Raw genomic sequence first — 108,173 nt, 5'->3', positions numbered from 1 at the left:
TCCGAAGTAGCTCAGTGGTAGAGCACCGCACTGTTAATGCGATGGTCGTAGGTTCGAGTCCTACCTTCGGAGCCATTCTTTTGGAGAGCTGTCCGAGTGGCCGAAGGAGCATGATTGGAAATCATGTAGGCGGGCAACCGTCTCAAGGGTTCGAATCCCTTGCTCTCCGCCAGAATTTAATCTCCAAATACTAATGGCCCCTTGGTCAAGCGGTTAAGACACCGCCCTTTCACGGCGGTAACACGGGTTCGAATCCCGTAGGGGTCACCATTTTCAATACGGAGGATTAGCTCAGCTGGGAGAGCATCTGCCTTACAAGCAGAGGGTCGGCGGTTCGATCCCGTCATCCTCCACCATTTTGGGAAATACATAATCGATTCGATCAGTAGTTTCATATATAATAGAAGGAATTCAATCCTTCAAAATATATTGCGCTCTAAGCGCACAAAATATCATATATTATTGTCGCGGGGTGGAGCAGTTCGGTAGCTCGTTGGGCTCATAACCCAAAGGTCGCAGGTTCAAATCCTGCCCCCGCAACCAAATGGTCCCGTGGTGTAGCGGTTAACATGCCTGCCTGTCACGCAGGAGATCGCCGGTTCGATCCCGGTCGGGACCGCCATTTTTTAAAAATGTGGGTCAGTAGCTCAGTTGGTAGAGCATTAGATTGAAGCTCTAAGTGTCGGCGGTTCGATTCCGTCCTGACCCACCATTATTTTTTAATAATCTCCATGCCGGAGTAGCTCAACTGGTAGAGCAACTGACTTGTAATCAGTAGGTTGAGGGTTCAAGTCCTTTCTCCGGCACCACTAGGTGGGGTAGCGAAGTGGCTAAACGCGGCGGACTGTAAATCCGCTCCTTCGGGTTCGGCAGTTCGAATCTGCCCCCCACTACCAGTTTTAGGGGCATAGTTTAACGGTAGAACAGAGGTCTCCAAAACCTCCGATGTGGGTTCGATTCCTACTGCCCCTGCCAATTTTAAATTTTATATGATGGCGGTCGTGGCGAAGTGGTTAACGCACCGGATTGTGATTCCGGCACTCGGGGGTTCAATTCCCCTCGTCCGCCCCATACATTAACTTTAACTTGATGCTATAATAAATATAATATCGTGGCGGTCGTGGCGAAGTGGTTAACGCACCGGATTGTGATTCCGGCATTCGGGGGTTCAATTCCCCTCGTCCGCCCCATCTTATTATTGGGGTATAGCCAAGCGGTAAGGCAACGGGTTTTGATCCCGTCATGCCCTGGTTCGAATCCAGGTACCCCAGCTTTTGCGGAAATAGTTCAGTGGTAGAACGCCACCTTGCCAAGGTGGAGGTCGCGAGTTCGAACCTCGTTTTCCGCTCCAATTTTTGGCGGCATAGCCAAGTGGTAAGGCATGGGTCTGCAACACCCTTATCACCGGTTCGAGTCCGGTTGCCGCCTCCATAATAATTTGCCGGCGTGGCGGAATTGGCAGACGCGCGGGACTCAAAATCCCGTTCCTTCACGGGAGTGTCGGTTCGACCCCGACCGCCGGTATCATGAGAAGGGCCTGCCTGCCCTTCACCAAAGCTCCAACTTTGACTTTCAAAGTTGGAGCTTTTTCTTATGCAAAAAAAGAAGAATAACGCATTAAACATTTATAGGGAAAGGGAAATATCAGTTTTATTAAGGAATTGTAAAATTGATGTTTAGGGATTGTTAATTCTGTATCCTATGAGGTATTATTATCTAGCTTAGATTTTATTATATGAGAATAGCGGAGGGAACAAGAATGGCGTTTAAAAAGAAAGATAAATTTGCAGTGCAATTAAGCGATATCGCGTTGAACTTAAAAGAGAGTGCTGCTTATTTTGCCGATTATAAATTGAACTCGATCAGCGATTTGAAGATTTTCTCGAATACGATGAAAGACTTTGAAACTAAAGGGGATACATTCGTCCACGATGTGATCCAGGACTTGAACAAAGCCTTCATCACACCAATTGAGCGCGAAGACATCCTGGCGCTGGCGATGAGCATGGACGATGTATTGGACGGCTTGGACCACACCGCTTCCATGTTTGAAATGTACTCAATCATTAATGCAGATCAATATATGCTGGAGTTTGTCGAAGCGATCCGATTAAGCACAGAAGAGATTGTGGTGGCGGTCGATTTGATGACTTCCAAGAAATTGCTTGCCATGCGGGAGCATGCAATCAAAATCAAAGACTATGAATCTCAATGCGATGTGACGCGTCGAAATGCTATCAAGAACCTGTTTGCGACTGAGAAAGACCCGATCCGCATTATCCAGTATAAAGAGATCTATGAAGAACTAGAGGAAATAGCAGATCACTGCCAGAAAGTGGCTAATACATTTGAATCAATCATCATGAAGAACGCTTAAGGAGCAAAAAGACTAATGGATATGGTACTGCTGTTAACGGTTTTGATTGTCATCTTTGCAATAGTTTTTGACTTTATCAATGGGTTCCATGATACGGCCAACTCTATTGCCACTGCGGTTTCAACGAAAGCGCTGAAGCCAAGGCACGCCATCCTGCTGGCTGCCATCATGAACTTTGTCGGAGCTATGGCTTTCACAGGCGTAGCTAAAACAATCACGAAAGACATCGTGGATCCGTTCACGCTTGAAAATGGAACAATCGTCATTCTGGCAGCACTATTGGCTGCGATTACATGGAATTTGGTCACATGGTATTATGGAATCCCTAGCAGCTCCTCGCATGCGCTGATCGGATCGATTGTCGGTGCGGTCATTGCAGCAGCAGGCGTCGGCGCACTTAATCTTGGCGGTTTCCTTAAGATACTCCAAGCTTTGATCCTTTCCCCGATCTTGGCTTTTGTAGTGGGGTATATCGTCTACAGCATCGTAAAAGTCGTGTTCAAGAACCATAACTTGACCAAGACCAACAGGAACTTCCGGCTGGTACAGATCGCCACTGCGGCGTTGCAGTCGTTTTCACACGGGACGAACGATGCCCAAAAAGCGATGGGGATCATCACTATGGCACTCATCGTCAACAATTATCAAACTACGGATGACATCCAGCTATGGGTACAGGTTTCCTGTGCGCTCGCTATGGCTCTTGGGACATCAGTCGGCGGCTGGAGAATCATCAAGACAGTCGGGGGCAAAATCATGAAAATCCGGCCGGTCAACGGAGTTGCCGCTGACTTGACCGGAGCCGCTGTTATTTTCGGCGCTACCGCCATCCACTTGCCGGTCAGTACAACGCATGTTATTTCATCTTCGATCATGGGAGTGGGAGCTGCGCACAGACTGAAAGGCGTGAAATGGGGAACAGCCCAGACCATGCTGATTACGTGGATCATTACATTGCCGATTTCTGCAATGATTGCTGGACTGATCTATATAGTTTTAAATCTTTTCATGTAAGGGAGAGCTGCCATCGTTTCTGTATAGAGGCGATGGCGTTTGTAATTATTATTTTAAAAAAGTAGTGGCGCAATTTCTTTTTCAATGCTATAATAATAATTGTCCTTTTATGAATAGGCCGGCGTGGCGGAATTGGCAGACGCGCGGGACTCAAAATCCCGTTCCTTCACCGGAGTGTCGGTTCGACCCCGACCGCCGGTATACTTTTCATCGCATGCCAAACGATGAAGCTAAAGCTGATGATTTGAGATCTTCTCAAATCATCGGCTTTTTTTATTGAAAAATAATCGTTTAAATAGGGCTGCCGGACGTTATCCATCGATCAATTAAATCTTCTAAGAACGCTTTACGAAGGAAAGGTTTATCTCCATTGATGTCGAAGTGTTAAGTACTGCCGAAAGGTGAAAAGGAGTGCTGCAAATGGAGATCAGCCGGTTGGACCATCTTGTACTGACCGTCAAGGATATCAGGGAAACTTGTGAATTTTATCGCCAAGTATTGGGCATGCGGATCGAGACTTTCGGAGAGGATAGAAAAGCATTGCGCTTCGGGAACCAAAAAATCAATCTGCACAAAGCCGGGAAAGAATTTGAACCGAAAGCGTCAGTTCCTGTGCCGGGGAGTGCGGATTTATGCTTTATTACTGAAATCCCTATGCTGGAAGTCGTCAAGCATATGGCGGAATGTCGCATTGGAATTGAAGAAGGACCTATTGAGCGGACGGGCGCTCTTGGTCCTATTCTGTCGGTATATATCCGCGACCCGGATGGAAACTTGCTCGAGCTATCCAATTATCAATGAAGTGTTCCTGGCAGCTCCCACTGCGAAACCGATGTAAAAGCCGCTGCTCATAAAATGCTTCGTGGTATACTAATCAAAATTGTCCGTCAGTGAAGCTGGAATGAGATGCGGGGAGGCCAAGTCTAAGATGAAATGGTACAGTCATGAAATCGCAGACGTCCTTGAAGAATTGGCAGCCGATCCGTCCATGGGTTTATCCGAGGAGGAGGCGGCTGAGCGATTGGCCACGTGGGGCAGGAATGAACTGCCAGAGGCAAAGAGCGATTCGCCTATCGTCAAGTTTTTTAAGCATTTTCACGATGTGTTGATCTATGTCTTGCTTGTTGCGGCAGTCATCACGTTTATCCTGCAGCATTATATTGATACGGGCGTCATATTGGCAGTGGTGGTCATAAATGCAGCCATCGGCTTTATCCAGGAGAATCGGGCAGAAAAGGCACTGGAAGGGATCCGCAAAATGCTATCGGTCAAAGCGGTTGTCCTGCGTTCGGGAAAGCGTGCCAGCATCCGGGCAGCGGATCTGGTGCCGGGCGATATCGCCTATCTGAGAGCGGGGGATAAAGTGCCGGCTGATCTGCGTTTGTTTGATGCAGTGAATCTGCAGATTGAAGAATCTTCTTTAACCGGAGAATCGGATGCTGTCGAAAAGAAGACAGCCTTGCTGCCGGAAGATACGGTGCTTGGCGACAGGACCAATATGGCATTTGCCGGAACGGCTGTCGCTTCCGGTGCGGGAGCGGGTGTAGTAGTGGCGACAGGAGCGGAGACGGAACTTGGAAAAATCAGCTCTGCGCTCGCCGCGGTTGAGAAGCTGCAGACGCCGTTGCTGAAACAGACTGCCGCCTTCGGCAAATTGGTCTCGATGATCATCGTTCTGAGCGCAGTTGCGCTGTTTTTGATCGGCTATTGGCTTCATGATTATGCAACCGGGGAATTGCTGCTGGCCATCATTGGGCTGACCGTAGCGATGATTCCTGAAGGGCTGCCGGCGATACTATCAATTATCTTGGCTCTTGGTGTGCAGACCATGGCTGGAAAAAATGCCATTGTCCGTAATCTGCCTTCAGTCGAAACGCTTGGAGCAGTGACCGTCATCTGTTCAGATAAAACGGGTACATTAACGAAAAATGAAATGACCGTCAAATCTGTAATACTCGAAAGCGAAGAGTTTGATGTCGGTGGAGTCGGCTATTCCCCGGAAGGGGCGATTCAGAAAAATGGCCAGAATGTTTCGGTACAGGACCAGCCTCTGCTCGAACGTTTCCTGATCTGCGTCAAGACGCTGAACGACTCACATTTGTACAAAGAAGGGGACAGTTGGAAAGTCAGCGGCGGTGCGACTGAGGGATGCCTGCTGACGCTAGCGGAAAAGGCCGATAAAGAAATTGACATCTACCCCTTGGCCTCCAAAATACCGTTCGACTCTTCCTATAAATACATGGCAGCGCTGGTCAGGGAAGGCAGCCAAAAATGGATTTATGTGAAAGGCGCACCGGAACGGCTGCTGGAAATGATCCCTTCCGCTGAAAGGGGCTATTGGGAAGAAAAGATTCTGGATCACGCGGTACGTGGGGAGCGGCTGTTGGCCGCAGCGGCAAAGCCGGTTCCCAGCGGCGTTGAATCGATCGGGCACAGCGACTTGCAAAGCGGCTTCACCCTTCTGGGAATGGTCGGCATTTTCGATCCGCCGCGCGATGAAGTGATCGAATCGATTGTTCAGTGCAAAAAAGCCGGTATCCGGGTGAAGATGATTACAGGCGACCATAAAGAAACTGCCGTAGCAATCGGTTCGAAACTGGGGATTGGAGTTGGCCTTAAAGCGATTGAAGGCCGAGACTTGGAAACGATGGACGCCGAAGCATTGGCACAGGCAGTGAACGATTTCGATATTTTCGCTCGCACTAGCCCGGCCGACAAATTGCGGCTGGTGGAAGCGCTGCAAAAACAGGGGCATATTTGCGCGATGACAGGGGATGGGGTGAACGATGCCCCGGCATTGAAGCGCGCCGATATCGGCATCGCAATGGGTATAAAAGGGACGGAAGTATCAAAAGAAGCTGCTGAGATGGTGCTGGTCGATGATAATTTCAATACCATTGTCAATGCCGTGAAAGAAGGCCGGCGAGTATACGACAACTTGAAGAAGACGATTCTATTTATATTGCCGACCAATGTATCGGAAGGCATGTTGATCTTTGTCAGCATTCTTCTTGGGGCGACCATCCCGCTGACGCCCGTGCAAATCCTGTGGGTCAATATGATTACGGCGGTAACGATTTCACTGGCAATCGCGTTTGAAAAACTTGAGCCCGGCACGATGGAGCGGCCGCCGCGAAAAGCCGGCAGCCGATTGCTAAGCGGATATTCGGTGTTCCGGATTGCCTTTGTCTCGCTTTTAATATGCGGCGGCATCCTGTGGATGAATACCGTATTTGCAGCAAGGAATTACGATGCAGGTACATTGCAGACCATGACGCTGCAGGCCCTCGTCCTCTCGCAGCTTTTTTACCTTTTCAATTGCCGGAACGAAAGCCGGTTTGCCTTGAACCGCGACTTCTTTTCCAATAAAGCGGCATTTTTTGTCTCGGGCCTGCTCATCATCATACAGCTCGGAGTCACTTATGTGCCTTTTATGAACGTCATCCTTGCGACAGAACCGATCGGCCTCAGCAATTGGATATGGCCGCTTTTGATTGGCCTCAGCGTCTTTATCCTTGTGGAAATTGAAAAATGGATAGTGAATCGGGTAATGGGGAATCGCTTGGAAAGGAAAAGCGAAAAGGGAGACAAAGGCGGACGGTAATATGCAGGGCGTGCAGCCGCTTTCCATGGCAAACCGGGACAGGGCAATGCAAGGCCACAGAAAAGCCGGTGCAAAAGGATTTCCTTTTGCACCAGCTTTTTTTGCTGTAAGTGTCCTTGCATCCATTCGGTTATTTAGCGTATTTGCAGCTCACGCGTTCGTTTTCTGGTTCAAACATGCCGTCTGGATTCTTTTTGAACAACCAGGCATGCAAGTCGTAATGTTTGCCTGGAGAGCCATCATGGTTTGCCATCGGCCCTTGGAATTTTTGCTTGAAGAGATAAGGTGTTTTGTTTGTTTCTTCAGCCGGCACATACCATTCTGCTGCAACCAGTTTATAGCTGCCGTCTTTCATTGGCTCATAAACCAGAATTTCCGGTCTAGTGATGGAAAGTTTCGCATCATCGACCCGGTTCGGCTTGATCAAGTGGATGCCCATTTTCGGTACGCAGGCGCCAGGCATCAATCCGGTAAACCCTTCATCCAATGCGACGTCGATGTCCCGGTATTTCTTCAGGGCTTTTTTGCTGATCATCAATTCCTCCCGTACGCTGAATTTGTCATCGTCTTTGTCGTTGTGGTGCGGATGAGCGCTCACTGTGGACATGGCAGACAGGGTCAAAAATGCAATCATCAGAGCAACGAGAAACTTCTTCATTACTGCTTCCTCCTTGGTGCTTATTTGCGTTATGTATTATTTATTTGATTAAACCCAAAACTAATTATATACCTTTTCTTAAGGAAAACAAGAGTTTAATCTGAATAATTAGAATTTTTTTAGAACCAAAAACCAGGTGGAAATCTTTCTTCAATCCGTTTTCCTGTCTTCCCCGAGCGGTTAGTTGTTATAATAATTGAATATCAAAAGTCAGTGGAGACAGATGGAGGAATGAACTCGTGAAACCCATACATAGCGATATTCTGCAGTTCAGGGGGAGCCATTACGATTTCGGTTTGATGCAAGGGCAGCTGCTGAAAGAATCGGTGACGCTTGAAAATCGCAGGAAGCAGTGGAAAAGCAAACGGCCGCGGTTTGTTGTCGACGCGGCGGAAGCGCAAGCTGCTTTTAATGCTTATGCGCCAAAAATCTGGGAGGAGTTGAAAGGCCTCGAAGATAGCTTGGAGCTTCCAATCGAAGAAGTGCTCCGCGATTTTGGCGGCTATCGCATTGATGCGCCGCCGTCGGGTTGTTCCATCGTGAGCGGGGACGATTTTCTGGTGCGCAATTATGATTTTCATCCGCAGACCTATGAAGGCAGGTTCTGCTTGTTCCAGCCCGACGAAGGCGCCGCGGTAATCGGGCCCAGCCAGCGGATTCTGGGGCGCACGGACGGCATGAACGAGCACGGCCTCGTGATGGGCTATAATTTCATGCACCGGAAAAATCCCGGCGATGGCTTTGTCTGCTATATGATCGGCCGCATCATTCTTGAGACCTGCGCCACAATTGAAGAGGCTGCCGCACTAGTGAAGGATATTCCGCACCGGGGCTCTTTCAGCTATGTGGTGACTGACCGGAGCGGCGAAACGAAAGTCATGGAAGCGACGCCGCGCAAAGTGGTGGTTCGGGAGGCGGCTGCATGCACCAACCATTTTGAAATCCAGCAGCATGAAAACCGCAATTATTTGAAAGATTCCCATGAGCGCCTTGCGGTCATCGAAGCGAATCCGGATGATGCATCAGAAGCCTACCGGGCATACCGGTTGTTCAACGACACGGAGCGGGGGCTGTTTTCCAAGCTATATAAAAGCTGGGCCGGGACAATCCATACCGCCGTTTATTTGCCGAACGAACAGGAAGCCTGGTTCGCGCTGGGCGGCGACCAGGAACCGACCGTTTTCAACTTCGGTGAATGGCTGAAAGGTAAGCGCGTTACTATTGATGCGATTCACGGCGAGCTTGATACGGCAATCGGATTGGCTCATACAGATCGCCTATATACGTAGAAAAACGGCTGTAGCGAGGATTCGCTTCAGCCGTTTTTAGATTGTAGAAGAGACAGATCATCCAGATATGGAAACGGGAAATGCGTATCAATCCGTCCATTGATCCGTTTGGCAAGCAGACGCTCGCCTTTCAGCCATTTCTGGAAATCGAACATCAGCGGCAAGCGGTCCGGCCCGATAGCAAAGCCGACTTCCAGGCTATGCGGGAAATAAGAGGCAGTATGCAAGGTACCGGAAGCCGTGCTGTATTTTGTCGAGAATACGCCTTGCCCGGAATCGTTCAACAATCGGAATGCAGCATAAGCATCTTCCGATTGTGTAGAATGGGTGAGCAGCGCTTCTTCACGGCGTTTGGAATCGTCGATCTGGTAGCGGTTTTCTTCCGACAAAATTTCAAAATGGTTTGTCGACACAGACGCTTCCCGGACGATGACGTTTCGGGGCGATGTTTCGACGACAACCGATTTTTCGCTCTTGTCCAAAAGCACATAGCTGAATGAGCGGCGGTGCGGCAATTCTTTCAGTAAGTCGACAGCTTCTTCGATGGTCGCGCAATGCTCCAGTAGGAGACGCCCGATCATATTGCAGATAAAGCCATCTGCGGAATTGCGTCGATTGATGAAATTGTAGCCCATGGCCAGCCCTTTTTCATTGAGGCCGTCTGTCCGTCCGGTAATTTGCATGGATGGTCCGATGGAGGCATAACCGCCGTCTGTCGGTTCATACAATGCGAAGCGGCCTTCATAGCCCTGCGGTGAACTGTCGTAATTACGGACCAGAAAATCGGAGCGGGCAAGGATCGAACAGCCGCTTCGTGTGTATTCCAGGTAATAGCCGCTGAATTCACGCAGCGCATCGACAAAAGGCCAGTCCAGCGCATCGGCAAGCCCCTCGATTTCCTCAAGGATGCGCGGGGCAAACCGGTCGAGCATCTCGACGCCTTGGGTCTCGTCTATTAGAAGCTGCCGGCTGTTCTGGCTTCGCTGGGTTTTGCGGTTTGGCAAAAGAATAGAATCCCGGAGCAGCTCGCCTTGGTGGTACCCGAAATCATAATGGCTGCCGCGGAACTGGATAACATCACTGTGCACTTTCTTCATGGAAATCCCTCATTTTTTATCACGATAACAAAATCATACTAAAATAATGAATGGTTGGAAAAGAATATGCCTGCAAAGAAGATTTCGGAAATTAAAGCACGGCGATTTCGGCCTCACCGCCATGGATGCCGGTGAACATATTGGCAGCAGCCTGCAATAATTCCAAGGCGGTATCGCGTTCCATGGATGGGCGCAGGTAAAAGATGTGCAATGCGTTTGTTGTCCGGTCGGTGACCGCCGTTCGCCTTGAATCGACATATGGGCTGCCGAATGCGCCTTGATCGTCTTTCGACACCGGAATGTTCGTCAAGGTATTGAGGCGGTTGTTCAACCCTTCAAATTGATCCGCTGGAGTGCCAAGGGCAATCTCCACATTTCCGTCAATCTGGTCGGCGTCGTAGAGGCCGAGCGGAATTTCATACTGCAGCGACAAAAAGCTGTTCATATCGACAGCTGAGTGGATTGAAGGCAGGTAATTCTGCTTCTTGATGCGGCGGAACAGCGCTTCTGCTGAAGGCCGGTAACGGCTCGGATCGGCACCGAGTGCTTTCCAGATGAGCTGCCATTCCAAAAGACCCGGGAAGTCTGTAATTTCCTTGTCCTCCAGATCGAAGAACAATTGCTCCTGGAAAAGCTGCAGGCGGCCTTTTAACATTTGAGGTGAATCGGAAACGGTGATATTGTTATAATGAATAGTTCCTATTTTAAAATCAGGAAGGATTTCTATGATTTTAGGATTGATTGTCAGTTCCATTGCAATCTTCCTTTCAGATGATGGTTTAGGGATATCGTATCATAGTTAAGGAATGTGAGGTTACAACATGAATCTCGATCACTTTCAACAAGAGCTTGTTGCTTATGCCTCGGAGATCGGAATCGATAAGATCGGTTTTGCTTCGGCAGAACCTTTTTATAATTTGCGGCATCAATTGGTGCGCCAGCAGCAACTGAACTACCAGTCGGGTTTTGAAGAGCCGGATGTCGACAAACGCACACAGCCGGCTCTTTTACTGGATGAAGCGGTGAGCATCATCGCCATTGCCATCGCCTATCCATCTAAAATGACGGATGCGCCGCAAGGGACAAAAGGGGCCCGGCGCGGCATCTTTTCCCGCTCCTCCTGGGGCAAGGACTACCACGCCGCACTAAGAGAAAGACTGACGCTTTTGGAAGCGTTCATTGCTGCGCATTTTCCGGATGCACGCATGCGCTCAATGGTGGATACCGGCGAATTGTCGGACCGGGCGGTGGCAGAACGGGCAGGGATCGGCTGGAGCGCTAAGAACACCTCGATTATTACGCCCGAGTTCGGATCGTACGTCTATTTAGGGGAGATGATTACCAACATCCCGTTCAAATACGATGAGCCGATGGAAGACCAGTGCGGCGACTGCCGCCTGTGCATCGATGTCTGCCCGACCGGTGCCATTGTGGAGGGCGGCCAACTGAATGCTCAGCGCTGCATTTCGTTTTTGACGCAGACGAAAGGGTTTCTTCCGGACGAGTTCCGGGGCGTCATCGGCAACCGGCTTTACGGCTGCGATACTTGCCAGACGGTGTGCCCGAAAAACAAACGCAAGGCAAATCGGATCCATGCCGAGTTCGAGCCGGATCCGGAAATTGCGAAACCGCTTTTAGAACCGCTTCTCTCGATTTCCAACCGGGAATTCAAAGAGAAATTCGGCTATGTATCCGGTTCATGGCGCGGAAAGAAACCGATTCAGCGAAATGCCATCCTGGCACTTGCTCATTTCAAAGAGGAAAGTGCAGTGCCAGCATTGATCCAATTGCTAGAGAGCGATGAACGCCCGGTGATCCGGGGGACGGCCGCGTGGGCCATCGGCAAGATCGGTACAGCCTTAGGACGCATAGCTTTGGAACAGGCACTCGCGGAGGAGAAAGACGAGGAAGTCAGGGAAGAAATCGAAAAAGGATTGGCATTTTTTGCCGAAGAATCGAAAGGATAAGTGACAGATTTGGCTATACACATCGTTTTGTACCAACCGCTGATCCCGGCGAATACAGGGAATATTGCGCGCTCATGCGCAGGAACGGGCGTAAAGCTCCACCTGATCCGGCCGCTCGGCTTTTCCACGGATGATAAGATGCTGAAGCGGGCAGGCCTTGATTATTGGGAGCACGTCGACTTGGCTTATTATGACTCGCTGCAGGAATTGTTTGACCGCTACAAAGAAGGAAACTTCTATTACATTACAAAATTCGGCACGAAGACGTATTCGGATTTTGATTTCTCGGCCGTGGAGGACGATTACTTTTTCGTCTTCGGCCAGGAGACGAAGGGACTGCCGAAAGAATTGATCGAGCAGAACTTGGACCGCTGCCTGCGGATTCCGATGAACGAGCATATCCGTTCGCTGAATCTCTCGAATACCGCGGCCATCCTCATGTACGAGGCGCTGCGCCAGCAGGGGTTCCCGGAACTTGTGTGAGAAAAGAAAAAAGGACAGCGCACAGGGCGCTGTCCTTTTTTATACTAATCTTGTTTGTATGTTCCTGGCTTGTCATCGTATCCCGCTGTTAAGATAGCTGACAAGAAGGCTACTGTAACGCCTAGAATAAGGATTAAGTTCATAGTGACAACCTCCTTGGAATTTGCGTCTTTGTTTAGTATAGCGCATGAACGGGAAAAATGAAATATAAGACCGCTTTCAATTATGGCTAAGTTTTGTCTATGCAAAATCCGGTCTGTTTTTTTATTGAATACCGAAACTATTGCCGCGGCAATCCGTAGAATAGAGCAAGGACAGTTCCAAGAAAGGATGAAGGACCGATGAAGATGAAAGCTTCAATTGCGTTGTTGTGGATTACCGGCCTTGCAGAAGCGCTGCTCGCCATTCCGTTTATCGGAGGCGGATTTGTCGTGAGCACAGGCTATGCGGCGCTAGGCGTCATGTTTGTGCTTCATGCCGTCACGTTGTTTTTCTGTTTCCGGGAGTATTCACCGAAATCAGGATCCATCCTCGGAATCATCACAAGTTTGGTTGCCTGGTTCCCGCTTATCGGCTGGGTGATGCATTTATTGACAGCGGCTGTGCTGTTGATCACTGCTGCCATGTCGAGCGCGAAAGCGAAACCGACTTCCGAGTACAGAGGCTAATCCGGTAATAGGACGTTGGAATAAAAAATGCCAGGAGCGCATTCCGCTTCTGGCATTTTCTTATAGTTTGAAGCCTTTCTCTTTCTGGCGCATGGCCTCGAGCACTTGATCGGCAAGGCTGGAGGGCAATTGGCGCAGCTGTCCGAGCTGCCACTCTCTTTCTTCGTGCAGCGGCTTTCCGGCAAGCTTCAGGGCTTTCAGCGCATACAGAGGCGCCCCTACGGAATGGTCAGCCATATGGGCGGTAGCGACAGCGTGGCCGACTGAACGGGCCGCGGCTGTCGATGCCGGATTGTCCTTTTCCCTCGCGGCAGCATGTGCAGCTACTGCAGCTTTCATGGCATCACCTGTCGGCACTTCGCCTTGCTCCCATTTTTCGGCTGTATCGAGGGCATGGGCGAGGCGGGGATCCGCTTCTTCGCCAAGAACCTGCAAAATATGTTCTGCACATACCCGGGCCCAGTGCATCAGCCGCTGGTGGTTCTCCTTTGTCAGCGTGCCGCCCCGGTGGACGGCGACAAACCGGATGTCTCTCATGCGTTCCCTCCTTTGCGGCATTTTGTCTTTAAGGCCATTATATACCGGAAGATAAAAAAGAAGCAGCCTGCCCGGCTGCTTCTTTGATGTCAATGAGGTGCTATCAGAATCTGGATGGCGAATAATACGGCAAAGATATAAAGAATTGGGTGAACCGCTTTCCATTTTCCTTTGAAAATCTTCATCAATGGATAGGAGATGAAACCGAGCGCAATCCCGGTGGCGATGCTCGAGGTGAGCGGCATGGCCAGAACAATCAGGAATGCAGGGAATGCTTCATCGAATTCTTCCCATTCGATATGTTTGACGGCACCAATCATCAAACTGCCGACAATGATCAATGCAGGCGCCGTGATAGCAGCCACGCCCGACAAGGATGATACGAGCGGGCCGAAAAATGCAGCGATGATGAACAGAATGCCGACAGTCAACGTGGTCAAGCCTGTCCGGCCGCCTGCTGCCACGCCGGCAGAAGATTCCACGTATGCGGATGTGGGGCTCGTGCCGACCATGGCGCCTGCAGTTGCCGCTACCGAATCGGCCAAAAGCGCCTGGCGCATGCGCGGCATGTGGTTGTCCTTCATTAATCCGGCTTGCTTGGCGACTCCGATCATTGTTCCCGTCGTATCGAAGAGCGTAACAAGCAGGAACGAGAAGACGACGCCGTAAAGGCCGAATTCAATGACCAGTTGGACTGCTTCGAGCGGATTCCAGACAATGATGCCTTCCGGCAGCGAAGGCAGTTTCATAAAGCCGCTTTCAAATTTCAATTGGCCAGTGAAGAACGCGATGATGCCAGTGGCGATCATTCCGAAAAAGATTCCCCCGTGAATGTTGAGCGACATGAAGATGAGCGTGATCATCAACCCCGCCAATGTCAACAGGACGGGAGGGGAAGTCAAATCGCCCAGGCCGACAAGATTGGATTCGTTTCCGACGATGATGCCGCTGAGGCGCATGCCGATAAACGCGATAAACAATCCGATGCCCGCCGTGATGGCATGCTTCAAGTTTTCAGGGATGGCTTGGATCAAGACTTTGCGCATCGAAGTCATTGACAGCAGAACGAAAATAAGGCCGGCCACAAAAACAGCCGAGAAAGCCGTAACGTAATCAATAGTGCCGCCGGACCCCAAAACCATCGACGTGAAATAGGCATTCAATCCCATGCCCGGTGCAATAGCAATCGGATAATTGGCGAAAAGCGCCATCCACAATGTGCCGATGGCGGCAGCGATGATCGTCGCCAGAAAAACTTGGTCGAAAGGAACCCCTGCGGCACCGAGGATGACTGGATTAACAATAACAATGTAGGCCATTGTTAGAAATGTCGTCATGCCGGCAAGAATTTCTGTTTTTACATCTGTGCCGTACTCTTTTAAATGAAACATCTATATACCCCTTTCAAAATCCGAACAATTTAAACAACATTTCATATAATATTCGCTTTTGAAGAGAAATGCAAGTGGTTTTGCCAAATTCGTCAAAGTCGAATTTTTAGCGGGATATTTGTACAATAGGAACAGAAAGGATGATGAAAAATGGATTTGACCATCAAATCAACAAAGACCTTACATAACGGAGTGGAGATGCCGCGCTTTGGCCTTGGCGTATTTAAAATGACGGATAAGGAAGCGGCGGTGGAAGCGATGCTGGCAGCCATCAAAGCGGGGTATCCGGCGATCGACACAGCAGCCATCTATGACAATGAACGAGAAGTGGGGGAAGCGGTCCGGGCTTCAGGAGCCAAAAGGGAAGACTTGTTTATCACATCGAAAGTCTGGAACACCGACCAGGGCTATGACAACACCTTGCGGGCATTTGAGGCATCCCTGGAACGCCTTGGGTTCGATTATTTGGATCTGTATTTGACGCATTGGGCCATGCCGGATACATATGAAGAAACTTACCGCGCAATCCAGCGCCTGTACGACGAAAAACTGGTGCGGTCGATCGGCGTATCGAATCACCAGCAGCATCACCTCGAGAAGATTTTAGCCACGGCACATACTAAACCGATGGTCAACCAGATCGAGCTTCATCCGCAATTGACACAGGAACCGCTCCGCCAGTTCTGTGCAGTCAACGAAATTGCGGTGACATCCTGGTCGCCGCTGGCTCGCGGGCGCCTGCTGGACAATCCGGTGCTGGCGAAGATCGGCGAGAATTACGGCAAGTCGATTGCGCAAGTTATCATCCGCTGGCATTTGCAGCACGATTTGATCGTCATTCCGAAATCGATCCAGCCCGAACGCATCCTCAAAAATGCAGATGTCTTCAATTTTGCGTTGACGGCTGAAGAGATGGCGATGATTGACGGCTTGAACCAGGATTGGCGCACAGGCACCCATCCTGATGAAATCCATTTGAAGTAGAAAAGAAGTTCCCGTTGGGGAACTTCTTTTTTAGGTCGTTGAGAAAGGTATAAAATATTTTGTCTCTTAATCGATATTCCGCAAAACAGCTTCGTAAAACCCTGTGCTCCTGCGCGCTATGCGCTCGTCGCAAAGAGATGGCTCTAACTTACTTAGAGCCATCTCTTCGCCGCGGGCGAGCGCCAAGCCTCCTCAGTCGCTTGCGCGACTTGCGGGGTCTCGGCTAACTCGCTGTCCGCAGGCAAGTATCGGCCAAACGGCATTTGTCCGATACTTTGCGACGAAGCGCGCAGCGCTGCAACGGTTTTTCATGTCCCGAAGATAGCGCAGCGATGCAGGGACAGGAGCAGCGCACTTTCATGTTTCGAAGCTGGCGAAGCGATGCAGAAACAGTACGGTTTTCTCCGCTGTTTTTCTTCATATCTCAGATAGCTCTAGTAAAACGGATAAAGTTACCAGCTTTTAAAGAGCGAAACCAGCGCCGACGCGTCCACGGGCTGGGCGAAGCTTTGAGACGAGCGTCCTTCTCGGCTCATGGCGAAAGCCATGCCCAAAGCGGCGAAGCGAGGTAAAAAGTTCATTTTTTACCGGCTGCTATCTTCAGCGACAATCTTTTCGCCGGTAAAGGGATGGATGAACGACATGCGGAATGCATGCAGGTGGTAGGAGCCGTCTTGTGTCGGAGGCCCGTCGTAAAGTTCATCTCCAATGACCGGGTGATTGAGGTGCGAGAGGTGGGCACGGATCTGGTGCGTACGTCCGGTCTCGAGCGTCAAGTGAAGAAGCGTCTTGCCTTCCATTTGCCGCAGCACTTTATAATGCGTCACGGCGCTTTGGCCGGACGGGGACACGCGCCGGCGGGTCGGGTGGTGCCGGTCGCGGCCGAGCGCGGCATCGATCGTGCCGGTTTTGTTGGCGACCTTGCCTTTGACGACCGCTTCATATTCACGGACCAGCTGCTTTTGTTCGAGCATGCGGTCAAGGACGTTTTTGGCTACCGGGTGCTTGGCGACCATCAGCAAGCCCGATGTGCCCTGGTCAAGGCGGTGGACATGTTCGCCGTAGCTGCCGCCATGGCGGACGATATGGCCGAGAATGGCATTGATGAATGTGTCTTTCTGGCCGACCTCGTTCGGATGGGTCGCCATGCCTTTCGGTTTTCGGGCAATGATGAAATGATCGTCTTCAAACAAGATCTGAAGTTCGATTTCGTGGTTGGCTTCATAAGGCGAGCTGGCCGGCGGAAGGTCAAATGTCAGCATTGTCCCTTTTGGGAGCGGCTCTTTCCAGATGACTTCCTGCTGTTTCTCATTTTTCACGCTTTTGGCCATGCGCATTTCGTGGACCACTTTTTTGCCAAGTCCCCATTCAGTGCGCAGCAGCTCTTCGACGGTCATGCCGTCTTCTTGAATTGCATATTTCCATTGCATCATTTTGCCTCCATATGAAAGGGCCATGCGCACGGCACATGACCCTTGTCTTTTATTATTTCAGAACGACTTCGTTGAAAAATTCTTCGATGTTTTCTTTTGGCTGTGCGCCGACCCAGCGCGCAACTTCTTCGCCATTTTCATAATGGACAAGCGTTGGAGTGGCTTCGATGAAATAATCCTGCCAACCTTGTTCATACTCTAACAAATTGTATTGGAGGACGTCCACATCCATGTCGTTAGCCACTGGCATCAACACGGGCGTAGTTGCCTGGCAATGTGGGCAAGTCGGGCTGAAAAAATAAACCGTAGTCGGTTCGCCGCTTTCGACCTGTTTCGCCACTTCATCCGGCAAGGCGATGTTCTGATAGTTCTCATCGTCCAGCAGATCGATGGTCGATTGGTCCAAATCTTCTTTATCGTACGGGTTGTCTGCAAGTTTTTGGCTGTTTGACATGTTCGTTAATACGATGATGAGCGCAAAAATCGCTACAATCACGCCGCCGATGATCAACATTTTCTTCATTACTTAACTTCCTCCTTCAATGACTTCAGCAAATAGATGCTCATTCCGGCAATTAGAATAAATGCGGTAAGCGCTAAAAATGGAATGGTGATGAACCCGAAATAATTGATGTACTGGCCGGTGCAAGGGACTTGTCCGCAGGACGGGGCAGCGTCCGACAGGAATGTCAGTTTCTGCAGGCCGTAATGGTAGAGCGAAATCCCGCCGCCGATGACGGATAGGGCCAGCGTCGTTGTAGCGATCCGGACGTTCTTCTGGGCAAAAGCGATTCCGATGACGACTACGAGCGGATACATGAAAATCCGCTGCACCCAGCACAATGTACAAGGAATGTAATCCCTGATCTGTGAGAAATACAGGGATCCGGCCGTGGCAACCAGCGCGACAGCCCACATAGCAAGCAAAACATTTTCTTGGCGCTTCGACATTGAGTGGTACCTCTTTTCAAAAGTTACTTCCATCAAAGTATAAATCCTTGACGCCGGCAAGTAAAATATTATCAACCTGCGTCGCTATCCTATATAATAAAGTGTGATACTTTTGTGAAGGAGTGGCTGCAGTGCCAGAACAGTTCGATTTATCCCATTTTGAAAAAAGCATGATCATCCGGGAGATGACCTATGCAGATATAAATCCCATTCTAGAAATGCAGCGACTTTGCTTCCCTGGGATGGATCCATGGAAAGAAGAGCAGCTGCGGAGCCACCTGGGTGTCTTTCCGCAGGGCCAGCTCGTCGCTGAACTCGATGGCAAAGTCATCGGCTCATGTTCAAGCTTGTTGATCAATTTCGATGAATACGATGACCGCCATACGTGGGACGATGTAACCGACGGCGGCTATATCACGAACCACAATCCCGATGGCTATAACATGTACGGAATTGAAGTGATGGTGCATCCGGAATACCGGCGCATGCAGGTTGGCCAACGGCTGTATGAAGCACGCAAAGAACTTGCACGGGAATTGAATTTGAAATCGATCATCCTTGGCGGCCGCATTCCGAACTTCCATAAACATGCGGATGAAATGTCGCCGAGGGAGTATGTGGATGCGGTTTCGCGCCATAAAATTTATGATCCTGTCCTGACGTTCCAATTGATGAACGGCTTCCAACTGATGCGCATCAACCCGAATTATCTGCAGGACGACTTGGCATCAGGCAAATACGCGACATTGATGGAATGGAACAATGTCGACTATAAACCGGTTTCGAAACGCCATTTCAAGACAAGCCTGCCTGTCCGCATCTGTGTCGTGCAGTATTTGATGCGCGCAATTGAATCGTTTGATGATCTGGCAAACCAGGTTGAATATTTCGTGGACGTGGCTTCTGATGCGCATTCCGATTTTGTGGTGTTCCCGGAAATCTTTACGACGCAATTGATGTCATTCCTGAACGAGCCATCGCCAAGCCAGGCCGTCCGCAAATTGACGGAGTACACGCCGCAATATATCGAGTTGTTCACGGATCTGGCTGTCCGCTACAACATTAACATCATCGGCGGATCGCATTTCGTTAAGGAAGATGACGACGAAATCTATAACATTGCGTACCTGTTCCGCCGCGATGGTTCGATCGACAAGCAGTATAAAATCCACATCACGCCGAATGAACGGAAATGGTGGGGGATTTCTGCAGGCGATTCGGTCCGCGTGTTCGATACGGATTGCGGAAAAATCGCTATCCAAATCTGCTACGACATCGAGTTCCCTGAACTGGCGCGTATCGCGACAGATATGGGCGCGAACATCATCTTCTCGCCTTTCTGTACGGAAGACCGCCAAGGCTACCTGCGCGTGCGTTATTGCGCTCAGGCCCGCGCTGTGGAAAACCAGATTTACACAGTCATTTCAGGAACGGTCGGCAACTTGCCGCAGACCGAAAACATGGATATCCAATATGCACAGTCCGGCATTTTCGCACCGAGCGATTTCGAATTTGCCCGCGACGGCATCGTAGGGGAAACCAATGCCAACCTGGAAATGGTACTGATCGGTGACGTCGATCTTGAGATCCTGCGCCGCCAGCGCCAGAACGGGACTGTCAAGCAGCTGAAAGACCGCCGCCATGACGTCTATAGTGTGGAATACAAGAAAGATTGAGCCAGACGGCCGCTTCCTAAAGGGAGCGGTTTTTTTTTGTTTTTTTTGGTAAACTGAAGTTATGGAGGGATGCATATGACATGGCAGGAACGAATCAAGCGCTGGTTGGAGCATGACCGGCTGGATGAAGTGACCAGAGAGGCTTTGAATTTACTGAAAGATGATGAAAAATTGGCAGAGGATGCCTTTTACCAGGATCTGGCATTCGGGACTGGCGGGATGCGCGGCGAAATCGGCCCGGGCACAAACCGCATGAATGTCTATACGGTGCGCAAAGCATCGCAGGGCATCGCGAATTACATCAAAGACAACGGTGAAATGGCAATGGCCCGCGGGATTGCGATTGCGTATGACAGCCGGCGCATGTCGCCCGAATTCGCACAGGAAGCAGCGAAAACATTTGCTGCAAATGGCATCCATACGTATGTCTACAGCGAACCGCGGACAACGCCGCAATTGTCATTTAGCGTCCGGTATTTGAATGCATTCATGGGCGTGGTCATTACGGCTAGCCACAACCCGCCTGAATACAACGGCTATAAAGTATACGGCGAAGACGGCGCGCAGCTGAATCTGGAAGATGCCGACCGGGTCATCAGTTTCGTCAGTGAGGTCGAAGATGAACTCGGCATCGACAATTCTTCATACGATCCGGCGCTGCTTGTCAGCCTCGGAGAAAAGCTGGATGCCGCTTATATTGAACAGGCGCTGACAGTACAGGAAGGATCGGCGAATCCTATCAAGGCGGTCTTTACGCCGCTGCACGGCGCGTCAGGTTCCACGGTGAAGCGCTTGTTGGACGCGGCTGGCTATGCCGATATCGTCTATGTGGCTGAACAGATGCAGCCGGACGGCGAATTTCCGACCGTCAAGTCGCCGAATCCCGAAGAAGCATCTGCTTTTGAACTCGCTGAGAAATATGGCAATGAAACCGGGGCGGAACTGCTGGTTGCCATCGATCCGGACGGCGATCGCGTCGGGGCGGCCGTTCTGAGCGGCGGCCATTACGAGCTGCTGAACGGCAACCAGACAGGCGCACTGCTGATCGATTATTTGCTGGGCAAGAAGCAGGCGAAAGGCACATTGCCTGCAAACGGCAAAATCTTCAAGACCATCGTCACTTCGGAATTCGGGCGCGTCATTGCTGAATCTTATGCCGTTGCCTCTGAAGACGTGTTGACCGGCTTTAAGTTTATCGGCGAAAAGCTGAAGCACAACGACCAAGAGAAGAAATTCGAGTTCCTTTTCGGCTATGAAGAAAGCTACGGCTATTTGATCAAGGACTTTGCCCGCGACAAAGATGCCGTCCAAGCGACGCTTCTGCTCATCGAAGCTGCCGCTTATTACAAGACCCAAGGCATGACGCTCCACGATAAATTGACGGAGCTTTATAACCGCCACGGCTGGTACCGGGAAGCATTGGTATCGGTGACGAAAAAAGGGCTCGAAGGCGCACGCGAAATCACCGCATTGCTCGAAGGGCTGCGCGAGCAGCCAATCCGGGAAATCGCCGGGATCCCGGTCGTGTCAATCGAGGATTATGAAACGCAGAACCGGATTTTTGCGGACATGGTGACCAATGAGAAAATCGAATTGCCGCAATCAAATGTTTTGAAGTATTTCCTAGAAGACGGTTCGTGGGTTTGCGTGCGGCCGAGCGGAACCGAGCCGAAAGTGAAATATTACTTCGGCGTCACCGCGGCCAACGAACGCGACAGCGACGAAAAGCTCGAGCTGTTGAAGCAGACATTCCTGGACGAACTGAACAGCAGATGATTTGGAGCTCCCTCGCGCAGGGAGCTTTTTCATTCAAAAGTCCGAAGCGCAGGCGTGCTTAAAACCTGTAAGGTATACATAATAGCGGGGTGGAGAAGGATGGATATGGAACGACAGTCGAATGTCGCATTGCTGAAGGAAATTGCAGAGCTCCTGAATGAAGAAACCGATATGGACCGGATGCTTGAAGGCGCAATCTGGAAGCTGCTGAACGGCTCCGCTTTTGAAGCCGCCTGGATATTTTTCATTGACAGCGACGGCAAGCACCAGCTGGTGGCACAGGCAAACCTGCCGCCGGCGCTGCAGAAAAATGATTGCCGCCACCTGAAAAAGGGCGGTTGTTGGTGCGTCAAACGGTATCATGATGCCGATCTCGAAAAGGCATCGAACATCATAGCTTGCCAGCGCATCGAGAATGCCATGGCGTCGGCTGCTGAAGACAGCGGCGGCATCACGCACCATGCCACGGTCCCGCTGCAGTCCGGCAATGAACGGTTTGGGCTCTTGAATATTGCGGCGCCTGATACGCAACGCTTTTCGAAAGAAGAATTGGCGCTGTTGGAGTCGGTGGCGTTCCAGATCGGATCGGCGATCAAGCGCATCCTGCTGACAAAACAGGAGCAGGAACTGGCGCTCGTCAAGGAGCGCAACCGGCTCGCGCGCGACCTGCATGATTCTGTCAACCAATTGCTGTTTTCGGTGACGCTGACGGCAAGAGGCGGCAGCGTCATGTCAGAAGACCCGGAAATCCGGGAGACGTTCCGCGATATCCAGCATTTGACGCAGGAAGCATTGAACGAAATGCGCGCCTTGATTTGGCAGCTGCGCCCCAAAGGATTGGAGACAGGGCTGCTCGAGGCGATCAAAGGCTATGCGGAAATGCTCGGCCTGGCTGTGGAGCTGAAAGTGACCGGCGTCATCCAATTGCCTTCGCGGACGGAGGAGACGCTGTTCCGGATTGCGCAGGAAGCGCTGAACAACATCCGCAAGCATGCCGGCGTCAGTGAAGTCCGGCTGTATATGTCCATGACGCCGTCGGATGTGCTATTGGTCATCAAAGATGAAGGGCATGGATTTGTCGTCGGCGAAGGCCTGGCAATCCCATCGATCGGCATCCAGAGCATGCGCGACCGGGCGAAGGCCGAAGGCGGAACGATTGACTGGTCGAGCGAAATCGGAAAAGGGACGGAAATCCTCATCAGGATTCCGTATTAATGGAGGAGTGGTTGCATGGTGAAAGTATTGATTGCCGACGACCATCATGTCGTGCGGCGGGGGCTGATGTTTTTCCTGAAAACGCAGCAGGACATCGAAGTTGTCGGGGAAGCGGTGAATGGGAAGGAAGCTGTGGAAATGGCCGGGCGGCTGAACCCTGACATTGTCCTGATGGATCTGGTCATGCCCGAGATGGACGGCATCCAGGCTACCCGGAAAATCAAGGAGCAGCATCCCGGCATCATCGTCCTCATGCTGACCAGTTTTTCCGACCGGGACCATGTAGTGCCGGCAATGGAGGCAGGGGCAGCCGGCTATCAGCTGAAGGATATCGAACCTGATGAATTGGTTGAATCGATCCGCAGCCTGATGCGCGGCGAAAATACGCTGCACCCGAAAGCGACGTCGCAGCTTGCCAAAGGGCCGGCCGATCCTGTGCCGCATATGGTCAATCTCCTCACGCCGCGCGAAAAGGAAGTGCTGGCGGAGCTGACGAAAGGGAAAAGCAACCGGGAAATCGCATCGGCTCTTTTTGTGACAGAGAAAACCGTGAAGACGCATATATCGAACATCTTCACGAAGCTGGAGGTGCAGGACCGCACACAGGCGGCGCTGTACGCGGTGAAGCACGGATTGACCGACCCCGAAAATTAAAAAGGGGCTGTCAAAAAAGCTCCAAACTAAAGACCGGAGGAGAAAAAGCATTGCTTTTTCTCCTCCGGTCTTTTCTATTTGCTATAAATGGCTGCTGGGAATGGAGGCGGCCAACTTGTTTGCGACGAAGCAGCGGAGCGATGCAACGCCCTTTCATGTCTCGAAGCTAGCGAAGCGATGCAGAGACAGGAGCACCGGTTTTACCAGCGGGACAGCGCAGTGCCGAAATCCACTCGGACGCCAGTCAATGCTTGACCGAAGCTTGCGAGGGCAAGTATTTGCGACGAGCTTGCGCAGGAGCACAGGTTCTTTGTTAGTTCGGCGCGAGCCCGCGGAAAGCGTCCGCCTGAAGTGGAGGATCCAACACAGCTTTCATTAGTTTTATTCATCTAAATGAAAAATTATTATTTTGTCTACAAGCTCAGAGCAAGCTCGTTGATCCGGGCTTGCTCTTTTTGCTTTATCGTTTTTTGACAGGCCGCTTCCGGTTGTCTTTTGTAATCTGCTTCCATTTGCTGCGTTCGGCTTTTTGGGCCGCTGCATCGCTTTTGCGCTCCATGTGGGCAAGCTCACGCTTCAGTTTGACGTAGCTTCTGTAGCGGTCATGCTGCAATTCACCCGTCAAGAGGGCTTCTTGGATGCGGCAGCCGGGTTCGCTGCCATGCCCGCAGTCCCGGAACCGGCATTCTTCTGCCAATTGCTCCACATCCGAGAAGCCGCTTTCGATGCCTTCTTCGTAATCGCCGAGCTGGAATTCGCGCATGCCCGGCGTGTCGATCAATAAACCGCCGCCAGGCAACCGGACCAGTTCCCGGTGCGTAGTCGTGTGCCGCCCTTTGCTGTCGTCTTCCCGGATGTCCTGGACCGCCATCAGCGCGCTGCCGGACAAGGCGTTGATCAGAGACGATTTTCCGACGCCCGATGAACCGAGGAGTGCGCCGGTTTTATTCGGGGCCAGCAGATTCTGAAGGTCTTCGATGCCTTCGCCGTTGACGCTGGATACCGGGTATACCGGCAAGCCGAATGCGACTTTTTCCACTTCACGCAGGTAGGGTTCGACGTCTTCGCATTGATCGCTTTTCGTCAGGACAATCACCGGATTGGCCCCTGAATCCCAAGCGGCGATCAAGTAGCGTTCCAGGCGCCGGACGTTGAAGTCGTGGTTCAATGACATGACGAGAAAGACATAATCCACGTTGACAGCGATCAATTGGATCTCCGATGTGTCGCCCGCCGCTTTCCGTGAAAACTGGGACGTGCGGGGGAGGACTTGATGGATGATCCCTTTTTCCTCGCCAGGCATCTGGCCGACCATGACCCAGTCGCCGACAGCCGGAAATTCGCTGTGCAGGTGCTCATGTCGGTATTTTCCGGAAAGCGTGCTCAGCCATTCTCCGCGGTCCGTCACGACCCGGTAGATGTTTTTATGTTCCAATGTAATGCGCCCCGGAATTCCGGCCGCGCCGATTTTTTCTTGCCAAGCTGTATTCCAGCCGTATTGTTCGATCTTATTCAATGTAAGTTCCTCCTATTTATGCATAATAAAAAACCATGGATGCGCGCAAATCGCAATCCATGGTTCCCGGGCATAATGGAAGAAGCGTATCGTCAGCGATACACAGAGCGGGACATTATGGATTGGATTTGCGTATTCAAAAATAAAATAGCCATAATGCCTCACCTCTTTCTTCAAGTTACTTCTACCATACGCCATTCTGAAAATAGGGTCAATAGTTTTTTCAGAAAAATACAAATGCGCCGCCTCTTTTTGTTAATGCCGGCCGGCATCGGGTATTTAAGTAAAGAACAACGAAAGCCAGGAGAGGAGGAAACGAAATGGCGATCGCGAAATGGATGAAGCTTGGAGCGGCAGCAGCCCTCTCTGTCAGTATGCTTGGCGCTTGCGGCGGCGATGGGGATGGCGACGACGATAACATTGAAGTGGACGATCCGGTGACCGGTGAAGACAATCCGGAAGAAGAAGGGCCGATGGGAGAGGACAATACCGATGAACAACTAGACGAAGAAGATGACAAAGAACAGGAAGACTAATAGAGCCGGAACAGACAAAGGCCGCCGAGGAGCGGTCTTTTTTTATGGAGGAAATCCTAAAATTCCCTTGCATTTACATTTTGGAAACGCTAACATTAAATTAATATTCTGAACATACCAACCGGTTAGTACTAGAAAGGTGGAAGCGCAGATGGATTTTTCCTATTCAGAGAAGACGAAAAAGTTGGAGCAGCAATTGACGCAGTTTATGGAGGAGAATGTCTACCCGAACGAAAAGCTCTTTGAACAGCAGCTGAATGCCCAGGCCGATCGCTGGTCGGAGATTCCCCCGATTATGGAGGAACTGAAAAAGAAGGCAAAGGATGCAGGCTTATGGAATCTGTTCCTGCCGGAAAGCGAGTACGGCGCCGGACTGACAAATCAGGAATATGCGCCGCTTTGTGAAATCATGGGGCGTTCGCTGATCGGACCGGAAATCTTCAACTGCAACGCGCCGGATACCGGCAATATGGAAGTGCTGGTGCGCTATGGCACCGAAGAGCAGAAAGAGAAATGGCTGAAACCGCTCCTTGCCGGTGAAATCCGTTCCTGTTTCTCGATGACGGAACCGGATGTCGCGTCGAGTGATGCAACAAACATTGAAGCGTCGATCAAACGGGATGGCGATGAATACATAATCAACGGGCGGAAATGGTGGTCGTCTGGCGCCGGAGACCCGCGCTGCAAAATCGCCATCGTCATGGGCAAGAACGACCCGGATGCCGCGCGCCACGAACAGCAGTCCATGATCCTGGTGCCGCTGGACGCTCCAGGAGTGAAAATCGAACGCCTCTTGCCGGTATTCGGCTATGACCATGCACCGCATGGCCATGCAGAAATCACGTTCGACAATGTACGTGTGCCGGCAGGCAATATGCTGTGGGGCGAGGGGAAAGGCTTCGCCATCGCCCAAGGCCGCTTGGGGCCAGGCCGCATCCACCATTGCATGCGGCTGATCGGTGCAGCAGAACGGGCGCTCGAGGAAATGTGCATCCGTGTCCAGGAGCGGACGCCATTCGGAAAGCCGCTTGCAAACCAGGGCGTCGTCCGTGAATGGATCGCCGATTCGCGCATTGAAATCGAGCAGGCGCGGCTTCTGACACTGAAAGCCGCTTATATGATGGACACCGTCGGCAATAAAGAAGCGAAAGCGGAAATCGCCATGATCAAAGTGACGGCGCCGAACATGGCGCTTCGCGTAATCGACCGGGCGATCCAGGCATTCGGAGCCGCCGGCGTCAGCGACGACTTTACGCTTGCGGCGCAATGGGCCAATTCGCGTACGCTGCGCCTCGCGGACGGACCGGATGAAGTGCATCGCAACCAGATCGCCAAATTGGAAATGAACAAGTACATCCAAAAATAAAACAAGGACGGGGGAAAGAAATGACAATCGAACATATTGCGTCCAAGCATTACCCGGAAGGCATCCGGACAGAAATGGAGTTTCCCGAGAAGACCATGCCGGAATTTCTTGCAGAAACAGCTGCACGGATCCCGGACAATGTGGCGCTGAAGTTTTACCAGAAGGAAATCAGCTATCAGGAGTTTTATGGTTTATCGAATGCATTTGCATCGGCTCTCCAGAAATACGGCATTGTGAAAAGCGATCGGGTGGCATTGATGCTGCCGAATTGTCCGCAATACGCCATTTCGTATTTCGGCATCTTGAAGGCAGGCGCCATCGTTACGCAGGTCAATCCGATGCTGCTTGAAAAAGAACTGATCTACTTGCTGAATGATTCCGGTGCGGAAACGATCGTCGTCTATGCACCCTTGCTCCCGCGGATCCAGGGAATCGCGCCGCATACAAAGTTGAAGAACATCATCGTCGTTTCTTTTGATGCGGAAAAGCCGCAGCTTGAAGGCGCGGTCCTGTTCGAGCACTTTTTAGGGCAAGGCAATGGCCGTGTGGAGCCGGTCGCCATCAATCCGGCTGAAGATGTAGCCGTCCTGCAGTATACCGGCGGAACGACGGGCCTTTCCAAAGGCGCTATGCTGACGCACCGCAATATTACGGCGAATGCGCTGCAATCCCAGGAATTTTTCAAGGAAGAAGTGACGTATGGCGAGGAAAGCTGCCTGACGGTCATTCCCTTGTTCCATGTGTTCGGGATGACAGCAGCGATGAATTTATCCATCTTGAATGGATCGAAAAACATCCTTCTGCCGCGCTTTGACCTCCAGGAGGTGCTCGAGACGATCAAACGGGAACAGCCGACGACGTTCCCAGGGGTGCCGACGATGTACATCGCCATCACCAACCATCCGGAGGCGGAGAAATATGGAATCGACAGCATCCATATCTGCAATAGCGGAAGCGCGCCGATGCCTGTGGGAACGATGAAGGAATTCGAGCAAAAGACAGGCGCGAAGATATTGGAAGGCTACGGGTTATCAGAAGCTTCCCCAACAACGCATTGCAATCCCCCGTTCGCCGAGCGGAAGCCCGGCAGCATCGGGATCGGCATGCCTTCGACCGAATACAAAGTGGTGGATTTGGCAACCGGGGAAGGGGAAGTGCCGCGCGGCGAAAAAGGCGAACTCGTGATCAGCGGGCCGCAAGTGATGAAAGGGTACTGGAACATGCCGGAAGAAACCGAAAATGCGCTGCGCGACGGCTGGCTGTTTACAGGAGATATCGCCACGATGGATGAAGACGGCTATGTTTATATTGTCGACCGGAAAAAGGACATGATCCTATCGAGCGGCTATAACGTCTATCCGCGCGATATCGAAGAAGTTTTATATGAACATCCGGCCGTGCAGGAAGCGGTGGCAATCGGTGTCGCCGACCCTTACCGCGGAGAAAGCGTCAAGGCGATCATCGTGAAAAAAGCGGGCCAGGAAGCGACTGAGGAGCAGATCATCGATTGGGCGAAAGAAAAGATGGCGGCTTATAAAGTGCCGAAGCTGGTAGAGTTCCGCAGCGAATTGCCGAAGACCAATGTAGGGAAAATCCTGCGCCGTGCGCTTCGCGAAGAAGCGGCGAAATAAAGACGCACAGGTGGACAACGGGACAGCAGGCACGCGGCAGCTGTCCCATTTTTTTCATACTCGCTAAGAGGAAGTGAACACGTGCCGAAACTTCACCTGCTTTTGAAGAAAGAGGAAATCGATGAAGCCAAGATGCAAAAAGACAAGACAGCGGTCATATTCGATGTACTGCTGGCGACATCGACCATTGCCGCCTGTTTCTGGCATGGAGCAAAAGAAGTGATCCCGGTACTTGACGGGGACGAAGCGAGAAGGGAAGCCATCGGCCGGGCGCCAGGAAGTTTCTGCCTGGTCGGTGAATATAACGGCAGGACGATCGAAGGCTTCCTGGATCCGAATCCGCTTCAATTGAAGAACGCAATCATCGGCAAGACCGTCGTCCTGTCGACCACGAACGGTACGGTGGCGATCCGTAAAGCGGCAAATGCCAATAAAGTCTATACCGCCTCCCTTTTGAATGGGCAGGCGGCAGCTGCAAAAATTGCAGCTGGCCATCAAGGGGAGACTGTCGTAGCGGTTTGTTCCGGTTCGGGCGGCGAATTCTGTTTGGAAGATTTTTTCGGGGCCGGCTATTTCATCGATTGTTTGATGAACGAAACCGCCCATTGGGAAATGACGGATGCGGCAAAGGCGGCGCGCATTTTTTACGTGTCGAATAAGGATTGGGCCAGTCGTCTGCTGAAAGACACCCGGGTCGGGGAGATGCTGATCGGTTACGGGTTTGAAGAAGAGATCGATTTTATTGCTGAAACGGGCCTGGTCGATTTTGTCCCATGGCTGGAAGCTGGGAAGCTTGTTGTCGACAGAACCGGTCCTGCCGATTAAAACTTGAGGAGGAATTTTAGATGGCAAATGAACACTTATTGGTGAAATTGGAAAATGCGGTGCTTTCGCTGCAGTTGAACCGTCCTGAAAGTTTGAACTCTTTCAGTCCGGAAATGATTCTGCGCCTTACCGAGGAAATCAAAGCTGCAGTAGCGAATCCCGAAATCGGCGCTGTCGTCCTGTCAGGTGCCGGCCGCTCTTTTTCAGCAGGCGGCGATGTCAAGACGATGGGGCAGGCAGGGCCGGTTGAAACGTATGAGCATATCGGGAAATTGAATGAGCTGGTGCTCGCCATGCGCGCATTGGAAAAGCCGATCATTGCGGCTGTCCATGGTTTTGCAGCGGGAGCGGCGTTCAATTTGGCGTTGGCGTCGGATTTGATACTGGCGGCGGAAGACAGCAAGTTCGTCATGAGTTTTGCGCAAGTCGGGCTGATTTCAGATGGCGGCGGCCTTTATTTTCTGCCTCGCTTGATTGGCCCCTACCGGGCGAAGCAGCTGTTCTTCACCGCAGAACCGATTACGGCTATGCAAGCGCACGAATGGGGCATCGTCAATGAACTGTTTCCGGCGGATCAACTGGAGCACGGGGCTTTGAAGTTGGCCGCCCGCCTGGCAGCCGGTCCGTCGCAAGCGTTCGGCCAATTGAAGAAGATTGCAGATCAAGCGGCAGTTTCCGGCCTGCCCGAGATTTTGGAGCAGGAGCGAATCACGCAGGCGATGATGGTGACGACGGAAGACCATCTGGAAGGGGTTGCGGCATTCAAGGAAAAACGCAAACCGGATTTTTCAAAAGAGCAGAAAGTGCGCTGACGACTGCCATGGGACAACCGCGAAGGGGGAAGATGGATGAACAAAGCTCATTTTGAATTTTGGCCGAAACGGGTTTCAAAATCATTGACCATCCCGGAAACCACCATTTATGACAACCTGGCGATTTCCGCCAAAAAGTACCCGCACAAGACCGCACTCGTCTATTACGGAGCGCGTTATACCTACCGGGAACTCGAGCAGCAGGTGGAAGCCCTGGCCGGCTTTTTGGAGAAAGGGCTCGGGGTGGAAAAAGGGGAGCGCATCCTGCTCTTCATGCAGAATTCGCCACAGTTCCTAATCAGCTATTATGCCATCTTGCGCATACGGGGAATCGTCGTTCCCGTCAATCCGATGAACACAGCGGAGGAATTGGCATTCTATATCAAAGACGGCGGCATCCGTATCGGCATCGTCGGCCAGGAGTTGTACAACCGGGTGGAAGAACTCGAAGAATTCGCGGCACTGGATGCAGCAATCACTGCGGCCTATTCCGAATATGCCGGAGAAGAAGAAGGGCTCCCGCCGGCAGCAGCGGAAGCGGCCCGGACATTGGAAGGTGCGGTTTCCTGGGGAGCGGCGATAGGTTCGGGGGACGTTCCTTCAGAATACGGCGGCTTACCGGAAGATATTGCGGTGATGCCGTATACGTCCGGCACGACCGGACTGCCGAAAGGTTGTGTGCATACGAACCGGACTGTCCAGGCCAATACCGTCGGCACTTACCACTGGATGAACACGACATCGGATGCCGTGGTGCTGGCGACGCTGCCGCTGTTCCATGTCACCGGCATGGTCCACAGCATGCATGCGCCGATCTACGGAGGCGCAGAAACAGTCATGCTGACGCGCTGGGACCGCAATTATGCGGCCAAAGTGATTGAAAAGTACGGCTGCACCCATTGGACGAATATCAGCACGATGGTCGTCGATTTCCTGTCCAATCCGGATCTGGGAAATTACGATCTGTCTTCACTTCAAGTGGTAGGCGGCGGAGGTGCGCCGCTTCCGGCAGCTGTCGGCGAAAAACTGACAGCGATCACCGGACTGAAATACGTGGAAGGCTACGGTTTGTCCGAGACGATTTCCCAAACCCATTTCAATCCGCCCGACCGACCGAAACTGCAATGCCTTGGCATTCCTTCGTTTGATGTGGATGCCCGCGTCATCGACCCTTCATCCGGCCGGATGCTGGGCCATGGCGAAGAAGGGGAACTGGTCGTCAAAGGGCCGCAGGTGTTCCAGGGCTATTTCAACCGGGATGACGAAAACCGCAGCGCTTTTATCGAACTCGAGGGGTTGACGTTTTTCCGCACGGGCGATATTGTCCGGATGGACGAGGAAGGCTATTTCTTCCTCGTAGACCGCGTGAAGCGCATGATCAACGCGGCCGGCTTCAAAGTATGGCCGACGGAAGTGGAGTCGCTGCTTTATAAGCATCCGGCAATCCAGCAGGCATGCGTGGTCGGCATTCCGGATCCGCGCCGGGGAGAGACGGTCAAAGCATTTGTCATTTTGCACGAAGGCAAAGAAGGCGAAGTGACAGAAGCGGAAATCATCGAATGGGCAAAAGGCGAAATGGCTGCCTATAAATATCCGCGCGTAATCGAATTCCGTACGATCTTCCCGACAACCAGCAGCGGGAAGATCCTGTGGCGCAAACTGCAGGATGAAGAAAAACAGAAATCGGGGGAGGTTTTATAAATGGAAAAAAGAGTGGAAACTGTTACGGGTCCGATTGCGCCTGAAGAGATGGGAAAAACGCTGATCCATGAACATTTCATCTTCGGCTATCCGGGTTTCCAGGGCGATCTGACGCTCGGGCCGTTCAACCGCGAGGAAGCGGTCGCTGCAGGTGTGGCAGCGGCGGAGAAAATGATGGCCCATGGCGTCAAGACCGTTGTGGATCCGACGCCGAATGAATGCGGCCGCGATCCGGAAGTGCTGAAGGAGATTTCTGAACGGAGCGGGCTGCAAATCGTTTGCGCAACGGGCTATTATTATGAAGGTGAAGGGGCGACGCCGTATTTCAAGTTCCGCGCGTCGCTCGGCAGCGCCCCGCAGGAAATCGGCGAGATGTTTTCAAAGGAAATCAAAGACGGCATCGGAGGGACCGGCATCAAGCCGGGAATCATCAAGCTTGCTTCGAGCAAGGATGCCATCACGGATTATGAAAAGATGTTCTTCACAGCGGCAGCCGAAGCGCAGAAAGAAACAGGGATTACAATTTTGACGCATACGCAGGAAGGGACGATGGGGCCAGAACAGGCGGAGTTCCTCGTCGGGCTCGGCGCGAATCCGGCAGGCATCGTCATCGGGCATATGTGTGGCAATACGGATGCCGATTACCACCGGCGCGCTTTGGAAACCGGCGTCAGCATTGCATTCGATCGTTTCGGCCTGCAAGGGATGGTAGGCGCGCCGTTTGATGAGCAGCGCATCGACACCTTGCTGGAATTGCTGAACGACGGCTATGAGGACCAGATCATGCTGTCCCATGATTCCATCAGCGTCTGGCTTGGCCGCCCGCCGGTCATTCCGCCTGCAGCCGAGGCGGGAATTGCAAATTGGCATCCGACCCATCTGTTTGAGACCGTTGTCCCGGCACTGAAAAAAGCGGGCATCACGGAGCAGCAGCTGGACAAAATGTTCCTGGAAAACCCGAAGAAATTATTCGGTGCCGGAACTGTTAGCTTATAAGCAAAAGCCGGTTTTCCGGCTTTTTTTATTTTGTCGTGCAAATTAAGGCGAAGGAACGATACGGTCCGAGAGCTGGCAGGGTATAGGATACAAAAGGAGGCGAAGAAGATGACCGAAGAATTGTTTACAGCAGATTTTATCCGCAATCCCTATCCGGCATATTCGAAATTGCGGGAAATGGATCCGGTCCATTATGTGCATTTTCCGGACGGGCAGCGGGGCTGGCTGGTGACCGGTTATGAAGACGGAGCAGCGGTTCTCAAGGATGCCCGGTTTATCAAGGACTTTTCGAAGCTTTACGGCGGCAGCATGGACGGCATGTCCGTCTTCACCCAGAATATGCTTTTTTCCGACCCGCCGGACCATAAGCGCTTAAGGGGGCTGGCACAAAAAGCGTTCACGCCGAAAATGATTTCGGGCATGCGCGGACGCATACAGGAAATCACGGACACCCTTCTGGATGGTCTGGAAGGAAAGAAGGATGTTGACCTCATTGATGAATTTGCGTTCCCGCTCCCGATCATCGTCATCTGCGAGATTTTAGGCGTGCCTGCCGAAGACCGTGATAAATTCCGGCTGTGGTCCAATTCGCTGATCGAAGGAACCAGCGGAGAAGCGGGCGTCAGTGTCTATCAGCATATGACGCAGTTCATCGAATACCTCGGCCAGTGGTTCCAGAAGGTCCGAGCCAATCCGGATGGCAGCTTGATCAGCAAATTGATCGAGACGGAAGAGGCAGGCGACCGGCTCTCAGAGAAAGAATTGTACGGTTTGGTCTCACTGCTGATTATTGCCGGTCACGAGACGACCGTGAACCTGATCGGCAATACGGTTCTTGCCCTGATGGCACATCCTGATCAGCAGGACATGCTGAGGGAGCAGCCGGAACTGGTGCCTCAAGCGATAGAGGAATCGCTCCGCTTCAACGGGCCGGTGGAATTCAGCACGTCGCGCTGGGCAAGCGAAGACCTGGAATTCCGGGGGAAAAGGATCCACCGGGGAGATGTCGTAGTAGTAGCTCTGAATGCTGCGAATCATGATCCCGAAAAATTCGAGGCACCGGATCGGTTCGACATTTTGCGGGAAAAGAGCCCGCACCTGGCATTCGGCATGGGCATCCATTTTTGCCTGGGCGCGCCGCTTGCAAGGCTTGAAGGGGAAATTGCCATTTCAAGCCTGCTGTCCCGTTTCGGGAATATTCGCCTGGCAGTGGATGAAAGCGAATTGTCCTGGCGGCCGGGCATGATTGTCCGCGGCGTCAAGGAGCTGCCTGTCAACTTATGATCGCAAAAGGCCGGATGAATAATTCCGCCTTTTGTCAGCTTGTTGAGAAAGATAGAAATTCCTTATCCTTTATAATGAAAAATCAATTTGACGACACGAGCTCTCTATTGATCAAGAGCTACCTAGCGCCGGCGCGTCCATGGGCTGGGCGATGCTATGAGACGAGTGTCCTTCTCGGCTCATGGCGTAAGCCAAAGAGGTGCACAAAAGATTTTGGGCACCTCTTTTGCGACGAGCTTGCGCAGGAGCAATGGTCTTTGCCCTTCCCAAAGCGACCGAAGCGGTATAAAAAGTTGATCTTCTTTTATTAACCTATTTACAAAATGTTTCTCGACACTCTAGCAAAAGGCCGGACGAATAGTCCGGCCTTTTATAATGACTAGTTTGTCTGCAGAAAGGAAAGGGAAAACAGGGAGAAATGCAGGAATGGAAGAAGGGGTGCGCGTGAAGCCGATTTCATACATCTTCAAAGAAAAAATCTGGATTACACCGGCATTGTACAGTTTGGGTGCCTTGATCTTATCACTGGCAGCGTTTTATTTTGATCTGTATATCATCGAGCGTTTTATTGATGCGATTCCTTCTGTATTTCTTACCGATGTAGAAGCCGGACAGACCATCCTCGGAATCCTGGCAGCAGCGATGCTGACAATGACCACATTCACTTTTTCAACGGTGCTGGTAGTGTTAACAATGTACGCTTCACAATTTTCGCCGCGGGCCCCTGAAAATTTCATCCGCAGTTCCACTACCCGTCATGTCCTCGGCATTTTCCTGGGCGGGTTTATCTTCAATATGCTTTCACTCCTCTATATGCAAAAAGATGTCTTTGACCATGAAATCCTTTCGACAGCGATCGGCATTGGGGTGGTTTTCATCTGCATCGCGGCGTTTGCCTACTATATCCATTTTGTAGCTGCGAATGTTCAAGTCAGTACGCTGATCAATAAATTGATGGCGGATGCTGAAGAAATCATCGCCGAATATCAAAAGCTGTATGAAAAAAAACACCTGTCGCTCGATGAGTGGCGGCCGGAAGGGGGAAAATTGCAAGTGAAGGCGGAAACGTCGGGATACATCCAGTTTGTCGATTTAGCAAAACTGGAAGATTGGGCGGAAGGCAACGATGCGCAAGTTGAAATCATCGTGAAAATCGGGGAATACGTTTTTGAAGGGAAACCGGTCATGAGCATCTATTCACAGAACGGGGACCTGCAGCCGGAAAAGGCATTCATCACCATCGGAGACGAACGGACGGCAGAAGAGGACCTGGGCTATTCCATCCAGAAAATCGTCGAAGTGGCCATCCGGGCAACTTCACCCGGCCGCCAGGATCCGAATACGGCAAATGACATCCTGATGCGGCTGGGCCACCTTCTTGGGCAGGTGGGGCATTTGAAGACAGACGGGCTGGTGCTGACGGATGGAGGAGGAAAAAGCCGGCTATTGTACCGCTTCTCTTCTTTCAGCGATATTCTATACAAGGCTTTCTATCAGATCACCTACCATTCCAAGCAGGACATTTCGGTATTTTCCGCTATGACCGATGCCTTGATTGTCGCAGCCTCGATCGCCCCAGATATCCGTCATGAAACCATCTGGAAAACAGAGCTTTATATTCTTGAAGCCCTTCAAGATGTGGAAATTAAGTCCCTCGACCGCGAGTATCTTCAGCAAAGGGTCGATGAACTGGCAGGCATAACCGGAAACGAGACGGTGGAAGTGGAAAGTTGACGACCGGGCAATAGTCTAGGAAAGGAGGGGAACCATGCCGAACAACCAGCTGTTTGAAGGCATTGCTTTTTTAAAGGATTTATCTTTAGTTGAATTTTTTCTGTTTTTCGTATACCTGGCTTTGATTTTTATTGTAAAATCCGCTGTGCTCTGGCTCCTCCGCTTTTGGACAAAGGGCCGTTCTTTTAGGGACCGCGTTTATCCGATCGTAGAAGATGTTTTGAATTTATTAGCCATTTATGGTGCTATCCTCTTTTTTCTTTATTATTTCTCACGGGAAAAATGGCTGTTCACTCCGTTCTATGAAACAGAAGGAGTCGAAGTGTCGATTTTCCTGATTGTAGTAGCTGTCATGATCGTCACGTTCATGAGCCGGCTCGTGAAAGCGTTCAATAGCTATGTCATGCCTTTTTTCTACGAGCAATTTGATGTTGATGTCGGGCTGAGTTATACCATCAACCGGCTGATTTATTATATCGTGATGTTTATGGCGCTGGCTTTGAGCTTTACGACGGTCGGGCTTGATTTGACTGCCATCGGTGTAGTCTTTAGTGTGCTTGGAATCGGGATCGGTTTCGGTGTGCGGAACATCGCTGCGAATTTCGTTTCCGGAATCATCATTTTATTTGAGCGTCCGATGGAAGTTGGGGAGATGGTGGAGATCGACAAAAAAATCGGCCGCATTTCCAAAATCAAATTGCGTTCGACAATCGTGGAGACATTGAAAGATGGAACGCTAGTGGTGCCTAACCAATACTTCATTGAACAGATTGTTAAAAACCGTTCGAGTGCAGAGCTGATGGCCAGAGTGGTGGTCAGCGTCGCTTACGGCAGCGACACAGAAAAAGTCGCAGATTTACTCAGCGAAGCGGCCGGACAGGAGATGCAAAACATGGAGGGCATACCGGATAAGGAGCCTGATATCCAGTTTGTCGGATTCCGGAATTCCGCATTGGACCTGCAGCTTGAAGTCCACGTAACCACCATCGAAATGAAGGAGAAACTTGAAAGCCGCCTGCGCCACGCAATCGCCCGGCTACTGTTCGAAAACGGCATCCAGCTTGCCACGAATCCTATGAATTCGAATGATAAATAAATATTATTTTTATTAATTTAATGATTGTTTTTCGACGGTAAAGGGTATCCAAATAGTAATAAAACTAAAGGAGGGAAGAGCTATGAACCACGTGAAAGCTTTGGCGATTAAGTTTGTCATGATTGCTGCAGTCTTATTTATCATTCTGACGCTCATGTTTGATGTGCCGTTCGCCGACACGCTTTGGATCAGTTTGGCTCTGACAATCATCGCATATGCCATGGGCGATCTGATGGTTTTCCGGAAAGCCGGAAACCGCTCAGAACAAAACAAACGCAATGCCATTGCCACCGTTGCTGATATTGTAGTGGCGTTCCTGGTTATTTGGCTGATGGGAGAAGCTTTGGTGGGCAATGAGATCAATATCATTACTCCTGCTATCATTTCCGCCCTGGTTATCGGCGGCGGAGAATGGTTTTTCCACAAATATCTCGACCGCAGCGTTTTCCCGGAAAAGGACGACCACGCCCATACAGCAGCACGGTAATGAAAAAGAGCTGTTCCCATTTGGGAACAGCTCTGAACTTGTTGACAAAAGAATAATTTTTTCAAGTATATGAATAAAACTAACGAAAGCTGTGTTGGATCCTCCACTTCAGGCGGACGCTTTCCGCGGGCTCGCGCCGAACTAACTAAGAACCTGTGCTCCTGCGCAAGCTCGTCGCAAATACTTGCCCTCGCAAGCTTCGGTCAAGCATTGACTGGCGTCCGAGTGGATTTCGGCACATCGCTATCCCGCAGGCAAAACCGGTGCTCCTGTCTCTGCATCGCTGCGCTAGCTTCGAGACATGAAAGGGCGTTGCATCGCTCCGCTGCTTCGTCGCAAACAAGTTGCCCGAACTGCCTTCGGCCAACTTGCTCGCCGCCTTTCGTTCCGGATCCTGAAGACAGCGGCTTGTACTTAGCTAGTTAAAGTTGAGTTTATTACTCCTACCTCATCGATTAGATAAAAGTGAAGTTCCCGGTCGGGCTTACGCATCTCTATTCATTCAAATTAAATTTTGTCTTCAGTCTGAGAGCTGTTCCCATTCGGGAACAGCTCTTTTTTTGAGGGCAAATGCCTGTGTTGATTACTCGAAATCCGATTCCGGACTTTCAAAATCAGGTTCAATATGGACAAGAATGACGCAATTCGGTTTGATTTTATGGATTTTCCGCTCGATTTCTTCCGTAATCCAGTGGCTTTCCACGACATTCAACGACGGGTCCACCGCAATCGTCAAATCGATGAACATGACATTTCCATGGTTCCGGCCTTTGAAATCCCGCAGGACGCCGACGCCCGGGACTTTACGGACCAGGACCGACATCGTTTCCACTTCGTCTTCCAGGAAGCCGTCGGTCAGCGTCCACACGGCTTCTTTGAAAATGTCGATGGCCGTTTTGATAATGAGGAGCCCGACGATAAAAGCGGTGATGACGTCGAGGATCGGGGCACCAAAGACCGCCCCGACAATCCCGATGCCCGCCCCGACGCTGACGAGCGCATCCGAGCGGTTGTCATGGGCGGCTGCCCGGACTGCTGCACTTTTGATTTCATTGCCCAGTTTCATGTTGTAGCGGTAAACCGCATACATGACGATTGCGCTGAAAAAGGCGATGCCGGCGGTATACAGGGAAGGGACCGATTCGGCGGGTTCGAAAAAGCCCCGTACGGCGTCGATCAAAACCTGAAGCCCGATGACGGCCATGATAAACGAGGCCAGCAAAGAAGCAATCGTCTCTGCCCGGAGATGGCCGTAATGATGGTTCTCATCCGGCGGCTTCTGGGAAATCCGCAGCCCCACAAGAACTGCGACGGAAGCGATAATATCGGTCAAGTTGTTCAGCCCATCCGCTTTCAGCGCTTCCGAAGAACCCGCAAAACCGAACGCGAGCTTGATGGCGCTTAGGAAAATGTAGGCGCCGATGGAGATCCAAGCCCCTTTTTCCCCTTTGCGCAAATTTGTATATACCTCCATAAAGTTTCCCGCCTCCAAGTCTCTTAAACAAAGGGAAACGACCCTCGAAAGAGAGCCGTTTCGTCAGAATTCTGATTTTATATGTTTCATAGCCTATAAGGCCGTTTGACAGCAGTCTGCCTATGGGCTCGCTGCAGTATGTTTTTTCAAGCTTTCTCATTATAGCAAAATACTGGACAACCCGCTATATGTGAAATGAAATCCGCATCAAGTTGAAGGATGAAATTACATAAGCAATCAGTTATGCTTTTAAGGGGGTATTATTTATTAATGCAAAGGAGAACGATATGGCGAAAAGAAATTACGGGGAAATTTTGAAAGCTTCTACGAAACTGGGCCTCACATCATTCGGCGGCCCGACTGCCCATCTTGGCTATTTCCGGGAAGAGTACGTGGTGAAGCGGAAATGGCTGGATGATAAAGCCTATGCTGATTTGGTGGCGTTATGCCAATTCTTGCCGGGGCCGGCAAGTTCCCAGGTCGGGATTTCGATCGGCATGCTAAGAGGGGGAATATTCGGCGGTTTCTTGTCATGGTTCGGATTCACGATGCCATCGGTCATTTTGCTGATTTTATTCGCCATGCTCGTGTCGAACGCAGCTTTTGACAGCGGGTGGATCCATGGATTGAAGATTGTCGCAGTAGCGGTAGTTGCCCATGCATTGATGGGCATGTCGAAAACGCTGACACCGGACTTGACCCGGATTACCATCGCCTTGGCAGCCGCCGCAGTGATTCTGCTGGTTCCGACAGCGTGGGCGCAAATCGGGATCATCATACTGGCAGGAATCGTCGGATATGCACTTTTCCGGAAGGAGAAAGCGCCGGAAGCGGTGAAATTGGCACTGACATTCGGAAGAAAGACAGGCATCGCGGCCTGGAGCATTTTTGCTGGGCTCCTGATTGGTCTGCCATTGCTGCGGCCGGCGATCGACTCTGCACTTTATGCGATTTTTGATATTTTTTACCGTGTCGGATCCATCGTTTTCGGCGGGGGGCATGTCGTGCTTCCGATGCTCGAACGCGAAGTTGTTCCGGGTTGGATGACAGATGATCTTTTCATCTCCGGATACGGTGCAGCACAAGCAGTACCAGGGCCGCTTTTCACATTAAGCGGTTATCTTGGCCAGTTGATGGACGGTGGATTGGGTGCAGTTGTTGCGGTCATTGCGATGTTCCTGCCATCATTCCTTCTGGTCATCGGAACTTTGCCGTTCTGGAGTGTGATCCGGACAAAACCGGGCGTCCAAGCGGCATTGAAAGGCGTCAATGCGGCTGTAGTGGGCATTTTGCTCGCCGCTCTCTATGATCCGGTTTTCACTTCCGCTATTCGCGGGCCGGTTGATTTTGCAATTGCGCTAGCTGCCTTTGCAATGTTAGTCTATTTTAAATTGGCTCCCTGGATTGTCGTCTTGGTGACGGCGGTTTTAGGTGCAGTGGCATACGCAATTTGAAATATGAGGGGGATGCAAGGTGGAAAAGATAAAACAGCAGGATCAGAAAGACATGTTGGCACGCTTCAAACAAGAATTCTTTCAGCCCGAAAACCAGATTTATATGGACGGGAATTCGCTCGGACTGATGTCGGGGCGGGCTGAAAAAAAGCTCTTCACTTTGGCGGAAAGTTGGAAGCACCATGGCATCGAAGGCTGGACAGAGGGAGAGCATCCCTGGTTCACGTTGGCAGAAAACCTGAGCGAGCGGATTGCGCCGCTTGTCGGGGCCAGTGCCCATGAAGTCATGGTGACAGGTTCGATTACATCGAACATCCATCAGATGCTGTCGACGGTTTATCAACCGTCGGCGGAGCGTTCGGTGATTTTGGTGGATGAGCTGAATTTCCCGTCTGATATTTATGCAGTGGAGAGCCATTTGCGCTTGCGGGGACAGAATCCGGAGACGGCGATGCGCAAAGTCAAGAGCCGGGACGGCTATACGATTTCTTTCGAAGACATTGCCGAAGGGCTGGCGGAAGATGTAGCCGTCTTGCTGCTGCCGTCCGTGCTCTATCGGAGCGGCCAGCTATTGCCAATTCGGAAAATCACGGAAGCAGCCCATGAAAAAGGGATTTTGGTGGGTTTTGACCTTGCCCATTCGATCGGAGCACTGCCGCACGAACTTCATGACGATGGAGTCGATTTTGCTGTATGGTGCCATTACAAATACATGAATTCCGGGCCGGGAGGGACTGGCGGACTGTATCTCCATGAACGCCACCATCACCTGCTTCCGGGAATTGCCGGATGGTTCGGATCAGACAAGACGAAGCAATTCGATATGGATCATTCCTTCGTCAAAGCGGAAGGAGCCGGTGCATATCAGGTCGGCACGCCGAACATCTTCAGCATGGCGCCTCTTCTCGGCAGCTTGGAAATTTTTGAAGAAGCCGGCATTGGAAACGTCCGGCAGAAGTCGCTCGAGCTGACGCGTCTTTTGCGGGAGCTCATAGCGGAGCAATTGCCGATGCTGAAAGATGTGACGCCGGACGCTGACGAAGAGCGCGGCGGCCATATCGCGCTTGCGCACGAGGAAGCGGCGCGCATCTGCAAAGCGCTGAAAGCGGAAGGGGTCATCCCGGATTTCCGCGCACCGGATATCATCCGTTTGGCACCGATTGCACTGTATACGTCATTCCAGGATGTCGAGGACATGGTCGGAAGGCTCAAGCGGATCATGGACCAGGAACTCTTTAAGAACTTTACCAATGAACGAAATGTGGTGGCATGATGGCGCGTGAACTATATGACATCTCAATGGATTTGAATGCTGCAACGCCGGAATGGCCGGGAGATACGGCGTTCGGTTACCGGCTCTCAGTCACACAGGAACAAAGCGGTTCGGTCAATATCGGCGAACTGAAGACAAGCACGCATATCGGCACCCATGTCGACGCGCCGTACCATTATGATGCACAGGGATTGAAGATCGATGAGCTTCCGCTGGATGTTTATCTGTCCACGGCACAAGTGATCGATGTCCAAGGGAAGTCCGTTATTTCCAAGAAGGATTTGCCGGCGCCGGAAGCCGGTGTTTCAACAATCTTGCTCAAAACGGCTTCCTGGAGCGACCGGAAAAAGTTCCCGCCACATTGGCCGCTGTTTGAATCCGAACTGGCAGAATGGCTTGTGGAACACGGCATCAAGCTTCTCGGCGTCGATGTGCCTTCTGTCGATCCTGAAACCAGCAAGGAGCTGCCGATGCACCAGGCCATGAACAAGCACGGCCGTTTCATCCTCGAAGGGATTGTGCTTGATGAAGTCCCGGCTGGGGTCTATCAATTGGCTGCACTGCCGTTGAAAATTACAGGAGCGGAAGGAAGCCCGGTACGCGCCGTCCTCTATAAATAAAAAATAAACCCTTCACTGGCCGTTCAAGTGAAGGGTTTTACATATAATTAGACCGGAAATAAGGTTCAAGATTTTTTATATTCACGGCGATTTCATCACAGACTTCCTGGTATAAAGCCCATTGCTCGTTTTTATCGGAAGAACGGAGTTCCGGGTTTCGGATATCCCATCTTAAAAGCTTCTGCTGCGGCAGATCTGCCGGGATATCGGCACTTTCATATTCACTGTCGTGCATGGCCACAATGAGATCGGCTTGGCTCACTTCCTGTGAATTATAAGAACGCGGTTCAACTTTCGGTATATGCAGGACGATTTCTTTCATGACTTCAAAAGGTGTTTCGGTAAATGACGGCTGTCCCCAGGCAGCGCTTCGGATGTCCCAGTCAGGAAGTTCCAGGCGGTTTGCCCATATTTCAGCCATTAGGCCTCGGTGCTGCTGAGAAGACAGAAAATATACGGTATGCTTAGACATAGCTGCTTCCCTTCTTCCTCGACTCTATTATTTTATTCTTAGTAATGTTTACCCATGCACGCTGAATCTAAACTGATAAATATGTGACTAAATATTGTATAATAATAAGAATAGAAAAGAAAAATAGCCTACCGGATAAGCTGAAATGCTTGCTTTTTCCGGTGAGGCTATCAATTATTTGACAACGAGGACCGAGCATGAAGATTCTTTTATCAGCTTTTTGCTGACCGATCCGATAAAGAATCTTTGCAGCCCCGATTTTCCGCTGTTTCCGATAACCAGCAGATCAATGTTCTGTTCTTCGATATATGCTGCAATCGTCTTGCCGGCGCTGCCTTCGAGAGCAAGAACATCGGCTTCTACGCCTTTTTCATCCAGCTGCTGCTGGATAGCATTGTGCATGTGCTTTGAGTACTCGATGGATGAATGTTCGAATTCGCCCGGCTGCTGAAGGTCGCTTGGCGCCCGGTGGTGATTTTCACCGATTTCCGGCGGCATGTACTGGGCATAGGTGCTGTCGACTTGCGGTGAAACGACTGGAGCCGACGCATCCCTCATCCGTGCCGCCCGGAAATTTTCATTGTACTCTTCGTTGACGTAAATGACCGACAGCTTTACATCAGGCAGTGCTTTCTTCATTTCAATTGCTTGGTCGAAAGCCATTTTGCTTCCATCCGATCCATCATATGCTACTGCGATGTTGTGAAACATTGCGATCCACTCCGTTCCATAAGTTCTTAGTTCTAAATTACCCTTGCACGGAAGAATGAAACATAAGCACAATCATCGAAAATAAAATTTATTCGAAAAACGTTGACAATTCAAAAATGCGAGTGTTACTCTTGAACTACCAAATCAATGGAAAAGGAGGCTGCGGCAATGAAACGTACTGTATTTATGAACTCATTCAATTTAATTCAATTGCCGGGCCTACCTCTTGATTGTCATTGAATTTATTTCGTGACTAGAAATTCTGGGGACAGGTCTGCTGACCTGTCTTTTTTTCGTGCCCGCGCACCTGAGAAAACAGGTGTGCGGTTTTTTTGTTTCTAACGACAGAAGCCCCAGTGCAAAGCCATGCGGATGGTTTGTCCAGCTCTAAGCTGTTCAAATATAAAAAAACCAAAGGAGAGAATGAAGATGAGAAAACTTCAAAAACGGAAAATCATGATCAAGGAATCGCTTGAAGGCGACTAGTGAACGGCAAAAAAAGAAAGAAGGCGTAAATGATGTTTAGTGTTTTATGGAAATTAAAGTGGTTTTTTAGAGAAAACTGGCTCCGGTACTCGATTGCCGTTGGGCTATTGATGATTGCGAACGTGTTGGAAATTATACCGCCTTGGCTGATCGGCCTGGCGATCGATTCCATTGCGCAAGGGGAGCTGTCGGCAACTCTTTTGTGGCAGTATATCGGGGCATTGGCGATTGCCATGGTGCTGGCGTACTTCATCAATTTTGTCTGGCAATACCAGCTGTTCGGCGGGGCATACGTCATAGAACGGCAGCTTCGCTCCAGTTTGATGGGCCATTTCCTGAAAATGACCCCGACATTCTATGAGAAGAATCGGACGGGGGATTTGATGGCCCGGGCTACGAACGATTTAAGGGCCATATCGGAAACGGCCGGCTTCGGCATATTGACACTGGTCGACTCCACCTTGTACATGGCAACGATCATTATCGCGATGGGGATGCTTGTGTCCTGGGAATTGACATTCCTGGCGTTGATCCCGCTGCCGATCTTGGCGCTTGTGGTGCAAGTGCTCGGCAAAAAGATCCACGAGCGCTATACGGCTGCCCAGGATGCATTTGGCGACATGAACGACAGCGTGCTGGAATCGATCGGCGGTGTCCGCGTCGTCCGGGCATATGTCCAGGAGCGCAAATCCGAAAAGGACTTTTCGGACATGACCAATGATGTCTATGAAAAATACATGGCGGTCGAACGGATCGACGCCTTGTTCGCACCGGTGACGAAATTGCTGACAACGTTCAGCTACATGATTGGCCTGGGCTATGGTGCGTTCCTAGTGGCCGAAGGGACCATGACGCTTGGTGACCTGGTGGCGTTCAATGTCTATCTCGGAATGATTGTCTGGCCAATGTTTGCCATCGGGGAAATGATCAATATCCTGCAGCGCGGAAATGCGTCGCTTGACCGGGTCAATGAAACCCTCGACTACAAAGAAGATGTGGTGGATCCGGCCAATCCGGAAGAAACCGGGAAACCGGAAGGCATCGGCTTCAGGGATTTCAGCTTTACGTACCCGCAGTCGAGCTCCATCAACCTGCAAGGGATCAATTTATCCATGAACAGCGGGCAGACGCTCGGCATCGTAGGGAAAACGGGCAGCGGAAAAACGACGTTCGTCAAACAGCTGCTGCGCGAATACCCGGCGGGTGAAGGTTCGATCTTAATGAACGGCATTGAGCTGGATCAGCTGACCAAAGACCAGATCCGCAGCTGGATCGGATACGTGCCGCAGGACCATGTCTTGTTCTCGCGCACAATCCGCGCAAACATCCTGTTCGGGAAATCGGATGCCAGCGAAGAAGAGATTGATGAAGCGATCCGCCTTTCCTATTTCGAGAAGGATTTGGCTATGATGCCGAACGGCCTCGACACCCTGGTGGGAGAAAAAGGGGTGGCACTGTCCGGCGGCCAAAAGCAGCGGATATCGATTGCACGGGCACTTATTAAAAATCCGGAAATTCTCATCTTGGACGATTCCCTCTCTGCAGTGGATGCGAAGACGGAAGCGAAAATCATTGAGAATATCCAAAAAGAACGTTCCGGAAAAACGACGATCATCACGACGCACCGGCTTTCCGCCGTGCAGCACGCAGACTGGATCGTCGTGCTCGATGACGGCAAAATCATCGAAGAAGGAACACATGAAGATTTGCTGAACAGAAATGGTTGGTATAACGAACAATTCCTCCGCCAGCAGATCGAGGAGGTGTAATCATGGGAACAGGGAAACGTTTAGTCCAGTACGCCATGACTTTTAAAGGAATATTGATATGGGGGCTTGTGCTCCTGGCAATCGCTGTCGCTGCGGATCTCGCAGCGCCGTTGATTGCCAAAGAAATCATCGACAACCACATCGCTCCCGCACAGGAGCAAGTGGATTTTGAACCGATCGCATACTTGCTGGCCGTCTTTTTGGCTTCCGGCATCGTAGCGGCTGTATTCCGTTATTTGCAATTCATCTTCCTGCAAAAAGGGGCGAACCGCATCATCCGGAAAATGCGCAATGATGTGTTCGAACATGTGCAGACTTTGCCGATCCGGTATTTCGACGACTTGCCGGCCGGCAAAGTGGTATCGCGCATCACCAACGACACGGAAGCCATCCGGGAATTGTTCTTTACAGTCTTTTCCCAATTCGCAACCAGCTTCATGTACTTGGCGGGCATCTATGCTGCGCTGTTCTACCTGGACTGGAAGCTTGCAGCGATGATGCTGGTGCTGCTTCCGATGCTCTATGGCTGGATGCTCCTCTACCGGAAATACGCTTCAAAATACAATCATGTCGTCCGTGAAAAATTGAGCGATATGAATGCCATCATCAACGAATCGATCCAAGGGATGACCATCATCCAGGCGTTCCGCAATGAAAAGCAAATGAAAAGCGAGTTTGAAGAGCTGAACAATACGCATTACCAGTTTCAGCAGAAATTGCTGGTCCTGGAGGCGACTGCTTCCCATAATATGGTCGGAGTCCTGCGCTCCCTTATTTTCATCCTGTTCATCGCTTATTTCGGAGCCGGTTCACTGACAGGGGAGACCGCAGTTACCGTGGGTGTGCTTTACGCATTCATCGACTATATCATCCGGCTGTTCAATCCGATCAGCGGCATCGTCAACCAGTTTTCGCGCCTGGAACAGGCATTGGTTGCAGCGGAGCGGGTATTCCGCCTGCTGGACCGCACTGGAGAACCGGTCAGCGATGAAAAAATCGCACGCTACCGCGGCAATGTCCGGTTTGAAGATGTCTGGTTCGCTTATGAGAAAGAGGAATATGTCTTGAAGAATATTTCGTTTGAAGCGAGCCAAGGGGAGACCGTGGCGCTCGTCGGCCATACGGGCTCCGGGAAGAGTTCCATCATGAACTTGCTCCTGCGCTTCTATGACGTCTCGAAAGGGCGGATCACCATTGATGGCCAAAATATCAATGATATGTCCCGCCAGTCGGTCCGCGACCATATGGGAATCGTTCTGCAAGATCCGTATTTGTTCACAGGCACGATCGAGTCGAATGTTTCCCTTGGAGATCCGCGCATTACGCGCGAGCGGGTCGAAGAAGCTCTGGAAGCGGTCGGCGGCGAACGTGTCCTCAAACACTTGACGGGCGGCATCGATGAACCGGTCGTTGAAAAAGGAAGCACGCTGTCATCCGGCCAACGGCAATTGGTGTCATTTGCCCGTGCGCTGGCGTTCGACCCGGCTATCCTGATTTTGGATGAAGCCACATCGAACATTGATACAGAAACAGAAGAAATCATCCAGCATGCCATGAACGTGCTGAAAAAAGGCCGTACGACATTTATCATTGCCCACCGTCTGTCTACCATCAAAAATGCAGACCGCATCTTGGTGCTAGACCACGGGGAGATTGCCGAATCCGGTTCCCACGAGGAATTGATGAAGCTCGGCGGCCAGTACTACCAGATGTACAAGATCCAATCCGGAATGTCCTCTACCCAGCAAGTCGGGTAAGGGGGCATTCCCTTTTTTGTGCAGTCCGGTTTATTCCGGGCAAGAACCTGTGCAATCTTCGGTCCGCGCAATGCAATTGCTGTTAAAAATCCGGCCCTTTACCTATAATGAAAAAGCGAATATAAAAAAGCGCCGGAAACTTTCCAGCGCTTCAATCGTATACATGGTAGAGCATCAGCTCATGGATCATGGTTTTTACGGTTTCTTCATCCTGCGGCTGTTTCGTCAGCCAGGTGATGCGGCCGTCCGGATGATATTCGCCCGCGATGCGTTCGTTCTTATAGAAAAAAGAGATGTTCCAGCCAGGCAACTGGGCGTTGTCGAACATCGGCTTGAATTTGAAATGCTGCAGCATGCGAATCCTCCTTTGTGTTTCTTCTATTATAAAGGGATTTGCAAGGATTGACAAAGATGAAAAAGAAATGAGTGAACCCATTGAATATATTTTTGACCTTGCTTTTCATGGCGCTGATCGGCGCGGTAATTGGTGGATTCACCAACTTTATCGCCATCAAGATGCTGTTCCGCCCCTACAAAACGCTTTATCTCGGCAAGTGGAGATTGCCGTTCACCCCAGGCTTGATCCCGAAGCGCCGGGATGAACTTTCCACACAGCTCGGACGGACCATCGTCGACCATCTGCTGACTCCGGAAACGTTCAAGAAGCGGTTTTTAAACGATGAAATGCGCACACGCACCGAAAATTGGATTCAGCGCCAGCTGGCGACGCATGCCTTCCAGTCGAGCCGTTCATTGAACGACTGGCTGCTGATAGCCAACCAAGAAGGGATGGAAGGAAAGATCGAAGCCAAGCTGGATGAATTGGTCGACCGCCAGTCAGCTTCGCTTCGCGGCTATATCGAAGGAAAGACGGTCCGGGAACTGCTCCCGGAAAACTGGAAAACGGAAGCCGAGCATAAAATGATGCACGGCGTGAAATACGCAATCGACCAAGCGACCGACTATTTTGTTTCGTTCGAAGGGCGGCAGACGATTAAAACCTTCTTTGAAGAATTTCTGGCGTCCCGCGGACGCTTCGGTTCCGTGCTGCAGTCGTTGCTCGGAGAATCACGGCCGATCATCGACCGCATCCAGCCGGAAATCGTCAAATTCCTCAATTCCCCGAAAACATTCGAGACTGTCGCTTCGCTTGCATACGGAGAGTGGGAAAAGTTCCAGGATAAGAAAGCCGATGACCTTTTAAAGGAATTCGATTTCAATCCGGCAGCAGAATCAGTCAAGCAGTATGTTAAAGAAACAGCCAATGTCCGGCGCCGTTTGGATGCGACACTTGCAGATACTTGGCCAACAGGGTTAGAATGGACAAGTAAACACCTGACTCCGCTCGTGACGGATTTCATCTTTGAACAAGGGGAAGTCAGATTGGAAGAAGCCTTGCGCAAGATCAATCTTGAAAGCATGGTGAAAGAGCAAGTCGATTCATTTGAACTCAGCCGGCTTGAAGAGCTTGTGCTCGGTATCTCGCGGCGTGAGCTGAAAATGATCACAGTGCTTGGCGCTCTCCTTGGTGGACTGATCGGCATAGTCCAAGGGTTTGTAGCTATAGGGCTGAATCTATAAAAAGAGGAGAATGATTTTAATGGCAGTAAACATTTACGACGATATCAACAAATTGGAAAGCACGTTCCGCAGCACAGAGGAATTCACGAAATTGCAGAAGGCAGTCGAAGAAGTCACTTCTGACAGCGCTTCAAACGAATTGTTCAAGAATTTCCGTGATTTGCAAATTACACTTCAGCAAAAACAGGCGCAAGGCGAAGAAATCACAGAGCAGGAAATGATGGACGCACAAGCGACTGCAGTAGCTGCACAGGAAAACCCGAAGATCTTGGCGATGCTTGAAGCCGAAATGGGCCTCAGCCAGATTATCGACGAAGTTAACCGCGTGTTGATCAAGCCGGTTCAATCCCTATACGAATCCATGTAATTTCCATTTAAATAAAGGATATTGCCAAGAAGACACCGAATACGTAAAGATGAATGACAATTCATTTTACGAAGGGGTGTCTTTTGTATGTACGAAACAATCGAGTTGACGAAACAAGGCCGTACCGGCTATTTGAAATTGAACCGCCCGCAGGCGATGAATGCGATGAACGGCAAGATGATGAAAGAACTTGCGGATTGCTTTGAATCGCTCCATCAGGAAGACTCGCTCCAAGTGCTTATCCTGCATGGCGAAGGCCGGGCATTTTCGGCAGGCGGGGACATCAAAGAAATGATGGATCCGGACAATCCGATGGATATCGACCACGTCATGCAAGACGTAACACGACTGGCAAAAGCGCTGTATACATTGCCGCAGATTACGATCGCTTCGATCAATGGCGCAGCAGCCGGGCTCGCGTTCAGCATGGCGCTTGCCTGCGACCATGTCATCGCAGAGGAAAACAGCAAACTGGCGATGAATTTCATCGGCATCGGCTTGGTTCCGGATGGCGGCGGCCACTTCTTCATGAAAGAGCGGGTAGGGGTGCCGAAGGCCAAGCAATTGATCTGGTCCGGACAAATCCTGAAAGCCCATGATGCTCTGGCAAAGGGTCTGATAGAAGAAGTGACGGCTGAAGGCCGCGCGATGGAATTTGCGGAAGCATATGCCACCCAATCACTCCAATCGCCGATTCGCGCGAAGTTGGCAAGCAAGCAAATCCTTCACCATTCAAAAACCGAAGAACTGGCAAAAGTGCTCGAAATGGAAGCCGCTGCCCAATCCGCAATGCGCAAAAGCAGCGATCACCTCGAAGGCATCCAGGCCTTCGTCGAAAAGCGGAAACCGGTATTCAAAGGGAACTGATTTTGAAGTAAGCTGGGAAAGAAGAGATTACAGCAAAAGGTGTATTGGAATTTTCTCCAATACACCTTTTGCTTGAATTAGTAAATAAAAGAAAAAATAGATTTTAAATTTTTTGAATATGCATAAAATAAGAGAAATACCAGATCCTCCACTTCAGGCGGACGCTTTCCGCGGGCTTGCGCCGAACTAACTCGGACTTGCGTCCGAGTGGATTTCGGCACTTCGCTATCCCGCAGGAGTCGCCGCCTTCCGTTCCGGATCCTGAAGCTAGCGGCTTGTACCTAGTAGGTTTTAGCAGCATAAGTTTCACACCTTATCTTTTAGATATAGGTGACGCTCCCGATCGGGTTGGCCACGAGACTCCTGTGGGAGCAGCGAAGCGACTCGAGCTGAAGACCCTGGACTGAGCGAAGCGAGGGAAGCGGCTGAAGCCGAGCCCACGGAAAGCGATGTGGCCAGCCCGGTCGGGCTTCTGCATCTCTATTCATCAGAATTACCCTTTGTCTCCAGTCTGAGGTGTATTGGAATTTTCTCCAATACACCTTTTGCTTGTCTTCAAGTTATGAATGGAACAGCACGAGCTTGCCTTCTGGCGAAACGACCCGGTGTGTTTTCTCGAGAAGCGATTTTTCTTCCAGAAGCGCTTGGCCTTTTTCTTTTGCTTGGCTGTCGTTTTCAGCAGTGAATGACTCTTCGATGATCAGTTCGCCCGTTTTTTCAAAGGCAGTCAATTTATACGTTCTCATGCAGGGACAACTCCTTCTGAATGGTTATTCATTTTCAGTATAGCCGTTTTCCAGAAAAAAGTCCTCCGATTTGTGAAACATTTCAAGGGCAGTGCCGTATAAGAAGAAAAGGGGGAATGGAAAATGACGTTGCGAGTGGAAAATGCTACAAAGCAATTCGGCAGCTTTACCGCAGTGGACAACCTGACCCTGCAGGTCGGCCAAGGCCAGATGTACGGCTTTCTTGGGGCAAACGGCGCAGGGAAAACCACAACGTTCCGGATGATCCTCGGGCTTCTCAAGCAGACCAGTGGAACGATCACCTGGAACGGCAAGCCGATTACATATGAAAGCAGCCCGAAAATCGGCTATTTGCCGGAAGAGCGGGGATTGTACCCGAAGATGAAAGTGGAGGAGCAGCTGGTGTATTTGGCGCAGCTGCGCCAAATGCCGGCGGCTGATGCGAAGCGGGAAGCCCATCGGTGGCTGGAACGATTCCAAGTTCCGCATTATGCCCAGAAAAAAGTGGAAGAGCTGTCCAAAGGAAATCAGCAGAAAATCCAGCTGATCGCTTCATTGATACATAAACCTTCTTTGTTGATTCTGGATGAACCATTTTCGGGATTGGATCCGGTCAATGTGGAAATGCTGAAGTCCGCCATCCTGGATTTTCAGAAGCAAGGAGCCACCATCGTGTTTTCAAGCCATCGCATGGACCATGTAGAGGAGCTTTGTGATGATATGAGCATACTGGACAAAGGGAAAGTGGTTGTCAGCGGATCAATTCGCGAAGCCAAACGCTCTTTCGGCAAACAGAATGTCCGGCTCAAGATGGATGCCGACCTCTCCCTCCTGGGAGGCTTGCAAGGCGTGGAAAGCTTCACAAAGACGCATGACGGAGCCGTGTTCCGGGTCGGCCAGGAAGAAACAGCGCAGCGGATTTTGGAGGAAGCGATGAAACTGGGGCCGCTCCGCCACTTTGCCATCGAGGAGCCGACCTTGGAGGAAATTTTCATTGCGAAAGTAGGGAAAGCTTATGCATAGTTTCTGGATCATTTTCAAGCAGGCTTTCCTGACCAAGGCCCGCACCAAATCGTTTATCATCACGACACTCGTTGTGGCTGCTTCATTTTTTCTGCTGGCGAATTTATCGAACATCATCGCTCTGGTAGACGGGGAAAACGATGAAGCGGAAGTGCTGCACGTCATTGACCCTTCAGGAGAGCTTTTGCCGTTGCTGCAGGAGCAATTGGCCTCGGCCGGCAATCCGGTCGAAGCCGTGCCGGCAGAGATGCTGGAAGCTGAATTGCGTGATGGCATCACAGATGGAACCATCCAGGCATTTTTAGAGCTGCAGCAAGCGGGCCAATTGAGCGCCCGCTACGTTTCGGAGTCGGCAAACGGCATGGGCAGCGCCGGGGCAGTCGAGCAGGCCGTCCAATCCCTGCAGACGGTTCTGGCAGCCGAACAGCTCGGGCTGGAGGGGGCGGAAGTGGCCCAGTTGTTTGCCCCCGTTGCTTTTGAACGGGAAGCGGTGTCCGAATCGTCCAAGTCCGAGGAAGAACTGAACCAGTCGCGCGGACTTGTGTATATCCTGATTTTGCTTATTTATGTAGCGGTCATCTATTATCCGAATATGATCGCCATGGAAGTGGCGAATGAAAAATCCTCGCGGGTCATGGAGATCCTCATTTCCAGCGTGTCGCCGGTCAAGCATATGTTTGCAAAAATTGCCGGAATCGGGACGCTCGGGATTTTGCAAATGGCGGTATTCGGAGCAGCCGGCTATTTGGCGATCAAAACAGCCGGAACAGAAATGGCCGGCGGAATGTCCGATGTGTTCGGGTTCTCGGATGTCAAAATCAGCACGTTCCTGTTCGCCATCCTGTTTTTCTTATTAGGCTACTTTTTGTATGCTGTGCTTGCAGCGCTGCTCGGCTCGCTTGTCAGCCGGACGGAGGATGTGCAGCAATTGATGCTGCCGATGATGTTCCTCGTAATCATCGCTTCCTTTATCGCGTTCTCCGGAATTGCGGTGCCGGAAGCGACATATGTCACAGTCGCTTCCTATATCCCGTTCTTCGCTCCGCTCGTGATGTTTTTGCGGGTTGGCATGCTGGAGATCCCTTTGTGGGAACCGCTTCTTTCGATTGCCATCATGCTGGCGACCATTGGCGTGCTGGGATGGATCGGGGCGCGGGTCTACCGCGGCGGCGTCCTGATGTACGGCCCGTCGCAGTCCCTGAAGGACATCCGCAAAGCCATCCGGCTTGGGGAAAACAAATAAAGTTGCCGCTGCCAGCCGGAAGTTTTCGGCTGGCAGTTTTTTTTCGTCCGCGCGCATGGTAGTATAAGAACAAATATTCGGTTTTCGAAGGAGCTTGGTCATGAGGGAAATTCGTTTTATTCACACGGCAGATCTGCATTTGGGAAGCCCGTTTACTGGCATGAGGGGCTTGCAGAAAGAACAATGGAAAAGATTGAAGGACAGTACGCTGCTGGCATTTGACCGGCTGGTCGATTATGCGTTGGAACAGCGCCCGGATTTCCTGCTGGTTGCGGGAGATATCTATGACGGGGAGAACCGCAGCCTGCGCGCGCAGCACCGGTTCCAGACCGGGATGCAGCGCCTGGCGGATGAGGGCATTCCTGTCCTGATCAGCCACGGCAACCATGATCATTTGAGCGGGAAATGGACACGCTTCGAGCTGCCGTCGAACGTGCATGTTTTCGGTGCTGAAGTGACACAGAAGACATTGACGGTGCGCGGCATGGATGTGGCAATTTCAGGATTCAGCTACGGGGAGCGGCATGTCAAGGAATCGAAAGTAAAAGAATATCCTCCGGCAGAAAACAGGGACGCTTTTTATATCGGGATGCTCCATGGCAGCCTGGAAGGGGAAACCGCGCATGCGGTCTATGCACCGTTTTCGAAAAACCAGCTGCTGGAGAAAAATTATGATTATTGGGCGCTTGGCCATATCCACCAGCGGCAGGTACTGCACGCCGACCCTCCTATCGTTTATCCGGGAAACACGCAAGGGCGGCACCGAGGGGAAAGCGGAACGAAAGGCTTTTACGATGTGCGACTGTCGAAAAGCGGAGCAGAGCTGGAATTCATCCAGGCTTCGGTCCTGCAATTTGATGAAGTGGAAGTGGACTGTTCCGGAGCCGTGCACATGAACGAGTTGCTGGAAGCCTGCAGCAGCAGCGCGAACCGGTTTGCGGAACGGTTCGGCCCCGCTGCACTGGCGTTGAAACTGGCCAATCTCGATGCTGAAGCTCTTGAACTCATACAGGAAATTCCGGAAGAAGAGCTGTTGGAAACAATACGGGAGAGCGTGGAGGCGCTGGACACGTTTATGTTTGTGCAAAGGGTATGGGCAATCCATGGCAATGAAGGCGGCGAACTGTCGCCGATGGCGGAAGAAATCATCGCCAAAATGGACTCCTGGGAAATCGGCGATTGGAAAACCGTATTGAAGGATCTTTACCGCCATCCCAAAAGCGGCAGGTATTTGGAGCCGCTGGAAACCGGCACTGCAGAAGAAGTCAAATCGCTCGCTGCTGAAAAAATCCGCCGAAGCCTTGGAATGGGGTTGAACACATGAAAATCGAAAAATTAACAATCTATGGTTTCGGCAAGCACCAAGACCGGACGATTGAATTAGGGCCGGAACTGTCGGTTTTTTACGGATCGAACGAAGCCGGCAAGACGACGATCCAGCAATTTATTATCCAGACCTTATTTGGCTATCCGGCTAAAAACCAGAATTTGCGCCGCTATGAACCGAAGAACGGCGGGAAATACGGGGGCCAGGTGCTGATCAACGACCCTGTCTACGGACGCGTAGCCATCGAACGCATCAAAGGGAAAGCAGCAGGCGATGTGACCCTTTATTTTGAAGACGGCACGCGCGGTTCGGATGCCGAATTGAAGGCGGTTTTGCGGGACTACGACCGGGCTTCATTTGAGTCGGTGTTTTCATTTTCCATCCATGAGCTGCAAGGGCTGGAGTCCATGACAGAAGAGGAATTGAGCCGGACACTGCTTGCTTCGGGCACGACTGGGATGGATGCGGTTGGCAAACTGGAAAGCCGCCTGGAAAAGGAAATGGGCGATGTGTTCAAAAAGAATGGGCGCAATCCGCAGATCAATCAGGCTGTCGAAGAGCTGAGGGCATTGGAGGCAGAACTGAAAGAACACCGCAGCCAAATGGAATTATATGAACCCTATCTTTCCAGGAGCCGTGAAATTGATGGCCGGCTCGCCGGCATCCTCGAGGAGGAAGCTGCAATAGACTCGGAGTTGAAATCGGTCGAGCGCTGGCTTCAGGCGGCGCCGCTGCTCGAAAAATGCCAGGCGTTGCAGGCAGAAGCTGCTGTGTTGAAAGAGGGTAAAATGCCGGTGGATGGCCGCCGGAGAATGGATCGGCTGGTGGACCGGCTTTCGGAAGTGCAGTCTCAGCTTGCATTGCTCCCAAAAGATCCAGTGCCGGCAACCGTCGCTGTGATAACCGAGACGCAGCAGCTGGAGCAGCTGTTGGAAGAGGAATCCGGCTGGCATCAGCTGCAATCTGCGCTTCGGAAGGGGCAGGAGGAAGCGGCTAAAATCTCTGCAGAACAGAACCGGCTCCTGTCATTGGTAGGCATGGAGCTTCAGGAAGCGATGCAGGCGGACGTTTCCCTGAACAATGAAGAACGGCTCCTTTCCCATATTGAAGAAGTGGACCAAGAAGAAGAAGAGAACCGTTTCCGCGAGAGAAAGCTGGGAGAAGAAAAAGCGAAGTTGGCCGAAACCGAGAAAGAGCTGAAATTTTTCCTGGCAGGAGAGCCTTCGGAACAGGAGCGCACAGCAGCGGAAGATTGGATGGAGACTGTCCCAAAATTGGCAGAAGCCAAAGCGGCAAGCCGGGCCAGTAGTCGGCAAGATACCCGGAAACTCAGCCTTGGATTGATCGCACTCGGCCTTTTGGGAGCTTTAGCGGGCGCTGTCCAGGGAAACTACTTGCTGGCAGCAATCGCCCTGGCAGCAGCCGGGGCAGGTGTCTGGCAGCTATGGAGTGCAAAGGGTGGAGAAAGCCTCCAACCGGAATACGCGCGGCTGCTATCAACCTACGAAGGGCGGGAAGCGGAGTTCGAAGCATTGATCCACAAGCTGGACCGCTGGGACCGCAGGCTGGATGAGTTGCTGGAAGGGTTGGAGGCCGCGAAAGAGCGGGTCGCTTCGCTTTCCAGACAGCCCCGAAAGGAAACTGCTGAAGGGGCTTACCAGCAATTTTTGGCGCGCCTTGGACTGCTTCCGGAAACCGGACGGAAAACGATTGTGGAGCTTTTTGCCAAACTTCGTGAAATCCATGCTCTGCATTCGGCAAACGTGAGTCTTCAGCAAGACCTTGAAAAGTTTCAGTCCGAGGAGAGGGAATGGCTGCAAAAAGCGGAACGCGCCTGCGGCATGCGCTTATCTTCAGATGGGCTTTTCACAGCTCTCCGGAGGGAACTGGCGAGCAGGCAAGAGAATAATAACCAAGCCGTCAAACAGCGCGAAAAAGCCGAAGCTAGGCAAGCGGAACTGGATGCGCTCCATGCACTTGCTGAACAGATCCGACAGGAGCAGCAAGTGCTGCTCGAAGAAGTCGGCGCGGAGAATCCGGAGGCCTTTTACGCGCTCTGCAGCGATGCGGAGCAGCTCGAAGCTGTGAGGAAAGAATTAGCGCCGATCAAAGCCCAGTTGGCGGCAATCGGAGAGTTTCCGGAAATGCGGAGCGAAGAAGCCTCTGTCCGCATGGAAGAGCTCGGAACAAAGCGGTCCGAGCTGAAAGGGGAGCGCAATGCCCTCCTCGCTGAACAGGCGGAGAAGCTTCAGGCCGCAAAGAATCTGCTCTCGAGCGGTGACTACGAAGATAAACTTCAGCAATACGAGGAGCAGAAAGTGGAGCTTGCCGAGCTGGCAAAGCGTTGGTCCGTCGATAAAGCAATCACCGAAGCGATCCGGCAGACCCTTGGCGAACTGAAAGAAAAGAAACTGCCGGCAGTTATTGAAGCGGCGAGGGCTTACTTCGGCATTCTGACAGGAAATGCCTATAACGCACTTGAACTGAATCCTCAAGGTTTCTTCGAAGCGGTGAGGGAAGATGGCATGCGGTTCCATATAGCGGAGCTCAGCCAAGCAACAAAAGAACAGGCTTACCTCTCCTTGCGCCTTTCCCTGGCAGTCTCCATGAAGGACAGCCACCCGTTTCCGATCATCATGGACGATCCGTTCGTCCATTTTGATCGCCGCCGGCTTCAGCACGTGATAAACTTAATAACAGAGCTGCAACAGCATCATCAGTTCATATATTTCACCTGCCATGAATCGATGCGGCAAGCTTGGCCAAAAGCCGCTGTCATCGATGTCGCAGCAACCGAAAGGAGTGTCCATTCATGACCAAAGGCATCACCCAGCGCGCCGTCGGCGAGGCGATCGACGAGTTTTTGCTGATCAAACAATCTGTCAAAGGGGTTACGACAACCGGCAACCCCTTCATGTCACTCGTCCTGCAGGACAAGAGCGGCGATATAGAAGCGAAATTATGGGATACGAAGGACGAACACGAAAAGGTGTTTGCCGCTGAAACGATTGTCCGGGTAGGCGGGGAAATCCACAGCTACCGCGGCAAAAATCAGCTGCGCATCAAAAGCATCCGCCCGGCGAAGCCGGAAGAAAACCAGTCTATTGCAGATTTGATGCCATCTTCAGAGAAAAGTACGGAAGAGCTTCTAGAAGAAGTGATGCAGTATTTGTTCGAGATGGAAAATCCGCATATTCAGCGCATCACCCGCCACATTCTTAAAAAGTACCAGCAGCAGTTCCTGACATTTCCGGCGGCTACCCGCAATCACCACGATTACGTGTCCGGGCTCGCTGACCACGTTGTTTCCATGCTGCAGCTTGGGAAAGCCCTTATCGGCATCTACCCCTCGCTCAACAAGGACTTGCTGTATGCCGGCATTATTCTCCATGACATCGGCAAGGTGTTCGAGCTGTCGGGGCCGATTGCCACGACCTATACGGTCAAAGGCAATCTCTTGGGCCATATTTCCATCATGGTGACGGAAATCGAAAAGACTGCTGAAGAACTTGAAATCGACTCGGAAGAAGTCCTGCTGCTTCAGCATATGGTCCTGTCCCACCACGGCAAGGAAGAGTGGGGGAGCCCGAAAAAACCGATGATCAAGGAAGCGGAGATCCTCCATTACATCGATAACATCGATGCGAAGATGATGATGCTTGACCGCGCACTCGGCAAAACGAAACCCGGCGAGTTCACGGAACGGCTGTTTCCGCTGGATAACCGTTCTTTCTACAAACCGACGATTGAATAAAAAAACTCCCGTTCATGAGAACGGGAGTTTTTTGTGATCATTGAGTTGGAGCAGGAGCTGCTTCGGCGTTGATGATTTCATCCAGAGCGCCTTTCAAGTCTTCATCTTTGATGTCAACTTCAGCTTCTTTCAGCATTTCCGCGATTTTTGGCACTAAAGCAGCTTGGTCAGCTTTAGCCATTGCCAAGTCAGAGCGGATCTGCTCTTTCTGGTCTTCAAGGGCAGGCTGGTCTTCCACTTGGCGCTTTTCAGTCACCTGGATAATGTGGAAGCCGTGCTGCGACTGGACAGGTTCGCTGATTTCATCGACTTCTAGCGCAAATGCCGCTTCTTCGAATTCAGGGACCATTGCACCGGCACCGAACCAGTCAAGGCCGCCGCCATTTGCTGCAGAGCCCGGATCTGTAGAGTACTCTTCCGCAAGCTTAGCGAAATCGCCGCCTTCATCCAATTCTTTTTTCACTTTATCGGCAGTTTCTTGATCCGCTACAAGGATGTGGCGGGCATTCAATTCCGTGCCTTGACGTTCGTATTGCTGCTGGATTTCTTCATCCGTCACTTCAACGCCGTCTGTCAACGCTTTTTCCTGCAACAGGTTCAAGCGGATGACTTTTTTATAGCTTTCTTCTGTCTGGTTGTTCTGTTCAAGGAATTGGTCGAAGGTGTCGCCCATTTCCTCTTTATTTTTTTCGAATTCCGCTTCAACTTCTTCGTCGGTTACTTCATATTTGTCAGCAAGGACTTTCTCAATCATCAGGATCTGGATCGCTTGGTCGCCGACCGATGTTTTCATTTCTTCATAAAGGTCTTCTTTTGAAATATCGCCGACTTCTGACGATACAATCACTTCACCGTCTGAGCTGTCGCTGCAAGCAGCTAAGGCCAGTACAGAAGCAGCCAAGGACAAGGTTAATATAGATTTCTTCATTTTATTCGCTCCCAACTTTCTATCTAGATGCAGTAGTTACTATACCATAAACGTTTAAAAAATCAAAAAGTTTCCTATAAAAAAAAGTTCAGATGCCGAAGGCAAATGAACTCATGGAGTAAATTCTACACCTACATACAATGATACTAATAGAATCGTGATCAATATATTGATGGTCCGGAAAATTTTCTGGTGGTTTTCTTCCGGAATTTCCCGAGAAGTGACGAGTGCTAGTGTCATACGGTTGATCTGGAACAGGTAAAACACAGAAAACATAACTACGAACGCGATAATCATGGATTTCCTCCCCTCTGACTTAGCATCTAGTATAGCAAATGCGGAGAGAAAAAACACGATTAGACAATCGCTTCAGGTACAAGGATTTCGAATCCGGTCTCTGTTTCTTCAATCAGTGCATCTTTTGGAGAATGGGCAAGGTTGCGGATATAGATGAGATCCGTCAAGCACAGGCCGCTATGGTAGGCGAGCAGTACAGCGAAATAATGGCTGTAGCTCGGCATAAGTATACTCAGGACAATGATGGCCGAATTGATCACCAGGAACGGCGAAAGCAGGGTCATGAGAAAACGCAGCTTCGGCACCGGTTCGTCGATGTGCAAGGAAATGAGCGGAAGGATTCCCATCCGTTTTTTGACGATCAGCCGGATGCATTTCCGGCAGCCGAGCAGCGGCAGTAGATGAAACAGCTTATGAAGCGGGTAGATGGCAATTATGGCCGCAATGAATAACAGGAAGTTCTGATCCGATAAAGGATCGGAATACAATATGTTCAGTATGATATAAAAGCTCATAAAAACACCGAGCGCTATAAGTCCAGACATCATGTAAAGGCGGTCGTGGCCGTATTGTTTTTTCACGTTGATGGTTTTCCAGCAATGCATTAGTTTGCATCTCCTAAAAGTCGATTTCTCTTTTGAGTCGATACATACAATACAACGATTTTAGCCCAATTGCAACCATCTGTCATATTAAATTTTAGAGAGCGTTTTCACTCTTTTTCTCAGGTTCAATCATGTGGTTTTCTTCGCTGAATCTATTTTCGAGATTTTTAAAAGAGGCTTCGAAAATTTCCATGAAGTCATTGCCGTAGATATTGCGAATAATGGCCATTACATCCATGAATTCCGGGAATTTGCCGTACAGGCTTCGGAGCGGCAATGAGCTTTCGATGACGGTGTGGGGAGTGTCGTGATATTTCTCAATCATCTCCTGCATAAGCTCTTCACCCTTAGGGGTCAATTCCACATATGTATTGCGCTTGTCTGTGTCACGTTTTGAAAAGGCCAGCAATTCCCGTTCTTCCAGTTTCTTCGAGAAGTTGAAGGCGGTGGAGACGTGCATAACGCCAAATTTGGCGACATCGGAAATCGAGGCGCCTTTCAGGTGATAGGCAATCCATAAAATGTGGTGTTCATTGATATTCAAATCATAAGGTTTTATCCATAGCTGCCAGTCTTTTTCAACGGCCTTCCACAAAGCTTTCGACAACTGGCCGATCCTTTGGCTGAACATCATGGCTTCTTTTAACGTATAATCGCGTTCGGTCATAAAAGCACCAACTCTCCCCCGTTAATGTTTTCCCTTATTATAGCAATAAAGCAAAACATAATGAAGTGCGAATAATAAAAAAATTTGAAATAAAAAAATTGGAATAAAAAAACTGCCAAAAGGCAGCTGTTTTTATGAATGGTCGATTACTTTGACCGACTCGTCTTCATCATGCGCGTCGTTTTTATCTTTTTTGTCTTTGCTGATGGAGTTCTGCAAAGCTTCAATTGCATTCTGGATCGCCAGGATTTCAAGCTGCAAATGCTCTTTTGCAGGAGCAGTGCCTTCTTTCCATGTTTCCATTGAAGCTTTCAAGCCATTCGTTGCTTCCGGCAAAGTGGTTTTTGTTTCTTCTTTCAGGTTGTTAACCGATTCTTTGAGCTCGTTCACTTTCTCTTTTACATCCGTCATTTTTTCTTTCCAGTCATCTTTCCAATCGGATGATGCGGTTTTCACCGAAGTGCGAAGATCTTTCCCTGATTGGGGTGCTGAAAATAAAGTGGTTGCCGCTCCAGCGGCCAGGCCTGTCGCAAGCCCTAAGAAAAATGTCGATGCTTTCATTAGCAAAACGCCCCTTTCGTCCTATATCGTTCTTTTCCTTTATTTCACCTAATTAAAACATAAAAATGAATCACTACTCAATGAAAAAAGCTTTTCGGCGATATTCCGCCGAAAAGCTTTGAACAACAAACCCTTTGCAGCCGCGCGTTTAAGCGGATTGGGTTGCTGCCGTTTCAAACTTCGAACGTTTGACGAGCGTCAAGACGATCGGGTAGATCAAGCCGAACGCAATTCCGTTGATGAGCATCGCAGGCACCACGACAGTCACGAACAATGCACTGAACGGGATATCCGCACCAACTACAAAAATGGCTGCTGACAGGAAAATCGCGCCTGACAAAGCTGTGCCGCCGGCCGCCAATGCGATAGATGCCGGCAATTTCGCTGCATATTTCTTCAGGATCAAGACTGCCGCCAGAAAGACGAAAGCAGTGACGAACTTATCGATGATGTTCGGAACAAATCCGCCCGGGAATGTTGAAAACAGACCCGAAATCACACCGGTAGTTACTGCTAGCAGAAAAACATTTTTCGTATAAGGGAATAATAATATTCCGATAAACATCATAGTCAGCATGAAATCAGGCTTCATTCCACCGTTGAATCCCGGAATGATCACATAAAGTGCAGCACCGACACTGACCAGCATTGCCATTAAAACTAAATTCTTCGTATTCATTTCTCATCTCTCCTCAGCTCAAGGCTATTTGTTTTTGGCTTTTCCCGGACGTGCCCTCGTGGCCGCCGGCGAAAAACTTATTCTGATTCTATCTTGTCCTCACCGGTAAATCAAGTGGCGGGGTTTAATTTCATTTTCACTTGCTCAGCCAATTCCTGGATGCGCTCTGCTGTAAACTCTTTTTCCTTCGTCACCCACTTCGCACCGAAGCCGTCCGTTTCGCCGTAGCGCGGGATGAAATGCAGGTGGAAATGAAAGACGCTCTGTCCGGCTTTGGCGCCGTTGTTATTGAGCAGGTTCATGCCCTCGGGCTGGAATGTCTCGTTTATGGCCGATGCGATTTTTGGTGCCGCACTGAACAGATTGGCTGCTTCGGCAGGCGATAGGTCATAGACGAATTCACGATGGGTTTTCGGAACCAGCAGCGTATGCCCTTTGGAGAGCGGCATGATATCCATGAATGCGTAGACATGTTCATCTTCGTAAATCTTAACGCTCGGAATATCGCCAGCTATGATCTTGCAGAAAATACAATCCTTCATTGTCATCATCCTTTCCATTTTTTCCAGTTTACCATATATAATTTTCAGAAAAGAAATCATCCGCCACATTTGATACAATGAACGAAGAGAAAGAGGTGTTGAGATTGGCAATTTTAGAAGTCCAGTCGCTGACCGGGGGCTACACACGAAAACCGGTCCTGCAAGACGTGACATTTTCCATTAAAAAAGGGGAACTGGTCGGCTTGATCGGCTTGAACGGGGCCGGAAAGAGTACGACGATCAAACACATCATCGGGCTGATGCAGCCGCAGTCAGGGGAAATCCGGCTGAACGGCAAAACGTTCGAAGAAGATATGGATGCCTATAGGTTATCGTTTTCCTACATCCCCGAGACACCGGTTCTGTATGAAGAACTGACCTTGCGCGAGCATTTGGAATTGACGGCGATGGCCTATAATATCGAACCGGCGGTTTTCGAGAAGCGTTCGGCTGAGCTGCTGAAGGAATTCCGCATGGAAAAACGGCTGAACTGGTTCCCTTCGCATTTTTCCAAAGGGATGCGCCAAAAAGTGATGATCATGAGCGCGTTTTTGATCAACCCGGCGCTCTACATCATCGATGAACCGTTTGTCGGGCTCGATCCGCTCGGCATCAAGTCGCTGCTGGACCAGATGGAACAGCAAAAGAGAAAAGGGGCCTCGGTGCTGATGTCCACCCATATTCTGTCGACTGCTGAGCGCTATTGCGACCGAATCATCCTGCTCCACAACGGCCGGGTGCGGGCGATGGGCACAATGAATGACCTCCGGAAAGCGTTCGCCATGCCGGACGCTTCGCTGGATGATTTGTATATTGCAATGACTGAGGATGCTGCAAATGAAGAACTTGCATGAAGTGTGGTCCAGCCGCCTCCAAAAATATACAATAGAAGTCCAGAATTACATGAAATATATCATCACCGGCCATATCGCGGTCGTCATGCTGTTTGCCATCGGCGCGGCAGGCTATGCTTACAGCAACTGGGTCCAGAATGTCCCGCCCGGTTTTCCAGGCGCCTGGCTGTTGGCTGTGGTGTTCGGCCTGCTGCTCGCCTACAGCCCGCCGTCGACATTATTGAAAGCGGCAGATATGGTTTATTTCCTGCCGCTTGAAAGCAAACTCGATGAATATGTGAACCCGGCTTTGAAATGGTCATTTTTCTCGCAGCTATTTCTGCCGGTCGTGGCGTTCATCGTTTCGCTGCCGATGGTCAATGCTCTTTACGGGCTGCCGTCGTCACTGCTGATCGGTCTGCCGATCCTGCTCCTTCTATTGAAGTGGTGGAGCATCCAGACGGAATACGCGTTCCGGAGAGCGCGCGCCGGTCGCGACGCGTGGCTGGACCGCCTTGTCCGCTTTGCGCTTGTCCTCGGTTTTGTTTACTTGTATGTCGTTGGCCAATTGGTGATCGCCGTTGTGGTGCTGTTTGCCATTATTCTTTATGGCAGATGGGTGAAGCAGCAGGCGGCGGGCAAGCCGTTTCCGTATGAGCACTTTATTGGACTCGAGGAGAACCGCATGCTGCGCTTTTATCAGTTTGCCAATTATTTCACCGATGTGCCGCATCTGAAAGGCAAGATCAAAGAGCGCCGCTGGCTGGACTGGGTGTATAAATTCATCGGGAAAGGCCCGGAGAATGCCCATTATTATCTGGTCTGGCGCACGTTCATCCGTTCAGATGAAATGTTCTATCTCTGGGTTCGGCTTACCGTGATTTCCATGGCAGGTGTGTGGATGATCCCGTTCCCGGTTGCCGCAGTGATCTTTGCAGCCGCGCTGGCCTTCGCATCGTCAATCCAAATCTGGCAGGGGCTGAACCAGACCCAGTATTTCCGCATGGACAACCTATTCCCGCTGAGCCGCTTCAGCAGGCAGCAGGCAGTAAGGAAACTTGTCCTATTGCTGCAGGTCCTTCAGGCCTTGCTCGTTGGAGCAGCTGCATTCGCAGCAGGGGAGCCCTTGGTTTCGTTGGTTATTATAGCAGCGGTCCTTGCAGTTTCTGCCGTGACAATCGCTTCCGCTAAAAAACGGAAATGAAAAAAAAACCCTTCGCACTCGATGCGAAGGGTTTTCTAGAATGTCGAGAAACATTTTATAAATTAGTTAATAAAAGAAGATCAACTTTTTACATCGCTTCGGTCGCTTTGGGCATGGCTTACGCCATGAGCCGAGAAGGACACTCGTCTCATAGCTAAAAACTTTCTGCTCCTGCATTGCTGCGCTAGCTTCGTCGCAAATAAAATGGCACAAACTACTTTTGTGCCATTTTATTGCCTAGCCCATGGGCGCGCCGGCGCTAAATAGCTCTTGATAAGTGGAGAGCTCGTGTCGTCAATTTGATTTTTCCTTATAAAATATAAGGAATTTCAATCTTTCTCAACAAGCAGCAAACGCCCTTCGCACTCAATGCGAAGGGTGTTTCTTTTTTTATTCCTGATAATTGATGGCAGCTGCTGCTAAGGTTTTGGCAGCGATCAGCATCGCTTCTTCCTTGAAATCGAATTTCGGATGGTGGTGGGGGAATCCTTCACCGTCTGGCTTTGCTCCTGTAAAGAAGAAGGTGCCCGGTACTTTTTGGAGATAGTAAGCGAAATCTTCTCCGCCCATTTGCGGGGGAGCGTCGTATACTTCGGTGACGCCCGGCACATTCGCTGCGATGTCTCTCAAATACAGGGTTTCTTTTTCGTGATTGACGACCGCCGGATAGCCGCGTGTGAATTTAAACTCGGCGCTGCTGTCAGTGGCAAGGCTTGTGCCGTCAACGACGCGCTTCATTTCCTGCTCCATCAGATTGCGGTTTTTTTCCGTGAAAGTGCGGACGGTTCCCGACAGCTTCGCTTGGTCAGCGATGATGTTGTAAGGATTTTCCGCAACGAACGATGTGACAGAAAGGACGGCTGATTCAAGGGGATCCACTCGACGCGCCACCAATTGCTGCAGGTTCGTCACAAGCTGTGAGCCGATCACGACCGCATCTTTGGTTTCGTGCGGGTTTGCGCCGTGGCCGCCGCGCCCCTGGATTTGAATGTCGAATGCGTCAGCTGCCGCCATGAACGGCCCGACGCGGTAATCGATGCGGCCGTAGGGAGAAGTGGACCAAAGATGCGTGCCGAAAATGACATCGACACCATCAAGCGCTCCCGCTTCGATCATCGCCTGTGCACCGCCCGGGGCGATTTCTTCGGCATGCTGGTGGATCAGCACGTACGTGCCGGCCAGTTCATGGCGCATCATGTGCAGGATTTTCCCAAGCACCAGCAGCGTGGCAGTATGGCCGTCGTGGCCGCAGGCATGCATAACGCCCGGAACAGTCGATTTATAAGGGACCTCTTTTTGGTCATCGATCGACAACGCGTCAAAATCTGCGCGGAGTGCTACGGTCTTGCCGGGCTTGCTGCCGCGGATTGTGGCAACGACCCCGTTTCCGCCGACGCCGTGTTTGACCTCTACACCGAGCTGTTCGTAATAATGCCGTATGTAGTAGGCAGTTTTCGTTTCTTTGAAGGAAGGTTCCGGATGCATGTGCAAATGCCTGCGGATGTCCACCATTTCTTCATAGCTTGTATTTAACTCTGCATAGATTTTGTCCAACATTCGATAAACCCCTTTCAATTCCTAAAATCATGAATAAATAAAGGATAGCATAAAAAAAGAGCCGCTTGGCTCTTTTAGTAGGTGAAATTCAGGTAGGAAGCAAGAAAGTAGATAAGAATGATCACAATTGACGGCAGCGAATAGGTCAATGTCGACATCGTTTTTCTCTGGACGAGCGAGAAAAGCGCCAGGATCGTCATGAAGAACACGCCTACTGCAATGATCATGTGCGATCCGGACACTGCAGACAGGATGGGACCGGCTGTATAGACGGGATCGGACAGCGCCAGGATGATCATATTGAAGACGTTGCTGCCGAAGATTGCGCCGACTGCCATATTGACGTTGCTGAGCCGCAAGGCGACAAAAACGGAAATGGCTTCCGGCAGCGAGGTTGTAGCGGCAATCAAGAAGCTGCCGATAAAGCTCGAGCCGATGCCAGTGATAATCGCGATCTGGTCGCCAAGAACCGACAAGGCCGTCCCGGCACCCAGTATGATGATAGCGGCAACTACAAAGCGGGAAATAGCCGCTTTTGCCGAAAGGTCGGCAGTCGGATTCCGCGGTTCGGTCTCGGGCACTTCGACATTCACTTCGGGCTGTGATTTGGGCAGCCTGTTGATGAGGACCATGCCTAAGATGTAGGCGGCTCCTATAATCAGCGCATCCAACCCGATGCCAAGGACCGATACGTCAATCCGCAGCCATAATGCCGCGATGACCAGCACCGTCAACAAGAGGCCTAGCAAAGCGGTGTACATATGGTCGCGGGAAGCGGTCTCCAGAATGCGGCGGCGGCGCAAGAGGAAGTCGAACATCGCCAAGATGAATAAATTGAACAAATTGGATCCGACCATGTTGCCGACTGCGATGTCGGCATTGCCAATGGCGGCTGCGGAGATGCTGGTGGAGATTTCAGGGAGCGAGGTGGCGCCTGCCAACAGGAGCGTGCCGACCATCATGCCGCCCATTGCTGTTTTCTCACTGATGACGTCCGCGTATTGCGATAGTTTGATCGCAGCAAAAACGGTGACTGCAGCGGCAAGAATAAAATAAACGAAAACCAATGCGGAACCTCCTATCTAAAAATGCAGGCAACCTTATACAAGGCTGCCTGGATTTTTATTCTTCCGGTTTTGCTTTATAGGTAGTGATATACGATGCACCGGAGAAGATGTGCTGGCGCTTTTCAGCCGGCGCTTCCTCGGAATTCGAATGGGCTTTGGCGAATGCCTGGGACTCTTTCCATTTCTCGAAGAAAGCGGGGGATTCCCATTCGGTCAATACAACGTAAGTGTCCGAATCCAACGGGCGCAACACCCGGAAAGCGACATAGCCCGGCTCGTTCTCGATCGCGCCTGCACGGTTTTTGAAGCGGTGCTCAAAAATCGGGCGGCCTTCATCGGTCACCGGAATATTATTGAAGACGAAAAAGCCTTTTTCCTTGAACGTCCCGGTGCCATCGACAACTTCATAGCGCCGCGGTGTCTGGAAAATGCTTTTTCCTTCGGTTTCATGCAGCAGGAGGGTGGTGTTTTCGCCCTGCATTAGCACCATCGTTTCATTCGGGTGCTTTTCGCGCATCTTTTTCATGAAATCGTACGTTCCAGTGGTCATAAATAGGTTCATTTGAATTCCTCCTCAACAAGTCTCTCATTATATAGCCTTCCCTTATAAAAAATGCCTGAAACACAAAATGGCAAACGCGTGAAGTGAGAAGCGTCTAATTTATGACATTTGCGGAAGGATTCTATACAATAGGATGCGGAGCGTCTATAGTAAATACGGATATAGAACGATTTATGAGAAGAATCGAAAGGATGTATAACGAAATGACACAATTCAATGATACGTTTTTGAGGGCGGCGCGCGGGGAAAAGACCGACCATGTACCTGCTTGGTATATGCGCCAAGCTGGCCGTTCGCAGCCTGAATATCGGAAAATCAAAGAAAAATATTCCCTCGAGGAAATTACGCACCAGCCGGAGCTTTGTGCCTATGTCACGAAATTGCCGGTCGACCAGTACAACGTCGATGCGGCGGTCCTGTACAAAGACATCGTGACACCGCTGCCGGCAATCGGCGTGGACGTGAAAATCAAAGCGGGCATCGGCCCGGTCATCGATAACCCGATCCGTACGATGGCGGATATCGAACGCCTTGGTGAAATCAATCCGGAGCAGGATGTGCCGTTCGTGCTTGAAACGATCCGCATCCTCACACAGGAACAATTGAATGTGCCATTGATCGGATTTTCCGGTGCACCGTTCACATTGGCGAGCTACATGATTGAAGGCGGCCCTTCCAAGAGCTATAACAAGACAAAAGCGATGATGGTGTCACAGCCGCAAATGTGGTTTGCGCTGATGGACAAGCTAGCCGATACCATCATCCCTTATGTGAAAGCCCAGATCAAAGCAGGCGCCAAAGTGATCCAGATCTTTGATTCGTGGGTCGGGGCATTGAACGTGGAAGACTACCGAATCTTCATCAAACCGGTCATGGAGCGGATCTTTGCGGAACTCCGCACAGAAGGCGTGCCGCTTATCATCTTCGGCGTGGGCGCAAGCCATCTTGCGAAAGAATGGCATGACCTGCCGGTGGACGTTGTCGGCCTTGACTGGCGCCTGCCGATTTCCGAAGCGCGCGCAATGGGCTTGACGAAAACTCTGCAGGGCAATTTCGATCCATCTTATTTATTGGCGGACTGGCCGATCATCGAAGAGCGCGTGAAAGCGATTCTTGACATGGGCATGCAGCAGGACGGCTATATCTTCAATCTTGGGCACGGGGTTTTCCCGGAAGTGAATCCGGATACGCTGAAACGCCTGACTTCATTTGTACATGAATACAGCGCTGCCCATAAAGTAGGCAAGTGACGAACAACAACTATCCTATGAGGTGATTTCTTTGAAGAAGACAATGGGTTTATTGGTGATGGCGTATGGAACGCCTTACGAAGAAGCGGATATTGAACGCTATTACACGCACATCCGCCGCGGCAGAAAGCCGAGCGAGGAAAGTTTGGAAGATTTGAAGAGCCGCTATAAGGCGATCGGCGGATTGTCGCCGCTGGCGAAAATCACGCAAGACCAGGCAGATGCCCTTGGAGCCCGCCTGAACGAAGTGCAAGACGATATTGAGTTCAAGGTCTACCTGGGCTTGAAGCACATCGAACCGTTCGTCGAAGACGGTGTGGAAGCGATGCACCGCGACGGCATTACGGAAGCGGTATCGATCGTCCTTGCACCGCATTTTTCGACGTTCTCTGTGAAGTCCTATAACGGGCGTGCAGCGGAAGCGGCTGAAAAAGCGGGCATCCGGTTGACTTCAGTCGAAAGCTGGTACCAAGAGCCGAAGTTCATCCAATATTGGAGCGGAAAAGTAAGTGCGGCGTTTGCGGAAATGAGCGAAGAAGAGCGGGCGAAATCGTGCCTGATCGTCTCTGCGCACTCCTTGCCGGAGAAGATCATTGCCAATGGCGACCCTTACCCGGATCAATTGAAGGAAACAGCTGACTTGATCGCAGCGGCAGCCGGCGTTGAAAACTACGAAGTCGGCTGGCAGAGTGCCGGACAGACTCCGGAGCCTTGGATCGGGCCGGACGTGCAGGACCTAACGCGCGACCTGTTTGAACAAAAAGGCTATACGTCATTCGTCTATACGCCAGTCGGCTTTGTAGCGGATCACCTGGAAGTGCTGTTCGATAATGATTATGAATGCAAAGTGGTATGCGATGAAATCGGCGCCACATACAGACGCCCGGAAATGCCGAATGTCCAGCCATTGTTCATCGATGGATTGGCAGACGTAGTATTGAGAAAACTGGCTGAATAAAGCCCGGGCAGAAAAAGAAGGAGCGGAGACTACCTTGAAAATGAAACAGCTGACGCTGCTGATGCTGGTGTTTCTTTTGCTCGCTGCCTGTGGAAACGAAGAAAACGGGACGGCTAGCGGCGGGAATATTGAGCCGCTGACAGTGGAGATCTTGACTCCGGAAAAAGTCCAGGCTGATGAGCCGGCGCTTTTGTCGGCTTCCGTCAAACAAGGCGAAGAAACCGTAGAAGACGCGGACGAAGTGATTTTTGAGGTTTGGGAATCCGGAAACCGCAACGGGGCAGAAATGATCGAAGCGAAACATACAAAAGACGGCGTTTATGAAGCGGAAGCGGAACTTGGAGAAGGCCTGTATTATATTCAGGCCCACACAACCGCCCGCTTGATGCATGCCATGCCGAAACAGGAAGTGACGGTCGGCGATCCGGACCCGGCATCGATTGTTCCGGATGACAGTGATGACACTGAAGGCATGAAAAACGTCGAAGAACATACCGGACATTAAATGAATACAAAACAAAGCCGCCCATGGTTCCATGGGCGGCTTTCGTTATTTTAGAGATTATTGCAGGAATCACATTGGCTTCCGTAGCATTCATGCTGTTCATCGATTTTTTCTCCACAAGTTGTACATTGTTTAGGGGGCAGGTTTTTGAAAAATTCTACGACATTTTCAATCATTTTCTCCACTCCTTTTTGTTATAGTACTGTTGGTGTTTATAGAAGTGTATTATAACAGTTAGGATCCGTCAACCCTTAACCGTGAACTTTTTCAAATTATCCGTTAAAATAGAGGAAGAACCGTACGTAAAAGGAGAGAAATCATGTATTTCGTAGACAATAACGGCATTACTGACCCGCGCATCAATTTGGCCATCGAAGAATATTTATTGAAGAATATGGACGTAGAGAAAGATCCGTTCCTGCTGTTCTATATCAATGAACCTTCTATCATCATCGGCAAGAACCAGAATACAGCAGAGGAGATCAATACGGATTATGTGGATTCCAACGGCATACACGTCGTTCGCCGGCTTTCCGGCGGCGGCGCGGTTTACCATGACCACGGCAATCTGAATTACAGCTTTATTACCGTAGACGACGGCAACAGCTTCCGCAATTTCCGCAAGTTCACGGAACCGGTGGTTGAAGCACTGCAAAGCCTTGGCGTCAACGCCGAGCTATCGGGCCGCAACGACTTGATGGCGGAAGGCCGGAAGATTTCAGGCAACGCGCAATTCTCGACGCGCGGACGCATGTACAGCCACGGAACGCTGATGTTTGATACAGAAGTGGATGCTGTTGTATCAGCGCTGAAAGTCAGCAAGGAAAAAATCGAGTCGAAAGGCATCAAGTCGATCCGCAGCCGGGTCGCGAATATTTCCGAGTTTCTTGAGAACCCAATGTCTGTAACGGAATTCCGGTCTGCCATCTTGCATTCGATTTTCGCTGGCGAAGAAAACGTCCGGTATTATGAATTGACGGAGCAGGATTGGGCCGGCGTCCATGAAATTTCAAAAGAGCGCTATGGAAACTGGGATTGGAATTACGGCAAATCGCCGAAATTCAACGTCAAGCATTCGCACCGCTTCCCGGTCGGCGGCATCGATGTCCGCCTCCAAGTGGAGAATGGAACGGTCCAAGATGCCAGCATCTACGGCGACTTTTTCGGTGTGGGCGATGTCTCGGAAATCGAGGAGGCCATCACAGGCGTCAAGTACGAGCGCGTTGCGCTTGATGAAGCGATCAGCGGATTCGATATTCCGAAATATCTCGGCGGCATCACGAAAGAAGAGTTCCTCAAATTAATTTATTAAGAATTAGTGAAGAGCCTGCTAATGAGCAGGCTCTTTTGTTAGAATGGAAGGAAAACAGGAAGGGGGAACCGATATGGCAAACAGACGGATATTCATCGTGGAAGACGATTTGAAGATTGCGGCCATGCTGGCAGAAACGCTGCGCAAATACCATTATGAAGTAGAGACCGCAAAAGACTTTGATCGGATTCTGGAAGAATTCGAAGCGTTTGATCCCCATATGGTGCTGCTTGATATCAATCTGCCCTCCTATGATGGATATTATTGGTGCCGCCAGCTGCGGCAGCTGTCGACATGCCCGATCCTGTTCATCTCCGCCCGTTCCGGGGAGATGGACCAGGTTTTCGCACTTGAAAACGGAGGGGACGATTTCATCACGAAACCTTTCCATTACGAAATCGTCCTTGCAAAAATAAAGAGCCATTTGCGCCGGGCATACGGAGAGTATGCGCCGAAGCAGGAAGAACGTTCAGTGAAAGCAGGGCGCCTGATTCTTTTCCTGGAGCGCATGGAGCTTCAGGTGAAAACGGAGACGATTCCGCTGCAGAAAAAGGAATGCACCATCATGGAACTGCTGCTCGCCCAATACCCGAAAGTGGTGACGCGCGAGCAATTGCTGGAAGAGCTGTGGGATGATCAAACCTTTGTGGATGAAAATACGTTGAACGTCAATATGACGCGCGTCCGGAAAAAGTTGGCGGACTACGATGTCCAGTCGGTGATTGAAACTGTCCGCGGTTCGGGCTACCGGCTGCTGATCGCTGAGGAGGAACTGTAATGCTGCGTTTGTTTTTCAAAGAGCATGCGGCCTTCATCGTCTTCCAGGCGGGGCTTGTCGCGTTCATCATGGCGCTTTACTGGCTGGACGGATTCCGCAACCTGGACACGGCCATCTACTCGTTCGTCATCAGCACTGTCCTCGTCATGCTTTTCCTCGCTGCGAGATTCGCCAAACGCTACCGCTACTACCAAAAAATCCTGGCAATGCCGGAGACGATGGAACATGCGCTGCAGCGCGAAGGCAAAGCGCCCGAAGAACTGCAAGCTGAAAAATACCTCCAGGAAATCTACCGGCTCTATCAGAACGAAGCACAGGCGCTGTATGCGACGCAAAAGCGCCATCTTCAATTCATGAACCAGTGGGTCCATCAGATGAAGACACCGCTGTCGGTCATGCAGCTCCTATTGCAGGAACCGGGTGAACTGGATAAAAACAGTGTGCGTGAAGAAGTAGACCGCCTGAAAGCAGGGCTCGATACCGTGCTGATGAACGCCCGCCTTGATACGTTCGAGGAAGACATGCATATCGAACAAGTGGAACTGCGGGGGATTGTCTCCGAAGTGGTCAATGAAAACAAGCGCATGTTCATTTCCAAGCGCGTGTATCCGGAAATAGATGTAGACGGGCAGTATATAGTGGCGACTGACCGGAAGTGGATGAAGTTCATTCTGGGGCAGCTGCTGACCAATGCGCTCAAATATACGTTCGAACCGGACAAGAAAGTGCTCATCAAAGCGGAATGCCACGGGGGAAGTGCATTGCTTTCGATCCGCGATGAAGGCATCGGCATCCCGGCATCCGATCTGCCCCGCGTGACCAAGGCGTTCTTCACCGGGGAAAATGGCCGCAAGACCGGCGAGTCGACCGGCATGGGCTTGTATCTAGCCAAAGAAGTCTGTGTGAAATTAGGGCATCAATTGTCCATTTCTTCAGAAGATGGAAAAGGGACAACGGTATCCGTCCTGTTCCGCAACCAAGACACCGCAACTGGGGGAGAAGAACATGCCGTTATTGAAAATAGACGAAGTGACCAAGGTGTACGAGGGGAAAGTGACGCACCGGGCGCTTAACCAATTGAGCTTTGAAGTGGAACAAGGCGAATTCCTGGCTGTCATGGGGCCTTCCGGAAGCGGAAAGACGACGCTTTTGAATGTGATTTCCACCATTGACAGCTTGACAGCAGGGGAGATTTTGATCGATGGCGTCGATCCTCACCGGCTTGATAAAAACGAATTGGCGCTGTTCAGGCGCCGCAAGCTCGGCTTCATTTTCCAGGACTTCAATCTCTTGCAGATGCTGACGGTCGAGGAAAACATGGTGCTGCCGCTCACACTCGATTATGTGCCGACGGATGAGATGGCGTCGCGTGTAGTGGACCTTGCGCAGAAGCTCGGATTGGTGCCGCTGCTCCATAAGCGCCCGAATGAGATCTCGGGAGGCGAAGCGCAACGCACAGCGATCGGGCGTGCCCTGATCCACCAGCCGGCGATCATTTTGGCCGATGAACCGACCGGGAACCTGGATTCCAAGGCTTCCCGGGACGTCATGGAATTATTGTCAGGCGTCAGCAAAGAAGGCGCGACCATCGTCATGGTGACGCATGACCCGATAGCGGCAAGCTATTGCGACCGGGTGCTGTTCATCAAGGACGGCGAATTTTTCAATGAAATCTACGGCGGCGATGTCCGCCAGACGTTCTACCAGAAGATCTTGAATGTCTTATCCTTGCTGGGGGGGAACGTGAATGACCTTTCGGCAACTCGCTTACCGTAATGTCTTCCGCAACCGCAGAAGCTATGCCGCGTTCTTTTTGGCGAGCGTCTTCTCGGTGATGGTGTTTTTTGTGTATTCGATGTTCATCTTCCACCCCTTGTTTGAAGAGGACGGGCTGCAGCAGCTGGCTGTGCGCGGCATGTTCATCGCGGAAGTCGTGCTGTATATTTTCACGCTGTTCTTTTTGTTTTATTCGATGAGCGCTTTCTTGCAGGCCCGCTCGAAAGAGTTCGGCATCCTGATGCACTTGGGCATGACGAAAAAACAGCTGAACAAACTCGTCTTTTTTGAGACGATGATTCTCGGGACGGTCTCGACGGTTGCCGGCATCGTGCTCGGCTTCGCTTTTTCGAAGTTCTTTTTCATGATCGGCCGGGAAATCATGCAATTGGAATCCCTGCCGCTGTATGTATCCTGGAAGCCTTTTGCGCTGACAATCGGCGCTTTTGCGAGCCTGTTCATCATCATTTCCGTCATTAGTGTAGCGTTCGTCCGCACCAAGGGGATCTTGGACCTGCTCCAGGGCTATTGGAAAACCGAGGAAGTGACCCCGGCGTCCAAATGGCTGTCGGCGCTCGGCTTCCTGTTGTTGGCGGCTGCCTACGGGCTGGCTGCGGTTGTCACCGACAAAACCGTCTATACGATGGCAGTCATCATCCCGCCGCTCGCGACGCTTGGGACTTATCTGTTTTTCACGCATTCCATCCATACGCTGCTGAACCTGTACAAGCGGAAAAAAGGGGTGTATTGGCATAAGACGCGCCTCGTCTCGCTCGCTGAAGCGTCAGTGAAGCTGAAAGACAGCGCCCAGATGTTTTTCATTGTCACCATTGTGTCGACCGTGGCGTTCCTGACAGTGGGGACGCTGGCTTCGTTCATGTCCTACACGGGGGATTTCCGGGAATCCAATCCGCTCGGGCTGATTTACATTTCGTTCAGCGGCAATGATGAGGAACAGGAGCATGTCGAATCCCTCATTTCCCAGCTGGAAGAAAAAGGGCTGGGCTATGACCTGGTCCCGCTAATCATCAAACGCCAAACCTCCACCATGACCGGCAATGATGTCGACATTGTGCGGGCATCGGATTTCAACCGATTGGCTGTGACGCTCGGTTTTGATACAGTTGCGCCGGAGCGGGGCAAAGGGCTCTTCATCCCGTATTCGAAAGAGTCGCTGAAGGAACTTGGCGAAAGCAGCACGGACACGGTCCTGATGGAAAGCGATATCGCTTTGTCGATTGATGAGGTGTATCCGCACGTCATGCTGCCGGTCAATACGGTGAATTTCAACAGCATTGTGGTCAATGACCTCGACTACGCGGCCATCGACAAGCCGCTTTCCGGTTTCGGCGATGGCGAATCGACGTTCACCTATTATGCGTTTGATATTCCGGAATGGGATGAGACAGTCCTGGTCGGCGATGAATTGACCGCCATGATGGACAGGGCGGTCGAGGAGGGCAACTTCACTGGATTGAATTTCTTTTTTGTCAATCCCGGGGAAGATTACCGGCTTTTCAAATCCTCTTTTGCCATCTTGCTGTTTATCGGCGTGATGGTCGCTGCCGTCTTTTTGCTGGCAGCAGGCAGCTTCATCTACTTTAAACTGTATACCGGCTTAGAGCGTGACCGGAAGCAATATGCGCTGCTCGTCCGACTCGGCATGACCGACAAGGAACTGCGCCAAATCGTCAACCGCCAGCTGATTCCCCAATTTTTCCTGCCATGGGGCCTGGCGCTCCTGCACAGCACATTCGCCTTTGTTTCGCTCCAAGTGGTGTGGGACGAATTCGCGGAATTGTCGATCCTCGGAGAGATGGTGGTGGTGCTGAGCGGCTTCACGGTGGCTCAAATCCTTTATTTTTTCCTCATCCGCTGGCGCTATATCGACCATTTGCAAGCATCGTAAATTTTACGGTGCTTGTTGTATTGTCTGAACATTTATTTTATAATGAAAACAGTGCCAATTATGAATGAGGATTCATTCAATACGAAAGAGGGATGGAAGATGACTCTAGTTAACCGTGTTCATGAAATTTCACAACAGAATCCGGGTAAAACCGCGTACCACTTTATGGGGAAAGATACGTCTTACGGAGAATTTGACGGATCGGTCGCAAAATTCGCCGGCGCACTGCAGGACCTTGGGGTACAAAAAGGGGACCATGTGGCATTCCTGCTTGGCAACACGCCGCATTTTATGATCGCTTTATACGCAACGATGCGGGTAGGGGCTACGGCTGTACCGATCAACCCTATTTACACGCCAGATGAAATCGCTTACATAGTCAAAGATAGCGATGCCAAAGCAGTCATCGCGCTGGACATGCTGCTGCCGCTCGTCGAAAAAGCACATGGGGCGCTGCCGAACGTGGGCGCTTATATCATATGTGAAACCGATCCTTCGGCTGCCGAGAAAATGGCGCAGCTGCCGGACGCCGTCAAGCCGAAAGTCCATTCGTTCACGCGCTTGTTGATGGCTTCTCCGGCTGTCGAACAAGCGGTAGCAGTAGCGGATGATGATGTAGCGGTCATCCTTTACACATCCGGAACCACCGGGAAGCCAAAAGGCGCGATGCTGACGCATGCAAATCTTTATTCGAATGCACGCGACGTCGGCGTCTACTTGCAGATGCAAGAAGACGACCGGATCGTTGCGACCTTGCCGGTCTTCCACGTTTTCGCGTTGACTGTGGTCGTCAATGCACCGCTTTTGATGGGGGCGACGATCATCCTGGTTCCGCGCTTCAATCCGAAAGAAGTGTTCGAAGCCATCAAGTCGCAAGGGGCCACCGTGTTTGCAGGCGTGCCGACCATGTTCAATTTCATGTACCAGTTCCCGGAAGCGCAGCCGGAAGATTTCGCTTCCGTGCGTCTGGCGATTTCCGGAGGCTCCGCAATGCCGGTTGCACTGCTCCATAACTTTGAGGACAAGTTCAATGTCCGCATCTCTGAAGGCTACGGTTTGTCCGAAGCCTCGCCGGTCACGTGCTTCAACCCGATCAACCGTGAACGCAAGGCTGGTTCAATCGGCACATCCATCGTCAATGTTGAAAACAAAGTCGTCAACGAGTTGGGCGAAGAAGTGCCGGTCGGCGAAGTCGGCGAATTGATCGTCCGTGGCCCGAACGTCATGAAAGGCTATTATAAGATGCCGGAAGAAACCGCTTCAGCGCTCCGTGACGGCTGGCTCTACACAGGCGATTTGGCGCGCGTCGATGAAGAAGGTTATTTCTTCATCGTCGACCGGAAAAAAGACATGATCATTGTCGGCGGCTATAACGTCTATCCGCGCGAAGTAGAAGAAGTGCTATTCGCCCATCCGGGCATCCTGGAAGCCGCAGTTGTCGGTTTGCCGGATCCGAATTTCGGAGAAGAAGTCAATGCCTATGTCGTTCTGAAAGACCCGTCGGTATCGGTGGAAGACCTCCGCGCCTATTGCTCGGAGCATCTGGCGAAATACAAAGTGCCGCGCAACTTCGAGGTCCTCGAAGACCTGCCGAAGAACACAACAGGAAAAATCCTGCGCCGTTCTTTGAAAGACCAGGCGATGAATAGATAATATAACCGGTTTAGGCTCTTGCAGCCTAAGCCATTTTTTCTTTTGCGGATGAATTTAATTGTATAGCCGGACAGTTTTCCTTATAGTTAGAAGAGCAACTATTGCGGCAATCGAAATATATTCCTAGGGAGGAATTATAATGGCAAAAAAAGCGGTGGACATAAAAGACCTCACAGTTCTGGAATCGGTAACCGACCCGAAGATTTCGCCGGACGGCACGCAGGTGCTGTTCGTCCGGACGATGATGGATGAAGAAGAAAATACATACATAGGGCATCTGTTCCACGGAGAGTTGGCTACCGGAAAAATCACGCAATGGACCCATGGCAAAGAACGGGTATCTTCACCGCAATGGTCGGAAGATGGCAGCCAAGTGGCGTTTCTCTCGACGCGCGACGAGAAAAAACAATTGTACGCCATGCCGGCAAGCGGGGGCGAAGCACGGGCATTGACCGATTTCGAAAGAGGCGTCAATGCGTTCCGCTGGTCCCCGGAAGGCAAAAAAATCTGGTTTGATGCGCTGGTCAAAGACGGCCAAGCATTCTCTGAGAAAGAAGAAAAAGAGGAAAAGAAAAAACCGGAGCCGGTATTCGTCAACAAACTGAAATACAAGATGGACGGCATGGGCTTGTTGCCGCAGGATGTGCACCGCCATATCGGATGGGTGGATGTGGAGACGAAGGAGACGGAGCAGCTGACCGAAGGCGATTTCAATTACACGCTTGAAGCGGTCTCGCATGACGGCAAGAAACTCGTCTACGGCGTGACGCGCGAAGAGAACCTCGATTTCGTATTCCGCCAGCCGCTGTACTTATATGACACAGATTCAAAAGAGGAAACCCTGATCGCCGATGAAGAAGGCTATTTCGACGGTGCTGCGTTCTCGTTCGATGACACAAAAATCGCGTTTATCGGAAGCACGCGCCGATACGAAAATGCAACGCACACAGAAGTCTACGTGTACGACATCAGTGCCGGGACGCGCTTCGGCCTGACAGAAGGCATCGATGCCCCGGTCGGCGATTACGTCGTTGCCGACCACCAACAGGCGGCAGCAGCACCGGCACTTGTCTGGACAAGGGATGATCATTTGTATTTCCAAGTGTCGTCCATGGGCGATGTGCGGCTGTATTTCGCTTCGCTTGACGGCGCGGTATATCCGGCGTCACCGGAGATGGAGCATGTCTACGGATATGACATTTCACTTGATGGAACCTTTGCGGTTGCCGCCATCAGCAATCCAGTCAACCCGGGCGAATTGTACAAATTGACCATTGCGACAGGCGAACGCGAAGCTTTGACGGCTTTCAATAAACCCTATCTGGAAGAAACGGAATTGATCCAGCCGGAATCCGTCATCGCGAAAGGAGCGAATGACTGGGACGTACACGGCTGGCTCATGAAGCCGCGCGATTTTGCGGAAGGGGAGAAATATCCGCTTGTCGTCAACATCCACGGCGGCCCGCATGCGATGTATGCGAACACGTTCGTCCACGAGATGCAGCTCCTAGCAGCCCGCGGTTTCGGCGTGCTGTATGTCAATCCGCGCGGCAGCCACGGCTACAGCCAACAATTCGTCGATGCAGTGCGCGGCGATTACGGCGGTGCGGATTACGAAGACATCATGGCATCACTCGAAGCGGTGATCCAAGAACATAGCTGGATTGATGCGGAACGCCTCGGCGTCACCGGCGGCAGCTACGGCGGATTCATGACCAACTGGATTGTCGGCCATTCGGACCGGTTCAAAGCGGCCGTCACCCAACGCTCGATTTCCAATTGGGTGTCGTTCTTCGGCGTTTCGGACATCGGCTATTATTTCAGCGATTGGCAGATCGGGGCAGATATGGGTGATGTCGAGAAGCTATGGGCGCATTCCCCGCTGAAATATGCCAAAGATGTCAACACCCCGTTATTGATTCTTCATTCAGAGAACGACTACCGCTGTCCGATCGAACAGTCCGAGCAGCTGTATGTGACACTGAAGAGCATGGAGAAAGAGACGGAGTTCGTCCGCTTCCCGGAGGCGGACCACAACCTTTCCCGCACCGGCAAGCCGAACTTGCGCTTCATCCGCCTGGAGCAGATTACCGGATGGATGGAAAAATATTTATAAAAACCAAACCAAAGACGCCCGGCAGTAGCCGGGCGTCTTTGTGCGTGCGGGCGCGGGTCTTCAGGCGATGACAACGAGGGCGAGCCAGCCTGCATGCAGGAACAAAATCATGGAGTATAGAGCGTTAGCGGAAAACAACAAGTAGCGCCAAGGGCGGGAGCGGATGAAGATGAACGGTGTAAAAAGCAGGGCGAACAGGCAGACGGACAGCAGCAGCTTGATCGACAAAATGGAAAAAGGCGAGAGCGAGCTGAGCAGCGGATTCCCTTCGGTGATAAAGCCGAAGGTAAGTCCGATGAACGTCAGCAATCCATCAAGGACATTCAGAATGCCAAGCGCCCAGACATGCATCTTTAAAGGAGCGTGCGTTTCAGCCGTTATCATGTTTCACCTCCTATTTATGTTTAGGCGGACGGGGAATCGGATTTTTGCCTTTCCACAAGTACAGTTAGTAAAGGAATACCCACATAAATCACTTTTTAGACATACAATTGAACTACGGATTAATATTATTTAATAAAATAATTCTCGTTAATAGGCATTAATAGCTATTTAATTAAAGGATTAAGCGAGAAGTGAACAAAAAAAGCAACCAATCTGCTTGATTGGCTGCTTTGTAGGATGTTGAGAAACCTTCGTTAGATAAGTTTATCAAAGAAATAAACGTCTTACCCCGCTTCGGTCGCTTTGGGAAGGGCAAAGACGATTGCTCCTGCGCAAGCTCGTCGCAAAAGAGGTGCCCAAAAACTTTTGTGCACCTCTTTGGCTTTCGCCATGAGCCGGGAAAAGCATCCGTCTCATAGCTTCGCCTAGCCCGTAAACGCGCCGGCGCTGGTTTCGCTCTTTAAAAGCTGATAACTTTATCCGTTTTAATAGAGCTATCTGAGATATGAAGCAAAACAGCGGAGACGCCTGCGGGACAGCGAGACAGCCGAGACCCCGCAAGTCGCGTAAGCGACTGAGGAGGCTTGGCGCTCGCCCGCGGCAAGCGCAGCTGTTTTGCGGAATATCGGTTATTTCAGCAAGAAAAAGTGTTTTATTTCTCTCTCGACAGACCAAGAAGGAACGCCTCAAAGAGGCGCTCCTTCTTTTTTGGTATGCAACGCCATTTCGATAAAGAAGCGGATCTCGTCATCGAATTGCTTCATGTGTTCTTTTTGGACACGGAAGTTGGTTGCGTATTTGATTTTATTGCGCTGTTCTTCAGGGAGCAGGTTGTTGACCCACAGTTCTGCCACCGCCGCCGGTTTATGCGGCGTCAGGGCGGCCAGTTCGGCCGCTATCTTTTCCCGCTGGCCAGCCGCGCCGCTGCATAAAGTGATAAAGGAATAATCCGTCAGTTTATCCTTCTCCTGTTTGATGAATGTCCGCATCGGCGCAGCGATTTTCCCGGCCCAGATCGGCGCCAGCAAAATGATCGGCCCATAGCCGCTTGGATCAAAATCAAGCGGGGCAAGGCGCGAATTGCGCTTCACCAGGAAATCGACAAAAATGGAAAGGTCTTTCCGTTTCTTCTTCTCCTTGATCTCGAACATGTCACAGGCGATTCTGTCCCGCAGTTCTAGAGCCAATTTTTCGTTGTTTCCTGAATAGGAGTAATAGACGATTAACGGTTTCATGAAATACCCTCCTAGGATTTGGCTGTGGCGAACAGTGGCTGTGGACGGCTGCTTATTTCCCTTTGAAAACCGGTTTCCGTTTCTCGCCGAATGCAATGAGCGCCTCGACGCGGTCTTCTGTCGGAATGGTCAGCTCGTAGGCTTTCCGTTCGATGTGAAGGCCGGTCTGCAAATCGGCGTTCATGCCGTTCTTGATGGCGAATTTCGCCTGCTGCAAGGCGATCGGCCCGTTGGCAAGCATCAGATCGGCGAATTCGCCCGTTGTTTCGATGAGCGTGGCGCGCGACGCGACTTTTGTCACCAAGCCGTAGTCCAGTGCTTCTGCAGGCTTCAGGCGGCGTGCTGTCAAAATCAGCTCCATGGCTTTGGCTTCGCCGATCAGGCGCGGCAGGCGCTGTGTCCCGCCGGCGCCCGGTATGATGGCAAGGCTCGTCTCGGTCAATCCGAGCAGCGTGTCGTCCGCGATGATGCGGAAATCGCATGCTAAGGCAAGTTCCATCCCGCCACCGAACGCAAAGCCATTGATCATGGCAATGGTCGGCTGCGGCAAGTTTTCGATGGCAGAGAATACCTCGCCGATTTTATAGATGTTCCGTTTGACATGCTGCTCAGTCAGCGTCTTCCGCTCTTTCAAGTCGGCCCCCACGCTGAAAGCTTTCTCGCCGGCTCCCGTAAAGATCACCAGCCGGATATCCGGATTGATGCGGATCGCTTCAACGACCTGGCCGAGCTCCGTCAACATATCGTAATTGAATGCATTCATCGAATCCGGCCGGTTCAGTGTAATAAAGGCCAGATTGCCTTGTTGTTCATAATGAATTGTGTTCATTTCCATGCTCCCTTCATGTAGTTCCATCCATAGAAAACATACCATTTTTTGGACTATTTCGCTATCCCGCTCTATAATAAAGCGCAGAGAGGAGGAGACCTATTCATGAACCGCATTTCGATTATCCGTATTTATCGCATCGTCTTCATGGCGGTTAAATTCTATATACAAGCAACGCTGTTCCAAAGGCGCCACCGCGGCGCCTGGAATCCTCTCGTGGAGGAGAAGTGGAACCGGCTCGTCACCAAGCAAGCCAAGCAGTACAAGACGCTTGCTTTGAAACTGGGCGGGCTGATGATCAAGATGGGGCAGTTCCTGTCTACACGGGCAGACATCATGCCGCCGTCGTTTCTCGAAGAGCTGGAAGGGCTGACCGACCGGGTGCCGTCCGTAGCGCGGGAAAAAATCGTTTCCGTGCTTGAATCCGAATGGAATTCTCCTTATACAAGCTATTTATCCGAACTGTCAGCAAGCGCCGTGGCTTCCGCTTCCATCGGGGAAGTGTACAAAGGCGTTTTGAAAGACGGCACCATTGTCGCGCTGAAGGTGCAGCGGCCGGGGACCGACCGGCTGCTGCGGGCGGATTTCCAGGCCATGCGCATTGTCATCTGGTTTATGAAAACTTTCACGCCGCTGTCCAAGCAGATCAATTTCACACAATTGATGCGGGAAATGACCGAAACTATCGGCGCTGAATTGAATTTCCTCCAGGAGCTGCAGAGCGGGCGGTCATTTGCAGACCGCTTTTCCGGGATGGAAGGCATCCGTTTTCCGGTCTATTTCGATGAAGTGTCGACCCGCCGCGTGCTGGTCATGGAATGGATCGAAGGAGCGCGCATCACCGACTTGGCGTTTATTGAAAAGCATGAACTCGACCGCCACGAAATTGCGGAGCGCCTGTTTATCCTGTTTCTTGAACAAGTCCTTTATGGCGGGCAGTTCCATGCCGATCCGCACGGCGGCAATATTTTGCTGAAGCCGGACGGCACCATCGTACTGATCGATTTCGGGATGACCGGCACCATCACCAAAGCGGACGCCCAGGCGGTGCTGCGGATCGCCGAAGGCATCATCTTCAAAAATTATGATCAAGTACTCGATGCGCTCGAGGAATTGCGCTTCCTGCTGCCGCAGGCGAACCGCGAGCTGCTGGCAGACACCATCGCCCGCTTGGTGGCCGCTTATGAATCGAACGAATTGATGCAGATGGACAGTTTTGTCGTGGAGCGGCTATTCAAGGACATGCAGAACATCGTCCGCACGCAGCCCGTCCAGCTGCCGGCCGAGTTCGCTTTCTTCGGCCGAGCGGCATCCATCTTTGTCGGCGTGCTCAACGTGCTCGATCCCGGCATCGACTTGCTGGCGCTTGCACGTCCGCGTGTCATCGAATGGGCGTCTTCCCAGCAGGAAGAAAAGCGCGTATTCGGGCGGGGGGATGTCCTTCGCTGGGTGCTCAATGCTTCGGGCCCTTTGCGCGTATTCCCGCAGAAAGTCATCAATTACCTGGAAGAACCGGAACGCATGCGCCATTACCTGGAAAACCGGGATGGCCGGGAGCGTGAACATCAGCGGAATCTCCAAAGCCGCATGCTGGCCGGCATTTTCACTGTGCTGTCCTTTGCCGGCATCTCGGTATCGGTATGGTTCTGGAACGAGCCTTATCTCTGGGTTTCCTCCGGGTTTTTCGTCGGCTCGCTCTGGGTTTACCGCTCCATCAAATAATGTTCTGCCTGTGCCGCAACCGGCGCAGGTTTTTTTATTTGCCGCGGGCTCTTGCATTTTCGGGAAATGCAGGTAAAATTAAAAATGAGAACAAACGTTCCCTTTTGAGGAGGTGTTAATCATGCCGTTGATCTCACAAGAGGAAATCGTCCATTTCGAAAATGCGATTTATTTGCCGATGGTGCTGATTGTGCTGGAGCGCGACCGCCTGTTATTTGAAAAAGGATCTTTCAAGCTGAACCGCCCGTATCTGGAACTGGTGGAAGGGGCAATCCGGCACGTGCAGCAGGAGCTGAAGGAAACGAAGATCCATATGCGCAAGCACCATATGAAAATGTTCAAGGGCGCACGCGACGATACGTTCACCGAGTTCGTCTTCTTCCACGGGGGCTATGAAGACCATCGGCGCTATCTGAATGTGCGGCTGCGCAACCGGGTGGAGGAACTTCTGCGGATGTATCTGGCGATGGCAAACCGGGAGATGCGATGAACGGAAAAGACGAAAAAAAAGAGGCTGACTAAAGTCTGCCTCTCGTGTATTCCATTCCATCAATCCATAGGATGTTGCTTTCTTGGCGGATACCTGCGCTTCGTCAAATAAACCATTTGGTGCTTGTGCACTTGTTGTGCATTTTTGAAAAATCTCCGCAGCGAGCCTGCAAACGAGTGCTGGTTCCGAAGGGCGATTGGTGAAACATCAAGCGGCACGATAGCGCCGTTGCTCAAGTGGATCAATGTTCCCTTGCCGCTGTCGTCGCTGTCGATCAGTTCAACGGCATCGAAGTTGAGCCAGACCGAGTCGCGGTTCTTCGGCGAATGGGTCGGAAAGAAAATCAGTGGATTGCCATAATACTCGCCGATGATGACCGGCGGTTTGTGTTTGACCCGGATGGCCTTTTGGGAATAGAGCGTGGCACTCTCAAGCGAACCTCTATAGAATGTACAGGAGGAACTGACGATTTTATAGACCGATTCCTCCACGACGAATTCGCTGCGGTCTTCAATTACCCGAGTCCAGTTCCGATGGCCATCCACATACGGTAAAAGTGCATACGTGTTGCTGCAAATCGTATAGGACAAGGGCTGATAATTCTTTCTGCCCAATATAATACACCCCTCAAATTTACTATATATATAACATTATAAGGAAAATGCCAGATTAATCAATCCATTAAAATGGAAAATATAAATTTTTCTGAAAAAATGAGGTGCAACCGAAAATGCCGGCTGGAGAAGGGCCAAGAGAAATCGCGATGCTCTCTGTTCTGAACCAGCCGATTGGAAAAGCAAGCGCCCAAAATAGGAGCGAACAGAAAATACATAAGAAACAACCGGAAAAGCACAGAAAAAACACCCGCTGAAAACTAATGCGTCTAATTCATTGGAATTTTCAAAAAACGATTGTCCTTTGGATTTTTTTATTGTATACTAATGAAAAGCATTCGGGGTGATGAAGAATGGAAAACTATTATTCTTATGCTGATTTCATGAAGGCGATGGCCCAGACAAAGAAAACGACTGAAGCGGAAAAACTGCTGAACGATATTTATCTTGATCTTTTCCTAAAGCATGTTCACCGTTCGCAGCAAGAAGAGCAATTGATGGCCCTCATCGACGAAGCCCTGGACAATAACGACCGAAACGCATTTATCAAGTACAGCGACCAATTAAAAGCATTGAAACGTGAAGATGAATAGATAAAGATGCTCCTTTCGGGGGGTGTTCAATAAAAGGCGCAGCGGACCCAAAGTCCGCTGCGCCTTTTATATTTCCGCCGGAATTTCAGGCGCTTGTCTGGAAATCCGGTTTTGATTTGCCAAGAAAAGCACCAAAAAAACATACGTTCGCTTTTTGTTAGGGGTTTTTTTAGGGCATATGATAAAATAGAGAGACTGAACGAACGGGAGGACATCTATTATGAAACAGGAATTCAACCTGCAAGCGCCCTATGAACCGGCAGGCGATCAGCCGGCAGCGATTGCCGAACTGACCCAAGGTATCATCAACGGCAAGAAATGCCAGACCTTGCTTGGTGCGACCGGAACGGGGAAAACGTACACCATGTCGAACGTCATCCAGCAAGTGAAAAAGCCGACGCTCGTCATGGCACACAATAAAACATTAGCCGGACAGCTCTACAGCGAGTTCAAGGAATTTTTCCCTGACAATGCGGTTGAGTATTTTGTCAGTTACTACGATTATTATCAGCCGGAGGCTTATGTGCCGCAATCCGATACCTTTATCGAAAAAGATGCCAGCATCAACGATGAAATCGATAAATTGCGCCACTCGGCAACAAGTTCGCTGTTTGAACGCGACGACGTCATCGTCATCGCTTCGGTCTCCTGCATCTACGGCCTCGGTTCGCCGAAAGAGTACCGGGAGCTCGTCGTTTCCCTCCGCAAAGGGATGGAGATCGAACGCAACCAGCTGCTCCGCAAGCTGGTAGATGTACAGTATGAACGGAATGACATCAACTTCATCCGCGGGACGTTCCGCGTGCGCGGCGATGTCGTCGAAATCTTCCCGGCTTCACGCGATGAGCGTTGCTTGCGCGTCGAATTTTTCGGCGACGAAATCGACCGCATCCGAGAAGTGGACGCCTTGACCGGCGAAATCATCGGCGAGCGCGAGCATGTCGCCATCTTCCCGGCATCCCACTTTGTTACGCGCGAAGACAAAATGGTCAAAGCGATCGAAAACATTGAAGTGGAACTGGAAGAACGCCTGAAAGAATTGCGTGCAGAAGACAAGCTGCTCGAAGCGCAGCGTCTGGAGCAGCGGACGCGCTATGACTTGGAAATGATGCGCGAGATGGGCTTCTGTTCCGGAATCGAGAACTATTCCCGCCATTTGACGCTCCGTCCGGCAGGGGCGCAGCCTTATACGCTCATCGATTACTTCCCGGAAGACTTCCTGCTAGTGGTGGATGAAAGCCACGTGACGCTGCCACAGGTGCGGGGGATGTTCAACGGGGACCAAGCGCGCAAGAAAGTGCTCGTCGACCACGGCTTCCGCCTGCCGTCGGCGATGGACAACCGGCCGTTGACGTTTGATGAATTCGAAGAACATATCCACCAGGCAGTGTTCGTCTCTGCCACGCCGGGTCCATACGAACTGGAACACACGCCGGAAATGGTGGAGCAGATCATCCGGCCGACGGGACTTCTGGACCCGACCATCGAAGTGCGCCCGATTGAAGGGCAGATCGATGACCTGATGGATGAAATCCACCAGCGCACCGAACGCAATGAACGGGTGCTCGTAACGACGCTGACGAAGAAGATGTCGGAAGACTTGACCGCATACTTAAAAGAAGCCGGTATCAAAGTGAATTACCTGCATTCGGAAATCAAGACGCTGGAGCGGATTGAAATCATCCGGGAATTGCGGATGGGCGTCTATGACGTATTGGTCGGCATCAACTTGCTGCGGGAAGGGCTTGATATTCCGGAAGTATCGCTTGTCACCATACTCGATGCCGATAAAGAAGGGTTCTTGCGCTCGGAGCGTTCGCTCATCCAGACGATGGGGCGTGCCGCGCGGAATTCCAACGGCCACGTCATCATGTATGCCGATAGAATGACCGATTCGATGGAAAAAGCGATTGGCGAAACGACCCGCCGCCGGACAATCCAGGCAGCATATAATGAAGAACACGGCATTACGCCGATTACGATACAGAAGAAAATCCGGGATGTCATCCGGGCAACGGTCGCTGCAGAAGAAGCGGAAGAATATGTTTCCAAAGCAGCAGCCGGCAAGAAACTCAAAAAAGAAGACCGCGTGAAACTCATCACGCTGCTCGAAAAAGAAATGAAGGAAGCGGCAAAAGCGCTTGATTTTGAACGGGCGGCGGAGCTGCGCGATACAGTCCTTGAATTGAAAGCGGAAGGGTGATTAGGTTTGAAAAACCAGGAAATACGCATACAAGGCGCACGGGCGCATAACTTGAAAAATATCGATGTCGTCATCCCGCGCGACCAGCTGGTCGTCATGACCGGCTTGTCGGGCTCTGGGAAGTCGTCGCTCGCGTTCGATACCATTTACGCAGAAGGGCAGCGGAGATATGTGGAATCGCTGTCTTCTTATGCACGGCAATTCCTAGGGCAAATGGACAAGCCGGACGTCGATTTGATCGAAGGGCTGTCGCCTGCAATCTCGATTGACCAGAAGACAACTAGCAAAAACCCGCGGTCCACAGTAGCGACCGTAACGGAAATCTATGATTATATGCGTTTGATGTATGCCCGCATCGGCAAGCCGATCTGTCCGAACCACGGCATCGAGATCTCTTCACAGACAATCGAGCAGATGGTCGACCGCCTCGTGGTTTATCCGGAACGCACCAAGATGCAGATTCTGGCGCCGATCGTGGCTGGGCGGAAAGGGACGCATGCCAAGCTTCTTGAAGACATCAAAAAGCAGGGCTATGTCCGTGTCCGCATCAACGGCGACCTGATCGACCTGGATGACGACATCGATCTGGATAAAAATAAAAAACACAATATCGAAGTGGTCATCGACCGCATCATTATGAAAGAAGGCATCGCGCCGCGCCTCAGCGACTCGCTGGAATCGGCGCTGCGCCTCGCCGATGGCCGGGTGCTGGTGGATGTAATGGAACAGGAGGAATTGCTGTTCAGCGAACACCACGCCTGCCCGATTTGCGGGTTCTCCATCGGCGAGCTCGAACCGCGGATGTTCTCGTTCAACTCGCCGTTCGGCGCTTGCCCGGAATGTGACGGAATCGGACATAAGCTGGAAGTCGACCCTGAACTGGTCATCCCTGACTGGACGCTGTCATTGAACCAGGGCGCCATCGTGCCGTGGCAGCCGACAAGTTCGCAGTATTACCCGCAGCTCTTGAAAGCGATCTGCAAGCATTACAAAATCGATATGGATGTGGCGATGAACGAGCTGCCGGAAGAACATATCAACATCTTGCTCCATGGATCCGGCAACGATAAAATCCGTTTCCGCTATGAAAACGACTACGGGCAGATCAGGGACAACCATATCCATTTCGAAGGCGTGCTCTCAAACGTCGACCGGCGCTTCCGGGATACATCGTCTGATTGGATCCGTGAACAGATGGAGAAATACATGGGCGAACAGCCATGTCCGACGTGCCATGGCTACCGGTTGAAACCGGAATCGCTTGCCGTCAAATTGAACGGCCTGCACATTGCAGAAGTATCCCAGTATTCCATTGTGGAAGCCGATCAATTTTTCAGCGGCTTGGAGCTGTCTGAAAAAGACAAGCAGATTGCGGCTATGATCCTCCGGGAAATCAATGAACGCCTGGGATTCCTGATCAATGTCGGCCTCGACTACTTGACGTTGAACCGGGCATCTGGCACCTTGTCAGGCGGAGAAGCACAGCGGATCCGTCTGGCGACGCAAATCGGCTCTCGTCTGACCGGCGTCTTGTATATCCTGGATGAACCGTCGATCGGCCTGCACCAGCGGGACAACGACCGCCTCATCAATACGCTGAAGAGCATGCGCGATATCGGCAATACGTTGATCGTTGTCGAACACGATGAAGACACCATGATGGCGGCCGATTACTTGATCGATGTCGGGCCGGGCGCAGGTGTCCATGGCGGCGAGATCATCGCAGCCGGTACGCCGGAGAAAGTCATGAAAAACAAGAAATCGTTGACTGGGCAGTACTTGAGCGGCAAAAAATTCATCCCGCTGCCGGCAGAGCGCAGAAAGCCGGATGGCCGTGAGATATCAATCCGCGGCGCCAATGAAAACAATTTGAAAAAAGTGGATGTGGACATTCCGCTGGGGCTATTCACAGCCGTAACCGGTGTTTCAGGATCCGGCAAAAGTACGCTGATCAACGAAATTCTCTATAAATCGCTGGCGCAGAAACTGAACCGCGCAAAGACACGGCCGGGTCAGCATGTGTCAGTGGACGGCATCGAAGCGCTTGAAAAAGTCATCGACATCGACCAGTCGCCGATCGGCCGGACGCCGCGGTCGAATCCGGCAACCTACACCGGAGTGTTCGATGATATCCGCGACGTCTACGCCACGACGAATGAAGCAAAAGTGCGCGGCTATAAAAAAGGACGCTTCAGCTTCAACGTCAAGGGCGGACGCTGTGAAGCATGCCGCGGAGATGGTATTATTAAAATAGAAATGCACTTCCTGCCGGATGTCTATGTGCCGTGTGAAGTCTGCCACGGCAAACGCTATAACCGGGAAACACTCGAAGTGAAGTATAAGGATAAGAACATTTCGGATGTCCTGGAAATGACAGTTGAAGATGCGTCTTCCTTCTTCGAAAACATTCCGAAGATCAGCCGCAAGCTGAAGACGATCGTAGATGTCGGCCTCGGCTATATCACCCTCGGCCAGCCGGCAACAACGTTGTCGGGCGGGGAAGCGCAGCGCGTCAAACTGGCATCAGAACTGCACAAGCGGTCCAACGGCAAATCGTTCTACATTTTGGATGAGCCGACAACCGGGCTCCATGCGGACGATATTTCGCGTCTGCTCCTCGTCCTGCAGCGCCTCGTCGATAATGGGGATACCGTCTTGACCATCGAACACAACCTTGATGTCATCAAAACGGCCGATTATATCATCGACTTGGGGCCGGAAGGCGGAGACAAAGGCGGCACGATTGTCGCGACAGGCACCCCTGAAGACATTGCGGCAGTCAAAGGTTCATATACCGGCAAGTATCTGAGCCCAATTCTGGAGCGCGACCGTGCACGCATGGAAACGCTTGTGAAGAAAGCATCGACCCGCAGGAAAAAAGTGGCGAAGTGAAACTTTTTGCCGCCCGGAACGTATCAATTAGAAGAATACACAGATCGGTTCATGTCTAGCTGCCGCTTTTCAAGAAACCGACAATGAGGAGGCCGCAATACATGCAAAGCGAAAAAGAACGCATTTTAGACATGGTGGAAAATGGCACCATCTCAGCAAGAGAAGCAGTCGAATTATTGAAAGCGATAGACGGCGGCGGAAGCCAGTCCTCACGCGATTCCTACAGCCGTGAAGACTACCGTGAAAAACGCGGGAAACGGGGCTTTTTCCGTCCGGAAGACATGGTCAAGAGAATGTCGAAGGACTTCACAAAAGATTTCTCGAAAAATGTTTCAAAAGACTTGAACCAGTTGAGCGACCGCATGATGGAATTCATGCAGACATCGGTCAGCAAGCTGAAAACGATGGAATTCGATACGCCGTTCGGCGAAGCTTACCAATTCCATCATACATTCCGCCAGGAGAACGTGAACATCAGCAATATCATTGCGGACATCGCAAACGGACAACTGGAAATCTTTCCGTCCCAAGACGATTCGATCCGTGCGGAATGCAGCGTCAAGGCGTTCCGTTCCGAGTCGGAAATGCAGGCGAAAGAAGACTTCCTGGACAAGTTCGTATTTATTGCGGATGACCAGAAGTTGCGCATCATCAGCGACATGAAAACGACCCAGGTCAATGTCGTGCTATACGTTCCGGAAAAATCCTACGAACACATCACGGCCCGTTTGTTCAACGGCGGATTTGCCTTGAAGCGCATTGATGCAGATGTCATCAAAGTGAAGACGGCCAATGGCAAAATCGATGTGAAAAATGTCGGCTTCCGGACAGCGGAACTTGAGACGGCGAACGGCGCCATCCAAGTGCAGGAAGTGGTCGGCAAGCAATTGGAAGCTGAAACATTGAACGGCCGCGTCTACGTAGATGGCGACATCCAGACGGCGGAAACGAAATCGTTGAACGGCAATATTGTCGTCACTTCCCGCTGTAAGGATGCCCGCAAAGTCGAAGCGAAGACGCTTGCAGGAAATGTGGAAATCTACATTCCTTCCCACTTGCCATTGAGAGGCGAATTATCTTCAAATCTTGGCAAGATGGACTTGCTGCTTCCCGACGTTGAATATACCCATGAACAGGGGCAATTCATGCAAAAAGCGATCCACTTCAGCAAGGACAGCGGAGAGCCTGTTCCTGCACCGCTGCTCGTCTACGGAGAAACCAAAACAGGTTCTGTCCTGGTGCGTTATTTAACAATCGATTGATGGAAAACACCGGTGCGCAATTCGCGTGCCGGCTTTTTTCTATGGGTTGAGCTTCCGGAACCGATGCGCTAATGTAAAAGGCAGGGACAACAAGCAATCAACCGTCTGCCCGTCAGTAACATTGAACGGGCAGACGGCCTTAATGAAAGGGGATGCGGGATGGAAAAATCGATCATTTCAACGGAAATCAAGGAAGCATTCAACAAACTCGCCGAACATGAGGGCGTGAAAAAGGGCTTGGCATTCATTGAAGGGGACCATGGAAAGACCGTCCGCGAACAAATCGCCCTCACAGAAATTCCCGCGCCGCCTTTCAAGGAAGAAACGCGTGCTGCGGACTTCAAGCGGCGCCTGGAAGAGCTCGGGCTCCAAGAGGTGCAGAGCGACGCTGAAGGGAATGTATTCGGCATCCGGCCGGGAAGAGGTGCAGGGCCGAAGATCTTTGTCTCAGCGCATCTGGATACGGTCTTTCCGGAAGGGACGGATACGACGGTGCAGGAAAAGGACGGGGTTCTGCATGCGCCGGGCATCGGAGACGATACCCGGGGACTGGCTGAACTTCTGGCCGTGGTGCGGGCGATGGACGAGGCGGAGATTCCCAATGCCGGCGACATCATTTTTGGCGGAACTGTAGGGGAAGAAGGGGCCGGGGATCTGCGCGGCGTCAAGGCGTTTTTTGCGGAACATGACGACATTGATGCATTTGTCTCCATGGATGGTGAAGGCGATAACCACATTATTTACAAGGCGACCGGCAGTTACCGGTACACCGTTACATACAAAGGGCCGGGCGGCCATAGTTTTGCAGCTTTCGGCACGCCGAGCGCGACCCATGCATTGGGACGTGCCATTGGTGCAATCGCGGATCTCCAAACTCCGGAGAATCCGAAGACCACTTTTTCCGTCGGGGAAGTGATTGGCGGAACGTCAGTCAATGCAATCGCCCAGGAAGCATCCATGGCAGTGGATCTGCGCTCGAATGACCGAGCGGAATTGGAGAAGCTCGATGCGGTATTTCTGGACATTGCCAAAAAGGCGGCAGCCGATGAAAATGCACGCTGGGGAGATGACCGGCTGGTTGTCGACATCAAGCGGTTCGGAAACCGCGCGCCGGCAAGCCAGCCGGCAGATGCGCCGATTGTGCAAATTGCGGCCGCAGCTGTAGAAGCGATCGGCAAAGTCCCTGAGCTTGGCGATCCCAGCAGCACCGATTCCAATTTGCCGATGAGCCGGGGCATTCCGTCAATCACGATCGGATTGGGCGGGAAATTCGGAGGCGCCCATACCTTGGAAGAGTGGCATGATCCCAAAGACGGCCATCTGGCGATTCAGAAGAGCTTTTTGACGATCCTTGGCATAGTCGGCGTTGAAAACGTCATCCCGCCGCTTCTTAAGAAATGAAAAAATCCCGGAAGGCCGCAGCCTTTCGGGATTTTTTACTTGTTGAGAAAAATATATAGTTTGTCATTTAATTGTTAAACCAATATTCTGCAAACAGCTCCGTTAAACCATGTGCTCCTGCAGCGCTACTCGCTTCGCCGCACATAATTGAGAAAGCCTCTCCAGCGCCGGCGCGTCCACGGGCTGGGCGACGAGCTTGCGCAGGAGCAATCGTCTTTGCCCTTCCCAAAGCGGCCGAAGCGGGTTAAAAAGTTTGTTTCGTTAATAAACTTATCTCTAGAAGGTTTCTCGACAGACTGATACCTTAAGCTTTTTCCGGATACAGCTCTTGCAGAAATGTGATGGATTGGGTGATCAGTTCCTTGAGGACATCGAGGTCGACGTCTTCGGTTTTGTTAAAGTAGACGCAGGCTTTGCCGCTCGTGTGTTTGCCGAGGCGTGCCAGCAGCGGTCCGCGGTCAGGATCGCCGGTCGCGAAGTAAAGGCTGGTTTTCGCCTTGCGCGGCGAGAATCCGACAAGCGGGGCATCGCCCGAATGGCCGGTTGCGTAGACGTAATGGTAAGAACCGAAGCCGACAATGCTCGGTCCCCACATTTTCGCCGGATAGCCGCTGGTTTCTTTAAATAGTTCAAGCAGCTTATAAGCGTCTTGCTTTTTCTTCGTGTTTTCTACACTTTCAATAAATTCGATGACGTCCGCGTCCGTTTCTTTCGTCTTTTGCTCGTACATGTCGCATCCCTCATTCCATCGGATTTTTACAGGCAGTGCATGGCCGCTCGGGCTTCATCCCAAGGGACTTTGTATCCTTGGCCTTTGGCGCAGAATATCGAGGTGGATGTATATTCCGGATCTGCGTCTCTGTCGTAGCCGATCCGTTCGATGACTTCTGCTTCATTATGGCAGAAATCATAGCCGCCGGAAAGAAGCGAAAGTGCACCTTTTCCATGCGTGAAGGAGGCGAATTCCGTGCTGTAATTCATGAATGTCGCAACCGGCACCGTCCCTTCGATGACCGTCTTTCCGCCGCTCATTTCAGGAGCGGAGAAGCGGCCATGGGCTTGCTGGATGTCGGACAGCACTTTCCCCATATGGTCCGTATCCACTTTGATCTTGAAGCGGTATATCGGTTCAAGCAGCCGGTTGACGGCTTGTTCAAGGCCTTGGCGGAGAGCCCGATAAGCCGCTTCGCGGAAATCGCCGCCGGATGTATGCTGGTTATGGCCGCGCCCGGTCAAAAGCGTGATTTTGACGTCGGTCAGTGCCGAACCGGTGAGCAGTCCATGGTGTTCGCGTTCACTGAGATGGTGGAGCACCAGGTTCTGGTTGCCGGTGGATAAAGCGTCGGCGTGGCAGATATTCGCCAAAACAACTCCGGTCCCGCGCGGTGCGGGCTCGATTTTCAGATGGACTTCCGCATAATGGCGGAGCGGCTCAAAATGGCCGTAGCCGGTAACCGGCCCGTCGATCGTCTCTTTGTATAGGATATGCGGATCGCCGAATGTTACCGAAATGCCGAAGCGGTCCTTGATGATCGTTTCGAGCACCTCAAGCTGGATGACGCCCATCACCCGGATATGGATTTCCTGGAAATGCTCGTTCCAGTGGATGCTCAACGAAGGGTCCTCCGCATCGAGCAGCCCAAAAATCTTCAACACTTCTTTCACATGGAGGGACGGGTCGAACAGCACTTTCGACTGCAATGCCGGAACCATGGCGAAAGATGCCCGCTTTTGATGGGCGCCGAGCCCTTCGCCAATGGATGCGCTTGTAAAACCCGCAACGGCGATCAATTCGCCTGCCGCTGCTGCTTCAATTGCCTGGAATTTTTGCCCGCTGTAGCGGCGCAATTGGGTCGCTTTTTCCGTTATGCGGGCACTAGGCGGGCCGTATACGATTTCTTCCCGGACCTGGAGCCGGCCGCTGAGGATTTTCAGGAAAGTGATGCGCTGCCCGTTTTCTTCGTGCCGGATTTTATAGACTTGGGCTGCGAACGGCGCCTCTTCCATGTAGGCGGTTTCGGTCAATCGGTCAACGAGGCTGAAAAATTCGATGATGCCTTCGTCTTTCAATGCAGAGCCGCGCCCGCAGACAAACATTTCTCCGGCGGCTACCATATTTTTCAGGGCTTCAGCCCACATGCCGGGCTCATACCCGCTTTCCAGATAATGATGGAGCAGGGCTTCATTGCGTTCAGCCAGAAATTCTGCCAGCTCTTCGTTCATTTCCCCATCGCTGAATGCATCGGTGAAGTCGAAGGCATCAGGGGAGAGCGTGTTGCGGATTTCTTCCAGTACCCGCTCGGGATCAGCGCCTTCCCGGTCGGTTTTGTTCAGGAAAAAGAAGGTGGGCACCCTGTGCCGGCGCAATAATTCCCACACGGTTTCCGTATGGCCCTCGACGCCGTCGACTGCACTGACGATGATGATTGCCATATCCATCACCTGGACGGCGCGCTCCATCTCCGGAGAAAAATCGGCATGGCCCGGCGTATCGATCAAGTAATAGGATGAGCCATTATAGGAAATCATCGCCTGGTCGGCAAAGATGGTGATGCCGCGGTTCTTCTCGATGGCATGGCTGTCGAGGAACGTGTCTTTATGGTCGACGCGCCCGCGGTTCCGGATGCTGTTCGTATGGTAAAGCAATTGTTCCGAGAATGTCGTTTTCCCTGCATCGACATGCGCGAGAATTCCGATTGTCTTGTTCATATTCCACCTCTTGGGGTTCGGTCTTGCTTCAAGTGTAGCAGAAGAATAGCATTTCAAGACATAAAAAAAGCAGGAGCGGGGGCTCCTGCGGGCGAATCAAAAAGGGACGCAGCAACTCACTGCATAAGCGATGGCGCCGGCACAGCGCTTCCGGTAATGATCGGATTGGAGAAGCGCCAATTCTTCCCGGTTAGTCATAAATCCGCATTCAATGAGGACAGCTGGCATGTGCGTATCGCGCAGAACAGCGAAGTCCGCTCGTTTGACGCTGCGGTCGGGCAGCTTTACGGAGCGGACCAAAGAATGCTGAATAGCGTCCGCTGCTTGCCTGGAAAAGCCCGAGGCATTCGGGTGGATGAATGTTTCAATGCCGGCCGCCCTATTAAAAGAGTTGCCTGCTGCATTCGCATGGATGGACAGGAACAGATCTGCCCGCAGGCGGTTCGCCAGCCGGGTCCGTTCGAAGAGAGGCACGTCTTCTTCGGGATGATGGCTAAAAATTACGGTATGGCCGTCAAGCAGCAGGCGCTTCTTCAGTTCATCCGCTACAGCGGAATTGAAATGGAATTCCCGCAGCCGGCCATCCGGCGATCGTTTTCCAGGTGTGTTCGGCCCGTGGCCAGCGTCTACAATGATTTTCATTTTTTATTCCCCCTTTATGGTTTATATAGAAGAAACCGGCTGGAAAGGGGACGGAAATTCTTCAAATTGAAAGTTTCCATGTTAAAATAGGAGCAAACCGTCAGAAAGATGAAAGAATTTCAGCTTTCGGGCGTAAAAGGAATGAGGGGAAAGATGGGACAAGTTACGGCAAAACAAGTAATGGATATATTCGAATTGGATCTGGTCAGCGGACAGGAAGGGCTCGGCCGGCATATTGCCATCAGCGACATTTCGCGTCCCGGCCTTGAAATGGCGGGCTACTTTACGCATTATCCGGCAAACCGCATCCAGCTGCTCGGAAAGACAGAGCTGTCATTTTTTGCGCTTTTAGAAGCGGAGGAACGAATCGACCGCATGCTGAAGCTTTGTACGGATGAGACGCCGGCCATCATCGTTTCGCATGATATGGAAGTGCCGGCCGAACTGGTCGACGCCTCTTCAAAACGGCACGTGCCGGTATTTACGACCAAAATGTCAACGACCCGCTTTTCGAGTCTGCTGACGAATTTTCTGGAGAGCCAGCTGGCTCCGACCACGGCCGTCCATGGCGTGCTTGTTGATATTTACGGAGTCGGTGTGTTGATCACGGGGAAAAGCGGAGTCGGGAAAAGCGAGACCGCACTGGAACTGGTGAAAAAAGGGCACCGGCTTGTCGCTGATGACTGTGTGGAAATCCACCAGGAAGGCGAGAACACGCTCGTCGGGCATCCGCCGAAGTTGATCGAGCATTTATTGGAGATCCGCGGAGTCGGCATTATCGACATCATGACTTTATTCGGAGCGAGTGCAGTCCGGACATTCAAACGGATTTCGCTTGTCATCGACCTGGAATTATGGGATCCGGACAAGACCTATGACCGCCTGGGCCTGGAAGAAGAAAAGATGCGGATCATCGATACGGATCTCACCAAATTGACGATCCCGGTCCGGCCTGGCCGAAATTTATCCGTCATCATCGAAGTGGCGACGATGAACCATCGTTTGAAACGCATGGGCGTCAATGCTGCGGAAGAGTTTTCCAAGCGGCTTGACAGCGTCATCGCACAAGACACAATCTAAGGGAATTGGAAGGTGCACGTTATGTATTCATTTTTAGCTTCAATCGATCCGATCGCGTTTTCGCTTGGTCCGATCGACGTCCGCTGGTATGGCGTCATTATTGCCGCCGGCATCGTCATCGCATTTCTGGTCGGCCAACGGGAAATGGTCAAACGGGGGCTCCATCCCGATTTCCTGACGGATCTTCTTCTTTGGGCGGTGCCGCTTGCCATCGTGGGCGCCCGCATTTATTATGTCATTTTCGAGTGGGAGAACTACAAGGACAACCCTGCGGAAATTATCGCCATCTGGAATGGCGGAATCGCCATCCATGGAGCGCTGATCGCTTCGGTGATCGTTGCCTATATCTTTACGAAGCGGCGCAATACCTCGTTCCTGAAAGTGGCGGATATCCTGGCGCCAAGCATTTTGATCGGCCAGGCCGTTGGGCGCTGGGGCAACTTCATCAACCAGGAAGCACACGGCGGGGAAGTTTCCCGCGGTTTTCTCGAAAGCCTGTTCATCCCGGATTGGATCATCAATCAGATGTACATAGATGGCGCATACTATCATCCGACTTTCCTGTACGAATCGCTTTGGAGCCTGGCGGGCATCATTATCCTGCTGCTGCTCCGCCGGGCCAACCTGGTGCGCGGTGAAATCTTTTTCTTCTATGTTATATGGTATTCCTTCGGGCGCTTTTTCATCGAAGGCATGCGCACGGACAGTTTATACGTCATCGGCGAGCTGAGAGCGGCACAATTGGTGTCTGTCGTCTCGATCATCATTGCTGTAGCATTCATCATCTACCGCCGTGTAAAAATCAAAAATCCTCCGCATTATCTGGATAAATAGAAAGAAGCGATCAAATGTCGACATTAACAAAAGGCTTGCAGGCCGGGCTGAAGACCACGTGGTCGCTCGGTAAAATCATCTTCCCAATCACGCTGCTTGTGACCATGCTTCAGTTTACGCCAGTTCTGCCGTTCGTTATCGATTTGGTGGCGCCGGTCATGGGGCTGTTCGGGCTCAGCGGCGATGCTGCCATCCCGCTCGTGCTCGGCAACGCATTGAATTTATATGCTGGCATTGCGGGAATCCTGAGTTTGGAACTGACCGTTAAAGAAGTGTTCATCCTGGCAGTCATGTTATCGTTTTCCCATAACATTTTCATCGAAACCGGCGTAGCGCTCAAAGTGGGTGTCAAGCTATGGGTTGTCCTGGTCGTCCGATTCGGGCTTGCGGCAGTTTCGGGGATTGTCATCAACCTGGTTTGGAAAGGCGGCGGGGAAATCGCCCAATACGGCTTCGCTCCCGAAGCGGCTGCGGCGCCTGGAAGTTGGGGCGGCATCTTCCTGCTGGGATTGGAAAAAGCCTCGTTCGGTGTACTTCAGCTTGCGTTGGTGGTCATCCCGTTGATGATCATGATCCAAATCCTGAAAGACAAACAGTATCTGCAGCGCATCTCGGATAGCATGGGGCCGCTGACACGGCTGCTTGGCGTTCAGAAAAACGCTTCCCTGACCTTGGCTTCGGGCCTGATCTTCGGACTTGCAATGGGAGCGGGCGTCATGATCCAAGCGGTGCAGGAAGACGGCGTCAGCAAAAAAGATGCGACACTCGCCTTCATCTTCCTGGTCGCCTGCCACGCTGTGGTGGAAGATACGCTGATTTTCATTCCGCTCGGCATCCCGATCTGGCCGCTGCTCATCATCCGCATCGTCACCGCCCTCGGTTTGACGATTTTCATCTCGTACCTATGGCGCAAAAGCGAACAAAACCAAAAAGGAGTGGTGTCTACATGACAACGCCGATCCGCACGTTATTATTCGATTTTGATGGGACGCTGCTCGATACGAACGAATTGATCATCCAGACGTTCCAGGCGGTGCTCGATGAGCATTTTGCCGGCCGCTACGCCCGCGAGGACATCCTCCACTTTATCGGCCCTTCCTTGGAGCAGACGTTCACATCGATTGCACCGGATCAGGTAGAAGAACTGACGGGCAAGTACCGCGCGCTCAACAAGCTCATGCACGACGAACTGGTCGAAGAATATGACGGCGTCACGGAAACGCTGCGGCTCTTGAAAGCCCAGGGCATGAAAATGGCAATCGTTTCAACGAAACGAAATGCGACCATCCGGCACGGCCTCGACTTGATGGGGGTCTCGGATGTGTTTGAGGAAATCATCAGCCTTGACGATGTGGAAAATCCCAAACCGCATCCGGAGCCGATCCACTTGGCGCTGGAGCGCCTCGGTGCTTCCGCACAGGAATCTTTGATGATCGGCGACAATTCGCACGACATCGAAGGCGGAAAAAACGCCGGCGTCCGCACGGCAGGCGTAGCATGGTCCATTAAAGGAGAAGCATTCCTTTCCGGCTTCGGCCCGGATTATATGCTCCAGCACATCAGCGACTTGCTCGATTTGACGAAAGAAACGGCGCGATGAGAAACACCGAGCGCCATTTTGTCACCGGCCCGAATTCGCTTTGGCATATTTACAAAACCGTCCCGTTCTGGAAAGTGGCAAAGAATTTCCTCGTCATCCAGACCGCCCGCTATACGCCGTTTTTGCCGATGAAAAACTGGCTTTACAAAACATTTCTCCGGATGAAGATCGGCGAGCATTCCTCGTTCGCCTTGATGGTCATGCCGGACGTCATGTTCCCTGAAAAGATCACGGTCGGAAAAAATTCCGTCATCGGCTACAATACGACGATTTTGGCACACGAATATTTGATTAAAGAATACCGGTTAGGGGAAGTAGTAATAGGAGACGAAGTTTTGATCGGAGCCAACTCCACCATTCTGCCGGGCGTCACGATCGGGGACGGGGCCGTCATCTCAGCGGCGACGCTTGTGAACAAAGATGTGCCGCCCGGCGTGTTTGCCGGCGGTAACCCGATGAAGATCATCTATACAGCTGAAGAAATGGCAGAGCGCCAAGAAAAATCCTGATAGCCGAGTGCTCTCAGGATTTTTTTGGGTTCATCCAGTGGATGGAATAGGGGGACGGCTGGCGCAGGTTTTTCTTTTTCTTGACGGCCGGAAGGCGAATGCGATAAAATAAAATAACTTTAGCGCTCTATCACATTAGTGAGGTAAAGTGAAAATACCAATTTTAGGAAGTGAATCTATGTCCATCCAAATGTTCGAGAAACCGCTAGGCATGCGGGACGACTTTCCATATATCGCGAAAAAGAAAGCGGAACTGCGCTCAAAAGGCACGGCCATCATGGAACGGGCAGGCTACGACCTGTTGCAGACGCCGACCTTGGAATACTATGAAACGATCGGCAAAATCTCCGCCATACCGGACAATGCCCTGTTCAAACTGCTGGACAGCCAAGGCGAAACACTCGTATTGCGGCCGGACATGACTTCACCGATTGCGCGGGTGGCCGCGTCGAAATTGCTGAAAGAGAAAATGCCGATCCGCCTCGGCTATTATTCGAATGTCTTCCGTGCGCAAAAGCGGGAAGGCGGCCGGCCGGCGGAATTTGAACAGATGGGCGTGGAGCTGATCGGCGATGATTCGCTTTATGCGGACGCCGAAGTGATCATCCTGGCCTCAACGATCTTAAAGGAATTGGACGTGGAATCCGGACGGGTCGTCATCGGCCATACGCAATTGCTGCAGTTGATCCTTCAGCAATTCGGCCTGGACGACGGCCAGATTGACGCAGTGCGCGGGGAGCTAGTGTCCAAAAACAGCGTCGGCTTTGAAGAGCTGGCGGAAGTGCTGCTGGAAGGCAGCGAAACGCAGGAAGCCTTCAAGCGCCTGATGGCAACGTCAACTTTAAAGGACTGGAAGCCGTATATCGATTTCAATGATGAACAACAGGCTGCACTGTACGAAGAGATGCAGAAGCTGGAGCAGATCATCGAACGCAACGGGCTGACCGAGGCGGTCACCTACGATTTATCGTTTATCAGCCATATGACGTATTACACCGGATTGGTGTTTGAGTTCTACGGCGCCGGAAGCGGGTTTCCGCTGGGCAACGGCGGCCGCTATGACGGCCTGATGCAGCAATTCGGCATGCAGGTCGGGGCGACCGGTTTCGGCCTTCGGGTTGACCGGCTCCTCGAAGCTGCCGGTTCATTCCGGGAAAAAGAGGCGCATACCTTGATCCTGTTCGATGAGGGATCAGAGGAAAGAGCGCACGATGAAGCCGAGGAATTGCGGGCAAAAGGCACACGGGTGACGCTTCAGTATGCCCCTGCCGTGCGGGCGCTTGAAGAATTCAGTTCGCTGTTCAGCGAAGTCAGAAAGCTGGGAGGTGCTTCCAATGGATGAATTGACGATTGCAATGCCGAAAGGCCGGATTTTTGAAGAAGCTTATGAATTGCTCGTGAAAGCGGGCTATGATCTGCCGAAGGATCTCGATGATTCACGCAAGCTCATTGTGGAAGCGCCGAATGAACGCTTCCGGTTTATTCTCGCAAAACCGATGGACGTGCCGGTGTATGTCGAGCACGGCGTCGCAGACATCGGCATTGCCGGCAAAGATGTCATGCTCGAACTTGACCGAGCGGTCCATGAATTGCTGGACCTTGGCATTAGCCGCTGCTATATTGCGACAGCCGGGCTGCCGAATACAGAAATGAACGAAGTGACGCCGCGCATCGCGACCAAATATCCGAAAATCGCCTCCCGTTTTTACCGGAGCAAAGGCGAGCAGGTGGAAATCATCGAATTGAATGGCTCCATCGAGCTTGCGCCGATGATCGGCCTGGCCGATCGGATCGTGGACATTGTCTCGACCGGAAAGACTTTGAAAGAGAACGGATTAGTTGAATACGAAGAAATCGTGGAAATCACATCGCGGCTTATCGCCAATCCGGTCAGCTATCGGCTGAAGCAGGAGCGGATCCGCGGCTTGGTCGAAAATCTGAGAAAGCAGGTGGAACGATGAAAAGAGCACAATTGGCTCCAGGCGTTTCCATCCGCCGTTCTCTCGGAGAGGCGAATGCGGATCAATTGGCTGCGGTCAAAGAAGTGATCGGGAAAGTCCGGGCAGAAGGCGATGACGCGCTGCTGCATTACACCCGAAAATGGGATGGCGTGGAACTCGATGGCTTACGCGTGAGCCCGGAAGAAATGGTAGCAGCAGTGGACCGCTTTGATTCCCAATTGCTCGAGGACTTGGCGGAAGCGGCAGACAATATCCGAACTTACCACCAGCTCCAGGAGCTGCAGGGTTTCCGCCATACCAATCCGAATGGATCATATATGGGACAGCGGGTGACGCCGATCCGTTCGGCAGGCTTGTATGTTCCCGGCGGCACAGCTGCCTATCCGTCATCTGTGCTGATGAATGTGATTCCGGCGCAAGTGGCCGGCGTCAAGCGCATCGTGCTGGTATCGCCTCCCGGCAAGAACGGGAAATTATCGGACGGTGTGCTGGCCGCTGCGCATATCCTGGGAATTGATGAAATCTATAAAGTGGGCGGTGCCCAAGCGGTTGCCGCTTTGGCATACGGCACCGAAACAATTGCGCCGGTCGATAAGATCACCGGACCCGGCAATGTATTCGTGGCATTGGCGAAACGGGAAGTGTTCGGCGATGTGGCGATCGACATGATTGCCGGGCCGAGCGAAATTGCCGTCATCGCGGACGATACCGCATTCGCCGACGAAGTGGCAGCGGATATGCTGTCCCAGGCTGAACACGATCCGATGGCGAGCGCTGTATTGTTGACGACTTCCGAAGAGCTTGCGGACAAGGTGGCAGCGGAAGTCGCCCGGCAGCTCCAAAGCTTGCCCCGCCAATCGATTGCCGCCCGTTCGATTGCGGACCACGGCAGCATTTTCATCGGGGAAACGATGGACGAATTGATCAATGCGGCAAACGAGTTGGCGCCGGAGCACCTGGAAATCATGGCAGAAGGCGCCGAAAGCATCGCGGATCGGATCGACAACGCCGGAGCGATCTTCATAGGTCGCTATTCTTCGGAACCGGTCGGCGACTATTTTGCCGGCACCAACCATGTGCTGCCGACGAACAGCACCGCCCGCTTTTCGAGCGCGCTGTCCGTCTACGACTTCTTGAAACGCACCAGCATCATCCATTACAGCGAACAGGCTTGGCAAGAGAATGAAGCGAAGATCGCCCGGCTTGCCCGCCTCGAAGGATTGGAAGGGCACGCACGTGCCGTAGAATCCCGTTCATGGAAAAAGGAGAATTGAGCATGAGAAAAGCAGAAATCAAACGCGATACCAACGAAACCAAAATCGCTGTCACGTTTTCATTGGACGGAGAGGGGCAGGCGACAATCGACACTGGGGTTCCATTCATGGACCATATGCTCGATCTGTTCATCAAGCACGGCTTGTTCAATGGCGACATCCAGGCAGACGGCGATACCCATATCGATGACCACCACACGACCGAAGACATCGGCATTGTGCTGGGGCAGGCGGTAAAAGAGGCGCTAGGCGACAAGAAGGGCATCCGCCGCTACGGCAATGCATTCGTCCCGATGGATGACGCGCTAGCCCAAGTGGTCATCGACTGCTCAAACCGGCCGCATCTGGAAATGAGAGGCGATATTCCGAACGCCAAAGTCGGCAGCTTCGATACCGAATTGGTCCGTGAGTTCCTATGGAAATTCGCTCTTGAATCCCGCATGAATGTCCACGTCATTATCCACTATGGCCAAAACACACACCACATCATCGAAGCGGTATTCAAAGCGCTGGCCCGCGCGCTTGACGAAGCGACAACCGTCGATCCACGGGTCAAAGGCGTACCGTCGACAAAGGGGCTGCTCACATGATCATCGGCATCATCGACTATGGGATGGGCAATCTGTTCAGTGTCGAGCAGGCCCTGAAAAAGCTCGACTGCACCGTGATTCTGTCGGATGACCCGGAAGTGCTCGGAGAGGCGGAAGCGATCCTCCTGCCGGGCGTCGGGGCGTTCCCGGATGCCATGGAATTGTTGGACGCCAAAGGCTTATCGGCATTCATCCGGTCACTGCCGGAGAAGAACATCCCGTTGCTCGGCATCTGCCTTGGCATGCAACTATTGTATGAAGACAGCTCGGAGGTGCGGCCGACTCAAGGGCTCGGGCTCTTGAAAGGGCAGATCCGCCGGTTTGAAAAAGGCACCTACCGCATTCCGCATATGGGATGGAACCGGCTGGAGTTTTCGCGGAAACCGTATTGGCTGGACGATGAGCAAGTGGATACGCACGTTTATTTCGTGCATTCCTTCCTTGCGGTCAACACCGATCCCGCGCAGGTTTTTGCGACGGCGAGCTATGGCAATCTGGACGTGCCGGGTGTCGTCGGGGCCGGATTGATTACGGGGATGCAATTCCATCCTGAGAAGTCCGGCGATTTTGGCCATTATTTATTGAAACAGTGGATAGCAAATGTCAGGAGGAACCTAGATGAGCAAGTTTCAGCTATACCCCGCGATTGACCTACGCGGCGGCAAATGTGTCCGCCTGTTCCAAGGCGATTACGCCCAGGAAACCGTATACGGCGATTCGCCGGTTGATATGGCGAAAAAATTCGTCGAAGCCGGAGCCGAGTGGATTCACATGGTTGATTTGGACGGAGCAAAAGACGGCGTCCGCATCAACGACAAAGTGGTGATTGAAGCCGCCCGCTTGCCGGTGAACGTACAAGTCGGCGGCGGCATCCGGACGCGCGAAGACGTCGAGCATTATTTGTCAAACGGCGTAAGCCGTGTCATCATTGGGAGCCTGGCAATCCGGAACCCGGAACTTGTCGTGTCGTTCATCGAGGAATTCGGGGCCGACCGCATTGTCATCGGTATCGATGCCAAAGACGGCATGGCTGCGACAGAAGGCTGGATCGAAACATCCGGCCAGTCTGCACAGGACGTCGCGCGCTTTTTTGCCGAAAAAGGAGCCGAACTGTTCATCTACACGGACATCGCAACGGACGGCACATTGGCCGGGCCGAACATCGATGCCAACAAAGCCTTGGTCGGATCCGGCGAAGCGGGTGTCATCGTTTCAGGCGGCATCGGTTCGCTCGAAGACATCAAGAACGTCAAACAGGCGGCAGCGGATAGCTCAATTGCCGGGGTCATCATTGGCAAAGCGCTGTACGAAAACCGTTTTACGCTCGAGGAGGCCCTCTCATGCTGACAAAACGCATCATACCGTGTTTGGACGTCAAGGACGGCCGCGTCGTCAAAGGCGTCTCTTTCGTCTCGCTTAGGGATGCCGGCGATCCGGTGGAACTTGCCCGCTTTTATGACAAGCAAGGCGCCGATGAACTGGTATTCCTGGACATTTCCGCTTCCCATGAAGGCAAGGAAACAATGGTGGAAGTGGTCAAGATTGTCGCAACCGAGCTATCGATTCCCTTCACCGTCGGGGGCGGCATCCGGACATTGGAAGACATGAAGCGCATGCTGCGTGCAGGGGCGGACAAAGTGTCCCTGAACACGGCTGCGCTCGACCGTCCGGAACTGATCAAAGAAGGCGCGGATTATTTCGGTTCGCAATGCATCGTCGTAGCCATCGACGCCAAAAGCAATGGCAAGGGCTGGGACGTCTATACCCATGGCGGCCGCAATAAGACCCAATGGGACGCGGTGGAGTGGGCGAAAAGATGCGTCGAACTCGGAGCCGGCGAAATTCTGCTGACGACGATGGACAAAGACGGCTCCAAAAACGGATTTGATATCGAATTGACGAAAACCGTGCGCGACGCTGTCGAAGTGCCGGTCATCGCAAGCGGCGGAGCCGGGAACCGTGAGCATTTCGCGGAAGTGTTCAAGCAAGCGGACGCCGATGCGGCGCTTGCGGCTTCAATTTTCCATTATAAAGAAACGAGCATTGCAGAAGTGAAAGAATATTTGCGGAAAGAAGGAGTGAATGTCCGGTGAAAAATGTGAAATTCGATGAAAAGGGGCTTGTTCCCGTCATTATCCAGAACGCCAAAACAAAAGAAGTGCTGACGCTGGCGTATGCCAACGAAGAGGCGCTGCAGAAGACCATCGATACGAATGAAACCTGGCTGTATTCAAGAAGCCGCAGCGAACTCTGGAACAAAGGGGCGACGAGCGGCAACACCCAAGAAGTGACGGCTGTGCGGCTGGATTGCGACGCCGATGCTGTCATCTACGAAGTGATTCCGAACGGCCCGGCCTGCCATACCGGCGAAGCGAGCTGTTTCCACGAAACTTTGGCAGGCACGCCGGACGAATCGAAAGCCGATATGTTCCTGGAGCTGACCTCGCTGATCGAGAAACGGGAACAGGAAATGCCGGAAGGCGCCTATACCACTTATTTATTCGAAGAAGGGGTCGACAAGATCTGCAAAAAAGTAGGGGAGGAAGCGGCGGAAGTCATCATAGCCGCCAAAAACCGCGACCCGCAGGAACTGGCGATGGAGACCGCGGACTTGTTCTACCACGTTCTGGTGCTATTGCAGGAACAGAAAGTCGGCTTTGATGAAGTGCTTGATGTGCTGAAGGAACGCCACGCCGTAAAAACCACAAGTAAATAATAGGGAAATATGCTATAATAACAGCACATTTAAGGGAAGGGACGATTACATCGTTCCTTTTACTTTTTCGGAGGCATATTTTGGAGAATAAAAAAAGAAAACCAAACGAAAACGTCCTGTCGTTCTTACCGACCGGGGAATACTATTTCAAGAAAGCGCTGCGTGAATTGCAGCGGGAGAACTACCCGAAAG

Annotated in this window: 102 protein-coding genes and 17 tRNA genes (1 of these 119 only partly in view); 87 read left to right on the top strand and 32 right to left on the bottom strand. The window is 51.6% G+C overall.

Annotated elements, in window-relative coordinates:
* The 21 genes from ACTL32_RS16160 (at position 1) to ACTL32_RS16060 (ending at position 6,995) form a co-directional block, all read left to right on the top strand.
* A tRNA-Asn gene (locus ACTL32_RS16160) sits at positions 1 to 75 on the top strand.
* 7 nt (positions 76 to 82) lie between these two features.
* Positions 83 to 172, top strand: a tRNA-Ser gene (locus tag ACTL32_RS16155).
* 23 nt (positions 173 to 195) lie between these two features.
* A tRNA-Glu gene (locus ACTL32_RS16150) sits at positions 196 to 270 on the top strand.
* Positions 271 to 280: 10 nt separating this feature from the next.
* Positions 281 to 356, top strand: a tRNA-Val gene (locus ACTL32_RS16145).
* A 110-nt stretch (positions 357 to 466) separates the two neighbouring features.
* Positions 467 to 543, top strand: a tRNA-Met gene (locus tag ACTL32_RS16140).
* A gap of 3 nt (positions 544 to 546) precedes the next feature.
* Positions 547 to 622, top strand: a tRNA-Asp gene (locus tag ACTL32_RS16135).
* Between the two features lie 14 nt (positions 623 to 636).
* Positions 637 to 712, top strand: a tRNA-Phe gene (locus ACTL32_RS16130).
* Between the two features lie 21 nt (positions 713 to 733).
* Positions 734 to 809, top strand: a tRNA-Thr gene (locus tag ACTL32_RS16125).
* Positions 810 to 812: 3 nt separating this feature from the next.
* Positions 813 to 896 (top strand) — tRNA-Tyr (locus ACTL32_RS16120).
* A gap of 5 nt (positions 897 to 901) precedes the next feature.
* Positions 902 to 975, top strand: a tRNA-Trp gene (locus ACTL32_RS16115).
* A 20-nt stretch (positions 976 to 995) separates the two neighbouring features.
* Positions 996 to 1,071: transfer RNA gene (locus ACTL32_RS16110), tRNA-His, on the top strand.
* A 43-nt stretch (positions 1,072 to 1,114) separates the two neighbouring features.
* Positions 1,115 to 1,190, top strand: a tRNA-His gene (locus tag ACTL32_RS16105).
* A gap of 9 nt (positions 1,191 to 1,199) precedes the next feature.
* A tRNA-Gln gene (locus ACTL32_RS16100) sits at positions 1,200 to 1,271 on the top strand.
* A gap of 5 nt (positions 1,272 to 1,276) precedes the next feature.
* A tRNA-Gly gene (locus ACTL32_RS16095) sits at positions 1,277 to 1,351 on the top strand.
* Positions 1,352 to 1,357: 6 nt separating this feature from the next.
* A tRNA-Cys gene (locus tag ACTL32_RS16090) sits at positions 1,358 to 1,431 on the top strand.
* Between the two features lie 9 nt (positions 1,432 to 1,440).
* Positions 1,441 to 1,524, top strand: a tRNA-Leu gene (locus tag ACTL32_RS16085).
* 235 nt (positions 1,525 to 1,759) lie between these two features.
* The gene (locus ACTL32_RS16080) at positions 1,760 to 2,377 is read left to right on the top strand and encodes a DUF47 domain-containing protein (protein WP_204892936.1); all 618 of its coding nucleotides are present in this window, start codon (positions 1,760 to 1,762) and stop codon (positions 2,375 to 2,377) included.
* A 15-nt stretch (positions 2,378 to 2,392) separates the two neighbouring features.
* The gene (locus ACTL32_RS16075; protein ID WP_441342429.1) at positions 2,393 to 3,391 is read left to right on the top strand and encodes an anion permease; all 999 of its coding nucleotides are present in this window, start codon (positions 2,393 to 2,395) and stop codon (positions 3,389 to 3,391) included.
* A 117-nt stretch (positions 3,392 to 3,508) separates the two neighbouring features.
* Positions 3,509 to 3,592, top strand: a tRNA-Leu gene (locus tag ACTL32_RS16070).
* Positions 3,593 to 3,811: 219 nt separating this feature from the next.
* Positions 3,812 to 4,192: a VOC family protein gene (locus ACTL32_RS16065; RefSeq protein ID WP_441342428.1), complete on the top strand. Its 381-nt coding sequence runs from the start codon at positions 3,812 to 3,814 to the stop codon at positions 4,190 to 4,192.
* Between the two features lie 127 nt (positions 4,193 to 4,319).
* Positions 4,320 to 6,995 carry a cation-transporting P-type ATPase gene (locus ACTL32_RS16060; protein WP_441342427.1) on the top strand — a complete coding sequence of 892 codons (2,676 nt, stop codon included), beginning with the start codon at positions 4,320 to 4,322 and terminating at the stop codon, positions 6,993 to 6,995.
* A 130-nt stretch (positions 6,996 to 7,125) separates the two neighbouring features.
* Here ACTL32_RS16060 and ACTL32_RS16055 read toward each other — a convergent pair whose 3' ends face one another.
* Positions 7,126 to 7,653 carry a hypothetical protein gene (locus ACTL32_RS16055; protein WP_441342426.1) on the bottom strand — a complete coding sequence of 176 codons (528 nt, stop codon included), beginning with the start codon at positions 7,651 to 7,653 and terminating at the stop codon, positions 7,126 to 7,128.
* A gap of 239 nt (positions 7,654 to 7,892) precedes the next feature.
* Here ACTL32_RS16055 and ACTL32_RS16050 point away from each other — a divergent pair, with 239 nt between their 5' ends.
* A complete protein-coding gene (locus ACTL32_RS16050) occupies positions 7,893 to 8,942 on the top strand; it encodes a C45 family autoproteolytic acyltransferase/hydolase (RefSeq protein ID WP_441342425.1) in 1,050 nt (349 codons plus the stop codon).
* 26 nt (positions 8,943 to 8,968) lie between these two features.
* Here the strand turns inward: ACTL32_RS16050 and ACTL32_RS16045 are convergent, their stop codons facing one another.
* Together ACTL32_RS16045 and ACTL32_RS16040 are read right to left on the bottom strand one after the other, a co-directional pair.
* Complete coding sequence (locus tag ACTL32_RS16045; RefSeq protein WP_441342424.1) at positions 8,969 to 10,039, bottom strand: C45 family autoproteolytic acyltransferase/hydolase; 1,071 nt, start codon at positions 10,037 to 10,039, stop codon at positions 8,969 to 8,971.
* Positions 10,040 to 10,130: 91 nt separating this feature from the next.
* Positions 10,131 to 10,793: a B3/B4 domain-containing protein gene (locus ACTL32_RS16040; protein ID WP_441342423.1), complete on the bottom strand. Its 663-nt coding sequence runs from the start codon at positions 10,791 to 10,793 to the stop codon at positions 10,131 to 10,133.
* A gap of 67 nt (positions 10,794 to 10,860) precedes the next feature.
* Here ACTL32_RS16040 and queG point away from each other — a divergent pair, with 67 nt between their 5' ends.
* The 3 genes from queG (at position 10,861) to ACTL32_RS16025 (ending at position 13,157) form a co-directional block, all read left to right on the top strand.
* Positions 10,861 to 12,006, top strand: coding sequence for a tRNA epoxyqueuosine(34) reductase QueG (queG, locus tag ACTL32_RS16035; RefSeq protein WP_441342422.1), 1,146 nt, complete (start codon positions 10,861 to 10,863; stop codon positions 12,004 to 12,006).
* A 9-nt stretch (positions 12,007 to 12,015) separates the two neighbouring features.
* On the top strand, positions 12,016 to 12,489 hold the full coding sequence (gene trmL, locus ACTL32_RS16030) for a tRNA (uridine(34)/cytosine(34)/5-carboxymethylaminomethyluridine(34)-2'-O)-methyltransferase TrmL (RefSeq protein WP_441342421.1): 474 nt from the start codon (positions 12,016 to 12,018) through the stop codon (positions 12,487 to 12,489).
* Positions 12,490 to 12,830: 341 nt separating this feature from the next.
* A complete protein-coding gene (locus tag ACTL32_RS16025) occupies positions 12,831 to 13,157 on the top strand; it encodes a hypothetical protein (protein WP_441342420.1) in 327 nt (108 codons plus the stop codon).
* A 60-nt stretch (positions 13,158 to 13,217) separates the two neighbouring features.
* Here the strand turns inward: ACTL32_RS16025 and ACTL32_RS16020 are convergent, their stop codons facing one another.
* Both ACTL32_RS16020 and ACTL32_RS16015 read right to left on the bottom strand, forming a co-directional pair.
* The gene (locus ACTL32_RS16020) at positions 13,218 to 13,694 is read right to left on the bottom strand and encodes a putative immunity protein (protein WP_441342419.1); all 477 of its coding nucleotides are present in this window, start codon (positions 13,692 to 13,694) and stop codon (positions 13,218 to 13,220) included.
* A gap of 89 nt (positions 13,695 to 13,783) precedes the next feature.
* Positions 13,784 to 15,085 carry an NCS2 family permease gene (locus tag ACTL32_RS16015; protein WP_441342418.1) on the bottom strand — a complete coding sequence of 434 codons (1,302 nt, stop codon included), beginning with the start codon at positions 15,083 to 15,085 and terminating at the stop codon, positions 13,784 to 13,786.
* A gap of 150 nt (positions 15,086 to 15,235) precedes the next feature.
* Between ACTL32_RS16015 and ACTL32_RS16010 the strand changes: the two genes are divergently transcribed.
* Positions 15,236 to 16,069: an aldo/keto reductase gene (locus ACTL32_RS16010; protein ID WP_441342417.1), complete on the top strand. Its 834-nt coding sequence runs from the start codon at positions 15,236 to 15,238 to the stop codon at positions 16,067 to 16,069.
* A 584-nt stretch (positions 16,070 to 16,653) separates the two neighbouring features.
* On the opposite strand, the gene ACTL32_RS16005 is transcribed toward ACTL32_RS16010, so the two are convergent.
* Genes ACTL32_RS16005 through ACTL32_RS15995 form a run of 3 tightly spaced genes read right to left on the bottom strand, consistent with a single transcriptional unit; the run spans position 16,654 to position 18,453 of the window.
* Entirely contained in the window at positions 16,654 to 17,499 is an 846-nt protein-coding gene (locus ACTL32_RS16005) for an RluA family pseudouridine synthase (protein ID WP_441342416.1), read from the bottom strand.
* Between the two features lie 55 nt (positions 17,500 to 17,554).
* Positions 17,555 to 18,025 carry a thioredoxin family protein gene (locus ACTL32_RS16000; protein ID WP_441342415.1) on the bottom strand — a complete coding sequence of 157 codons (471 nt, stop codon included), beginning with the start codon at positions 18,023 to 18,025 and terminating at the stop codon, positions 17,555 to 17,557.
* The gene (locus ACTL32_RS15995) at positions 18,025 to 18,453 is read right to left on the bottom strand and encodes a disulfide oxidoreductase (RefSeq protein ID WP_204892951.1); all 429 of its coding nucleotides are present in this window, start codon (positions 18,451 to 18,453) and stop codon (positions 18,025 to 18,027) included. Before ACTL32_RS15995 ends, ACTL32_RS16000 begins: the two co-directional genes overlap by 1 nt.
* 131 nt (positions 18,454 to 18,584) lie before the next feature.
* Between ACTL32_RS15995 and ACTL32_RS15990 the strand changes: the two genes are divergently transcribed.
* From ACTL32_RS15990 to ACTL32_RS15975, 4 genes are all read left to right on the top strand, one after another.
* Entirely contained in the window at positions 18,585 to 20,129 is a 1,545-nt protein-coding gene (locus ACTL32_RS15990) for a GNAT family N-acetyltransferase (RefSeq protein ID WP_441342414.1), read from the top strand.
* Positions 20,130 to 20,204: 75 nt separating this feature from the next.
* A complete protein-coding gene (locus ACTL32_RS15985) occupies positions 20,205 to 21,905 on the top strand; it encodes a phospho-sugar mutase (protein WP_441342413.1) in 1,701 nt (566 codons plus the stop codon).
* Positions 21,906 to 22,004: 99 nt separating this feature from the next.
* A complete protein-coding gene (locus ACTL32_RS15980) occupies positions 22,005 to 23,120 on the top strand; it encodes a GAF domain-containing sensor histidine kinase (protein ID WP_441342412.1) in 1,116 nt (371 codons plus the stop codon).
* A gap of 15 nt (positions 23,121 to 23,135) precedes the next feature.
* On the top strand, positions 23,136 to 23,774 hold the full coding sequence (locus tag ACTL32_RS15975) for a response regulator (protein WP_441342411.1): 639 nt from the start codon (positions 23,136 to 23,138) through the stop codon (positions 23,772 to 23,774).
* 460 nt (positions 23,775 to 24,234) lie between these two features.
* Here the strand turns inward: ACTL32_RS15975 and rsgA are convergent, their stop codons facing one another.
* Positions 24,235 to 25,290: a ribosome small subunit-dependent GTPase A gene (rsgA, locus tag ACTL32_RS15970; protein ID WP_441342410.1), complete on the bottom strand. Its 1,056-nt coding sequence runs from the start codon at positions 25,288 to 25,290 to the stop codon at positions 24,235 to 24,237.
* A gap of 320 nt (positions 25,291 to 25,610) precedes the next feature.
* Here rsgA and ACTL32_RS15965 point away from each other — a divergent pair, with 320 nt between their 5' ends.
* The 11 genes from ACTL32_RS15965 to ACTL32_RS15915 all read left to right on the top strand — a co-directional run bounded on the left by ACTL32_RS15965 (position 25,611) and on the right by ACTL32_RS15915 (position 37,758).
* Positions 25,611 to 25,826: a hypothetical protein gene (locus ACTL32_RS15965; protein ID WP_441342409.1), complete on the top strand. Its 216-nt coding sequence runs from the start codon at positions 25,611 to 25,613 to the stop codon at positions 25,824 to 25,826.
* Between the two features lie 151 nt (positions 25,827 to 25,977).
* Positions 25,978 to 27,192 carry an acyl-CoA dehydrogenase gene (locus ACTL32_RS15960; RefSeq protein WP_441342408.1) on the top strand — a complete coding sequence of 405 codons (1,215 nt, stop codon included), beginning with the start codon at positions 25,978 to 25,980 and terminating at the stop codon, positions 27,190 to 27,192.
* A 20-nt stretch (positions 27,193 to 27,212) separates the two neighbouring features.
* Entirely contained in the window at positions 27,213 to 28,823 is a 1,611-nt protein-coding gene (locus tag ACTL32_RS15955; RefSeq protein ID WP_441342407.1) for a long-chain-fatty-acid--CoA ligase, read from the top strand.
* Positions 28,824 to 28,904: 81 nt separating this feature from the next.
* Positions 28,905 to 29,648: a 2-phosphosulfolactate phosphatase gene (locus ACTL32_RS15950; protein WP_441342406.1), complete on the top strand. Its 744-nt coding sequence runs from the start codon at positions 28,905 to 28,907 to the stop codon at positions 29,646 to 29,648.
* Positions 29,649 to 29,668: 20 nt separating this feature from the next.
* Positions 29,669 to 30,460 (top strand): enoyl-CoA hydratase/isomerase family protein, encoded by a 792-nt coding sequence (locus tag ACTL32_RS15945; protein ID WP_441342405.1) that lies wholly within the window; start codon positions 29,669 to 29,671, stop codon positions 30,458 to 30,460.
* A 36-nt stretch (positions 30,461 to 30,496) separates the two neighbouring features.
* Entirely contained in the window at positions 30,497 to 32,161 is a 1,665-nt protein-coding gene (locus ACTL32_RS15940) for a long-chain fatty acid--CoA ligase (RefSeq protein WP_441342404.1), read from the top strand.
* Positions 32,162 to 33,157 carry a phosphotriesterase family protein gene (locus ACTL32_RS15935; RefSeq protein ID WP_441342403.1) on the top strand — a complete coding sequence of 332 codons (996 nt, stop codon included), beginning with the start codon at positions 32,162 to 32,164 and terminating at the stop codon, positions 33,155 to 33,157.
* A gap of 108 nt (positions 33,158 to 33,265) precedes the next feature.
* A complete protein-coding gene (locus ACTL32_RS15930) occupies positions 33,266 to 34,441 on the top strand; it encodes a cytochrome P450 family protein (RefSeq protein ID WP_441342402.1) in 1,176 nt (391 codons plus the stop codon).
* A 426-nt stretch (positions 34,442 to 34,867) separates the two neighbouring features.
* Positions 34,868 to 36,175, top strand: a complete 1,308-nt coding sequence (locus tag ACTL32_RS15925) for a DUF2254 domain-containing protein (RefSeq protein WP_441342401.1) — start codon at positions 34,868 to 34,870, stop codon at positions 36,173 to 36,175.
* A 34-nt stretch (positions 36,176 to 36,209) separates the two neighbouring features.
* Positions 36,210 to 37,271 (top strand): mechanosensitive ion channel family protein, encoded by a 1,062-nt coding sequence (locus tag ACTL32_RS15920; RefSeq protein ID WP_441342400.1) that lies wholly within the window; start codon positions 36,210 to 36,212, stop codon positions 37,269 to 37,271.
* Between the two features lie 82 nt (positions 37,272 to 37,353).
* Positions 37,354 to 37,758: a YndM family protein gene (locus ACTL32_RS15915; protein ID WP_441342399.1), complete on the top strand. Its 405-nt coding sequence runs from the start codon at positions 37,354 to 37,356 to the stop codon at positions 37,756 to 37,758.
* A 583-nt stretch (positions 37,759 to 38,341) separates the two neighbouring features.
* Here ACTL32_RS15915 and ACTL32_RS15910 read toward each other — a convergent pair.
* Positions 38,342 to 39,232, bottom strand: a complete 891-nt coding sequence (locus ACTL32_RS15910) for a cation diffusion facilitator family transporter (protein WP_441342398.1) — start codon at positions 39,230 to 39,232, stop codon at positions 38,342 to 38,344.
* Between the two features lie 287 nt (positions 39,233 to 39,519).
* Between ACTL32_RS15910 and chrA the strand changes: the two genes are divergently transcribed.
* From chrA to kynB, 3 genes are read left to right on the top strand one after another with little or no spacing between them, the layout of a single operon-like run.
* Positions 39,520 to 40,686, top strand: a complete 1,167-nt coding sequence (gene chrA, locus ACTL32_RS15905; protein WP_441342397.1) for a chromate efflux transporter — start codon at positions 39,520 to 39,522, stop codon at positions 40,684 to 40,686.
* Positions 40,687 to 40,705: 19 nt separating this feature from the next.
* Positions 40,706 to 41,959, top strand: a complete 1,254-nt coding sequence (gene kynU / locus ACTL32_RS15900; RefSeq protein ID WP_441342396.1) for a kynureninase — start codon at positions 40,706 to 40,708, stop codon at positions 41,957 to 41,959.
* On the top strand, positions 41,959 to 42,579 hold the full coding sequence (gene kynB / locus ACTL32_RS15895) for an arylformamidase (RefSeq protein WP_441342395.1): 621 nt from the start codon (positions 41,959 to 41,961) through the stop codon (positions 42,577 to 42,579). Before kynU ends, kynB begins: the two co-directional genes overlap by 1 nt.
* Before the next feature lie 37 nt (positions 42,580 to 42,616).
* Here the strand turns inward: kynB and ACTL32_RS15890 are convergent, their stop codons facing one another.
* Both ACTL32_RS15890 and ACTL32_RS15885 read right to left on the bottom strand, forming a co-directional pair.
* Positions 42,617 to 43,000, bottom strand: coding sequence for a phosphatase (locus ACTL32_RS15890; RefSeq protein WP_441342394.1), 384 nt, complete (start codon positions 42,998 to 43,000; stop codon positions 42,617 to 42,619).
* A gap of 225 nt (positions 43,001 to 43,225) precedes the next feature.
* Positions 43,226 to 43,762, bottom strand: coding sequence for a universal stress protein (locus tag ACTL32_RS15885; protein ID WP_441342393.1), 537 nt, complete (start codon positions 43,760 to 43,762; stop codon positions 43,226 to 43,228).
* 518 nt (positions 43,763 to 44,280) lie between these two features.
* Between ACTL32_RS15885 and ACTL32_RS15880 the strand changes: the two genes are divergently transcribed.
* Together ACTL32_RS15880 and ACTL32_RS15875 are read left to right on the top strand one after the other, a co-directional pair.
* Complete coding sequence (locus tag ACTL32_RS15880) at positions 44,281 to 46,017, top strand: ABC transporter ATP-binding protein (protein WP_441342392.1); 1,737 nt, start codon at positions 44,281 to 44,283, stop codon at positions 46,015 to 46,017.
* Positions 46,018 to 46,019: 2 nt separating this feature from the next.
* Positions 46,020 to 47,774: an ABC transporter ATP-binding protein gene (locus tag ACTL32_RS15875; protein ID WP_441342391.1), complete on the top strand. Its 1,755-nt coding sequence runs from the start codon at positions 46,020 to 46,022 to the stop codon at positions 47,772 to 47,774.
* Positions 47,775 to 47,925: 151 nt separating this feature from the next.
* Here ACTL32_RS15875 and ACTL32_RS15870 read toward each other — a convergent pair whose 3' ends face one another.
* A complete protein-coding gene (locus ACTL32_RS15870) occupies positions 47,926 to 48,129 on the bottom strand; it encodes a YheE family protein (RefSeq protein WP_441342390.1) in 204 nt (67 codons plus the stop codon).
* Between the two features lie 71 nt (positions 48,130 to 48,200).
* Here ACTL32_RS15870 and ACTL32_RS15865 point away from each other — a divergent pair, with 71 nt between their 5' ends.
* From ACTL32_RS15865 to ACTL32_RS15855, 3 genes are all read left to right on the top strand, one after another.
* Positions 48,201 to 49,355, top strand: a complete 1,155-nt coding sequence (locus ACTL32_RS15865) for a DUF445 domain-containing protein (protein WP_441342389.1) — start codon at positions 48,201 to 48,203, stop codon at positions 49,353 to 49,355.
* 19 nt (positions 49,356 to 49,374) lie between these two features.
* Positions 49,375 to 49,722, top strand: a complete 348-nt coding sequence (locus tag ACTL32_RS15860; RefSeq protein WP_441342388.1) for a YlbF family regulator — start codon at positions 49,375 to 49,377, stop codon at positions 49,720 to 49,722.
* A gap of 87 nt (positions 49,723 to 49,809) precedes the next feature.
* Positions 49,810 to 50,589, top strand: a complete 780-nt coding sequence (locus ACTL32_RS15855; protein WP_441342387.1) for an enoyl-CoA hydratase — start codon at positions 49,810 to 49,812, stop codon at positions 50,587 to 50,589.
* A gap of 560 nt (positions 50,590 to 51,149) precedes the next feature.
* Here ACTL32_RS15855 and ACTL32_RS15850 read toward each other — a convergent pair.
* Positions 51,150 to 51,335, bottom strand: coding sequence for a YhzD family protein (locus tag ACTL32_RS15850; RefSeq protein WP_441342386.1), 186 nt, complete (start codon positions 51,333 to 51,335; stop codon positions 51,150 to 51,152).
* Between the two features lie 123 nt (positions 51,336 to 51,458).
* Between ACTL32_RS15850 and ACTL32_RS15845 the strand changes: the two genes are divergently transcribed.
* The 5 genes from ACTL32_RS15845 (at position 51,459) to yhaM (ending at position 58,682) form a co-directional block, all read left to right on the top strand.
* Entirely contained in the window at positions 51,459 to 52,358 is a 900-nt protein-coding gene (locus tag ACTL32_RS15845) for an ABC transporter ATP-binding protein (RefSeq protein ID WP_441342385.1), read from the top strand.
* Entirely contained in the window at positions 52,351 to 53,601 is a 1,251-nt protein-coding gene (locus ACTL32_RS15840; RefSeq protein WP_441342384.1) for an ABC transporter permease, read from the top strand. Before ACTL32_RS15845 ends, ACTL32_RS15840 begins: the two co-directional genes overlap by 8 nt.
* Before the next feature lie 100 nt (positions 53,602 to 53,701).
* Positions 53,702 to 54,925 (top strand): metallophosphoesterase family protein, encoded by a 1,224-nt coding sequence (locus ACTL32_RS15835; protein WP_441342383.1) that lies wholly within the window; start codon positions 53,702 to 53,704, stop codon positions 54,923 to 54,925.
* Positions 54,922 to 57,744, top strand: a complete 2,823-nt coding sequence (locus ACTL32_RS15830; RefSeq protein ID WP_441342382.1) for an ATP-binding protein — start codon at positions 54,922 to 54,924, stop codon at positions 57,742 to 57,744. The genes ACTL32_RS15835 and ACTL32_RS15830 overlap by 4 nt, the downstream gene beginning before the upstream one ends.
* Positions 57,741 to 58,682: a 3'-5' exoribonuclease YhaM gene (gene yhaM / locus ACTL32_RS15825; RefSeq protein ID WP_441342381.1), complete on the top strand. Its 942-nt coding sequence runs from the start codon at positions 57,741 to 57,743 to the stop codon at positions 58,680 to 58,682. The genes ACTL32_RS15830 and yhaM overlap by 4 nt, the downstream gene beginning before the upstream one ends.
* Before the next feature lie 37 nt (positions 58,683 to 58,719).
* Here yhaM and ACTL32_RS15820 read toward each other — a convergent pair whose 3' ends face one another.
* The 7 genes from ACTL32_RS15820 to ACTL32_RS15790 form a co-directional block, all read right to left on the bottom strand.
* Positions 58,720 to 59,610, bottom strand: a complete 891-nt coding sequence (locus ACTL32_RS15820) for a peptidylprolyl isomerase (protein WP_441342380.1) — start codon at positions 59,608 to 59,610, stop codon at positions 58,720 to 58,722.
* Positions 59,611 to 59,721: 111 nt separating this feature from the next.
* Positions 59,722 to 59,907, bottom strand: a complete 186-nt coding sequence (locus ACTL32_RS15815; RefSeq protein ID WP_300991993.1) for a hypothetical protein — start codon at positions 59,905 to 59,907, stop codon at positions 59,722 to 59,724.
* Between the two features lie 59 nt (positions 59,908 to 59,966).
* The gene (locus tag ACTL32_RS15810; RefSeq protein WP_441342379.1) at positions 59,967 to 60,512 is read right to left on the bottom strand and encodes a DUF3267 domain-containing protein; all 546 of its coding nucleotides are present in this window, start codon (positions 60,510 to 60,512) and stop codon (positions 59,967 to 59,969) included.
* Between the two features lie 94 nt (positions 60,513 to 60,606).
* Positions 60,607 to 61,179, bottom strand: coding sequence for an HTH-type transcriptional regulator Hpr (locus ACTL32_RS15805; protein WP_441342378.1), 573 nt, complete (start codon positions 61,177 to 61,179; stop codon positions 60,607 to 60,609).
* Positions 61,180 to 61,311: 132 nt separating this feature from the next.
* Positions 61,312 to 61,740 (bottom strand): YtxH domain-containing protein, encoded by a 429-nt coding sequence (locus ACTL32_RS15800; RefSeq protein WP_441342377.1) that lies wholly within the window; start codon positions 61,738 to 61,740, stop codon positions 61,312 to 61,314.
* 148 nt (positions 61,741 to 61,888) lie between these two features.
* Positions 61,889 to 62,419, bottom strand: coding sequence for a tryptophan transporter (locus ACTL32_RS15795; protein ID WP_204892991.1), 531 nt, complete (start codon positions 62,417 to 62,419; stop codon positions 61,889 to 61,891).
* A gap of 110 nt (positions 62,420 to 62,529) precedes the next feature.
* Positions 62,530 to 62,961, bottom strand: coding sequence for an HIT family protein (locus ACTL32_RS15790; RefSeq protein WP_441342376.1), 432 nt, complete (start codon positions 62,959 to 62,961; stop codon positions 62,530 to 62,532).
* 104 nt (positions 62,962 to 63,065) lie between these two features.
* On the opposite strand from ACTL32_RS15790, the gene ACTL32_RS15785 reads away from it, so the two are divergent.
* Complete coding sequence (locus ACTL32_RS15785; protein WP_441342375.1) at positions 63,066 to 63,815, top strand: ABC transporter ATP-binding protein; 750 nt, start codon at positions 63,066 to 63,068, stop codon at positions 63,813 to 63,815.
* Complete coding sequence (locus ACTL32_RS15780) at positions 63,799 to 64,998, top strand: ABC transporter permease (protein WP_441342374.1); 1,200 nt, start codon at positions 63,799 to 63,801, stop codon at positions 64,996 to 64,998. Before ACTL32_RS15785 ends, ACTL32_RS15780 begins: the two co-directional genes overlap by 17 nt.
* 390 nt (positions 64,999 to 65,388) lie before the next feature.
* Here the strand turns inward: ACTL32_RS15780 and ACTL32_RS15775 are convergent, their stop codons facing one another.
* From ACTL32_RS15775 to ACTL32_RS15765, 3 genes are all read right to left on the bottom strand, one after another.
* Entirely contained in the window at positions 65,389 to 66,555 is a 1,167-nt protein-coding gene (locus ACTL32_RS15775) for an amidohydrolase (RefSeq protein WP_441342373.1), read from the bottom strand.
* 74 nt (positions 66,556 to 66,629) lie between these two features.
* The gene (locus ACTL32_RS15770) at positions 66,630 to 67,622 is read right to left on the bottom strand and encodes a sodium:calcium antiporter (RefSeq protein WP_441342372.1); all 993 of its coding nucleotides are present in this window, start codon (positions 67,620 to 67,622) and stop codon (positions 66,630 to 66,632) included.
* A 55-nt stretch (positions 67,623 to 67,677) separates the two neighbouring features.
* The gene (locus ACTL32_RS15765) at positions 67,678 to 68,184 is read right to left on the bottom strand and encodes an antibiotic biosynthesis monooxygenase family protein (RefSeq protein ID WP_441342371.1); all 507 of its coding nucleotides are present in this window, start codon (positions 68,182 to 68,184) and stop codon (positions 67,678 to 67,680) included.
* 203 nt (positions 68,185 to 68,387) lie between these two features.
* Between ACTL32_RS15765 and hemE the strand changes: the two genes are divergently transcribed.
* Genes hemE through ACTL32_RS15750 form a run of 3 tightly spaced genes read left to right on the top strand, consistent with a single transcriptional unit; the run spans position 68,388 to position 70,897 of the window.
* A complete protein-coding gene (gene hemE, locus ACTL32_RS15760) occupies positions 68,388 to 69,434 on the top strand; it encodes a uroporphyrinogen decarboxylase (RefSeq protein ID WP_441342370.1) in 1,047 nt (348 codons plus the stop codon).
* Between the two features lie 43 nt (positions 69,435 to 69,477).
* Positions 69,478 to 70,392, top strand: a complete 915-nt coding sequence (gene hemH / locus ACTL32_RS15755; protein ID WP_441342432.1) for a ferrochelatase — start codon at positions 69,478 to 69,480, stop codon at positions 70,390 to 70,392.
* A gap of 40 nt (positions 70,393 to 70,432) precedes the next feature.
* Positions 70,433 to 70,897, top strand: coding sequence for a FixH family protein (locus tag ACTL32_RS15750; RefSeq protein ID WP_441342431.1), 465 nt, complete (start codon positions 70,433 to 70,435; stop codon positions 70,895 to 70,897).
* Between the two features lie 50 nt (positions 70,898 to 70,947).
* Here the strand turns inward: ACTL32_RS15750 and yhfH are convergent, their stop codons facing one another.
* Positions 70,948 to 71,073 carry a protein YhfH gene (gene yhfH, locus ACTL32_RS15745; RefSeq protein WP_204892999.1) on the bottom strand — a complete coding sequence of 42 codons (126 nt, stop codon included), beginning with the start codon at positions 71,071 to 71,073 and terminating at the stop codon, positions 70,948 to 70,950.
* 143 nt (positions 71,074 to 71,216) lie between these two features.
* On the opposite strand from yhfH, the gene ACTL32_RS15740 reads away from it, so the two are divergent.
* The 7 genes from ACTL32_RS15740 to ACTL32_RS15710 all read left to right on the top strand — a co-directional run bounded on the left by ACTL32_RS15740 (position 71,217) and on the right by ACTL32_RS15710 (position 80,441).
* Positions 71,217 to 72,209 (top strand): lipoate--protein ligase, encoded by a 993-nt coding sequence (locus ACTL32_RS15740; RefSeq protein ID WP_441342369.1) that lies wholly within the window; start codon positions 71,217 to 71,219, stop codon positions 72,207 to 72,209.
* A gap of 73 nt (positions 72,210 to 72,282) precedes the next feature.
* Entirely contained in the window at positions 72,283 to 72,987 is a 705-nt protein-coding gene (locus ACTL32_RS15735) for a response regulator (protein ID WP_441342368.1), read from the top strand.
* The gene (locus tag ACTL32_RS15730) at positions 72,987 to 74,060 is read left to right on the top strand and encodes a sensor histidine kinase (protein ID WP_441342367.1); all 1,074 of its coding nucleotides are present in this window, start codon (positions 72,987 to 72,989) and stop codon (positions 74,058 to 74,060) included. Before ACTL32_RS15735 ends, ACTL32_RS15730 begins: the two co-directional genes overlap by 1 nt.
* Positions 73,993 to 74,763: an ABC transporter ATP-binding protein gene (locus tag ACTL32_RS15725; RefSeq protein ID WP_441342366.1), complete on the top strand. Its 771-nt coding sequence runs from the start codon at positions 73,993 to 73,995 to the stop codon at positions 74,761 to 74,763. The genes ACTL32_RS15730 and ACTL32_RS15725 overlap by 68 nt, the downstream gene beginning before the upstream one ends.
* Positions 74,735 to 76,672, top strand: coding sequence for an FtsX-like permease family protein (locus tag ACTL32_RS15720; protein WP_441342365.1), 1,938 nt, complete (start codon positions 74,735 to 74,737; stop codon positions 76,670 to 76,672). Before ACTL32_RS15725 ends, ACTL32_RS15720 begins: the two co-directional genes overlap by 29 nt.
* Before the next feature lie 99 nt (positions 76,673 to 76,771).
* Complete coding sequence (locus ACTL32_RS15715; RefSeq protein WP_441342364.1) at positions 76,772 to 78,325, top strand: fatty acid--CoA ligase family protein; 1,554 nt, start codon at positions 76,772 to 76,774, stop codon at positions 78,323 to 78,325.
* Positions 78,326 to 78,464: 139 nt separating this feature from the next.
* Entirely contained in the window at positions 78,465 to 80,441 is a 1,977-nt protein-coding gene (locus ACTL32_RS15710; RefSeq protein ID WP_441342363.1) for a S9 family peptidase, read from the top strand.
* Positions 80,442 to 80,501: 60 nt separating this feature from the next.
* Here ACTL32_RS15710 and ACTL32_RS15705 read toward each other — a convergent pair whose 3' ends face one another.
* The 3 genes from ACTL32_RS15705 to ACTL32_RS15695 form a co-directional block, all read right to left on the bottom strand.
* Complete coding sequence (locus ACTL32_RS15705) at positions 80,502 to 80,825, bottom strand: DUF5658 family protein (RefSeq protein ID WP_441342362.1); 324 nt, start codon at positions 80,823 to 80,825, stop codon at positions 80,502 to 80,504.
* A gap of 686 nt (positions 80,826 to 81,511) precedes the next feature.
* Positions 81,512 to 82,060 carry a flavodoxin family protein gene (locus ACTL32_RS15700; protein ID WP_441342361.1) on the bottom strand — a complete coding sequence of 183 codons (549 nt, stop codon included), beginning with the start codon at positions 82,058 to 82,060 and terminating at the stop codon, positions 81,512 to 81,514.
* 52 nt (positions 82,061 to 82,112) lie between these two features.
* Positions 82,113 to 82,889 carry an enoyl-CoA hydratase-related protein gene (locus ACTL32_RS15695; protein ID WP_441342360.1) on the bottom strand — a complete coding sequence of 259 codons (777 nt, stop codon included), beginning with the start codon at positions 82,887 to 82,889 and terminating at the stop codon, positions 82,113 to 82,115.
* Positions 82,890 to 82,994: 105 nt separating this feature from the next.
* On the opposite strand from ACTL32_RS15695, the gene ACTL32_RS15690 reads away from it, so the two are divergent.
* Both ACTL32_RS15690 and ACTL32_RS15685 read left to right on the top strand, forming a co-directional pair.
* Positions 82,995 to 84,611 carry an ABC1 kinase family protein gene (locus tag ACTL32_RS15690; RefSeq protein ID WP_441342359.1) on the top strand — a complete coding sequence of 539 codons (1,617 nt, stop codon included), beginning with the start codon at positions 82,995 to 82,997 and terminating at the stop codon, positions 84,609 to 84,611.
* Positions 84,612 to 84,732: 121 nt separating this feature from the next.
* The gene (locus ACTL32_RS15685) at positions 84,733 to 85,101 is read left to right on the top strand and encodes a hypothetical protein (protein WP_441342358.1); all 369 of its coding nucleotides are present in this window, start codon (positions 84,733 to 84,735) and stop codon (positions 85,099 to 85,101) included.
* A gap of 59 nt (positions 85,102 to 85,160) precedes the next feature.
* Here ACTL32_RS15685 and ACTL32_RS15680 read toward each other — a convergent pair whose 3' ends face one another.
* Positions 85,161 to 85,715: a competence protein ComK gene (locus ACTL32_RS15680; RefSeq protein WP_204893012.1), complete on the bottom strand. Its 555-nt coding sequence runs from the start codon at positions 85,713 to 85,715 to the stop codon at positions 85,161 to 85,163.
* Positions 85,716 to 86,068: 353 nt separating this feature from the next.
* Here ACTL32_RS15680 and ACTL32_RS15675 point away from each other — a divergent pair, with 353 nt between their 5' ends.
* The 5 genes from ACTL32_RS15675 to ACTL32_RS15655 all read left to right on the top strand — a co-directional run bounded on the left by ACTL32_RS15675 (position 86,069) and on the right by ACTL32_RS15655 (position 94,066).
* Positions 86,069 to 86,308: an IDEAL domain-containing protein gene (locus tag ACTL32_RS15675; protein ID WP_204893013.1), complete on the top strand. Its 240-nt coding sequence runs from the start codon at positions 86,069 to 86,071 to the stop codon at positions 86,306 to 86,308.
* Between the two features lie 220 nt (positions 86,309 to 86,528).
* Entirely contained in the window at positions 86,529 to 88,511 is a 1,983-nt protein-coding gene (uvrB, locus tag ACTL32_RS15670; RefSeq protein ID WP_441342357.1) for an excinuclease ABC subunit UvrB, read from the top strand.
* A 6-nt stretch (positions 88,512 to 88,517) separates the two neighbouring features.
* A complete protein-coding gene (gene uvrA / locus ACTL32_RS15665) occupies positions 88,518 to 91,403 on the top strand; it encodes an excinuclease ABC subunit UvrA (RefSeq protein ID WP_441342356.1) in 2,886 nt (961 codons plus the stop codon).
* Positions 91,404 to 91,504: 101 nt separating this feature from the next.
* A complete protein-coding gene (locus tag ACTL32_RS15660; protein WP_441342355.1) occupies positions 91,505 to 92,665 on the top strand; it encodes a DUF4097 family beta strand repeat-containing protein in 1,161 nt (386 codons plus the stop codon).
* Positions 92,666 to 92,824: 159 nt separating this feature from the next.
* Positions 92,825 to 94,066, top strand: coding sequence for a M20/M25/M40 family metallo-hydrolase (locus ACTL32_RS15655; RefSeq protein ID WP_441342354.1), 1,242 nt, complete (start codon positions 92,825 to 92,827; stop codon positions 94,064 to 94,066).
* A 304-nt stretch (positions 94,067 to 94,370) separates the two neighbouring features.
* Here the strand turns inward: ACTL32_RS15655 and ACTL32_RS15650 are convergent, their stop codons facing one another.
* The 3 genes from ACTL32_RS15650 to ACTL32_RS15640 form a co-directional block, all read right to left on the bottom strand.
* Positions 94,371 to 94,796 carry a DUF1801 domain-containing protein gene (locus ACTL32_RS15650; protein WP_441342353.1) on the bottom strand — a complete coding sequence of 142 codons (426 nt, stop codon included), beginning with the start codon at positions 94,794 to 94,796 and terminating at the stop codon, positions 94,371 to 94,373.
* A gap of 26 nt (positions 94,797 to 94,822) precedes the next feature.
* A complete protein-coding gene (locus ACTL32_RS15645) occupies positions 94,823 to 96,775 on the bottom strand; it encodes a GTP-binding protein (RefSeq protein WP_441342352.1) in 1,953 nt (650 codons plus the stop codon).
* Between the two features lie 96 nt (positions 96,776 to 96,871).
* Entirely contained in the window at positions 96,872 to 97,417 is a 546-nt protein-coding gene (locus ACTL32_RS15640; RefSeq protein ID WP_441342351.1) for an N-acetylmuramoyl-L-alanine amidase family protein, read from the bottom strand.
* Between the two features lie 153 nt (positions 97,418 to 97,570).
* Between ACTL32_RS15640 and hprK the strand changes: the two genes are divergently transcribed.
* The 14 genes from hprK to ACTL32_RS15570 all read left to right on the top strand — a co-directional run.
* Positions 97,571 to 98,497 carry an HPr(Ser) kinase/phosphatase gene (gene hprK, locus ACTL32_RS15635; RefSeq protein WP_441342350.1) on the top strand — a complete coding sequence of 309 codons (927 nt, stop codon included), beginning with the start codon at positions 97,571 to 97,573 and terminating at the stop codon, positions 98,495 to 98,497.
* A gap of 21 nt (positions 98,498 to 98,518) precedes the next feature.
* Positions 98,519 to 99,331 (top strand): prolipoprotein diacylglyceryl transferase, encoded by an 813-nt coding sequence (gene lgt / locus ACTL32_RS15630; protein WP_441342349.1) that lies wholly within the window; start codon positions 98,519 to 98,521, stop codon positions 99,329 to 99,331.
* Between the two features lie 14 nt (positions 99,332 to 99,345).
* Positions 99,346 to 100,281: a nucleoside recognition domain-containing protein gene (locus ACTL32_RS15625; protein ID WP_441342348.1), complete on the top strand. Its 936-nt coding sequence runs from the start codon at positions 99,346 to 99,348 to the stop codon at positions 100,279 to 100,281.
* Complete coding sequence (gene ppaX, locus ACTL32_RS15620; RefSeq protein WP_441342347.1) at positions 100,278 to 100,931, top strand: pyrophosphatase PpaX; 654 nt, start codon at positions 100,278 to 100,280, stop codon at positions 100,929 to 100,931. The genes ACTL32_RS15625 and ppaX overlap by 4 nt, the downstream gene beginning before the upstream one ends.
* Positions 100,928 to 101,440 carry an acyltransferase gene (locus ACTL32_RS15615; protein ID WP_204893025.1) on the top strand — a complete coding sequence of 171 codons (513 nt, stop codon included), beginning with the start codon at positions 100,928 to 100,930 and terminating at the stop codon, positions 101,438 to 101,440. Before ppaX ends, ACTL32_RS15615 begins: the two co-directional genes overlap by 4 nt.
* A 178-nt stretch (positions 101,441 to 101,618) precedes the next feature.
* Positions 101,619 to 102,782 (top strand): ATP phosphoribosyltransferase regulatory subunit, encoded by a 1,164-nt coding sequence (locus tag ACTL32_RS15610; RefSeq protein ID WP_441342346.1) that lies wholly within the window; start codon positions 101,619 to 101,621, stop codon positions 102,780 to 102,782.
* Positions 102,775 to 103,401 carry an ATP phosphoribosyltransferase gene (gene hisG, locus ACTL32_RS15605; RefSeq protein ID WP_204893027.1) on the top strand — a complete coding sequence of 209 codons (627 nt, stop codon included), beginning with the start codon at positions 102,775 to 102,777 and terminating at the stop codon, positions 103,399 to 103,401. Before ACTL32_RS15610 ends, hisG begins: the two co-directional genes overlap by 8 nt.
* A complete protein-coding gene (hisD, locus tag ACTL32_RS15600; RefSeq protein WP_441342345.1) occupies positions 103,398 to 104,675 on the top strand; it encodes a histidinol dehydrogenase in 1,278 nt (425 codons plus the stop codon). Before hisG ends, hisD begins: the two co-directional genes overlap by 4 nt.
* Positions 104,676 to 104,677: 2 nt before the next feature.
* Positions 104,678 to 105,265, top strand: a complete 588-nt coding sequence (gene hisB, locus ACTL32_RS15595; protein WP_204893029.1) for an imidazoleglycerol-phosphate dehydratase HisB — start codon at positions 104,678 to 104,680, stop codon at positions 105,263 to 105,265.
* A complete protein-coding gene (gene hisH, locus ACTL32_RS15590; RefSeq protein WP_441342344.1) occupies positions 105,262 to 105,915 on the top strand; it encodes an imidazole glycerol phosphate synthase subunit HisH in 654 nt (217 codons plus the stop codon). Before hisB ends, hisH begins: the two co-directional genes overlap by 4 nt.
* A complete protein-coding gene (gene hisA / locus ACTL32_RS15585; protein ID WP_441342343.1) occupies positions 105,884 to 106,612 on the top strand; it encodes a 1-(5-phosphoribosyl)-5-[(5-phosphoribosylamino)methylideneamino]imidazole-4-carboxamide isomerase in 729 nt (242 codons plus the stop codon). The genes hisH and hisA overlap by 32 nt, the downstream gene beginning before the upstream one ends.
* The gene (hisF, locus tag ACTL32_RS15580) at positions 106,606 to 107,358 is read left to right on the top strand and encodes an imidazole glycerol phosphate synthase subunit HisF (RefSeq protein WP_441342342.1); all 753 of its coding nucleotides are present in this window, start codon (positions 106,606 to 106,608) and stop codon (positions 107,356 to 107,358) included. Before hisA ends, hisF begins: the two co-directional genes overlap by 7 nt.
* Complete coding sequence (gene hisIE / locus ACTL32_RS15575; RefSeq protein ID WP_441342341.1) at positions 107,355 to 107,981, top strand: bifunctional phosphoribosyl-AMP cyclohydrolase/phosphoribosyl-ATP diphosphatase HisIE; 627 nt, start codon at positions 107,355 to 107,357, stop codon at positions 107,979 to 107,981. Before hisF ends, hisIE begins: the two co-directional genes overlap by 4 nt.
* An 80-nt stretch (positions 107,982 to 108,061) precedes the next feature.
* Positions 108,062 to 108,173, top strand: partial view of a tetratricopeptide repeat protein gene (locus ACTL32_RS15570; RefSeq protein ID WP_441342340.1) — the start only. It continues 1,415 nt past the right edge of the window; 112 of the gene's 1,527 nt are visible here — the first part of the coding sequence; its start codon is at positions 108,062 to 108,064; its stop codon lies off the right edge, out of view.

Source organism: Planococcus sp. FY231025 (genome assembly GCF_052078085.1).
GTDB lineage: Bacteria > Bacillota > Bacilli > Bacillales_A > Planococcaceae > Planococcus.
The sequence above is the reverse complement of the archived record's forward strand: the minus strand, read 5'-3'. Positions and strand labels throughout refer to the sequence as shown.

Bases quoted from the DNA above. Each gene is read 5' to 3' on its own strand.
- ACTL32_RS16080 (WP_204892936.1), top strand. From the start codon at position 1,760: ATGGCGTTTAAAAAGAAAGATAAATTTGCAGTGCAATTAAGCGATATC.
- ACTL32_RS16075 (WP_441342429.1), top strand. From the start codon at position 2,393: ATGGATATGGTACTGCTGTTAACGGTTTTGATTGTCATCTTTGCAATA.
- ACTL32_RS16065 (WP_441342428.1), top strand. From the start codon at position 3,812: ATGGAGATCAGCCGGTTGGACCATCTTGTACTGACCGTCAAGGATATC.
- ACTL32_RS16060 (WP_441342427.1), top strand. From the start codon at position 4,320: ATGAAATGGTACAGTCATGAAATCGCAGACGTCCTTGAAGAATTGGCA.
- ACTL32_RS16055 (WP_441342426.1), bottom strand. From the start codon at position 7,653: ATGAAGAAGTTTCTCGTTGCTCTGATGATTGCATTTTTGACCCTGTCT.
- ACTL32_RS16045 (WP_441342424.1), bottom strand. From the start codon at position 10,039: ATGAAGAAAGTGCACAGTGATGTTATCCAGTTCCGCGGCAGCCATTAT.
- ACTL32_RS16040 (WP_441342423.1), bottom strand. From the start codon at position 10,793: ATGGAACTGACAATCAATCCTAAAATCATAGAAATCCTTCCTGATTTT.
- queG (WP_441342422.1), top strand. From the start codon at position 10,861: ATGAATCTCGATCACTTTCAACAAGAGCTTGTTGCTTATGCCTCGGAG.
- ACTL32_RS16025 (WP_441342420.1), top strand. From the start codon at position 12,831: ATGAAGATGAAAGCTTCAATTGCGTTGTTGTGGATTACCGGCCTTGCA.
- ACTL32_RS16020 (WP_441342419.1), bottom strand. From the start codon at position 13,694: ATGAGAGACATCCGGTTTGTCGCCGTCCACCGGGGCGGCACGCTGACA.
- ACTL32_RS16015 (WP_441342418.1), bottom strand. From the start codon at position 15,085: ATGTTTCATTTAAAAGAGTACGGCACAGATGTAAAAACAGAAATTCTT.
- ACTL32_RS16010 (WP_441342417.1), top strand. From the start codon at position 15,236: ATGGATTTGACCATCAAATCAACAAAGACCTTACATAACGGAGTGGAG.
- ACTL32_RS16005 (WP_441342416.1), bottom strand. From the start codon at position 17,499: ATGCAATGGAAATATGCAATTCAAGAAGACGGCATGACCGTCGAAGAG.
- ACTL32_RS16000 (WP_441342415.1), bottom strand. From the start codon at position 18,025: ATGAAGAAAATGTTGATCATCGGCGGCGTGATTGTAGCGATTTTTGCG.
- ACTL32_RS15995 (WP_204892951.1), bottom strand. From the start codon at position 18,453: ATGTCGAAGCGCCAAGAAAATGTTTTGCTTGCTATGTGGGCTGTCGCG.
- ACTL32_RS15985 (WP_441342413.1), top strand. From the start codon at position 20,205: ATGACATGGCAGGAACGAATCAAGCGCTGGTTGGAGCATGACCGGCTG.
- ACTL32_RS15980 (WP_441342412.1), top strand. From the start codon at position 22,005: ATGGATATGGAACGACAGTCGAATGTCGCATTGCTGAAGGAAATTGCA.
- ACTL32_RS15975 (WP_441342411.1), top strand. From the start codon at position 23,136: ATGGTGAAAGTATTGATTGCCGACGACCATCATGTCGTGCGGCGGGGG.
- ACTL32_RS15965 (WP_441342409.1), top strand. From the start codon at position 25,611: ATGGCGATCGCGAAATGGATGAAGCTTGGAGCGGCAGCAGCCCTCTCT.
- ACTL32_RS15960 (WP_441342408.1), top strand. From the start codon at position 25,978: ATGGATTTTTCCTATTCAGAGAAGACGAAAAAGTTGGAGCAGCAATTG.
- ACTL32_RS15955 (WP_441342407.1), top strand. From the start codon at position 27,213: ATGACAATCGAACATATTGCGTCCAAGCATTACCCGGAAGGCATCCGG.
- ACTL32_RS15945 (WP_441342405.1), top strand. From the start codon at position 29,669: ATGGCAAATGAACACTTATTGGTGAAATTGGAAAATGCGGTGCTTTCG.
- ACTL32_RS15940 (WP_441342404.1), top strand. From the start codon at position 30,497: ATGAACAAAGCTCATTTTGAATTTTGGCCGAAACGGGTTTCAAAATCA.
- ACTL32_RS15935 (WP_441342403.1), top strand. From the start codon at position 32,162: ATGGAAAAAAGAGTGGAAACTGTTACGGGTCCGATTGCGCCTGAAGAG.
- ACTL32_RS15930 (WP_441342402.1), top strand. From the start codon at position 33,266: ATGACCGAAGAATTGTTTACAGCAGATTTTATCCGCAATCCCTATCCG.
- ACTL32_RS15925 (WP_441342401.1), top strand. From the start codon at position 34,868: ATGGAAGAAGGGGTGCGCGTGAAGCCGATTTCATACATCTTCAAAGAA.
- ACTL32_RS15920 (WP_441342400.1), top strand. From the start codon at position 36,210: ATGCCGAACAACCAGCTGTTTGAAGGCATTGCTTTTTTAAAGGATTTA.
- ACTL32_RS15915 (WP_441342399.1), top strand. From the start codon at position 37,354: ATGAACCACGTGAAAGCTTTGGCGATTAAGTTTGTCATGATTGCTGCA.
- ACTL32_RS15910 (WP_441342398.1), bottom strand. From the start codon at position 39,232: ATGGAGGTATATACAAATTTGCGCAAAGGGGAAAAAGGGGCTTGGATC.
- chrA (WP_441342397.1), top strand. From the start codon at position 39,520: ATGGCGAAAAGAAATTACGGGGAAATTTTGAAAGCTTCTACGAAACTG.
- kynB (WP_441342395.1), top strand. From the start codon at position 41,959: ATGGCGCGTGAACTATATGACATCTCAATGGATTTGAATGCTGCAACG.
- ACTL32_RS15890 (WP_441342394.1), bottom strand. From the start codon at position 43,000: ATGGCTGAAATATGGGCAAACCGCCTGGAACTTCCTGACTGGGACATC.
- ACTL32_RS15885 (WP_441342393.1), bottom strand. From the start codon at position 43,762: ATGTTTCACAACATCGCAGTAGCATATGATGGATCGGATGGAAGCAAA.
- ACTL32_RS15880 (WP_441342392.1), top strand. From the start codon at position 44,281: ATGTTTAGTGTTTTATGGAAATTAAAGTGGTTTTTTAGAGAAAACTGG.
- ACTL32_RS15875 (WP_441342391.1), top strand. From the start codon at position 46,020: ATGGGAACAGGGAAACGTTTAGTCCAGTACGCCATGACTTTTAAAGGA.
- ACTL32_RS15870 (WP_441342390.1), bottom strand. From the start codon at position 48,129: ATGCTGCAGCATTTCAAATTCAAGCCGATGTTCGACAACGCCCAGTTG.
- ACTL32_RS15860 (WP_441342388.1), top strand. From the start codon at position 49,375: ATGGCAGTAAACATTTACGACGATATCAACAAATTGGAAAGCACGTTC.
- ACTL32_RS15855 (WP_441342387.1), top strand. From the start codon at position 49,810: ATGTACGAAACAATCGAGTTGACGAAACAAGGCCGTACCGGCTATTTG.
- ACTL32_RS15850 (WP_441342386.1), bottom strand. From the start codon at position 51,335: ATGAGAACGTATAAATTGACTGCCTTTGAAAAAACGGGCGAACTGATC.
- ACTL32_RS15845 (WP_441342385.1), top strand. From the start codon at position 51,459: ATGACGTTGCGAGTGGAAAATGCTACAAAGCAATTCGGCAGCTTTACC.
- ACTL32_RS15840 (WP_441342384.1), top strand. From the start codon at position 52,351: ATGCATAGTTTCTGGATCATTTTCAAGCAGGCTTTCCTGACCAAGGCC.
- ACTL32_RS15835 (WP_441342383.1), top strand. From the start codon at position 53,702: ATGAGGGAAATTCGTTTTATTCACACGGCAGATCTGCATTTGGGAAGC.
- ACTL32_RS15830 (WP_441342382.1), top strand. From the start codon at position 54,922: ATGAAAATCGAAAAATTAACAATCTATGGTTTCGGCAAGCACCAAGAC.
- yhaM (WP_441342381.1), top strand. From the start codon at position 57,741: ATGACCAAAGGCATCACCCAGCGCGCCGTCGGCGAGGCGATCGACGAG.
- ACTL32_RS15820 (WP_441342380.1), bottom strand. From the start codon at position 59,610: ATGAAGAAATCTATATTAACCTTGTCCTTGGCTGCTTCTGTACTGGCC.
- ACTL32_RS15815 (WP_300991993.1), bottom strand. From the start codon at position 59,907: ATGATTATCGCGTTCGTAGTTATGTTTTCTGTGTTTTACCTGTTCCAG.
- ACTL32_RS15810 (WP_441342379.1), bottom strand. From the start codon at position 60,512: ATGCATTGCTGGAAAACCATCAACGTGAAAAAACAATACGGCCACGAC.
- ACTL32_RS15805 (WP_441342378.1), bottom strand. From the start codon at position 61,179: ATGACCGAACGCGATTATACGTTAAAAGAAGCCATGATGTTCAGCCAA.
- ACTL32_RS15800 (WP_441342377.1), bottom strand. From the start codon at position 61,740: ATGAAAGCATCGACATTTTTCTTAGGGCTTGCGACAGGCCTGGCCGCT.
- ACTL32_RS15795 (WP_204892991.1), bottom strand. From the start codon at position 62,419: ATGAATACGAAGAATTTAGTTTTAATGGCAATGCTGGTCAGTGTCGGT.
- ACTL32_RS15790 (WP_441342376.1), bottom strand. From the start codon at position 62,961: ATGAAGGATTGTATTTTCTGCAAGATCATAGCTGGCGATATTCCGAGC.
- ACTL32_RS15780 (WP_441342374.1), top strand. From the start codon at position 63,799: ATGAAGAACTTGCATGAAGTGTGGTCCAGCCGCCTCCAAAAATATACA.
- ACTL32_RS15775 (WP_441342373.1), bottom strand. From the start codon at position 66,555: ATGTTGGACAAAATCTATGCAGAGTTAAATACAAGCTATGAAGAAATG.
- ACTL32_RS15765 (WP_441342371.1), bottom strand. From the start codon at position 68,184: ATGAACCTATTTATGACCACTGGAACGTACGATTTCATGAAAAAGATG.
- hemE (WP_441342370.1), top strand. From the start codon at position 68,388: ATGACACAATTCAATGATACGTTTTTGAGGGCGGCGCGCGGGGAAAAG.
- hemH (WP_441342432.1), top strand. From the start codon at position 69,478: ATGGGTTTATTGGTGATGGCGTATGGAACGCCTTACGAAGAAGCGGAT.
- ACTL32_RS15750 (WP_441342431.1), top strand. From the start codon at position 70,433: ATGAAACAGCTGACGCTGCTGATGCTGGTGTTTCTTTTGCTCGCTGCC.
- yhfH (WP_204892999.1), bottom strand. From the start codon at position 71,073: ATGATTGAAAATGTCGTAGAATTTTTCAAAAACCTGCCCCCTAAACAA.
- ACTL32_RS15740 (WP_441342369.1), top strand. From the start codon at position 71,217: ATGTATTTCGTAGACAATAACGGCATTACTGACCCGCGCATCAATTTG.
- ACTL32_RS15735 (WP_441342368.1), top strand. From the start codon at position 72,283: ATGGCAAACAGACGGATATTCATCGTGGAAGACGATTTGAAGATTGCG.
- ACTL32_RS15730 (WP_441342367.1), top strand. From the start codon at position 72,987: ATGCTGCGTTTGTTTTTCAAAGAGCATGCGGCCTTCATCGTCTTCCAG.
- ACTL32_RS15725 (WP_441342366.1), top strand. From the start codon at position 73,993: ATGCCGTTATTGAAAATAGACGAAGTGACCAAGGTGTACGAGGGGAAA.
- ACTL32_RS15720 (WP_441342365.1), top strand. From the start codon at position 74,735: ATGACCTTTCGGCAACTCGCTTACCGTAATGTCTTCCGCAACCGCAGA.
- ACTL32_RS15715 (WP_441342364.1), top strand. From the start codon at position 76,772: ATGACTCTAGTTAACCGTGTTCATGAAATTTCACAACAGAATCCGGGT.
- ACTL32_RS15710 (WP_441342363.1), top strand. From the start codon at position 78,465: ATGGCAAAAAAAGCGGTGGACATAAAAGACCTCACAGTTCTGGAATCG.
- ACTL32_RS15705 (WP_441342362.1), bottom strand. From the start codon at position 80,825: ATGATAACGGCTGAAACGCACGCTCCTTTAAAGATGCATGTCTGGGCG.
- ACTL32_RS15700 (WP_441342361.1), bottom strand. From the start codon at position 82,060: ATGAAACCGTTAATCGTCTATTACTCCTATTCAGGAAACAACGAAAAA.
- ACTL32_RS15695 (WP_441342360.1), bottom strand. From the start codon at position 82,889: ATGAACACAATTCATTATGAACAACAAGGCAATCTGGCCTTTATTACA.
- ACTL32_RS15690 (WP_441342359.1), top strand. From the start codon at position 82,995: ATGAACCGCATTTCGATTATCCGTATTTATCGCATCGTCTTCATGGCG.
- ACTL32_RS15685 (WP_441342358.1), top strand. From the start codon at position 84,733: ATGCCGTTGATCTCACAAGAGGAAATCGTCCATTTCGAAAATGCGATT.
- ACTL32_RS15675 (WP_204893013.1), top strand. From the start codon at position 86,069: ATGGAAAACTATTATTCTTATGCTGATTTCATGAAGGCGATGGCCCAG.
- uvrB (WP_441342357.1), top strand. From the start codon at position 86,529: ATGAAACAGGAATTCAACCTGCAAGCGCCCTATGAACCGGCAGGCGAT.
- ACTL32_RS15660 (WP_441342355.1), top strand. From the start codon at position 91,505: ATGCAAAGCGAAAAAGAACGCATTTTAGACATGGTGGAAAATGGCACC.
- ACTL32_RS15655 (WP_441342354.1), top strand. From the start codon at position 92,825: ATGGAAAAATCGATCATTTCAACGGAAATCAAGGAAGCATTCAACAAA.
- ACTL32_RS15650 (WP_441342353.1), bottom strand. From the start codon at position 94,796: ATGTACGAGCAAAAGACGAAAGAAACGGACGCGGACGTCATCGAATTT.
- ACTL32_RS15645 (WP_441342352.1), bottom strand. From the start codon at position 96,775: ATGAACAAGACAATCGGAATTCTCGCGCATGTCGATGCAGGGAAAACG.
- ACTL32_RS15640 (WP_441342351.1), bottom strand. From the start codon at position 97,417: ATGAAAATCATTGTAGACGCTGGCCACGGGCCGAACACACCTGGAAAA.
- hprK (WP_441342350.1), top strand. From the start codon at position 97,571: ATGGGACAAGTTACGGCAAAACAAGTAATGGATATATTCGAATTGGAT.
- lgt (WP_441342349.1), top strand. From the start codon at position 98,519: ATGTATTCATTTTTAGCTTCAATCGATCCGATCGCGTTTTCGCTTGGT.
- ACTL32_RS15625 (WP_441342348.1), top strand. From the start codon at position 99,346: ATGTCGACATTAACAAAAGGCTTGCAGGCCGGGCTGAAGACCACGTGG.
- ppaX (WP_441342347.1), top strand. From the start codon at position 100,278: ATGACAACGCCGATCCGCACGTTATTATTCGATTTTGATGGGACGCTG.
- ACTL32_RS15615 (WP_204893025.1), top strand. From the start codon at position 100,928: ATGAGAAACACCGAGCGCCATTTTGTCACCGGCCCGAATTCGCTTTGG.
- ACTL32_RS15610 (WP_441342346.1), top strand. From the start codon at position 101,619: ATGTCCATCCAAATGTTCGAGAAACCGCTAGGCATGCGGGACGACTTT.
- hisG (WP_204893027.1), top strand. From the start codon at position 102,775: ATGGATGAATTGACGATTGCAATGCCGAAAGGCCGGATTTTTGAAGAA.
- hisD (WP_441342345.1), top strand. From the start codon at position 103,398: ATGAAAAGAGCACAATTGGCTCCAGGCGTTTCCATCCGCCGTTCTCTC.
- hisB (WP_204893029.1), top strand. From the start codon at position 104,678: ATGAGAAAAGCAGAAATCAAACGCGATACCAACGAAACCAAAATCGCT.
- hisH (WP_441342344.1), top strand. From the start codon at position 105,262: ATGATCATCGGCATCATCGACTATGGGATGGGCAATCTGTTCAGTGTC.
- hisA (WP_441342343.1), top strand. From the start codon at position 105,884: ATGAGCAAGTTTCAGCTATACCCCGCGATTGACCTACGCGGCGGCAAA.
- hisF (WP_441342342.1), top strand. From the start codon at position 106,606: ATGCTGACAAAACGCATCATACCGTGTTTGGACGTCAAGGACGGCCGC.